Here is a 113,990-nt window from a genome sequence, read left to right on the forward strand (position 1 = left end):
ATGCAGATTTATCAGTGGCGGCGTTGGCAGCGAGGATGAAAATGAGCGAGAGAAGTTTTCTTCGCCACTACCGCAAGCATACTGAGAAAACCCCCAGCAAGGTTGTGGAAGCGTTACGTCTAGAAGCGGCACGTGAGCTTTTGTGCAATACGGATCAACCTCTAAAAGAGATTGCCGTGCGCTGCGGCTTTCATAGCGAAGCCACCTTGCTTAGGCGATTTTCTACCAGGTTTGGAAGCACCCCAGGCCAGTACCGCGCTCGATTCCGGCTTAGTAAACCAGCTGTCGCGAACGGCTGGCTTGCCAGTGAAAGCATACCAGAGCGCGATTGAAGCCGTACGTTTGGTGCGGCTAAGTCCGACCTTGCGGCCCAATTTCTACGGCAGCGATTGAGTGCCATCCTCGAGAGTACCTGCCCGGGCCTGAAATCGCTCGCGATATTCCCCGGGCGTTAAGCCAATAATCCTAAAGAAGATCTTGCGAAACGCGCCCGGATCGGCATAGCCGACTTCCCAGGCGATGCGTTCGACGGGACAACCGCGAAACTGCAATAATTCCTGGGCTTTGGCGACCCGCAGGCGTTGAGCGTAGTCGGTCGCTGTCATACCTGTGGCTTTCTGGAAGCGACGCAGGAAGGTGCGTTGTTCCAGCCCTGCTTGTTCGGCCAGGATAGCAAGCCGAGCCTCCTTGCCCTCCTTTGCCTGGAGAAAATGCTGCGCCTTGACGATGGCAGCGTCCCCATGGTTCAGCCGTGGTGCGAACCGGCTGTAAAAGCGTTGCTCGCGGCCCGGCGGATCAATCAGCAACATGCGCGCGGTCCGCACCATCGTCACAGGACTGAGAAAGCGCTCTACCAGCTTTAAGCCGAGATCGGTCCACGCCATCAGTCCGCCTACCGAGATGATATCACCACTATCAATAATCAGCCGATCTGTATCGAGTTCCACCCCGGGGAATCGGTTGCGGAAGGCATCGGCAGATGCCCAGTGGGTCGTAATCGTTCGCCCAGCGAGAAGCCCGGTTTCTGCCAGAAGGAACGCGCCGGCACAGACGGAAGCCAGTGCCGAGCCCTCACCATGACGTGTCCGCAGCCAGCGTGCAAGCGGTGCGGCGGCCTCAGCCGATATTGGTGGCTCCAGCGAAGGGGGCAGAATCAGCACGTCGGAAGGGCCTGTGTCCTCCCCGGTTGCATCGGTATCGCTGTCGAATACAACGACGGGCTCTTCATCGTCCTCGATCCGTAAATGCCGTACCCGCAGACGCAGCGTAGCGGAATCGGCATTATCAGCAACCCGGCAGGCGACCTTGAACATGTCGGTCAGCCCCAACACCGCCGATACCTGCGCGCCTGGGTAAAGCAGGATCCCTATCTGCACCGGTGCCATTGTCGATATTGCCCTTGTTTGTGTCGTTTTCGCCAATTGCGGCAACACTCAACGGAAACGATATTCAACGCAAGCAATAAATAACTCTGAAAGGATCTTTTGGCATGTCAAAGCGCGCTATTCTCGTTGTCGACCTTCAAAATGAATACTGGCCATCGGGCAACCTCCCGCTCCATGGCATCGACGCAGCCGCCACTAATGCCGCCCGCGCTTTGGCGCATGCCCGCGCGAAAGGTGATCTGGTCGTTAACATTCGCCACGAAATGTCCGACGCGCCGTACTTCGTACCCGGCAGCGCAGGGGCCGAGATCAACGACGCCCTACGGCCTGCGACTGATGAACCCATCATCACCAAGCACTTCCCCAACTCTTTCCGCGAAACCGTGTTGAACGATCTGCTTCAAGAACACGGGGTTGAGGACGTCGTGGTCGTCGGCGCGATGAGCCATATGTGTGTTGATGCGACGGTGCGTGCGGCCAACGATCTAGGGTACAAAACAACGACGATTCACGACGCCTGCGCCACGCTTGATCTGACCTTCGACGGTATCACGACTCCAGCAGTTCAGGTGCATGCAGCAATGATGGCAGCGCTTTCCATTGGTTATGGCGACGTGATCTCCACCGAGTCCTTCCTCGCTCACTAACAACCTCTTCCGGAGAAGACTATCCATGACTACACGCAGAGAGCTTTTTGTCCTATCGGGCGCTGCGCTTGTCGCCAGCGCCTTGCCGGCGGGCGCAGAGGTTGCCGCGCCGCAGGACAGTGTGAAAATAACGCAGATACGCAACGCAACACTCCATATCGTCTATGGCGGCGTTCGTTTCCTTGTCGATCCGATGCTTTCGGATCGTCACTCCTGGCCAGGTTTTGAAGGCTCGGTGAACAGCGAGGAGCGCAATCCTCTCGTGCATCTTCCTATGACGAAGGAAGAAATTATCGACGTGGATGCGGTGATCGTCACCCATCTGCACGAAGACCATTGGGATGAGGAAGCGCGCAAAGTTCTTCCGAAAACACTGCCGATTTTCGCGCAGAACGACGCGGATGCTTCAATCATCCGGGGACAGGGGTTCTCCGATGTGCGCGTGCTATCGGGTACATCCGACTTCAATGGAGTGCAGCTAGTCAAGACGGGCGGACGTCACGGGACCGAGGCCCACTACGCCAGGATTGGCAATCTTCTCGGTGAGGCGTGCGGTGTCGTGTTCAAGAAAGCCGAACTGAAGACCGTCTATCTGGCTGGCGACACGATCTGGCACGAACGGGTAGCGGCAGCTCTGAAAACGCATCGTCCAGATGTGGCGATCCTGAACACAGGCTATGCGATGGTCCTAGGAATCGATGGCGGCATCATCATGGGAACGCAGGATGTGCTTTCGGTCCACAAGGCGGCCCCTGAAACCCGCCTGATCGCCAGCCACATGGAAGCGGTGAACCACTGCACTGTGAGCCGGGCGGACCTTCGGGCTTTCGCCCGCGCCAACGGTTTCGCCGATAAGCTTCGCACTCCTGGGGATGGGGAAACCATTATCGTTTGAAGTGTCATACCGTGGGCCACCTGAGTATGGCCGTTGCCCAACGCTGAGCCTCCCCCGACTGCCGCTCAACATTTGCAGTTATTTCTCCGATTAACACAAGAAACAGGAGCATAATTGAGATGCATACTCACGATGAGAATCTGAAGTATATGCCCGATCTACAGGATGCCGCGCCCGAGATGGTGGCCGCCTTTTTCAATTTCGATAAAGTGGTGTTCAACAAGAATGTTGGTAGCCTAAGCCTTGCCACTCGTGAGTTGATCGCTGTGAGCGTAGCCGTCACAACGCAGTGTTCGTACTGCATTGCCGATCACGCGAAGCGAGCTGTCCAGGCTGGTGCGTCGAAAGAGGAGGTCGCGGAAGCCATCATGGTGGCTACAGCGCTTCGCGCCGGAGGAGGTATCACCCATGGCTGGCAGGCGATGAAGAGTATTTCTGAAGGGAAATGACACGTCATAACCCGCGACGGGCCAGGCATCCAGGAGCTTCGCCACAGGCGATATCATGTGAGCCTTTGCCGGCCATCCCCGCCCAACCAACGCGATTGGGGAAATCGGTCTACCGTGCGGTTGAGGCCGCCGGCCTATGTGAATCCCTACGTCACGCGCTACAAGACGGACGCCGCTGATGCGGAGGCAATCTGCGAGACGGTCACGCGCCCCACGATGCGTTTGGGCCATCAGCTTCTATTGACGGCACTCGAGACCGCTCAAGCTATAGCTTTGCCAAGATATCCGAAATGGTGTTATCGGACGCCGTGGTGCACAGCGCACTTACGGTGTCTCGGCCAACCTTATCCAGTAATGGCCGACGCAGTTTCATCACGACGAACTCAATGATAAAGAAGGCGAAATCATTGTCATCGTCGACCGTCTGGCATCTGGCTGAGGACGGAAGCCATGAAGCCTCGCAAACAGAAGCACACCATGAAGCGGCTGCATGCCGACCTGATGAGTCGTGGCTATGACGGTTTCTTTGATCGTGCCGCTGAGCCTTGAGCGTGGCAAGGTCTTCAGTCTGACTGGTCCGAAGACCGTTTGATAATCGGCAATGAACGCACCGAATCGCAGATGACAACATCGCAGTCTGGAAGAAGCTTCGGTAGGAGATGAAATATCGTTTGGAAAAACGGAGAGTGGCCAGTCCAGCCACGCGTCATATGCATATACGAACGTGACCTTCAGCTATCCTGGAAACGGGTTTCCAAAGCTTGAGAGCGTTGGCGGGGCGCTCCGCGGCAACAGACATTAGTCCCAGCCGATGTCAGCCATATCCTAAGCTCTTGAACAAGCGAACATAAAACCTGAAGAAGAAACGAGCCGTCCACCGTACATTTTGAGCCTGGGGCCGCCGCTACTCACTGGCCCACCGAAGCCTAGTTTCGGTATGTCCCCGGAAATATGACGTCCTGATCAACCAGCACGTTGAACTTGTAACCCGGTCGAATTTCGAGCGTCGGCTGGATGTTGAGGTTTCTGCTGATAGTTTGTTCTGCCACGCTGCCGAAGCTCTCCGCGAAATTCCGCCTTGCGGCATCGGAGGCCGTATCCTGCGTAGCAAGCGTCGAACTCTCCGGCAAGGACGCGTCGATCCCTGTTCCAACGAGTGCGATCAGCGCCGCCGACGCGAATGTCCTCCAATAGTGATTGTTCACCTTGTCATGGAAGCCGCCAAAGCCTTGCGCGTCCGTTCCCGCCATGCCGCCGATCTGCAGCGTGGCGCCGTTTGGGAAGATGATATCCGTCCACACCACAAGCACGCGGCTCTGACCGAACGACACCTTGCTATCGTAGCGTCCGAACAGTTTCGTTCCCTGCGGAATGAGGAGGCGATGCCCTGTGGCGCTGTCGTAGACGTTCTGGCTAACCTGGGCGCTGATCCGGCCTGGTAGGTCCGAATTGATGCCGGTAATCAGAGTCGCCGGAATGACCGAACCGCGTTTCAGTTCAAAGGGTGATTGCTGCGGCACCACGCGGTTGGGGAGATATCCGAGGTCCTTGAGATCAACATTGAAGAAATCCTCCTTGGAGGACTGTCCGTTCGGGTCGATATTTTGCCCGCCGAGACCGGCCCGCAACGCGGCGGCATAAAGATCAAACGTGGCGCCGGCGGTTGTCGATGATGGAGTGCTGGTCGTCGTTCTGGTGTCGTCAGCCCTCGCCTCCAGCTTGCTGCGGTCGATGGCGAGTGGTGCGTCATAGGCCGCGTCATTCGCCTGCAGCCTGGCCATGCGCTGGCGATGCCGCTCACGCAGATATTGCTCCCGCTGCTCGCGCTCGAGACGGGCACGCCAGACCGCTTCGGGTTCCAGCTCCTGCCCGCGCTGCTGTTCCTGGTTTTGTCCCGGCTGCGGCGTGAAGGGATCGTTCGCCTTCTCGTCCTGTTTGGTCTCGACGGGTGTCGGCTGGAATGTGGTCTGTTGCTGCGGCTCGCCGATGATGCCGTCCGTCACGCCGCGCTTGATCTGGTCGGCGAAGGTCGAGGCCGGATTGCCGGAGCTCGTTTCCGGACCGCGGTCCTTTCCGAAGTAGAGTCCGCGGGAGGCAAGCCCATAGAAAATGACGCCAAGAAAGGCGACGATCAGCACGATCACCACGATGATCGGCAGGCGGTTGATCCGCTTGATGCCGGCTTCCGCTTCGTCATTCGCAGCGCCGCCGAGTTTGAGGGATTGTACCATGGTGCTCTCCCTCAGCCGCGCCGCATCAGCGACAGCGCGCTCGCCGGCGTCGCGCCGCTTGAGGTGACGGCGTAAGCCCGGCCCAATTCGATGCTATTGGTCGAAAGACGCGCCAGCACTTGCCCGTCGAATGGCACGATCACATAGGCGAGCGGGATGATCTTCGTGCCGATGTCCGTCTTCTGGTCGGTGACTACGGCATAACCCCATCCCTTGAGTGCTGCTTCGAGCGCCTGACCGAACGGCGAGGCGTCCGGCTTGAGCGCAACGGTCGCCTTGCCGGGTCCGATCTGCTCGGCAAGCCGGCTGACCATATCGCCGGCAATGGCGCTCGCAGCCGGGCCGGAGATCTCCGGCGGCGCGTTGCTGGTGACGAGACCGTCAGTCGCCATCGACTGGCATCCGGAGAGGAGGATGGCGAAGCTGCCGGCTGCGGTAAGGGCACGGATGGGACGGAGGTGGAAGACGCGCATCACCGCCCTCCCCTTCTGATCGTCACCTTTTCCTGCCGCCAGCCGACGCCCGAGACGAGGACCGCGCGATCGATATGATAGTCGACCACCATCATGTCGCCCTTCATGCGGTAGTTGACGATCCGGTTCTGGCCTCCTGAGGTGACGAAGATCACGGGCGCATCCTGGCCGGAGATCGAGCGCGGGAACTGGATGTAGGTTTTCAGGCCATCGGAATAGACACGTGTCGGTCGCCAGCCGGCTCTGCCCGATACGGAATACGAGAAGTTCAACTGCTCGGCCGAAACGCCGGCGCCGGGGATGGTACTCGCCTCGAGACGCGCATTCATGTCAGCGAGCTTCGCCGACACATCTTCCGGATATTCGAATCCGACGCGGGCCATATATTGCGTCGAATGCGACTTGAGCTGGATGTGATAGGTGCGCCGCGACGTCGTCACTACCATTGAGGTGACGAGACCCGGCTCCGACGGTTTGACGATCAGATGGATCGCCTGGCCACCCGCCGCCCCCGAAGTCGCTGGCTCGACCTTCCACCGCACCGTGTCGCCGACGAGCACATCACGAACCACCTCGCCGCCCTGTAGCTCGATGTCGCAGACCTGAAGCGGCGAGCAGACGACCGAGGGCTGAACCTCGCCATAGAGAAAGATCACCTTGCCGTCGGCCCCTTTCGTCACGAGGCCGCGCGATCCGCGCCACTGGGTGGAAATCCCCATGCCCTTCGCCTCATTGGCGGTGACGCCGTCGGCCGCAATGGCATTGAGAGGCGCAAGGGCGGAGAACGCCAGCGCCGCTGATATGATGGCGCTGGCAGTCAGCATGGCCGAATAGTTCTCAAGTCGGATGTTCATGTTCGGGGCCATGCCTTTCAAAGCTGCGCTGTCCAGTCGAAATCGCGGAGATAGAGACCGATCGGGTTGAGACGGATGACGCCTTCGTCCTGCGGCGGAGTGAGGGTTACGGTGGCGATGCCGCGAAAACGGCGCACGGCCGTCTCCTTGCCGCGGCGGTCGCGCTCGAACTCGGTCCAGTCGACCTGGTAGGACTGGTTCGATAGTGCAACGATGTTGTTGACCTCGACCGCCACCGTCGCGGTCTTCGCCTTTTCGAAGGGAGAATTGGAACGGAACCAGGCATTGACCTTCTCGGTCGCTGCGTCCGAGGTCCGAAGCAGCGCATAGGTCCGGTCGATATATTGCTTCTGAACGACCGCATCCGGCGTCACGCTCCGGAAATTCGAGACGAAGCTGCCGAGCGTCGCGCGCACCACACGCGGGTCGGCATATTCGATCTGCTGCGGGAAGCCGGCATTGGAGGAGGTCCCGAGCTTGTCGACTTCGACGATATAGGGAACGAGCTTCACCTGCGTGCTTTGATAAAGCGCGTAGCCGAAGCCGATCACCGCCATGACCATGCCGGTGACGCCGACGATGCGCCAGGCCGCGGCTGCTCTCACATAGGAGCCATAACGCTCGTTCCACTCGTTGCGTGCCGCAAGGTAAGGGTTGGAAACATGGGAAGTATTTGGCGGATTGCGTCCGGCCATGGGTGATCAACCTCCAGCTATTTGTTCTCGTTGATGGGCGGGGGTGGAGGTGGCGGCGTGGACCGGTCCGACTGACGCGTCTGGTCGAGCTTGGCGTTGGCGAGGCCGAGCAGCGATCCGGCATAGGCGCCGGGAGAGGCGATCGCCTTCTCCTTTGCCGCTGATCCGGTAGCGTGAGCGGCATTACCGATTGCTGACGCCATGCCGCGGAGGGCGGCTCCAGCCATCGAGGAGCCCCCTGCCCTCGCCGAGCTGGCCGTCTGCGCTCCTTTCGATGCGGCACTCGCACCAAGGAAAGCGCCGCCAGCCGCGAATGTCGCGGCCTGGCCGCCATGACGGATCGCTTCCATTCCGCCGGCGATCGAGGCGCCCTGGACCACCCCCTGCAGGATCGGCGGCACATACATGGCGATCACGAAGACCACGACCGAGATGCCGGCGATGGCAAGCGTGGTGATGAACTGCTCGGAGGTCGCCGTCGGCGCCTCGGCGAGCCCCAGCAGGATGTCCGAGCCGATCTTGGCGATCATCACCAGAGCCATCAGCTTCATGCCGACGGAGAAAGCATAGACCAGATATTTGACCGCGAAATCCTTGGTGAAGGACGAGCCGCCAAGCCCAAGCATGATCATGCCGGCGAGCAGGCCGACATACATCTCGACCATGACGGCGACGAAAATTGCGGCAACCAGCGAGAAGGAGACGACGACCACGACCATGGCGAAGACCGCGGCGATCGCCAGTGCATTGTCTTCCCAAAGTCCGAACTTCGCCTGTTCCGACATCTTGGTCGCGACCCGGATGCCGGCGTCGAAGATGTTTGCCGGTGAGGCCGAGCCGCCGCCGGCGCCGATCTGGTAGAGGCTGTCGACAACGGCCTTGGCGAAGGACGGGCCCTGGTCGAGGATGAAGGCGAAGAGACCGATGAACATGATCCGCCGGACGAGTTCGGCGAACCAGCTGTCGAGCGAGGCAGCGTTGATCGCCAGCCACACCGCGGCGATCCCGACCTCGATGCCGGCCAGGATCCAGAACAGCGAGCGCGCCGCGTTCATCACCGTCGTCTCCCAGCCTTTCGCGGCCGTGACGACGGAGTTTTCCAGTGTCGTCAGGACCGACCCCTGTTGGGCAAGTGCCGGTGTCGTCACCAACAGGATGAGGCCGATCGAAATGAACACGAGCTCCAGCTTCCGGGAGGGGCGGACAATCACCATCGCGGCTTCATCTCCTGCCCGCCACGGATGTCGCGATCCGGATCGCCGCTGAAGAACTTTTCCCGGTGCTCCCTGCGTTCGGTTTCGGAGACAGGATGTGTAGCGGCCGCGCCGGAACCGGACACAGGCGCCGGACGCGGCTGGATCACGATCCAGGTGCCGACGCCGGCACCCACTGCGGCGAGCCCCACCAACACGAGGATGACGATCAGACGCGGGCTCACCAGCGGGGCTCCATCGTCTGACCGCCGCGGATGTCATGCTCGGTTCCGCTGAAAAACTGTTCGCGGCGTGCCTGAGCGAGATCCTTTTGCGCCTGCTCGGACTGGAACCACGTACCCATCATGGTCATTTGCTGCGAAACCAGGCCGCGCAGCTTCTGCATCTGCGCCACCTGCTGGGCGGCAATTTGATGCCCGACCTGCAGCGCCTTCATCTGGCCGTCCGCCGATTCCGACATCGCGCGCAGCGACGCCATCGTGCTCTCCTCGGTTGAGAACTGGTCGGCCGTCAGGTTTGCTGCCTTCAGCGTTCCGGCGATCGTGTCGCGATTCGTGTCGGACCAATTCTGGTAGGTCGTCGAGAAGCTCGCTCCATCAGGCAGATTGCTCTTCATCTCGGCAAAGCTCTGGAAACGCTGCTTCAGCACATCGTCGATATTACCCATCGAAAAGGCGACGCCTTCCCCCTGGGCGACGACGTTTTGCAGGCTCTTCAGGTCGCTTTCGACCTGACCCCAAATGTGGTTCGGCAGTTGTGCCGTGTTCTGCAGGAGGTTGTTGTAGATGTTGAGCTGGTTCTGGATCTGCTCGGCAAGCTGGGAGATCTGGGTGATCTGGTTGTTCACCTGCTCCGCCGACTTGCCGACCAGCGAGACGAGCTCGGCATTGTTGGCGAGCTGGGTCCATTCGGTCGCCTGCCCGGTGACGCCTCCGGCATAGGCGGGAACCGGTAGGGTGGCGAAAAGCATGGCGGCCCCGGCAAAAGTGGCGCGCGCCACCTTAATTGGCCGGGAAGAGTGTTTCGGCATGGGCGATCCCCCTTTGCTGGAGCCAGTGGAGGGGCCATGCGGCCCCGTGTTCGGAATGCAGGGCGCGAATGCGCTTCAGATCTTCCTTGCCGGACGCCCCGACGAAGGAGAGCGCGACGGGACCGAGCGCCATGTCGAAGAGCCGGCGGCCTTCGGGCGAGACGACGTAGTATTCGCGCTTCGGGAGCGCCGTCGCGACGATCTCGATCTGCCGCTCGTTGAAGCCGAGGCGTTCATAGAACTCACGTGTGCCGGGGTCCCGCGCAGCACCATTCGGCAGGCAGATTTTTGTCGGGCAGGATTCTTTCAACACGTCGATGATGCCGGAGCGTTCCGCATCCGAGATCGACTGGGTTGCAAGCACGACGGCGCAATTGGCCTTGCGCAAGACCTTCAGCCACTCGCGGATCTTGTCGCGGAACACCGGATGGCCGAGCATCAGCCAGGCCTCGTCGAGGATGATCAGGCTGGGGGCGCCGGTCAGCCGTTTCTCGATCCGGCGGAACAGGTAGGTGAGGACGGGCACGAGATTGCGCTCGCCCATGTTCATCAGTTCCTCGATTTCGAAGCATTGGAAGGCGCCGAGCGCCAGACCGTCTTCCTCGGCGTCGAGCAGCTGCCCCATGGGGCCGTCGACGGTATAGTGATGCAGCGCGTCCTTGATCTCGCGCATCTGAACACCGGACACAAAGTCAGAGAGCGATCGGCCACGCGACTCCGCCATCAGCCCGATCTGCCGGGAGATGGCGTTGCGGTAGTCGGGCGTGATCGTCACGCCCTGCAGCGCCACCAGTGTCTCGATCCATTCGGTTGCCCAGCCGCGATCACCATCGGTCGAGAGTTCGGCGAGCGGGCAAAAGGAAAGCGCCCTCACCTCGCCTTCTGACGAAGGACCGATGTCCCCGCCGATCTGGTAGTGATCGCCGGCAAGGCCAAGCGTCAGCGGCAGCATCGAGCCGCCCTTGTCGAAGGCGAACACCTGGGCTTGGCTGTAGCGCCGGAATTGCGCGGCAATCAGCGCAAGCAGGGTCGATTTGCCCGAGCCGGTCGGTCCGAAGATCAGCGTATGGCCGACATCGTCGACATGCAGGTTCAGCCGGAACGGTGTCGAACCGGAGGCCACCTGCATCAATGGTGGCGAACCGGGTGGATAGAATGGGCAAGGCGCCATCGGGCTGCCCGACCAGACCGAGTTAAGCGGAATGAGATCGGCGAGATTGCGTGTATTGATCAACGGTTCGCGAATATTGGCGTAGGAGACGCCCGGCAGGCTGCCGAGAAAGGCGTCCGTCGCATTCAGCGTCTCGATCCTTGCGCCAAAGCCTTCCGCCTGGATCAGGCGGCGGATCGCCTCGCACTTTTCCTGAAGCGCGATTTGGTCCTCATCGAACAGGATGATGACGGGCGTGTAGTAGCCATAGGCGACGAGTTGCGAAGACGCCTCGGCGATCGCGTCTTCGGTTTCGGCCACCATCGTCATGGCGTCCTGATCGAGCGAGCGCGACTGCGTCTGAAACAGCTGATCGAAGAAGGGCCTGACCTTCTGCTGCCATTTCTTGCGGGTGCGTTCCAGCTTTGCCCTCGCTTCCTCCGCATCGAGGAAGACGAAACGCGACGACCACCGATAGGTGAGCGGCATGAGGTCGAGGCTGTTGAGGATCCCGGGCCAGCTTTCCGCCGGCAGGCCGTCGATCGCCACGACGCCGAGAAAGCGGTTCTCGACCAGCGGCGTCAACCCGTGCTGCAACTCGGCCGTCACCAGCCAGTCGAGATACATCGGGATCTCGGGCAGGCGAACCGGATGGTTCTCGCCGGTGATGCAGAAGCGGATGAACTGGAACAGTTCGTCATAGCGGGCGACCCGGAAACCGCCGCGCTCTTGCGTCTCCCTTGTCATCATCCGGCGGATCGAGACGACGTTGGCGAGATATTGCTCGACCTCCCGGATCGAGGTCAGGAAGCTTTCGAGCGCCTTGTCGGCGTGAGTTGCGGAACGACTTGCCGCATCCGAATAGACATAGCGGGTCAGCCCCGAGCGCCGCGGCTCCGGCGGCCGCCACGTCAGGATCAGTGCGTGCCGGCTCTCGAAATGTCCCCTCTCCTTCTGAAAATGCGCCCGCCGTTCGTCGTCGATCGCCCGCGTAATCGGATCGGGGAAGTGGGATTCGGCTTCTGTCGGATATTCCCTGGTCGGCACCCTGATGGCCTCCACCTGGATCATCCAACCGGATCCGAGCCGCGACAGGATTGCGTTGATCTGCCGCGATACCTCGTTGCGCTCGGCGTCGGTTGAGCTCTCACTGTCCGGCCCGGCGAAATACCAGCCGGCCATCAGAGAGCCGTCCTTGAGCAGGATGACACCGTTGTCGACCAGGCCGGCATAGGGCACCAGATCGGCAAACGACGGTCCCGAATGGCGGAAAGATTTGAGGGCCACCATCTCGATCCCTCAGAACCTGCGCCAGGGCGACGACGTCGCGCGATAGAACGTCTTGTAAGAGATGTGCCGGATATAGACCCTCCGCATGAGAGGATCGGCTTTCGCCATCATGCGGAGTGCGGCCACCGCCACCAGCCAAATCGCGATACCGAACAGCGCCGCGTACCAGGTCAGCACGACGAAGATCAGGATGACGGCGGCAAGGGCCGTGAGCAGCACGAGTTCGCGGTCGGCGCCCATCAGCAGGTTCGGACGCGACAGCGCCCTGTGCACGCGCGAACGGGACAGCCTGGAGCCGGCCTCAGCCATGAGCCCCCTCCCCTTCCGTGTGAAGCATTGCCGTCGGCTCGGTGATGTGAGGCGCCGATTGCGCTTCGGCCTCGCCGATGCTGGCGCCGGTCGCGCCGAAGAGGGCGACGATCTGCGTGGCACCCAGCAGAACCCCGCCGACGAGGGCGACGTAGCAAAGCCTTCTCGCGAAATCATTGAGCTCACCGCCGAAGATGAGCATGGCGCCGGCGATTGCCACAGCTGCCAGAGCGATGAAGCCGGCAACAGGCCCGGTGATGGACTGCTGGATCTGCTGTAACGGCGACTCCCATGGGAGGCCGCCGCCACCCGAGGAAGCCAATGCCGGCTCTGCCAGGGCGAGAGAAATAGCGGCGAGTGTCGCGCAGGCGAGCGTGATCTTTGTCTTATGCGACATGGCTGTCCTCATCGATCTGGGCGTAATGTTCGGTTCGGTAGCGGGCGTTATTGAACCCCTCGACATGGATCACCTCGCGGACCCGCCTGCCCTTGCTCGTGCGTTCGATGGAAACGACGAGATCTACCGCCTCGCCGATAACTTCCTGCATGGGCTGCTGGCTCGCTTCGGCGGTCAGTTGCTCCAGCCGGCGCAAGGCCGACATCGCCGTATTGGAGTGGATGGTCGTGACGCCGCCCGGATGCCCGGTGTTCCATGCCTTGAGCAGAGTGAGTGCGGCGCCGTCCCGGACCTCGCCGACGATGATGCGGTCAGGTCTGAGGCGCATCGTGCTCTTCAGGAGCCGGGCCATATCGACCGTGTCGGTCGTGTGCAAGCACACAGCGTTTTCCGCCGCGCACTGGATCTCGGCGGTGTCTTCCAGAATGACGATGCGATCCTCCGGCGCCGTCGCGACGATCTCGGCGATGACGGCATTTGCAAGCGTCGTCTTGCCGGATCCGGTTCCGCCGGAAATGACGATGTTCATGCGGGAGGCGATCGCGCTGCGCAGAGCCGAGACCTGCGCTTCGGTCATCACCTTCGACTTCACATACTCGTCGAGCGGGATGAGCCGCGACGCCCGTCTCCGGATCGTGAACGCAGGCGCCGATACCACCGGCGGCAGCAAGCCCTCGAACCGATGCCCGCCGATCGGCAATTCGCCGGAAATGATCGGTTGCTCGTCGTCGGCTTCCGATTGCAGCGCATGGGCGACGCTGCCGATGACGACTTCGGCGGTGGCGGCACTCATCGCGCCGGCCGGGGCAACGCCATGCCCCAGCCGTTCAATGAACAGCCTTCCGTCGGGATTGAGCATGATCTCGACGACCGTTGCGTCGTCGAGTGCGACGCAGAGCTGGTCGCCGAGGGCGTCCTGGAGTTTGCGCACAAGACGGGGGTGAGAACGGAGCTGGGTCACGCCGCGCTCCTGAATGGACCAGCGCCATCGCGCTCGATGATCGAGCGGTAACCTGGCGGACACACCTGTTCGAAGCTGGCGCGATCGGCCTGCAGGCTGCCCGCGACGGCGACGGTGTTGCCGATCGCGAGCGGGTCGCCGAGCCGATTCATCGGCCATCCTGCACGCTTCAAGATGCGTTCGAAGCGGAGATCGGTCGCTGTGACGATCTCCTTGTATCCGTTGGCCATCGACCATTCGATGATGCCGGCGAACATGGTGAGCGTGACCTGATGGAGGGTCCTTCTCCTCCCCGCTGCCAGGGATGTGTCGACGCAAAAGCGTGAACTCTCGACCATCGCCGGATGGGCATCGAGCAATGCCCGCTCCAGCAATTGCGGAAAGGTTTGTTCGAGCATCGTCGGGCCAGAGGCGGGCAGCAGCCGCGCGCAGCCGACGACCTTGTGTCCAGCCGAGATCGCAAGGATGTAGGTCGGCAGGAGATCATCATACTGATCCCACTCTCCCTCTTCGGTGATGCTGACATCCCATTCCAGGCGGGTGCCAAACACCGCGGCGCGAAGGCGGTGCATCTGGTTCAGGTAGTTGCGGTTACTTGCGTAATCGTCGGCCGAGACGCTCAGAATCTGCATTTGTGATCTCCGCATGAACTGGTCAGGCGAAGGGAAATCATCTCGTGTTGCGTGTGGCTATATGCAGATTTGCATCCGGTGATTCTACCGATTCGGCTGTATAGCTCTCGAAAATCGGACGGAAGGCGGAGTCTAAAATGTTGATAAGAGGTGCAGATCTGCATTTCGCTGTCAGTGGTGCTGGCGGACAAAGCCGGGCTAACATGCGGAAGTCTTTGGATGAATCGATATTTTGTCAGCCTCTCCGGCAGTTCCGTTAACTGCTTGTTAACTTTAAATCTCTTGCGACGATGCCGGAATCGCAGGATAGTTTCGAAAATGATGGCGTTCGAGCCATTTTTTCGAAATTGAAGGCCTCCGGGGAAATAGTTCGCAAAATGAACAATACGCTGCCCAACAGATTTGATATTGAGATTGCCGAGCAAGGGGCGAAGATCTCGAGCGCGTTGCATATGTTGCGCAGCCAGCAGTACCCGCCTGATGCTCGCAAGGGATTGCGCAAGTTTCAGCTTGCTGAAGTTGCGCACTTCATGGGTGTCACCCAGACGCACCTGAGACAACTCCATTCTGACGGGAAAGGACCGGAAATTGAGTCCATCGGTGGGCGCCGATACTATACGGCTGACCAGATGCTCGAGCTTCGGGATTATCTCGAGGCCAACAAGAAGTCCGACAAGAGATATTACGTGCCTAGGCGGAAGGAAGGAGAGCCGATGCAGGTCGTATCGGTCGTCAACTTCAAGGGCGGAAGCGGCAAGACCACCACTGCCGCGCATTTGGCGCAATATCTCGCCCTCACCGGCCATCGTGTGTTGGCGATCGACCTTGACCCGCAGGCTTCACTGACTTCACTTTTCGGGATCCAACCGGAGCTTGATGATACTGCCTCTCTTTATGAGGCCCTTCGATTTGACGACGAGCGGAAGTCAATCACTGACGTCATCCAGCCGACCAACATTCCTGGACTGGATGTCGTGCCTGCCAACTTGGTTCTGCAGGAATACGAATATGACGTGCCACTGGCGATCTCCTCCAAGAAGGGGGACGACGGTCGACTCTTCTATATGCGGATCGCCAGCGCTCTGAAGCAGGTGGATGACAAGTACGATGTGGTCGTCATCGATTGCCCTCCTCAACTGGGCTATTTGACGATTACCGCGCTCATGGCTTCGACCGGGATTCTTATCACCATCCACCCTCAGATGCTGGACATCATGTCGATGAGCCAGTTTCTCATGATGCTCGGGGGAATCATGGGTCCGGTCGCGGAGGCCGGGGCCGAAATGCGTGTTCAGTGGTTCCGGTATCTCATCACCCGCTTTGAGCCCACGGATATCCCCCAGGCCCAGATGGTCGGGTTCATGCAATCGATGTTCGCACAACAAATGCTGAGAAACCACGTTCTGAAGTCCACTGCGATTTCCGATGCTTCGATAAAGAAGCAGACATTGTATGAGGTTGAGCGGGGCGAGTTCGTCCGGGCAACCTACGACAGGGCAATGGAGAGCTTGAACGCCGCCAACGCGGAAATCGTTGAGCTCATCCACGGTGTCTGGGGGAGAAAATGAGGTACTTGTCAGCCGTTTTATTCAGCGTTTTACAAAGTGATGTCAATGACATACCGGCGTTGATAGCAAGTTGGGAGGGCACTTATGTCCCGTGAAAATCCTTTCGCCAAACTGGATATAGCGTCGATCTCGGCAAACCAGATGCCGACAAAACCCGGTTACGGCATGACAGGAGCCGCCAAGACGGTTGTTCGCTCCATTGAAGATATGGCCGAGAACACCAAGAAGCTCATGGAAGGTGAAGTGATCGTGGATCTTGATCCGCGATTGATTGACGTGTCTTTCGTTGCGGACCGCCTTTCAGACGATGGAGAAGAGTTTCAGGAACTGCTTCAGGCGATCAAGGGATCAGGACAGACGACGCCTATCCTTGTTCGCCCCAGCTCCACGGATGCCAAGCGATACATGGTCGTGTTCGGTCACCGTCGTCTGAGGGTGGCTCGCGAACTCGGAGTTCCGGTCAAGGCAATCGTCAAGAAGCTCGACGATATCACCTCGGCGATTGTGCAAGGACAGGAAAACGCAGCCCGTTCAAACCTGTCTTTCATTGAACGCGCCTACTTCGCTCAGAACCTGATCGTCTCTGGAATGACCAAGGAAACGGTTCGTTCGTCGCTTGCCATCGATGAGGCGATGCTGTCGAAGATGCTTGCTGTGGTCGAGGCGGTGCCAGAGCCAGTCATTCAGGCCTTGGGTGCATCGAAGAAAATTGGGCGTGACCGGTGGCTCAGCCTCCGGCAGTTGATACTTGCCCCTGCCCTCTCCAAGGTTGCTGTTGAGCATGTAGCGTCGGCCGACTTTCAAAAGCTTCCTGAAGCCGAGCGGTTTGATAACCTTCATGACTACGTGAAGCGATACAAGGCCAAATCGGCTGCGAAAAAGCCCAAAGTCGATACCGCATCCAAAGACTGGATCTCGTCTGATCGCTCGCTGAATTTCGCGATGACCGCCAAAGCGAAGAAGGTTGCCATCGAGCTCACGAATGTCGAAGCCAAGCCCTTCAGCGAATGGCTGTCTTCTCGCATGGATCGCTTGTACGAGGAGTACAAGGGGTCGCAAAACGAAACCAACGGAGACTAAACAGCAAAAGAAAAAGGCCCCCAAACGGCGAACCGTGGAAGCCTCTCTCGTCATCTCTAGCAGGATCGAGAATCGCATTTCCCGGAATCACAGTCAAGAGTCTTGGCGCCATTTTGGTGAGCGGATTTCTTTTGCCTGAAGAAAGGTGAGAGAAAAATGCAAACGGGAGATGTGACGACGCCCTTTGGGCGGCGGTCGATGTCGCTTGCCCTGGTCAAAAGACAGATGGCGATCAAAGATCCGGATCAAAACACGCGGATTGAAAAGTGGAAGGTGTTTCGCGACGTCTGCGAGGCGCGAGAACGCTTAGGACTTCAGGATCGGGCTTTGGCTGTCCTCGATGCGCTCCTGACGTTTTACCCGCACGGGGAGCTCGATACGAGCCGCGGGCTTGTCGTTTTCCCATCCAATGCGCAGCTATCGGTTCGCGCTCACGGGATCACGGAAAGCACACTCAGACGGCAACTCGCGGCACTCGTTGAGGCCGGGCTCATCTTGCGCCGGGATAGCCCTAACGGGAAGCGATACGCGCATCGTAATCGTGACGGTGAGGTAGAGCAGGCTTACGGTTTCGATCTCGCACCTCTTCTGGCTCGCGCTGGCGAGCTTGCCCAGATTGCGCAGGACGTCGCTGCGGAGCGAACACGGTTCCGCCGGGCAAAGGAAGCTCTCACGATCTGCCGGCGCGACGTGCGCAAGCTCATTACGGCTGCAGTGGAGGAGGGTGCTTCCGGTAACTGGGGGCACGTGGAGGGGCTGTATATCGACATCCTTGCCCGGCTTCCGCGCTACCCGGAGCGTGTCCAGGTGGAACGGGCACTCGATGACATGCAACTGCTTCGAAGAGAGATCCTCAACATCCTGGAAATGCAGTTAAAACCTGAGAATATGAATGGCAATGCCATCCAAGATGACCGGCATACACAGAATTCAAATACCGAATCCATCCATGAATTTGAACCTAGCTCTGAAAAAGAGCAGGGCGGAAGCCTGGAGGGTGAACCTCAAGCCAAGAGCGTGGCGAACGGACGAGAGAAGGCCAAGCCTGAGCCAATAAAAGCCTTCCCACTCGGAATAGTACTTCGGGCCTGCCCGCAGATTGCCGACTATGGTTCCGGCGGACAGATAGAAAACTGGCGCGAGCTCATGAAGGCTGCCGTCGTGGTGCGCTCCATGCTGGGCGTCAGCCCCTCAGCTTACGAGGAGGCGTGCAACGCGATGGGGCCGGAAAACGCCGCTGTGGCTATGGCCTGCATTCTCGAACGATCGAACTTTATAACATCTGCCGGCGGCTATCTTCGGGATCTCACGAGGCGCTCCGAGCGTGGGGAGTTTTCGCTCGGGCCGATGCTGATGGCTCTTTTGAAGCTCAATGACGGCGGAGATCGAAGAACCGCTTGATGCCGGCACTCTGCGGTCAACGGCATTGAACCTCGTACGGCTCGATTCCGTTCGCATCGCTGGATTGAGCACGTCTTGTCAGCCGTTTTTTTCCTTGATTTTCTTTTTTAAGACAGTGGGTTATCGGTGTTGAAGGGCGAATATCCCCATGGGGAAGAGTGCAGCACGATGTGTACTAAAAAGCGACTACAGTTGAATCGTGCAGCCGCTAAGGGCCATTTCGCTAGGAGCCAGCGTCGGTTCAGCATCATAGAAGTGAATTTTCTGTCCAATCTGGTCGCACATTCTGGAGTATTGGCGCAGCGCTCCGGCAGAACCGATGGATCGAAATGCCGCGAGGGCACCAGTCCAGCTGTGCCGCCCCTTGGGGTACTTCGATAACAAAAGTGGTCGCCTCGCATCTTTAGCTACGGCCCGTATCGGGGGATACTATGTCGTCGGCAGCACAAGTAGCTTGTTTATTGAACTTGCAGGGTCCCATGACAACGAAGTGATTTTCCAAGGCTGCGTTTACAACAACCGTCAGCGACGTTCACTAAGAACGAGTTGGTCAGTATCTCAATCGAAAAGTCGGCAATGAATTGCATCGCACGGCTATTCCGTGCGCTAGCTTTGAAGTCCCGATTTGAATCGATGCGTGCGAGGACAACCGCTCGTTTGAAAGCGTCTCTAATGGAGTTTGTCCAATATGAACATCTCCTTAAGGCCGGATATTTCAGCGCCAACAGCTACCGCTGGCAGACGTGATGGACGACATCGCGTCATCCTGCTGATTGGCGGATTTCGGCGTAAATTGTCTCGACCCGAGCGACCTCTGCGTCGCTGAGCGCCGAAAACTCCTTGTCGCGAGCCCGCTTTGACAGTCGCCCTTCGTTCTGGCGTAGGAACCGGAACAAGAGGTCCAGCAAGCGATCGGGCATATCGATCATCTGCTTCATTTCGATCTTGAACGCATCATAGATGCGTAGGAATGCCGTCTCGGCCGGCAGATCCACATCGATCGTTCGGGCTACGCACTCGAACAGAAATTCGGCGTGCGGCGTTGCGTCGAAGTAGCGGTAGAAGTCGGCGGTGTCATTCAGCACCTCGACATTGCCACGATCCGTTGGTTGCCAATGAACAAGCGGCAAAAGGCGGCGTGAGTAGCTTTCCAAGACGGTTCGATAAGCATCAATACGGTCCAGGATGACGGACGAGACCGGAAAGACGAGCCCCGGAGGGTTGAATCCGTGCTCGGCGAGAACATGATGGATCAGATAGCGGTGCAGTCGGCCGTTTCCGTCCTCGAAAGGATGGATGTAGACGAAGCCGAAGGCGAGGGCTGCTGCGGCGAGAACAGGATCGAGGTGCTGTGCCGCGCTGCGGTCGAAAGAGGTCAGGCCGTCGATCAGCGAGGTCAGGTCTTCATGTCGGGCGCTGATATGATCGGGGATCGGTGCGCCTGACAGGCGATCATGCTCACCGATGAAGCCACCCTCGACGCGCAGGCCGAGATGAACGAAGCGCGCATCGCCGATGACAATCCGCTGCAGCCGCTCCAGTTCAGCGCGGTCTATTGGCCGGCGACCGGCTTCACCGATCACCTGGCCCCAGCGTTGGATACGATCTTGCGATGGATCTTCTCCCTCGATCTGGAAGCTCGAGCGCGAATCCTTGAGCAGCAGGAATGCGGCGGTGCGTGCAAGCAGGTCCGCAGGGACTTCGGCGATCAACTGCCGCGCTTCGTCGCCAAGCCCCCGCGCAACGAACGCGTCGAGCGCAAGCGTGCGGAAGATCATCGGGCAGAAAGCCGGTGTGCCGGGCAAATTGTTCTTCACCCGATGTCTTGTCGAACTCGCTCCACCCACCGCGAATTGCCGGTCGGGATCGACGACAAGGGCATAGGTGCCCTGTGCCGCGTCGGGCAGATCGAGCCGTATATCGAGCAGCCATTCGTAGAGAAACCACAGCCGTCGCGCATAGGCGCCAGTAGGCGACGCACGCACTATATTGGCGATCGGCTCAGGACCTGTTGCCCGGAACAGAGCTTTCAATACGGCAAGGTCCAGCCCTTCATAGCGCAGGGCGAAGGTCAGATGTCCAGCAAGGTCATTGTCCGGTTGGTGGCGCGGGGTGTAAATGTTCCAGCCCCCGGCCTGATAGACTTTGTGGCGTGGACCGATCGCGGACAGGGTGATTGGCACAGGCACGGGTAATTCAAAGGCATCGATCAGCGCCGCATAGCCGACAGGGATGGCGGCTTCCGGCATCCAGCGGCCGTGAAAAATGCCGACCGCGCCTGAAAACGGCTTTCCTCGTCCCTGCTCCATGAATCCTGATATCCGGCTCTGAAAATTAGTTTCGGTACGAAGCTCTCATGAAATTTGATTATCGGCAATGAATTTCGATGACAAGAAGGTAGTTTTATGAAAAATGATTTTGGCAGCGCGTTGAGCACAGCCATTTCCAAATTGCAGAGAATGCGGAAAACCGAACAGTTGCAAGCGCGTTTCATGGTCCAAATGCAGCCTCACCAGACTTGAAAAGCGACGTCGACAGGGCATCGGACCGGCGCGGATGTCGACCGTCCTTATCGATCTGATTCACTGCCGCTGCTTCCAGAGAACAAGCCGGTCTCATCCTTGTAGGCGGGCTCAAGAGCAGCATGATTCCGTTCGCTGTACTGGACCACAGCACGCCAAGGCCTTCTGGTTTTCTTCCGTAAGCCAACGATCGCGCGGCTTGCAGCTTGCTGGCCGCGGTACCAGGTCGACATGCACGGCGCTCTTGTGCAGGGCAGGGGCCGCCGCACAATAAAGCTGCACCGGTCGGATGCCGTCACTAACTTCGAAGGTCAGCTTTGCTGATCCGTCCAGCCGCAAATGCTCCGACACCTTGCGGATGATTGCGGCGAACTTTCCCGCCGGCATATGCGGGCGGTCGTCCTCGTCGATGTCCCACAGCTGTACGAAGATTTCGGACCATTCCTCGTGCTCGGCGCCACAGTCGAGTGCTGCGAACTGCCCGGCTTTCACCTCGGTCACGTGATAGCCGCCTTTCACCGGCTGTCCGTCATAGGAGAAGATTAGCGGCAGGTCCCGGACACCGTCGATCGTGTCGAGCAGGCGTCCAAGGCTGATGTCGGTTTCGAGAAGGGGCTTGTCGAGCGCGTTCATTTCGGCTACTCCTGTTTCAATAATTCAAGGATTGTAGAAATATGGAAGAACGTCAAGCCCTGATGTCATTCGCGGCGCTGTCGCAGGAAACCAGGCTGCACATCGTCCGCATGCTGGTTGTGGCCGGTCCGGACGGGATGGCCGCCGGCGCGATCGCCGAGAAGGCCGAGGTTTCCCCCTCCAATGTGTCCTTCCACCTGAAGGAACTGGAGCGGGCCGGGCTTATCAACCAGCAGCGCGAATCCCGCTCGATTATCTACACCGCAAATTACGAAGGCCTGGGCGCACTGGTCCGCTTTCTGATGGAAGACTGCTGCGCCGGCCATCCCGAGATCTGCGCGCCGGCCGCCGATGTGGCCGCCTGCTGCGCTCCAGCCCCGAAGGAGAAGCTGCAATGACCGACGACCGCGTCTACAACGTCCTGTTCCTGTGCACCGGCAATTCTGCCCGCTCGATCCTTGCGGAATCCATCCTCAACGGCGAGGGCAAAGGCCGGTTCAAGGCTTATTCGGCCGGCAGTCAGCCGAAGGGCCAGGTGCATCCAATGGCTCTGGATACGCTACGTGGCCTCGGTTACGCGACCGAGGGGTTCAGCTCCAAGAGCTGGGACGTTTTTGCCGAGCCCGGCGCACCGCAGATGGATTTCATTTTCACCGTCTGCGACAGCGCCGCGGGTGAAGCCTGCCCGGTCTGGATCGGCCACCCGATGACCGCGCATTGGGGTGTTGAGGATCCGGCCGCCGTCCAGGGCAGCCTTATTGAGCAGGGTCAGGCCTTCTCGCAGGCTGCCCGTTTCCTCAAGAATCGTATCACCGCGTTTGTGAGCCTTCCGCTCGCGTCGATCGACAAGCTCGCGCTGGAAACCCAGCTGCGCGCCATCGGCGCGATGGAAGGCATCACCAACCGCAGGGGCGACGTCGCTTGAGCCTCGATCTGTACCAGGAGCCTGTCGGGGGGCATGATACCGACCTCCGCTCTGCGCTGGCTGCCGCTAAACTGCCGGTGGATGACCTCACGGAAGATGGGCGGTCGTTCTATCGGTTCTCCCGGGATGGGGAGACGGTCGGTTTCGGCGGGCGGGAATCCTATGGCGAGTGTGCATTGCTGCGCTCCGTCGTCGTGATGGCGGAGCGCCGGGGTCAGGGTTTCGGTGAGGCAATCACCGGGAAGCTTCTGGCGCAGGCTCACGACGACGGCGCGAAAGCTGTCTATCTCCTGACCGACACGGTCGCACCGTTCTTTGAATCGCTGGGGTTCCGAAACATCGCCCGAGATGCGGCCCCGGCCGCGATCCTGGCCACGCGCCAGGCGGCGAACCTCTGCCCGGCTTCGGCCGCCTTGATGGCAAAGGATCTGTAGCTATGACCACGCACGCATTCCCACGTTCGCGGCGCTTCGCAGCTGAGGCGCTGGGCACTGCGCTGCTTGTCGCCACGGTGGTCGGCTCGGGCATCATGGCGGACAAGCTCACCGCCGATACGGCGCTCGCGTTGCTTGGCAATACGCTGGCAACCGGCGCTATCCTGGTGGTGCTGATCAGTCTGCTCGGCCCGATTTCCGGCGCGCATTTCAATCCCGTGGTGACGCTGGTCTTCACTCTACGCCGGGCGCTGAGCGTGAACGACGCCGTCGCCTATGGCATGGCCCAAATAGCCGGCGGTATCGCCGGAACACTGCTGGCCCACGCCATGTTCGAACTGCCATTGCTGCAGCTGTCGAGCACGGTTCGCACGGGTCCGGCGCAATGGCTCGCAGAAGTGACCGCGACCTTTGGCCTGTTGTTCACCATCCTTGCCGGAATTCGGTTCCGTCAGAACGACGTGCCGTGGCTGGTGGCGCTCTACATCACTGCTGCCTACTGGTTTACGGCGTCAACATCCTTCGCGAACCCGGCCGTCGCCATCGCGCGGTCGCTCACCGATACCTTCGCCGGAATCCGGCCTCTCGATCTGCCGGGGTTCATCATCGCCGAAACTCTCGGTGCGCTGCTGGCGCTTACCCTGGTCGGCTGGCTGCTGATGGAATCCCGCCCCTCCGACAAACCTCTCCCGAAACCGGAAGTCCTGCTATGACCATGAACGCCACCATCTACCACAACTCCGCTTGCGGCACCTCGCGCAACACCCTGGCGATGATCCGCAATGCCGGCATCGAGCCCACGGTCATCGAGTACCTGCAGAACCCGCCCAGCCGCAAGGAGCTGGTGAAGATGATTGCCGACGCCGGCCTCACCGTGCGGGAAGCGATAAGCGAAAAGGGCACACCTTACGCCGACCTCGGCCTCGACAACCCGGGCCTCACCGACGACCAGCTGCTTGATGCCATGCTCAAGAATCCGATCCTGATCAACCGGCCGTTCGTGATTACGCCCATGGGCACGCGCCTGTCGCGGCCCTCGGAACTCGTGCTCGACATCCTGCCCGACACTCATCAGGGCGCGTTCGCCAAGGAAGACGGTGAACAGGTCCTCGATGCGGAGGGCAAGCGCATTGGCTGATTTCCCTGCCGCCGATCTGGCGCATCTGCGCCAGCCGGATATTGAGGCCCTGCGTCCACCGTTCTCCACCCATAAACCGCGTATCCTGATCCTGTATGGCTCGTTGCGAGAGGTCTCCTATAGCCGGTTGCTCGCCCGCGAAGCGGCGCGCCTGCTGGAGCATTTCGGGTGCGATGTGCGCATCTTTGACCCGGCCGGCCTGCCGCTGCCCGATGCGGAGCCGGTGACGCACCCCAAGGTGCAGGAGCTGCGTGAGCTGTCGCAATGGTCCGAAGGCCAGGTGTGGGTTAGCCCGGAGCGCCACGGTGCCATGACCGGCATCATGAAAGCGCAGATCGACTGGATCCCGCTTTCGGTCGGCTCCGTGCGGCCGACGCAGGGCAAGACCCTGGCCGTTATGCAGGTCTCCGGCGGCTCGCAGTCGTTCAACGCCGTCAGCCAGCTCCGCGTTCTCGGCCGCTGGATGCGGATGATCACCATCCCCAACCAGTCGTCGGTGGCCAAGGCGTTTCAGGAGTTCGACGGGGAGGGGCGAATGAAACCCTCGTCCTATTACGATCGCGTGGTTGATGTCTGCGAGGAGCTGGTAAAGTTCACCTGGCTCACCCGCGACGCCTCGGCCTATCTCACCGATCGCTACAGCGAACGGAAGGAAGAGGCGGAAAAGCTGGAGCAACGCGTGAGCCTGAAATCCATATGACCACCCGCACGCCGATCGCCGCAGTGCTGATCCTTGGTCTGACCCAGATCATCGGCTACGGCACCCTCTATTACAGCTTTAGCATCCTCGCGCCTGACATGGCCAAGGACCTGGCCTGGTCCACCGAATGGGTCTTCGGCGCGCTGTCAGCGGCCCTGCTCATCGGCGGCTTGACGGCGCCGTGGCTGGGCAGCCTGATTGACCGGATTGGAGCGGGAAGAGTGATGACCATCGGCTCCGCCGTGGCCGCTCTGGCGCTGATCGCCTGCGCCTATGCGCCCGGCAAAGCGACCTATGTCCTGGCCCTCATTGCTATCGAAACTGCTGCCAATCTGGTGCAATACGGCGCTGCCTTTGCGCTGCTGGTACAACTGCAACCGGCGGCGGCGTCGCGCAGCATCACCTACCTGACCCTGATTGCCGGCTTTGCTTCGACGATCTTCTGGCCGATCACCACAGCGCTTCATGCGCAGTTCAGCTGGCAGACGGTGTACCTGATTTTCGCGGGCCTGAATCTGGCCATCTGCTTGCCGCTGCACGCCTGGCTGTCGTTCGGACTCGCCAAAAGCCGCCGCGCAGAGGCCACCACCGCCGCGCCCTCGGTCGTCGGGATCCTGCGAGCTGATCAGCGGTCGCGCGGATTTCTCCTGATGGCCACGGCGTTCTCCCTGCAATACCTCGCCAGCTCGGCCGTGCTGGTCCACATGGTGCCGTTGCTAGGCGGCCTTGGCCTTGGCGCCGCCGCCGCCCTGGTCGGCGCGCTGTTCGGCCCGTCTCAGGTGGCCAGCCGCCTGATCAACATGCTCTTCGGCAAGAACCTGTCGGCCCTGCACCTGGCGTTGGTCTCCGCTGCGCTGATTCCAATCGGCACGGTGGTGCTGCTCCTCACCGCGCCGTCCGTTCTGGGTGCGATGGTCTTCGCCGTTATCTTCGGCATGGGCAACGGTCTGTTGAGTATCGTCAGCGGTACCCTGCCGCTGGCCTTGTTTGGTAGTGACGGATACGGCAGACTGCAGGGCAAGATGATGGCGGCGCGGCTGATCGTGTCGGCTACCGCGCCGTTTGTCTTGGCGCTGGGGATGGAGCGGCTTGGCATAAGCCTCTCACTGGCACTAACGGCGACGCTGGGGGCAGGGGCCATCGCGCTTTTTGGTGCTGTGGCTTATGTGGGGCGGCGGGCGCAGTTGGACACTGAAGAATCTGGGCGAGCTGTTGCAGGCTGACAGCCGTTATCGTGGTCACGTCACTTGCAGGTCCCAGGATTGACCAGCATAAACGAAAGGCCACAAGCGCGGCGAGGAACGGAGGAATGTCGAGGCGTCTTGCATCAAGCGCTATCGATGAACGTTGAGCTGCCGCTCATATCATCCGACCGTTTCCGCCGTCAGCGTGATGTCGCCAAAGCGTCGATCGACTCTTGCTAGAGAAGCCGTGCCGCCCGTCCGCTGCGCCGTGTCGCGTTGTTGTAATAACTGGACGCCTGCTGAACTGATCGGTGCCTCGATTGCTCCATCGCTTCGGGCAGTGGAACGCCGCGATTGGCTGCCTCAGTCAGATAGCCTGACCGCAATCCATGCGCCGAAAAGTCGCGGCTGTCCAAGCCCGCTATCTCCGCGCGCTGCTTGAGAATGGCATTAATAGATTGGGGATCGAGCGCCCGGCGCGAGACGGTGCCCCATCTTCCGATCCCCCGGAACACACTGCCCTTGTCGATCCTGGCGGCCGCCAGCCAGGCATTCAGCGCCTCGACCGGCCGGCCGGTGAGATAGACGATGTCGTCCTCTTCGCCGGAGGTCGTCTTGGTCCGACCGAGGTGAATGGCAAGGGAGGGGAGGGGAGGGCCATCTTCGACTTCGATCGGTGCCTCGATGCTCAGTTGCTCCTTCCGCAATCCGGCGATCTCGCTACGGCGGCGGCCGCCGGAGGCGAAGGCGACCATCAGGATCGCCCGGTCGCGCAGATCACGAAGGTTTTCGCTTTCGCAGGTCGCCAGCAGCTTGGCCAAAATATCGCCGGTGACCGCCTTGGCACTTTTGCGACGACGCGGCCTAGGGACGGCACGCACTGCCAGCCGGATCGCCTGCTTGAGGGCAGGGGAGGCGAATGCGCCGTCGAGGCCGCGCCATTTGGTCAAGGTTGACCAGCTGGCCAGCCTGCGACGAACCGTGTCGGGCGCGTGCGGGCCAGTGGATTTCAAAAATCTCTGATCTCGCAACAGTTGATCGACGTCGGCCGGCATGCCGTGATCAGGATCGTTCTGGCGTTTTTTGGGATCCCACAGATGATGAGCGACGAATTTCAGCAGCAGCGCCTCGGGCGCCGGCCAGGGCAGGGATTTTTTCGTCGCCGCCAATCCCCAGGCTTCGAGGTAGGCGAGATCGGAGGTCAGCGCCCGCAGCGTGTTGTCGCCCATGCCCTGGTTGACCAGATGTTTTAGCGTTTCGACGTCCTGGTCGGTCAGCAGTTCGGCCAATTCGTCCCGGCGCTCGATGGGCAGCACAGAAGCGATGGTATCGAGCTCGACTGCACGGCGCTCGACGCTGGACAGGGTGTCGGATTTCTTTGGGGTCGCCATCAGTCGATCTCGACGTGCGGCCGCCAGCGGCGGATGATCTGGATGATCTCCGGCTTGTAGGCGTCCGGATAGGAGAGTGTTTCTTCGCGCGCCATCCAGGTAAAGACGGTGACCATGTCGCCGCAGATTTCAGGATCGAGATCGGCGAGGTCAGTCAGATCGAAGCCGCCATGCACGCTGGCATTCCACCAGGCGAGCAAAAAATTGGCGACGCGGCGCCCTTGGCCGGTATCCTGGTGAGCGACATTGAGCAGCTTTTCGAGGGCGAAGCGGACGCGATCTTCCATGGTTGGTAGCCTTTGCTGAGCGTGATTTGGCCCAGGTTAAGTGAATTTACGGGCTTTGTCGATCTACCATCGATAAGGGATACTTATCGATGGTTAGAACCACAACCAGCAATCATACTATATGAGGAACTATAACATTCTTATAGAGTTCCTTTAGCAAATCATTTACCATGATTTCAATGCCTTACGATCTCGCGAAAATCAGCATGACAGCGCTGATGCGACCGGCTTTCGACGCCGGCGTAGCGTTGGCGCGCCTCGACGAGCGGATCGCCCGTTCGCCGGTCGGGCAAGGCTGGATCGAACGATCCCATTTCGCCGATGCCTGTGCCTCGTTGTGGATCGACGGCGAGCTCGTCCATCTCGAGGACCTCGTTCTCCACGATGCCATGAAAGACATTCGTACACCCACCCACGAGCTGACCATTGCCCGCGACGTTTTGAAAGCCCGTCGCCGAATTGCGGCGCAACCGCCGGACTGGGCCTTGTCCGCAGGGGGTATCCGAACTTTGCGACAGACATCGGACATCAACTCGATCGGCGCTGAGGCGGAGGAGCCGGCCAGCGTCGTTCGGCCGGCGGTGGCCATCGATCCGGAAGGGGAGGGGGATGATGGTGACGACACGAGAAATCTGCCCGGCGTCGACTATGCCGCCATCGATGCGGTGCTCGCCCGATCGGAGGCGGCGATCGAGAGCGCCACACGGCCGGGGCACGCCTGGGGCAACCATGCTGCCGAAAAGGACCCGATGATCTACGATCTCGATTGGGACGAGGACGGGCGGCTCGAACAATGGCGCGGTGTGCTGCGCCAGACCGAACATCTGCCGGCGGTGATTCAGGCGATTATTGCCCTCGATGCCTGGAACGAGCTGTCCGTGCTGCAGCACGCCCCCTGGCTCGGTCGGTTGTTTTGCGCCTCGATCCTGCGGGAGGCCAACATCACGACCGGTGCGCATCTGGCCGCCATGAATCTTGGCCTGAAAACAATCCCCGTTGATCGGCGCCGCAATCGCGATCGGGAAACCCGGCTGCTCGCCATCGCCCACGGATTTTTAGCGGCTGCCGAGATCGGCACGAAAGAACATGACCGATTGGCGCTCGCGCGAAAAATGTTCGAGCGGAAGCTGGAAGGGCGCCGAATGTCTTCGAAACTGCCGGAGCTGGTCGAGCTGGTTATGGCAAAGCCGTTGGTGTCGGCAGGGATGGTGGCGAAAACGCTCGAGGTCACGCCGCAGGCGGCACGGCGGATCGTGTTGGAACTCGGTCTCAGAGAGATGACGGGGAGGGGGAGGTTTCGGGCGTGGGGCGTAATCTAACCTACGCATTCAGGCGGCGGCCCGGATGATGTGCAGCCGTCAACGCTCCATTTAAAATGCGATCACAACCTTAATCATTTTGTGACAAGAGAGAACGAAAGTAGAATCACCGAATGATTTGTAGATTTTGGCGAGGTTGTCACCATGGCGATGAATTCGGCGATTGAATGGACCGACCACACTTTCAACCCGTGGACCGGCTGCACCAACATCAGCCCAGGTTGCGACAACTGCTATGCCGAGGCTTGGGCCAAGCGGTCGGGTCAGGTGAAATGGGGTAACTCGCCTCGCAAGCGCACGACAGAGAGCTATTGGAAGGCTCCGCATATGTGGCAACGCAAGGCCGCAGAATTTGCAAGCGTTCACGGTCGCAGGCAGCGCGTGTTTTGTGCTTCGCTTGCCGACGTTTTCGATAACCAAGCTGATCCAGAGTGGCGTGACGATCTTTTCAAAGTCATCCGAGCAACTCCATCGCTCGATTGGCAATTGCTGACCAAGCGCCCACAGAATATCCAGAAAATGCTGCCGGTCGATTGGGGAAGCAAGGGATATTCGAATGTCTGGCTAGGCTTCACTGCTGAGGATCAACTCCGTTTCGATCAAAGGAAGCGGTTCCTCTCCCTCATCCCTGCTCGCGTCTGGTTTGTGTCCTACGAGCCGGCGATAGGTCCGCTTCGGATATCACATGGCGATCCGCGGCCGGACTGGCTTATCAGCGGCGGAGAAAGCGGCCCGCGCGCACGCTCTATGGTGAGCCAATGGGCGCGAGACATAATTGCCGATTGTCAGGAATTTGGTATCGCAGCATTTCACAAGCAATGGGGCGCGCCTGGCAATAATCCGCTTGTACAAGAGCAAGGAATGTCGCCAGCGCAAGTCAAAGAGATTGATCCTCATGGCAAAGGGGGAGGCCTTGTTGATGGCAGGTTGGTGAGGGAGTTTCCCAAGGGCTGCGAAAAGGCAGAAAAGGCCGCCTGAACTTGACAGCTCTACATGTCGAACGCAACTTAGACTTGATTGGCATGGGGAGTCGCGACAATCGCCGAATTTGGATGGAAGCTAGGCAGTGAGCTGCCGCCTCTCAGCGCTCACAGCGGCGCAAAATTGCGTCTCATCGAGACCTATCTTCAAAATTATTTCCCAGCAACGCTCGTCAGTCACGCCCAGGAGAGGCAGCGCATAACGTTGGTTGACGGATTTTGCGGGGGCGGTCGATTTAGTGATGCCGGCGCGCTTATCCGCGGCACACCACTTCTCTTTCTGGATGCTGTGAACAAGGCTCAGGTGGAAGCAAATGTCGGGCGGACAAAGCCGCTCACCATCGACGCCGAATATCATTTCGTCGACAGCAAAAAGGACCATATCGACTTTCTTCGGGAGGAGCTGACGAAGGAAGGCCACCTTGCTGCGATCGGAAAATCGGTCTTTCTTCATCACGCAAAGTTCGAGATCGTGTTCCCGGATATCTGTCGTAGGATCGAACAACGCACGCGCGGCGGTGTGGGGCGCTCGATCTTCCTTCTGGATCAAAAAGGCTATTCCGACGTCGCCTTTGAAACCGTTCGAAAGATACTGCAGTTCTCAGCGGGCGAATGCATCCTCACCTTCGCCGTCGGCTGGCTTATCGATTACCTCACCGACAAACCTGAAACCGTCAACCGCCTTGCGCCGATTGAAATATCCGAACATCAGCTCCGCGAGTTCCTTCGCTACAAGGGCGAGCATGGTGGACGTTATGTCATCCAACGCTTGCTGCTGCGGCATATCTCAGGCATCACAGGCGCGAAATTCCAAAGCCCATTTTTCCTGAGATCAAAAGAGGCTCGGAAGGATCTATGGCTGGTGCATCTCTCGAACCACCTCAAGGCTAGGAACGTGATGGTCGACAGCCATTGGCTGATCAACAACCAGTCCCTGCACCAAGGGCACGGTGGGTTGGAGATGCTTGGCTTCAATCCGAACCTCGATCCCGGCAATGCGCCGGATTTTTGGTTTGGACCCAAGGACGAGGAGGTCATGAAGGATCGGCTCGCCGACGACTTCATGCGCCGGATCCGCGACACGCATGGCGACGCACCTGTATCTTACGGTGACTTCGTGACATCAATCGCCAACGAGACGCCTGCTCGCCTGAGCGATATTGATGAGGTTACGGCGCTTCTGGTAGGGGAGAAGGAATTGAATCTCCGCAACGCGGCGAATTCACCAAAGCGCACATCTTCTCCGATCTATAGAGACACGATTGGTGTCTCTCCGCAAACGCGCTTGTGGCCGGCAAGGACGCTTTGATCTTCGCGATCTCGAACACCGGCATCTGCACCCGGGACACCAATTTCGACCGCTCCATCTGGCAACCAGGCTACGGCGGGTCGCACAACTTCGCCCTTATCTTACGATTTCGGACTGCTCTTGTTTGGCCCGAGCTCACGAAGCTACCCGAGACACCCGTCCGCCGACCCAAGAAACTGGCTATCACCTCCGACGTGTTGCGCACCTGTCGGGGGATCGCCGGAAGTTGCCCAGTGAACAGCTCATTAGAGAGCTACAAATGGAATTTCGGCGGGCCGTCCCAAAAATTCTGTCGGATGATGTTCTGCCAAGATTTCCTATGCTCGCGATTCGTGCTGTAGCTATCTGCTAATGCACGGATTCGTTGATGGCTACCAAGAAACAAGTAAATAACAAAGCCAAGGAGCCGCAGCGGGGAAAGACGCCTGAAACCAGGATCCCGCCGCCGTCTGGGCACAGTGAAAACGTGTTTCCGCTCGTCGCTGTTGGCTCGAAAAAGTTCGAAGAACTTTGTCGAGCGATCTTGAAGCCAGAGTTTAAAGACGTTCTTTGGGTGGCATTGAAGCGCACATCCGGAGTGGAGCAATATGGCGTCGATGTAGAGGGCTTCGATCAGTTGCACGATCCCGTCGTGGTGCTTTCTGCCAAATGTTACCAGAAGGTCGACGCGTGGGAGTTCCGCCCGTGGATTCAGGATTTCTTCGTCCACCTGGATGGTCACTGGAAGGGCAAAAATGTTCGCGACTTCATCCTTGCCGTGACCGTCACCGCCAACGACGACGACATGAACGAAGCTGCACGCACGCTTGCCAATTCTCTCGCCACAAGAGGGATTCGATTTCATCTATGGGATTCCGCCCATATCTCGGACCTTTTGCGAAACGACCCTCGGTTGATTGATCGGTTTTTCAATCGGTACTGGGTGGATGCAATGTCGGCGGAGATCGAAAGCGACAGCCCGTCCGTGAATCCTACGTCTACTGGTTGTCGTTTGCCACTTAATTGTGAGAATGCGGCCGTTCCGGCCGGCTTTGGCACTTAACTTGAGATTTTTCGATGCAATGTTTTCCGTCTAACGCCGTTCAGATTTGGCATAACCTTTTGTGTTGTCCTCATTTTTCGGATCAAGCCTGGCCGAGGCAGCCATTTCGTCCAAAGCGAGGAATCTCACATTAAGTGCCGAATTCGAAGCCAAAATCTCGAATTAAGTGCCTAATCTCAATTTAAGTGCCGGGCTGTCGTATTGAAATTATTGCATGCCGAGTCTTGCGGTTAAATGCAAAACGACAAGTCTCGATGTCTGCGTTATGCAGCATTTCAGATATGAACCTGGTTAGCGGGTGCGCCTCCTTGTGTCGGGAGGGGGAGATCGTCGAAACCCCGACGCGGCTAGCCGCAACTTGGTTGGATTGGGGATCAATCACGCGGGCATAATCCATGCGGCATAGAACACTGACAAAAAGCGTTGTTTGGGAGCAATCTCCCATTGCTAGCCTTCCGGCTTTCCGATTATTAGGAAGTATGGGTGACAATGTCGAACTTCTTATGGCTGCAGGCAAGGCGCTTTATGGGAAGCGTTGGCAAAGTCCCGTTGGTCGCGACCTCGAAACGACGGATCGCACCGTCAGGAACTGGCTGGCGAGAGCTCACCCTATTCCGGAACACGTACCCGTCCGGCTAGAGGTTCTCCTTAGAAAGCGAAAAATAGAGATTGATGCCGTGCTCGAGCAGATCGGACCGGGCATTGAGGAAAGCAGTAGCGAATGACCTTTGGCAAGTCATGCCATGATGCGGCGACAGGACGTCTCGTTTTCGTCGAGCACGGAAGTTGGGGTGGTTATGATTGATCCCGCAGCTGCGGCCGCCACCGTAAAGAGACTTCTGGACGAAACCGGCGTGTCAGGTGGTAAGCCGGTCCTGCTCGTCGGCAGCGAGCAGGACCGCAGTTCGACGATTCAGGCGCTGGCGACGCTCTTGAATACGTCGTCTATCAACCTGAACATCGATCTGGTTCAGGGCCTTATCGACGCGAGCGATGCACGTCTCGACATCATTTCAACTATCTCGGCACTCGAACCATCCTCGCCGGTCTTGCTGCTCGATCGCATCCAGATTTTGATGCTGCCTCAGTTTATGTTCAAGGCTACCGACGTTTTGTGCCGGGTCGCTCGCCGGCGTTCAGTTTGCGCCTCCTGGCCAGGTCGGCTTGATCGTGGGCGCCTGCGGTACGCCGATCCCAATCACCCCGAGTTTCTCGATGAGGATGCGTCTCGTGCGCTCGTCATTGACCTGTCGATCAACGAAGGCGCAAACCCATGAAGTATCGCGATCTCGTCAAGTTCGAGCCGATCGAGTCTGTTATCCAACTGCTTGCCGCCAACAAGGCTGACGAGGGCCGTAGGCTGGTCGCAAGCTATGTCATTTCCAATGCCATGGCCGATCGCATCGCCGACGTGATCTTCCCTCAACTAGGCTTCGATCCCGCTGTAGACCACAAAGGGATTCTCGTTGTTGGCAACTACGGCACCGGCAAGTCGCACCTCATGTCAGTGATCTCCACCATCGCGGAGGATGCCGAGGTGGTGCCGGAGGTCCGCAACGAGAAGGTCCGCGATGCCGCCGGGCCGATTGGCGGCAGGTTTCAGGTGCTGCGCATAGAGATCTCCAGTCGCATGTCGCTCCGCGATATTCTGGTACAGGAACTGGAAGGGTTCCTCGCCGCCAAGGGCGTTACGTTCAAGTTCCCGCCCGAAGACAAAGTTACGCAGAACAAGACCGCGCTCATCGAGATGATGGATGTCTTTGAGCAGAAATTCTCCGGCCAAGGGCTACTCGTCGTCGTAGACGAGATGCTCGACTACCTGCGCTCCCGCAGGGACACCGAGCTCGTCCACGACTTGTCCTTCCTTCGCGAGATAGGCGAGATCGCCAAGAATACCCGCTTCCGCTTCGTTGGCGGCGTACAGGAGGCGATCTTCGACAGCGCGCGGTTCGCCTCCACTGCGGACAGCCTGCGGCGTGTCAAGGATCGTTTCCAGCAGGTACTGATCGACCGCCAGGACATCGGGTTCGTTGTCGCCGAGCGGCTTCTCCGCAAGGACGAGCACCAGCGCGAGGCCGTTCGCAAGCACCTGGAGCCATTTGCCAAGTTCTATGGTAGCATGGGCGACAGGCTCGAGCAGTTTGTCCGGCTTTTCCCAGTCCACCCCGACTACCTTACCATCTTCGAACGGATCGAGTTCGCCGAGAACCGCAATGCGCTGTCGACGCTGTCGGGCACTATGAGAAAAATGCTGGATCAGGACGTACCCGCCGACGGACCGGGCATTATCACCTATGACAGCTTCTGGACCGACGTGCGGACTAACCCTGCCTTCCGTGCGCAGACAGGAGTTCGCGACGTTGTGCGGATCGCTGAGACCCTGCAGGAGAAGGTCGAGGCGGCGTTCCCGAAGGGTAAGGCGATGAGCCGCCCGACCGCGCACCGGATCATCGATGGTCTGGCGATCCAGCGCCTGACCACGCCCGACATCCATGTCGCAATGGGGCCGACCTCCACCGAGCTGCGGGACCAGCTCCTGTTGATGAACCCCATGGCCGCCGATTTCCCTTCGGATGAGCCCGCGCAGGATCTGCTCACCTTCATCGATGCCACCATCGGCGACATCATGAAGGCGGTAAACGGGCAGTTTATCACGCGCGCCACGGGCAGCGACCAAGTGTATCTCGATGTCGCGAAAGACGTCGATTACGACGCGGAGATCGACAAGCGCGGTGAGAGCCTCGACGATGAGGATCTCGACAACGCTTATTACCAGGCCATCGCTCACCTGATGGAGCGAACCGACGAGGCGACGCACCTCCCGGGGCACAAGATCTGGCAGTATCCGCTGGAGTGGTTCGAACGCCGGGTCCACCGCGACGGCTATCTGTTCTTCGGCTCGCCGAACGATCGGCCGACCGCTTATCCGGCACGCGACTTCTACCTCTACTTCGTCCAGCCCTACGATCCGCCGAAGTTCAAAGATGAAGAGAAACCCGACGAGGTATTCTTGCGCCTCGCCAGTAAGGACGAGGCGCTGACCGCTATCTTGCGGCGCTTCTCGTCGGCTTCGGCGTTGGCCGGGCTCAACAGCGGCAACGCCAAGACCGTCTACACCAACAAGGCCGAGGACGCGCTAAAGAGCATGCGCAAGTGGTTGCGCGACCAGCAGACCACCGCCTTCAACGTCACCTACCGGGGCAAGACCCGCACGCTCGGCGAGTGGGCGAAGAGTTTCTCGGTACGCGAGCGCGCCGGCATGAAGGGCGACGAGACCATCAACTTCCGCGAGTACATCAACGTATCGGCCGGCTTCCTGCTCGCGCCGCACTTCGCCGAGCAGTATCCGGAATACCCGACTTTCGGCACGATCGTGACCGACGCCAACCGTCGAACGCTCTGCACGACCGCCGTAAAGACGCTGTCCGGCCCGCCACGGCCGAAGGACGCGGTCATGATCCTCGACGCGTTGAAGCTGCTAAACGGCGACAAGCTCGATCCGCGCCATTCCCCTTACGCCCAGGAAATCATCGCACGCCTCGCCGCCAAGGAATCCGGCCAGGTGCTCAACCGCGGGGAGATTTTCGAGGCCACCTCCATGGCGGAGTCGTTCGCCCCGGGCCGCTTCGGGCTTGAGCCCGACCTCGTCGCCGTCGTTCTGGCGGCGCTGGTACACTCGGGTGACGTGGTCGTGTCCGTCGCCGGCAGAAAGGTCGACTCGTCTAACTTCGGTGACGGCTCGGCATCGCTCGTCGAGGAGCTGGCGGCCTTCAAGCACGTTGAGGCGCCGAAGGACGTCAATGTGGCGATCCTGCGCGACCTTTACGAGCTATTCGGGCTCCCGGCCGGCCAGGCGCAGGCGGCGGCCAAGGGCGACGACGCCGCGGTCCGCAACCTCCAGGACGCGGTGGAGAAGATCATCACCAGCACGCTCACCCTGGGGACGGGGCTTGAGAGCTCGCTCTCCTTCTGGGGTGCCTCCGTCATGTCGCCGGAGCAGGTTCAGGACGGCAGGACGCGGATCGATGCCGTGAGGAAGTTCGCCGAGTCCCACACCGCCTACAACAGTCCGGCGAAGCTGAAGAACCTCCGAACCTCGGCCGCTGAGATCGCCGCGCGGACGGACGACTTCGCTCGCTACCGCCGAATCGCGTCGCTCGTCAGCCAGATCGAGGCCGTGGCGAAGGACGCGAACTATTTGCAGCAGACCGAGATCGTCCTGCGGGATGACGATCCCTGGCTCGAGAAGGCCCGCAAGGCCCGACACGAGTTCGCCGGACAGTTGAGCGATGTGTTGGACGCTGCAGCCATGACCGCGGTCCGCACGCGCCTTGCGACGCTCAAGATGGATTATGTCACCCATTACATATCGCTGCACGCGAAGGCTCGCCTCGGCATGACGGAGAGCAAGAGCAAGGGGACGCTGATTAACGATCAGCGGCTCAAGGCGCTCGAGCAGCTCACGCGTATCCCCATCCTGCCCGGCAACGAGCTGGAGAGCTTCCGCAACGCGCTGGCCGATCTGAAGACCTGCTCGGCGCTCGTAGAGAGCGAGCTGGCAGCGCGTGCCACGTGCCCGCACTGCTCCTATACGCCGAAAGCTGAACAGCTTCCGCTGATGGCACCGGCGTCGTCGATCCTTGCGACGCTTGACGACCGGCTTGACACCCTGGTGGCGGCGTGGACGACCAGGCTACGCGAAGAACTCGACGATCCGATCACGCTCGCTGAGGGGCTTCAGCTAGTCGAGGGCAAGGTTCGCGACCGCATCAAGGATTTCGCCGCGGGCGGCGACTTACCGGAGCCGCTCGACGGGGATTTCGTGGCCGGGATCCGAGACGCGCTCTCCGATCTCGCCAAGGTAGAGATCACGTCTGCCGATCTGCGGGTTGCGCTCACGAGTGGCGGTTCGCCGGTCACAGTTGAAGACATTCGGAAGCGCTTTGAGAAGCTGCTTGCCGACGAACTCAAGGGCAAGGACGAGACGAAGGTGCGCTTCGTAATCGTCGAGGGGGTTAACTGAAAATGTCGGGTCAAGTGCGTATGGACTTTGAGGCGGCAGCGAAGCCCGTCTCGTGTTTGGGCAAGACGTTCGAAAACGAGAACGCTCGTCGTGAGCACTTCCGAGGTTTGCTGCGAGAGCATTTATCTGACCCGCAGTTCCGCGCTACGCCCGGGTTCCCCCAAGGGAGTGACGATGCGATTGTGGAGCTCTCGGATCCTCCATATTACACTGCATGCCCCAACCCATTCATGGCGCAGCTAATCGAGGATGCTGCACCAGACGACGCCAGCCACTACTATCGAACCCCTCTTGCTGTGGATGTGGCTGAGGGCAAGAACGACCCAATCTACAATCTTCATAGTTACCACACAAAGGTGCCGCCACGCGCGATAATGCGCTATATCTTGCATTATACAAAGCCAGGTGATTTGGTCCTTGACAGCTTCTGCGGGACGGGGATGACCGGCGTTGCTTCCCAACTTTGCGGCGATGCCGCAGTCGTTAAAGAGCTGGGCTTGAAGGTTGACGCGCAGGGAAACGTCTTTCAGCACGGATCAACCGATCCATGTTCGGAAGTGGGCGCGCGCGTTCCAGTGCTGCTTGACCTGTCGCCGGCAGCTACGTTCATTACAAACGCATACAACACACCGCAGACTGAGGCGCACTGGCAGACAGTCGAGTCGCATGTGTCGGTTATAGATGGGGACTTAGGCTGGCTCTACCAGACTTTGCATGCAGCGAATGCTGTCACGGCTCAGAAGGCAGCTACGTTTCTTCGCGATAAGGGTGAGGTGTCTGACGATTTTGCGTACGGACGAGTGAATTACATCGTTTGGTCAGACATCTATTCTTGCCCCCAATGCGCTGAGAGCTTTGATTTCTGGACAGTTGCCGTCGATCAGGATGAGGGCAAAGTCAGAGATGAGTTCCCGTGTCCGCGATGCCAGAAGCACCTTGGCAAAGGCGATCTTGAGCCCGTTAAGACGTGGACTGCAGCTCCCGACGGAGGAGAGCCTGTTGCGCGTAAGGCTCAACGCCCAGTCCTAGTTAACTACACATACGGAAAAAAGCGCTTCACAAAAGAAGCTGACGTATTTGATGAGGAACTCTCCAGTCATGTAAGTCGCTTCCCACTGAGTGACTGGGTGCCGACAGATCCTATTTCTCCTGGCGACAAGAGCGTCGAGGCGATTAGAGCCGGGTACAAGACCGTCGACAGCTTCTATACAGCCCGCTCTCTTCAAGTTCTCGCGAGATTACGCAAGCTAGGTCTTCATTCGTGGCCTCCGTTCAGTGCGCTGACGCCTAGAGCGACTAGAATGCACAGAATAGCCGCAAGCCGTATTGGTGGTGAGAAAAAAGGTGTTGGGGGCGCTACCGTAGGTGTGATCAATGGCACACTCTACATCCCTTCCCTATCGGTCGAGATGAACGTCCTGGATCAGGCAAAAGATCGCGTAAAAAACTTCTCAAGAAGTCTTCATGCGAAGCGCCATGGCTTCATTTCAACCCAGTCGGGGACGCATCTAACGTCTATTCCGAATTCCTCTATCGACTACATCTTTATCGATCCACCTTTCGGAGCCAATCTCATCTACTCCGACCTGAACCAGCTCTGGGAAGGTTGGCTAGCGGTACATACGGCCAACGAGCACGAGGCGATAGAGAGCGCTCATCAAGAGAAGACGATCAACTCCTATCGGCGATTAATGTCCTCTGCGTTCGCGGAAGCTTTTCGCGTGTTGAAACCAGGCCGTTGGATAACGATCGAGTTCTCAAACACTAGAGCGAGTGTCTGGAATGCTATTCAAGTTGCACTCCAAGAAGCCGGCTTCGTCGTAGCCAATGTATCCGCCTTGGATAAAAAGCAGGGTAGTTTCAACGCGGTAACAAACCCGACGTCGGTCAAGCAGGACCTTGTCATATCCGCGTACAAACCCAACGGCGGGCTAGAGGAACGGTTCGAAAGACGCAGCTCTGACGTTCAGTCGGTTTGGGACTTTGTTTCCACACACCTCAAAAACCTGCCTGTTCTTCGAACTAGGGGTGACCAGATTATCACTGTTCCTGAGCGCGATCCCAGAATCATTTTCGACAGGATGATCGCTTGGTTTGTGTCACATGGAGTTCCAATTCCACTCTCTAGTGGTGACTTTCAGGCCGAGCTTCGTGAGCGCTTCCCGTCGAGGGATGGCATGATCTTTCTGCCTCAGCAAATCGATACCTATGACCGTGCTGCGCTTCAGAAAGGTGGAGCGTCACAAATTGAGTTGTTTGTCAGCGATGAGAAGAGCGCAATCGACTGGTTAGGTGATCTCCTCCGGGCGCGGCCCTCTTCAAGGCAGGAAATTACGAATGACTTCACGCAGAAGATTGGTGCCGGATGGCGTAAGCACGAGGCAAAGCCGGAGTTGATCGACCTTCTGGAGCAGAACTTCCTGATGTATGATGGTAACGGGCCCGTGCCGACTCAGGTGCATTCGTATCTTTCATCTAATTGGAAAGACTTGCGCAATCTCGACAAGGATGATCCTCGTCTCGTGGAAAGAGCTCGAAATCGTTGGTTCGTGCCTGATCCGAACAAGCAACAGGATGTTGAGGCACGCCGCGAAAAAGCGTTGCTACGCGAGTTCGACCTCTACAAAGCCTTCAAAGGCAAGAAGATGAAGGAGATCCGGCTGGAAGTGATGCGAGTCGGGTTCAAGGCAGCGTGGGCCGCCAAGGACTATCGCACCATCATCGACGTATCGGCAAAAGTGCCCGACGAGGTGTGGCAGGAGGACGAGCGCCTCATGATGCTGCACAGCATGGCCGAGACGCGTCTCGAGGCCGACCGGTGAGCGTTGCCGCCGCATCGGGCGCGGCGGTCGCCCAGCGCGGTGACTGGCTGTGGCACGGTCCGCTTGGCGCCGTGCAGGTGATCGACCGGCTGGACCGCTGGGGCGTGCAGTCGCTCCGAGTGTGGTCACCCACGTCAGGCACGGTCGCCCAGATCGAGGAGGCAGCGACCGAGCCAATTGCCGCCCACGCGCCCACACTGGACACCATCGTGCACCGGGCGGCCGCGGCGCGCGTGCAGGAGGCGCTCGCCACGGAGGTCTTGCTCGCACCCGTACGCTCGAGCGTCACCCCCCTGCCGCACCAGCTCTACGCGCTGGAGCGCGCCATGGAAAAGGGCCGAGTCCGCCACTTGTTCGCGGACGAGGTCGGATTGGGCAAGACAATTGAGGCGGGACTTGTAATCCGCGAGCTCAAGCTGCGCGGCCTGGCGAAGCGCACCCTCGTCGTCGCGCCGAAAGGGCTCACCCCGCAGTGGCAGGCGGAGATGCAGCTCCACTTCGGTGAGACGTTCCGCATCGCCGACCCGGGCGACTTCGACGCGGTCTCCCGCTGGTCAGACGACGACAACGTCTGGCGCGCCGCCGACCAGGTAATCTGCCCCCTCGATAGCGTGAAACCCCTTGCACGGCGTCGCGGCTGGTCCTGGGAGCGGATAGCGGCCTACAACCAGCGGCGCTTTGAGGACCTGATCACCGCCGCCTGGGACCTGGTGGTCATCGATGAGGCGCACCGCCTCGGCGGCAGCACCGACCAAGTGGCCCGCTATAAGCTGGGCGCCGCGCTCGCCGACGCCACACCCAATGTGCTCCTGCTGTCTGCGACGCCGCACTCGGGGAAATCTGACCAGTTCCTACGCCTAATGCAGCTCCTCGACCGCGAGGCGTTTCCCAGCGAGGACTGCATCGACCGTGACCAGGTGGCGCCGTACGTCGTCAGGACCGAAAAGCGGCTCGCCATCGACAACGAGGGCAATCCGCTCTTCAAGCCCCGGCAGACCCGGCTCGTGACCGTGGACTGGGAGCCGAAACACGACGCCCAGCGGCAGTTGTACGAGGCTGTCACCGACTATGTGCGGCACGGCTACAATCAGGCACTGAAGAGCAAGCAGCGCCACATCGGCTTCCTCATGGTTCTCATGCAGCGGCTGGTGACATCGTCCACTGCCGCGATCGCTACAACCCTCGGCCGCCGCCTTCAGGTGCTTGAGGATGCGCCCGCACAGCTGTCGCTCGCGCCTGACATCGACGTCGCAGAAATGGCAGACATGGATGGACAGTCGCAGCTCGACGAGCTGGTGGATTGGCCTGGCTGGCGCTCAGAGAAGGCGGAGGTCGCGAATCTGCTGGGTCTTGCAGAGCAGGCGCTCGGAGGAACTGATGCCAAGGTCGAAGCGCTACTCGAGCACGTCTATCGCATTCAGCAGGAGGAGGACGACCCCGACTTAAAAGTGCTCATCTTCACCGAGTTCGTCCCCACGCAGGCAATGCTCGCCACGCAGCTCCGCGAGCGCGGCTTCGAAGTCGCCACGCTAAACGGGCAGATGGCGGTGGAGGACCGTGTAGCCGCCCAAAGGGCGTTCGCCGGAACCGCCCGGGTGCTGATTTCGACGGACGCCGGTGGCGAGGGTCTGAATCTCCAGTTCGCGCATGTCATGTTCAATTACGATATGCCGTGGAACCCCATGCGCATTGAGCAGCGCATCGGCCGCGTCGATCGCATCGGGCAAAAGCATACAGTTCGCGCCACCAACTTCGTCCTCGGCGGGACGGTCGAGCACCGCGTCCGTGAGGTGCTGGAAGCGAAGCTGGAGGCAATCGCGGAGGAGTTCGGGATCAACAAGGCGGCCGACGTGATGGATTCGGTCGAGGCGGAAGCGATGTTCGACGGACTCTACATCGACGGGATCCTCTCTCCCGACGCGGTCGAGCAAAGCGCCAACGCCAGGCTCGAAGAACTACGGGCACGGATAGTTGCCGACCGCGAACGTCACGAGCTCCTCGGTTCCGACGCCCCGCTCGATCCGGGCGCCGCCCAGAGGTGGCGCCGGCATCCCATCCACTTCTGGGTTGAGAAGGCGGTGATAGCCGGTCTGACCGACGCCGGAGGCGTTGCCCGACGCGATGGTGAAACATGGTGTATTACCTGGCCCGATGGCTCCATCAACAATCGGGCCTGCTTCGACGCATCTGGTGTCGATGCGGCTCCCGACGCGACTTGGCTAACTCTCGACAATGCTGCCGTCCGTGGCGTGATCGATGACCTTCCCGCAGAACCGCCGGGTCGCCCGGTTCCGCGCGTATTTGTGCCACAGCTGCCGGCCGGCGTGGAGGGCGTCTGGTCGCTATGGCGCATCCGGATGAGCACAGTACGGGGCGAAGATCAGCGATACATGCCGCTTTTCGTGCAGAACGGGCGGGCGTTCGCGCCCACGGCCCGCAGATTGTGGGACATGATCGTCACAGGCGAACTCACGACTGACGGCGACTACGCCATCGACGCGGTAGCCGCCCTGGAGAAGCTCGCTGAAGCGCAGGCCGAGCCGATCTACCTGGAGCTTCGTGACGAACATCTCAAGCAACTGGACCGGGAACGCCAGCGCGTAGTCGCGGCGTTCGACGCACGCCGACGGGCGATAGGCCGGATAGGGCTCGAGAACGTCCGGCGCGCACGGCTAATGCGCCTTGAGGAGGAGCATGAGCGTCGCATCCGTGAGCTCCAGGACGCAACCGCGATGATGCCAAGCCTTGAGCCAGTCACCATCGTTGAGGTGCGACCGGCATGACGGCTTGGTCCGACCATATCTTGGCTCCGTTCCAGCGCGAGTTCAGCCATCTGTGGGTCGTCACCGACCCCGACGAGATCCTGCTTTCCCCCACCGTTGCCCCAATGCTGGCGAAACGAGGGTTCGAACTGGTCACCTATCGTGATCCGCTCGCCTTCCGGCACCGCTACGAAGCCGAGATACGAGGTGCGGCTGGAGACGGCGCCTACATCGTCCACGTTCGTGGTGACGCCAGCACGATAGTGCCCTGGGACGTTCTGAACGAGGCGCGCGTACATGCGCTCTCGGTCCCGGAGCTGTTCGGCGCCCTCGACGCGAACGCGGTACGCGCGGTCGGATCAGAACGCTATGACGACCTGTGGCAGATCACGTCTTCGAGGCCAAGCATGCCGACGATAGGCACGGTCGCGACGAAAGACTTCCTGGCGACCAACCTATACCGCGTCGTACCTGACCTACTCCGACGCCCCGCCGACCTCTGGGAGCAAGCGTTCGACATCTTCTTCCGTGGCTCGCCCCTCCCGCACCTCATCGCCTGCCACGTTGCAGAGCGGGCTTGCCGCCCGAACGGCATGTCTGTCGAGGTAGCGGCTTCGATCCTTTCCGACCGGGCGACCTTCGTCGACCGCGTCCAACGGGACTGGAACCTGTTTGCACGGGCTTCGGCACGTGGCGAGGAGCCGCCCGCCGATGTCATCCCCTTCGCGCTGCCCGGCATCCGCGTGAACCTCGACAGCATGGTGCTGGATGGCACCATCGCGCCCGCTAAAGTCGACCTAGTTCCTCCCTCGACACCGAGCTGGATGCTCATCGGGATGGTGCGGGACGATGAAGCCGCTCGCGCCTTGGCCCAGCAGCGGATCGACTTGTTGCGACAGGACATCCCAAAGGACGGCGCCACACACAGCGACTGGCTGCGGTTTGCTGAACGGCACGCCGAGATCGTCGATGCGGGGCGGAGCCTATCCGCCGACGCCACTCGTCCGGATTTGATGGTAGGGATCGCGCCGGCCATCGACGTCTCCCTGTTCCACTGGCTGGAGAGCGGCTTCGATGGGCTGAGCTTCAACAGCTACGCGACCGCTCCCTCCATCGTGCATCAGATCGCGCCGCACATGGCGCATCGTCGACGGTCCGGTGAGCGGAGGCAGGCGCTGATCGTTGTCGATGGGATCGCGCTCGACCAGTGGTTCATCCTGGAGCGCCGCCTTCGCGTCAACCAGCCGGACCTCCTCGTCGACACCCGGTCATGCTTCGCCTGGCTCCCGACGGTGACCGGAGTCTCGCGCCAGGCGATCTTCACCGGTGATCAACCACGGGCCTTCGCCAAGACGATCGGCAGCACGTCGCCCGAGCCCGTAGCGTGGCGGCGCTTCTGGGTGAACGAGGGTCTCGCAGAGAGCCAGGTGTTCTACGCAAAGGGGCTTGGCCAGCCGGGGTCTTGCGCCGAAGTCATCTCCGGCGCCATCGCTGATGGCGCTGAGGTCATCGGGCTCGTTGTGGACACGGTCGACGAGCTTCTCCACGGAGAGCTGTTCGGCAAGCAGGCGCTGGTCGGCCGCATCGAGCACTGGCTCGGGCTGGGCGAATGGGATCGGCTCGTCTGCTCGCTGATCGATGCCGGCTACCGCATCTACCTCACCGCCGACCACGGCAATGTAGACGTCGTCGGCATGGGTCGTCCGTCTGAGGGGAGCGCCGCGGAGGAGCGTGGTGAGCGGGCCCGCATCTACGACAGCGAGGCTCTGCGGCAGAAGTCGTCCGCCACTATCGCCGGCAGCCGGGTTCTGCAGCCGGGTGGTTTGCCCGACACCTATAAGCCACTGTTCGCACCGTATGGGCGGGCATTTATTCCCGATGGCCGCCGAGCCGTCGTGCATGGGGGCACATCCCTGGAGGAAGTCATCGTCCCGTTCGTCAGGATTTCGAGAAAGGAAGAGACGTGAGCACCATACCACCTCGAATCGGCATGGATCGCTTCGTCGATGCCGAATGGATGGAGTTGGCGGCGTCCGTTGTGCGTGGCGAAAGCGACTGGAAAGATCTCCACGCACAACTCGCAGCTGACATCCCAGGACCTCAGGTCCAGCGCAAGGCTGCCGGCATCCTCAATCGGATGTGGTTTCCGGAGGATACGGTCGGTCGAGGCCTTACGATAGACGCCGCTATGCTCGTGCATAATAGTAAGCCAGGGTCACGCACCGCGGCCTTTGTCGCCGTAGCTATCGGAGCGTATCCTTATTTCCGGGAGGTAGTGGAAACCGTTGGTCGCCTACTTCGTCTGCAAGAGACTTGCTCCGCAGGAGAGGTTCACCGCCGCATGTTCGAGCTGCACGGTAAGCGGGCTACGATCGATCAGGCAACCAGTTATGCCTTTAAAACGATGGTGTCTTGGGGCATGGTCCAACGTCAACCTGACCGAAGGCTCTGCCATGCAGCACCTCTGAAGCTTATTCCAGAGGCAAAGAGACTTCTTGATCTTGCTGCCAACAGGTCGCGACACAGCGTCACCCCGCTACAAGCGACTGATCCACTGCTTTTCGCCTTCAATAAAGGTTGATCCGGCGTCTGCCGGTCAAGCGATGAATGTGGGCGTCGGCTATTGTAAAAGGCCAGATAGCGGCCGATGCCAGCGCGAGCCTCGGACACCGTCTTGTAAGCGTGGAGGTAGACCTCTTCGTCTTTGATCGACCGCCAGAGCCGCTCGACGAAGACATTGTCCCGCCAAGCGCCCTTGCCATCCATCGAGATGGCGATTTCCGCCGGTCAAGGCGAATGAGGTGGATCGGTTAGAGAATCCAAATATGCAAACTGCCTTTCATTGACCTATTCCTCTATTACCAACGCACGAAGCTTAGCCAATATTTGTAAGCTGTTTGATACATCGATACTGGCGGTCTCGAGCGTGGTGTCATGTCCACTAATGCGGTATCGAGCATGAATCGCAGCCTCATGGCCAAGGTCGGGATGGTGAGGATAAAGCAGAGTCAGCCGCGGTGCGCCATAGAGCTGAGCATAGGCCATCATCTGATAAACGTCGGCCTGCGAAACCCCCTGCTTGGGATCATCGATCCTTGCAGATATTCGCTTCCATTTCGTATCAATGATATGAATGACCGCGCTTCCCTGTCGGATGAGGATATCGGGCTTGGTCTGGAAGAAGGCGCGCCCGTTGTCCTGCGCGCTCAGACAGAACAGGCGTCCGGCTTGTAGTGAGACGGTAAGGCCTGTACCCGCCAGCGCGCGGATAAGGGACCGACCGACGTACTCTTCGAATAGCGAGTTCATCTCGAACATCATCGCACTGCCCTCGCCGCTGCCACTCGTAGTGGTCTGATAGCGATTCTGTAAGAATAGTCGAGCCATCGAGTAGAGGTCTTGCCATGATCGATTGGTGCGGTCGATCACAACCTGATCCCAACGCAGAGCGGAAACCGGTTCGTCGGTAATCTCAGCATATACGAAAGCCAGCTCACGCAGGTGTTGCTGGTTGGTAGGGCGCCGGGAGATTCGCGCCAAGCGTACCACGGCAGCTTTCATGATCCGATTGAGTGGCATGTCGTTCGACAAAAGGTCGAAGCGGCAAGCAAGTCGCGAAGGATCGGCCGCATGGCGCATAAACTGCCGCGTAATGTCGAGCTGCCCACGCAAAACAGGCAAATCCTCATCGCGGTTGATGTAGCGTCGCGGCATGCCCTTACGTAGGGCCTCAGTTAGCTTGGTGCAGAAGATCCGGATCAGGATTTCTAGGAGAGTCTCCCTTTGCCAAGCGAGATCAGTGATGGCGCCAAGGTCAAGTTTCAGATTGAGCGCAACGGCCAGCATATGTACGAGACGTTTGAGGGCGCAGCCGAACTTTTGAGAACCGCACGCGAAACGGCTCAGATCGGCAAACGTCTTGGCGTTCAGCGCCTCAATCTTCACGGCACAGGCCTCGGGGATCGTGGACTGCCGGTTCAACCTGTCGAGGTCGTCACGGGAGTGATGTGGCTGAAGGCTCAGGAGACGCTACGCCGTATCGTTGACCTCGCGGAAGAAGAAAACGTGGTTTTCACACTGGAGAACCTGAACCTTCCCGTCGATCACCCCGGCGTGCCGTTCGGGCGCGCCGAAGACACGTTGGCGCTCGTGTCGAGCATCGACCACCCGCGTCTGCGTTTGAACCTGGACCTCTATCCCCATGGCCAAAAGCGCCTGCAACTCGTTCCAGAACAGTGTCGAACCTATCGTGCGTTCGTCTTTCTGAACCACAACTACATAGCGGTTTGCCTGTCGCAGACGGAGCAGCACGGGCAAGCTCGTTGACTGGGGTGGCAAGTGTTGTCGGCAGTTCATCAGCGGTGAAACTCCGTTTGTATCGATACGATTTTCGACATCCGGGTTGATGCCAGTGCAATGGCAATATTCGGGGCACTTGACGTTTTTACCCTGCAGTTTGAGCGTTCTCTTGCCTGCCAAGATGGAACATCCGGCGCGGCAGCACGGCGAGGGCCGTTAGTCCCCCGTATGCGATGGCTGCCGCCGCCACGATCTGGAAAAGGGAATTGAGACTTGCCTGAAACCAGATCACCGAAGCCCATCCGACGAAAGCTGCCAGGATCATCCTGACTGTTCCGGCAAGAACCGGGAGAAGAACACGCTTCAGTCCCTGGCTTGCAAAATAAAGCGCCAGTCCCAATCCAACTGCACCATAAGCCGGTGCGACAATTTGCAGATACTGGGAGCCTAGCTGCTGCACATCCGGGTCCGCCGTGAATAATCTCATCCAGGTCATGGGGAACAGAGTGGCCAGAATGCCGATTGTCTGCGTGAGGCCGAATGCGATACCTGCGCCAACCCAGGCGACCCGGCGGGCGCGTTCGATCTGACCCGCTCCGATATTAATCCCAACCATGGTGACGATAGCGGTTCCAAGACCGAAGATGATGGGGATTTGCAGATAATCTAGCCGCGATGCGATGCCGAACCCCGCAATTGCGTCTGCGCCGAAGTGGCCGACGGCTGCCGTTACAAACGTAACCGTCAGATTGACCTGGATCGTGCCGACTGCGGAAGGCAGGCCGACACCCAGAATGTCCTTGAACAGTCGACCTTGCAGCGGAACGATTTTGAACTTTAGCGGGCTGCTTGAGGAGCGCAGGTATAGGGCAAGCACCAGTGCCGCGGTGAGATAATAAATGAAGACCGCAGCGCCTCCGCCTGCCACGCCGAGCTGCGGGAAGGGGCCCCAGCCGAAAATCAACAGCGGGGACAAGACGAGGAGAAGGAACGCGCCGGAGATGATGACGAGGGCAGGCACGTTCACGTTGCCAGCGCCCCGCAGGGCTGCCGAAAGCAAAGCCGTGATCCAGATGGGAATGGAGCCTGCGAACACAATTCCTGAATAGAGGAGGGCGGCCTTAAGGGTTTCTCCAGTCCCTCCCATTGAGCGGTAGAGCGCAGGTCCAAGAAGGATTGCAGCGACTGAGAAAATAGCTCCGAATACTATGGCCAGAACAATCGAATGCCAGACAAGCCCATCGGCATCAGCGTAGCGGTTGGCTCCCAGCGCTCGGGCCACAGCCGAGGAAACTCCCCCTCCAATCCCGCCATTCGACATCATTTGCATCAGCATGAGGACCGGAAAGACGAGGGTCACGCCCGCTAAAGCCTCGGTCCCAAGGAAGCTGACGAAGTAGGTTTCCGCGACCCCAACAAAGGTCTGGACGACGAGAACGACGACCGTGGGCAATGCCAGCCGGAACAGTGTGGGCGTGATTGGTCCCTGAAGAATTCCACGTGGTGTCTTCTGTGAAATTGTTGAGACATGAGAATTTTTGCTGTCAGGCATATCGGCCATGGCTGATCCTAAAAAGCTCTCCGAGGCTCTGCTCCGCTCCCAAGGCCATGGGCTCGCAACCGGTTCTCAGAATTTGAAAATAGATTGTTTTCGAAATCTAAATTATATAGAGTGCATTCGCAATCTAAAATAGCGCTTCCGAGCGTGAAACCGGAGCCCGTGCAGGTGTTCAAAACCCATGTTTCAGATCAAGGATCGATAAAAGCTGAAATGGTGGAAAACCCGCTTGTCGGGAATCTATGCTTTGCCGTGCAGCGGACAAACCGCATCATCTCTCGCCAGATCAACGATGCATTGCGCTCGACAGGACTAACGGCAGAGCAGATATTTCTTCTTGCAGCGATTGGTGAAGCAGGTTCCCCTCGAATATCGGAGGTTTCGCTACTTCTTGGCCTTGACCACTCAACCGTCGTTTCAAATCTAAAACCCCTGGTGAGAAAGAACTGGGTGACGATGTCCGTGGATGTGGATGATCGCAGGGCACGAAGGCTTCTGCTCACCGACAACGGGAGCGCTCGGCTTGCAATGGCATTTGAGCGTCTTCAGGAACTTGGAGACGCGCTGATGAAAAAGGTTGGCGGCACGCAGAATACTCTTGGCCTGTGCCGGATGCTTAGCGAGCTATCAACAGCGTGCGCTTGACATAGGCCGCGCGGGCGACCGGTAGATAAGTGCAAGGATACAGCCATCACCCCCTATTTTCCGCGCCGTCTTCCCGCACTACCTCCTCGTGGGGCTGTGCCTTTAATCCAGCCACTTCGGTCTCCAGCCGGGCCAGGCGTTTTTCCAGCGCGATGAGGTAGTCTCCCTGCGGATCGTCGATACCCAGGACGGTATCTTCCCACGATCGCCATTTTTCTCGAAAACGCTTCAACATTTCAAATCTCCATGGCCATCAATTTTACAAATCGGCGCTTGCGGGCCCCAAAGTATGAGCGAACATCACGCCATTCGCTCCGAAAGGCGGATCACCTCTGCCGGTTGCCTCAAACCTGTGGCGACGACTGAAACTCTCAGCCGCCCTTCAAGCGCGTCATTGAATGTCGCGCCGACCACGATATTGGCGTCGTCATCGACTTCCTCGCGAACACGTGTTGCCGCTTCATCGACATCAAAAAGGGTCATGTCCGGTCCGCCGGAGATCGAGACGAGAAGGCCTTTCGCTCCCCTGACGGACGCTTCATCGAACAGCGGATTGGCAATCGCTGCCTCGGCGGCATGTCGGGCGCGGGCGTCTCCCGTTGCCTCGCCCGTGCCCATGACAGCACGGCCCATGTCACGCATGACTGATCTTACATCGGCGAAGTCGAGATTGATCAATCCTTCCTTGACGATCAGATCGATGACAGAACTGACCCCGGCATGCAGCACATGATCTGCCATTTCGAATGCATCCGCGAAGGTCGTCTTCGCATCGGCAATCCGGAACAGGTTCTGATTGGGGATGACGATCACCGTGTCTGCGCATTCACTAAGACGCTCGATTCCCTGCCGCGCTGTTCGCATTCGCTGGGTACCTTCGAATGTGAAGGGCATGGTGACGGCGCCGACGGTCAGTATGCCTGCCTTGCGCGCAGCATGGGCGATAACGGGTGCGGCACCTGTTCCCGTTCCGCCCCCCATGCCCGCCGTCACGAAACACATATGGGTTCCGTGGAGGTGATCCATGATTTCGTCAATCGACTCTTCGGCGGCCGCCTGTCCAATATCGGCCAATGATCCGGCGCCAAGTCCCTCCGTGACGGTCGGGCCAAGCTGGATAAGCCGTGGCGCTTTTGACATGGACAAAGCCTGTGCATCGGTGTTCGCAACGATAAACTCCGCGCCCTTGAGATCGTGCACGATCATGTTGTTGACAGCATTGCCGCCGCCACCGCCGACGCCGATGACGGCAATCCTTGGCTTGAGGAGCGTTATGCCGGGCGGTGAAACGTCAGTCGGTGGTTGCATGGTGGGAGCGTCCTGGTGGAGACTTTGTTCAAAGGGGATCACCCGCGGGGGTTAATCAGCTAATGGCGTACGATTGCCTCTCCTCGGCCAGCGTCGAAACACTGCGCTGGCATTGACGCCACCGAAGCCGAAGCCATTGGATATCGCATATTCAACATCGAGGGGTCGGGCATCGTTTGCGACAAAGTCGATGCCATTGGCTTCAAGGTCCGGTGAACTGAGATTCAAGGTCGGGGGCGCGATCTGGTGCTGGAGCGCCAGGATCGTAAAAATAGCCTCAAGGCCGCCGGCTGCCCCCAGCAGGTGCCCCGTCGCCGACTTCGTGCCGCTGACAGCGATCGACTTCCTTTGGCCGAACAGGCTCTTGATTGCTCTGAGCTCTCCGAGATCTCCAACCGGGGTCGAAGTCGCATGCGCGTTCAGATGGCCGATGTCGTGCGGCGCGATACCAGCCTGCGCGATGGCGATTTGCATTGCCCTGCGGGCGCCGCTTCCATCTTCCGGGCCGGCGGTAATATGATGGGCGTCGGCGGTCGTTCCATATCCAACGAGTTCTGCTATCGGCGTCGCACCACGAGCAAGGGCGTGGCTCAACGCTTCAATGACGAGGATGCCTGCGCCTTCGCCCATAACGAAGCCGTCGCGCGCGGTGTCGAAGGGACGTGACGCTTTGGCCGGGGTTTCGTTAAAGCCTGTCGATAGTGATCTTGCTGCTGCGAAACCACCAAGGCTGACAATGTTCATACAGGCCTCGGTGCCACCGCAAACCGCAATGTCGGCTTCATGGGATCTGATCAGCCGTGCTGCATCGCCAATCGCCTGAACGCCGGCGGCACATGCCGTCACCGGGGCTCCCAGCGGGCCTCTAAAGCCATGCCGGATAGAGACTTGTCCGGCGGCGAGATTCACAAGAAAGGATGGAATGGTGAATGGCGAGAGGCGGCGGACACCGCGTTGGTCTACGGTACGCACCGCCTCCGTTATCGCGGGAAAGCCACCGATGCCCGATGCGATGATTGTCGCCGTTCTCAGTTTTTCTTCTTCGGAAGCTGGCTTCCAGTTCGCCTGCGCGAGAGCCTCTTCCGCCGCTGCCAGCGCAAAGATGATGAAACGGTCGACCTTGCGTTGATCCTTCGAGGACAGGGTCCTGTCAGGATCAAATCCTCCTTCAGGATCGTCTGCCAGAGAAGGGACCACGCCTCCGATTTTTGACGGCAAATCCCCGACGATGTCATCACCCAGCCGACGGATCCCGCTTTTGCCAGCAAGGAGCCGGGACCAGGAGATATCGACATTCGCACCAAGGGGGCTGACGGCTCCCATTCCCGTGACAACGACACGACGCATTTGCATTCCACCTGTCTATGATCAAAAATTTGGCATGCCTTCGGCGTCCGACCGAATGACCGGTCGTGAACTTGGGACATGCGGTTTGCGCTATACTCGCCTGATACGCGTGCGGATTCGGCTGAGCCGTGACAGTTATCGGCGACGAATATCCAAAAACTGTCTGTTAGTCGCTGCGATCGCGGCCAGCAATGCGCCGGACCTCGCTCGCTGCCGCGTTGAGTACGCTCGTCGACAGCAGTTCATCCTCGATGATCCGCGACAGCGTCACCGCACCGACCATCATGGACAATATTGCCATGGCCTTTCCGCTTCGAGCTCTATCGTCACCCTCTCCGATGAGTTCTTCGAGCACCTCGAAATGTGCCCGGATACCATCTTCAAACGGGCGCCGAACTTCGGCTGTTTGACGCGCCGCGTCGGAGCCGAGAGCAACAAGCGGGCATCCTTCTGCCTTCTCGCCGCTATGGTCTTTGGAGAGGTAGAAGCTGATGATCGACTCCAGGGGATCTGACGTGTCTGCTGCGGCATCAGACCACCTTCTCGTGGCGCTCTCGAGAGCACGCCGTGATGCGAGCGCCGCAAGATCGTCTTTCGATGCGAACTGTTTGTAGAATCCACCCTGGGTGAGGCCTGCACCCTTCATCAGGTCTTTCAGGCCGATCCCGTCGAAACCATGCTCTCGAAACAACCGGCTGGCGACGTTTATCACCCTCTCGCGGTTTTCCTCTGCCTGTACGCGGCTCACTCTCATGTGGACCTCCAATTAGATTTCATTTGACATCTATATGTCTTTTAGAGTTAGAGTGCAATCTAATATTTTTGAACAGGCCGTCAAGAAGGGACGATGAAATGAAACGGAAACTTGTTGTCACTGCAGCAGCAGTGCTGGCGCTGGCCGCAGGCGGAGCCGCAGCACTGCTGCTTCCGGCGCAGGCACCAGAGGCAAAGGCTGCCGATCCCCGGACCTTGGCGCCACTGGTCAACCTCGCGACGGCCAGGCTCCCTGGCAATTCGAGCAGCAGCTTTACCGGAACCGTTGGTGCCCGGGTCCAGAGCAATCTCGGCTTTCGCGTTCCCGGAAAGATCGTTGAACGTTTCGTCGACGTCGGGGAGCAGGTGAGCGCTGGCCAGCCATTGATGAGGCTTGACGAGACCGATCTTCGCCTTGCTTTGACGGCCAAGCGAAACGCTGTCATCGCAGCACAGGCGACGTTTGTTCAAGCGAAAGCCGATGAGAAACGCTTTGCCGTGCTGGTGAAGACTTCTGCTGCCTCGACGCAGCAATATGAACGATCAAAGGCCCTGCTGGATACGGCGACGGCACAGTTGGCCGCCGCTCAGGCTGAGGCGAATGTTGCCGAAAACGAGGCCCAATATACGGTTCTTGTTGCCGATGCAGATGGAACCATTGTCGAGACGCTCGGTGAACCGGGCCAGGTGGTAACCGCCGGGCAGCCGGTTGTCCGGCTCGCGAAGTCAGGTCCGCGCGAAGCCATTGTCTGGCTTCCCGAAACCATGCGCCCTGAAATCGGGGTTCAGGCTTCCGCATCGGTGTACGGCAGAAACAATGTGGAGAAGGCCAAGCTGCGCCAGATCTCCGATTCTGCCGATCAGCAGACCCGCACTTATGAAACGCGCTGGGTGCTTGAAGGGGGGGCTGCAAATGCGCCTCTGGGAGCGACCGTCACCATCGAAATCGAGAACAGGGATGTGCAGAATCATGCCGAACTGCCGATAGGCGCTCTGTTGGATGACGGGACGCGAACGGGCGTCTGGGTGATCGATCAGCAATCTTCCGTCGTGAAGTTTCGTGATGTGAACGTGGAGCGGGTGAGCGAAGAGAATGTGGTCGTCACTAATGTCAAGCCGGGAGAGGAGGTCGTTGCGCTTGGCGCACATCTTCTGAAGGATGGAGCGCAAGTTCGCACCAGCGTTGGTACAAAAGAGGCGGCAAACTGATGAACCTCAATCTGTCCGCCCTTGCGGTTCGCGAACGCGCCGTGACGCTGTTCTTCATCGTCCTTCTGTCGCTTGCCGGCGTCTATGCCTTCGTCAAGCTGGGACGCGCTGAAGACCCCTCCTTTACCATCAAGACGTTGACGGTCACGACTGTCTGGCCGGGCGCAACCGCGCGCGAGATGCAGGATCTCGTTGCCGAGCCGCTGGAGAAGCGCATTCAGGAATTGGCCTGGTACGACCGGGTCGAGACAACGACGCGCCCCGGCTTTGCCTATCTTACCGTCACGCTCAAGGACAATACGCCGCCAAGCGCCGTCGCCGAAGAATTTTATCAGGCGCGCAAGAAGCTCGGCGATGAAGCCAGAAACCTGCCGCAGGGTGTTCTGGGACCGTTCGTGAACGACGAATATTCCGACGTCAGCTTCGGCCTTTACGCTCTAAAAGCGCAGGGCATGCCGATGCGCGATCTCGTCCGGGAAGCCGAAAAGATCAGGCAGGACATGCTTCATGTTCCCGGCGTCAAGAAAATCAATATTCTCGGCGAACAGCCGGAGCAGATTTTCGTAGAGTTCTCCTATGAGAAGCTCGCCACGCTCGGCATATCTTCTCAGGACATTGCCGCAGCCCTTCAACGGCGCAATACCGTTACGCCCGCTGGCTCAATAGATACGCAGGGTCCGCAGGTGTTCATTCGTCTCGATGGTGCCTATGACAGTGTTCAGTCTATTGCTGATACGCCCATCGTCGCTTCCGGCCGCGCCTTGAAGCTTTCCGACATTGCTGAGGTACGCCGGGGTTATCAGGAGCCGGCAAGCTATGTCATCCGTCATGACGGCGAGCCGGCCATTATGCTCGGTGTTGTCATGCAACAGGGCTGGAATGGTCTGGAACTTGGCAAGGCTCTCGAGGAGCGCTCCAGCCGGATCGCAGAGTCGTTACCCCTTGGCATAACGCTGACGAAGGTCAGCGATCAGGCTGTCAACATTGATGCGGCGGTGGGTGAATTCATGGTGAAGTTCGCCATGGCCCTCGGCGTGGTGCTCTTCGTCAGCCTCATTGCGCTCGGCTGGCGGGTGGGCATCGTCGTGGCTCTGGCCGTTCCGCTGACGCTGGCTGTCGTCTTCATCATCATGCTCGAGACGGGGCGCTTCTTCGACCGCATCACGCTCGGTGCATTGATCCTGGCACTTGGCCTGCTTGTCGATGACGCCATCATCGCCATCGAGGTGATGGTCGTGAAAATGGAAGAGGGCATGGACCGCATCAAGGCGGCTGCCTATGCCTGGAGCCACACTGCCGCACCGATGCTGTCGGGCACGCTTGTGACCATTATCGGCCTGATGCCGGTCGGTTTTGCCGCCTCTGCAGCCGGTGAATATGCGGGCAATATCTTCTGGATCGTCGGTTTCGCGCTGATCGTTTCCTGGTTCGTGGCGGTGATCTTTACGCCCTATCTCGGCGTAAAGCTGTTGCCCGATATCAAGCCGGTAGCAGGTGGCCATCATGCGATTTACGATACGCCGAACTACAGACGCCTGCGCGGCGCGATCGAATTCACTGTCAAGCACAAGTTCCTGACCTGCGCCATTGTCGGCGTCGTCATGGCTCTCTCGGTCGTCGGGATGGGTGCGGTGAAACAGCAGTTCTTCCCCACATCGGACCGCCCTGAGGTTCTCGTTGAAGTCCGCATGCCAGAAGGCACGAGCATCGAAACGACGACCGCCACGGTCAAAAAGCTCGAGGCCTGGTTGAAGCAGCAGCCCGAAGCGAAGATCGCGACCAGTTACATCGGCCAGGGTGCGCCCCGCTTCTTCTTCGCCATGGCGCCCGAACTGCCCGATCCTGCCTTCGCGAAGATCGTTGTGCTGACATCCGACGCCCATGAGCGTGAGGTGCTGAAACTTCGTCTGCGGGAAGCCGTTGCGCAAGGGCTGGCGCCCGAGGCATTCGTGCGCGTCACGCAACTCGTCTTTGGCCCCTACACGCCATTTCCCGTCGAGTTTCGGATCAAAGGACCGGACGCGGAAGAGCTGTACAAAATCTCCGAGCAGGCACTTGCTCTCATGAGCTCTGTACCTGACGTCAGAAATGCCAACCGCGATTGGGGTAACCGCACACCCGTCGTCCGTTTCGTTCCTGATCAGGATCGCCTGAACCTCATCGGCATGTCGTCCGCCGAGGCTGCCCAGCAGATACAGCTCCTGCTGAGTGGTGTTCCCGTCACGCAAGTTCGTGAGAACATCCGAAACGTTCCTGTCGTGGCGAGAAGTGCCGGTGAAATCCGCCTCGATCCTGCAAGGCTAGCCGACTTCTCGCTCGTGACAAGAGACGGCCGTGCGATCCCGCTCGATCAGATCGGCCACACGGAGGTGCGCTTCGAAGAGCCGATCCTCAAGCGTCGTGACAGAACGCCTGTGGTGACGGTCCGATCCGACATTAACGAGGCGACCCAACCGCCGGAGGTTTCGCAACAGGTGATGACCGCTCTTCAGCCGCTCATTGCATCTATGCCTGCTGGCTACACTATCGAGATGGGTGGCAATATCGAGGAATCACTCAAGGCGAATACGGCTCTGGTGAAGGTGTTCCCACTGATGATCGCAGCGACCCTGATCGTCATCATCTTTCAGGTACGCAGTCTGTCGACGATGACGATGGTGATGCTGACAGCACCGCTCGGTCTTGCAGGCGTCGTGCCGACCCTGATCCTGTTCAACCAGCCTTTCGGGTTTAACGCGATCCTGGGTCTTATCGGCCTGGCGGGCATCCTCATGCGCAACACGTTGATCCTCACCGAGCAGATCAAGGAGAATAAGGCCGCGGGTCTGGACGACTATCATGCCGTGATTGAGGCTACGGTGCAGCGAACGAGGCCCGTCATCCTGACAGCGCTTGCCGCGGTCCTCGCCTTCATTCCCCTGACGCATTCGGTTTTCTGGGGTTCGATGGCCTACACGCTTATCGGCGGAACGGCGGTGGGCACGCTCATCATCCTGCTCTTCCTGCCGGCACTCTATGCTGCATGGTTCCGCATCAAGCCGCCCAAGGCAGAAGTGCATCCGACGGTAAACGCGAACACGCAAAAGGCTCACGATGCGCTTGCCGCGGAATAGTCACCCGCTCCGCAGCAGATGATGCTGCGGAGAGTCCATTTCGCTCGGCAGGACGGGGCTGTGATTTGCTTGGTTAGAGCACCCCTTAAGAAGCCATGATTTCATTCCGCTTGAACCCTGCCCATAAGGAGACTTGACATGAACCCTATCGTCTCAATTTTTAAAAATCCTCCGGATGGGGGCCGAGGATACCACCGCGATATGCGTGTAAGATGGGCTCTCGAGGAAGTCGGACAGCCTTACACTCTACGGTACCTGACTTTTTCCGAGATGCGCCGACCCGAATATCTGGAAATGCAGCCGTTCGGCCAGATGCCGATCTACCAGGAGGGCGATCTCGTTCTTTTTGAATCCGGCGCGATCGTGCTCCACATTGCACAGCGTTTCGCTGGGCTCCTTCCGGATGAAGCGAATGCGCGCTCGCGCTCCATCATGTGGATGTTTGCAGCGGTCAACACGATCGAGCCCTGTATCGCGTCTGGCAGCGTCGGATATCTCAGTCAACGGCTCCAGCAACTGAGCGATGCTCTCGGAAAGAATGAGTGGCTTGAGGGCGCGCAGTTTGGCGTCGGGGATCTTATGATGGTGAGCGTGCTGCGGCCGCTCAAACACTCTGATATCCTGCTGGAAAGCCCAGGCTTGCAGGATTACGTCCAAAGAGGTGAGGAACGTTACGCTTTTCAGCGCGCGCTAGGTAATCCTCCGGCGGCTAAGCGGACGGCGTAACCTCAAGGCGTTTCGATCCGCCATACCCTTAGGCGAGTATTGCCGCTTCAGCTCGGTCGTTCCCGTGTTTGGAAGACCTTTGCCGAGCACGCGTGGTCGCTTGGGAACGCAGGTGAAGTTGTTATCGAAACAACGGCAGCGTTCCAATCTTGACCTTGTTCCACAGCAGATCCGGACGGATCGCGCAAAAAGTTGGTGCGATGTCCGTGCAATATCCATGAAACAGAAGGAAAGCACATGCAGAATACTGGACACACATTTGGAACTAACGGGCCTTCCTCAGGGAAAACGGCATTGATTACCGGCGCATCAAGTGGCTTGGGGCTCGAATTTGCCGAATTGCTGGCGGCGCAGGGAGTGCACCTAGTCCTCGCAGCCCGTCGACAGGAGCCGATGGAGAAACTCGCCGCTAACCTCCGCCAGAAATACGGTGTCGATATACACGTTGAACCGATTGACCTTGCTGTGCCCGGCGCGGCTGCCGATTTGAAAGGGAAGCTGGATCAGAAAGTATTGACCATCGATGTTCTTGTGAACAACGCCGGATACGGTTTGCAGGGCGAGTTCCTCGAAACGCCAATTGAGCGCACGACTGACATGATTCAGCTCAACATCACGGCGCTTACTGAATTGAGCTATGTGTTCGGACGAGACATGGCGGTCAGAGGTACAGGAGAAATCCTGCTCATCGCCAGTCTCTTATCTTTCCAGGCTGTTCCGACCTATGCGGCTTATGCTGCAACCAAGGCATATGTTTTGTCCTTCGGAGAAGCTCTCCACGATGAACTGCGTCCACGGGGTGTCGTCGTCACAAGCCTCTGCCCGGGCCATACGGAAACAGGCTTCGATGCGGCCGCCGGCGCTTACATTTCTCCCATGTTGCGCCGGATGACGATGAAACCACGCCCTGTGGCCGAAGCTGGGCTTAAAGCACTTTCGAAAGGAAAAGCGAGTGTCATTGCGGGATTCATGAACAACATGGTAGCGTTTTCAAATCGCTTTACTTCACGATCAATGCAGCGTGCTTCTATGAAGAAGGTCATGGCGCCGTGATGCCTGTTCAGCGTCAGTAAGGCTTGCTCTCGTGCTCTGCGCGAGGATGGCTCGGAGCCTAGGAATCCTTGCCTTAAAAGGGCTATCGACGCACTTGCATGACGAGAGATTGCGATGACTAAGGCCAATATTGCAGAAAGACGGCTCAGGTTTTGGGGGGCTCGATTATGCGGATCAATGAGTTTGCCGGCAGTCACACCACCCCCTCAAGCGTAAGTCAACAATCAACGCGTCGCTGATTCATATCCTTTCAAGGCCGGTAAATTACAAGTCTCCATGCAGTCAGGCCCCCGCAACCGATATTTACAAATGATATCAAATAGCTCCGGGGCCCCCCGGAGCTATTTTTTTGCCCAAAATCCTCTAGCACAACTCTACCACAAAACCGGCCCCTGATTTGACGCGTCCTTGTCGGCGTGATTCCCTGTTCCCATATCGAAGTGGCGTGCTGCCGGTTTCATGGACATCGAGTTAAGGTGGTCCGGGAACATGGGGTCACTGTTGCGCAGGCTGCTCGTGATCTTGATGTCCCCGAGGATGTGCGCAAATGGATTCGGGAAGGCGGCGACGATCCCAGCCACTCGTTTCCGGGAAAAGGCTAGATGAAGCCTGAGCAGCTTGAGATCGAACGGTTACGTCGTGAAGTCGCCAAGCTGAAAGCGGAACGCGATATCCTAAAAAAGGCCGCAGCTTACTTTGCCAGGGACGCGATATGAAGTTCGCATTCATTGCAAAGCACCGTTCGATCTGGCCCCTATCGTCGCTGCTTTGCAACGACTGCGGGCTAGAGGGTGGCATGGCTCTGCGAAGCGCTGGGAGTTTCTCGTTCAGGTTTCCATGCCTGGCTCAATTGTTCTTCGAGCGAACACACCCGTTATGATGAGGTCCTGCTGGACAAGATCACGCAGAGCTTCAAATCCAGCGATCGCACATACGGTGCTCGCCGCGTGTGGCACGACGTGTTGGAAGCAGGATTGTGGTATGGTCTCCATCGTATCGAGCGACTGATGCGCTCAGGGCTAGGCCACGACGGCGTGGTTTGCCAAAGGATGCCGGTGATCGTGCAGTCATCATGCCGAACGTCCTCGACCGCCAGTTCATGGCAAACCGTCCGAACCAGAAATGGGTGGCCGACTTCACTTACATCTGGACCGCAGAAGGCTGGCTGTATGTCGCAGTCGTCATTGACCTGTTCTCACGCCGTGTCGTCGGGTGGTCGATGAATGCCAACATGACGGTCTCCTCGTCAAAGATGCGCTGATCATGGCGACATGGCGTCGAGGAAAACCGGACGCGCTCCTGCATCATCCCGATCAGGGAAGCCAATATAGGAGCGAGTGGTTCCAGCGCCTCATGGGCGACCATGGCATCACCTGCTCGATGAGCCGCTCTGGGAATGTCTGGGACAACGCAGCAATGGAGAGCTTCTTCTCATCAGTAAAAACGGAGAGAATGGCACGCAAGGTATATCGCACGAGGAATGACGCCAGAGCGGACGTGTTCGACAAACTTGGATCGAACCTCTAAGCCTCCACGGAACCAAAAAGATTATGGTATTTCAGATCATTAGATGGAAAGAATTTGTAGCCTTTGGTTCGCATCCGTTCAAGAGCTTAAAAGGCTGGCAGCCACGCGGTGCCAGAAAGGGATTGCGCGACTAAAATGAAAGCGTTATATGTAGATACGTTTCTACATGGAGGCGACTATGGCTACGACTAGCTTGACCAGCCGCGAACTGAATCACGATGTTGGCAGAGCGAAAAAAGCTGCTGAGGCAGGGCCTGTCGTCATCACCGATCGAGGCAGACCTTCGCATGTGTTGATGACGTACCGTGAGTTTGAGCGTCTGACAGGTAAGCGTCACAATCTTGTCGACGCGCTTTCAATGCCAGGATTGTCGAATATCGATTTCGATCCGTCTCGGTCGGCCATTGCAACTCGCGAAGTTGATCTCTCTTGAAATACTTGCTCGACACAAACGTTGTCTCCGAGCTGCGTAAAGTGGGTGACGGTAAGGCTGATCTGAACGTGACGACTTGGTTAGGTGCCAAGGATTCTCGTGATCTGTATATTTCTGCCATAACAATTTTAGAGCTTGAGCGCGGGATACTCAGCATCCAGCGACGCGACATCGAGCAGGGCTCTCGCTTACGAGCCTGGATGGATAGCCGAGTTCGCCCGGAGTTCGCTGAGCGCATCCTCTCTATCAATGAAGCAATTGCGACGCGATGTGCTCACTTGCATATTCCGGATCGCCGCAATGAAGCAGATGCACTCATTGCTGCGACAGCGATCGTGCATGGACTAGTGGTTGTCACACGCAACATTCATGATTTCCAAGGTACAGGCGTTGTTCTCGTAGACCCATGGCGTGCCTAAAGACCGGCATGCGGGGTGCCTTGAAATTGTTTCTGCGAGCTCGGCAGGAACCTCATTGAGTTTTCGAAATGCAGAGGTCGGCCGTTCAGATTATATCAAGGCGAAATGGCTTCGAGAAACAAGCTCGATACCTCAAAAGATATGTATTTTAACCTGTTGCTGGAGATGAAGGTCATAACGTAATATGCCCAAGGGTAGCGATGTTGCGTACTTCCGGCAGCAAAGGATTGCGGTTGTGGGGACTCCAAATGGCGTGAAGCTCTGCAACACATTCTTCTCGCAAATCCAAGGATCGAAAGATCACATCATCGAAGCAGGCGTTTTGGGTGCCGGCCGGAACTAGCGCCAGGCCGATGCCGGCGCTGACCAGTGAGAGGATGGCCTGAGAATGGGTCATGCTTTGAACGACGCGGGGGGCAATACCGTTCTGCTCCATCAGTCTGGTCAGCTTGTCGTGCAGATAGCGTGCAGGCGGGGAAAACATGATGAAGGGCTCACCATTGAGCGCATCCAGCGCAGGTCGGCGTTTTGCGGCAAGCGGATGCGCGCGAGGGATGGCGAGCATCATGGGTTCGCGCGCAACGCACAGGCTTTCCAGATGATGATTGCCGGTAAGCGGGCGGGAAAGTCCGAGATCGATATCGCCGGCATTGATCGCTTGAAGCTGCTCGGCCGTTTCCATCTGCACCAGTTCGAGTTCGACCTGAGGTACGGCAGTACGCGCCCGACTGATGAACCTCGGCAGGAAACTATAGGTGCTGGCGCCGACAAAGGCGATTTTCACTGCCCCCGCACTCCCGCGTGCTGCCCTTCTTGTCGCGGTTACCGCTGCATCCCCCTGTTCAAGCAGTTTCCGGGCCTCCGCCAGAAACGCTACCCCTGCCGGCGTCAGGACGACGCTGCGGCTGGTTCTCTCGAAGAGTGTGACGTCGAGTTCCTGCTCCAGCAGCTTGATCTGCCGGCTGAGTGGAGGCTGGGTCATATTCAAACGCCGGGCCGCGCGGCTGAAATTCAGCTCGGCGGCGATGGCGACAAATGAACGGACCTGTCCCAAATCAAGCATCTATTCAATCCTGGTATCAATATCCAACAGAAAACAACTTGGACTTAAATTGATTGCCGCGATATCAGTCAAGACGAGGGCCGCTCGGCGGGTGAAAATCAGAGAGGCGAAGATGGATACGCAGCCAGCAAAAACCGGCCACCGGCAACAGGCCCTCGGCGCAGACAGCATTGCCTGGATAAAGCTTTCCTCGATCTTCCTGCCGCTGAAGGCGCCGATAAGCGATGCAAAGGTTTTGACCGGCAGGCAGAGGCCTTTGACCGAAGTCGCTTTTCTCTTTGCGGAAATAGAGACGAAGCACGGCCATAGCGGCATTGGGTTCAGCTATTCCAAGCGTGCCGGTGGTCCGGGTCAATATGAACACGCCAAGGAGATCGCGAGCGTCCTTATCGGCGAAGACCCGAACGACATTGGCAAGCTGTGGAACAAGCTTTGCTGGGCCGGAGCGTCGGTCGGTCGCAGCGGGCTTGCCGTCCAGGCGATAGCAGCCTTCGATGTGGCCTTGTGGGACCTCAAGGCGAAACGTGCAGGCCTGCCGCTTGCCAAGTTGCTCGGCGCCCACCGCGATTCCGTGCAATGCTATAACACATCAGGTGGCTTCCTGTCGTCGCCGATTGAGGAAGTTCTCGATAATGTCGAGCGCTCGATTGCTGCGGGCATAGGTGGGATCAAGATCAAGGTCGGTCAGCCCGATATGGCTGTCGATCTCAAACGCGTCGCGGCGGTGCATGAGCGCCTCGGCGGCAGGGTGGCGATGATGGTTGATGCGAACCAGCAGTGGGATCGCCCCACCGCTATGCGTTTCGGCCGTCTCATGGAGCCCTATAATCTGACATGGATCGAAGAGCCGCTCGATGCCTATGATGTCGAAGGCCATGCGGCGCTCGCCGCAACGCTCGATACACCGATCGCAACCGGCGAAATGCTGGCGAGCGTTCTGGAGCATATCTCGTTGATTGAGAATAAATCCGTCGATTTCATCCAGCCCGATGCGCCGCGCGTTGGGGGCATCACGCAATTCCTGAAAATCTGCGCGCTGGCAGAGTCCAGGAAGCTGCAGCTTGCGCCCCATTTCGCCATGGAAATCCACCTCCATCTGGCGGCCGCCTACGAGCTTGAGCCTTGGGTGGAGCATTTCGACTGGCTCGATCCGCTTTTCAACGAGCGGCTGGAGATCAGGGATGGCCGCATGCTGGTGCCAAGCCGGCCAGGTCTTGGCATTACGCTTTCGGAACAGGCCGATCACTGGACGCGGGCCACGGCGGAATTTGGCAAGCGGCCGTAAGCGCGCTGCGTCAGGCGGTGCCGCGGGCAACGATGTGGAAATCGATATTGATCATGGCCTCCACATTCCCGTCGCCTTCTATCTTTCTGAGAATGGAGCGCGCTGCCTTGGTGCCGATGTCACGGCGATCGATACGGATCGTTGTCAATGGCGGGTGTGTGTAGGGAGCAAAGTCAAAATCGCCGAAACCGATAACGGCGAGCTGATCGGGTATGCTGCAGCCGCGTGCATTTGCTTCCGCTAGGGCGCCGTGGGCGACGACGTCCGATGAACAGAATACGCCGAGCGTGCCCTGCCCACTGTCCAGAAGCTGCGCCATCGCCAATCTTCCGTCCCGAAAGGTAGAGGGTGAATTCATTTCCAGCGCTGGTAACTCGACATCCGCGACCCCTCTGAGGCGACCGACGAAACCGTCGCGGCGCTGAACGGCGCGGGGATCGTTGGCACCGATCTGGGCATAGCGGTCGTAGCCCTTGACCAGCAGATGCTCGGCCGCCAGAGCGCCAACCGCCGCATGCGAGAAGCCGACCGCAGTGTCGAGCGGTGAGGGGGTGGAATCCCATATCTCGACAATCGGCAGGCCCGCGCCTGTCAACATGGCGCGTGTCCCTTTAAGATGCGTGATGCCGGTGAGGACGATGCCATCGGGACGGCGTGCCAAAATCGCGCGTGTCAGTTCCAGCTCGCGGGCATTGTCATAACCGGAAAGGCCAAGCAGCAGTTGATAGCCGGCGGCGACGAGTTCAGCGTTAAGCCCCTCGATAGTCTCGGCAAAGATCGTGCTGGAAACGGTTGGGACGATCGCAGCGATCAGCCGGGTGCGCCGGGAAGCAAGGCCGCCAGCCAACAGATTAGGCACATAACCCGTTTTTGCGATCACCCGCTCAATCACCTCCAGCGTGCGGGGCTTGACCAGAGCGGGAGTATTGATCGCCCGGGAAACCGTGACCGGCGAAACGCCCGCGAGCTTTGCAATGTCGGCGAGCGTGACCGGCCCGCCTGGTGCGATATAACTGCTTTTCTCGTGGTCGGCCATTTTTCATTCCCCTCAAAATGATTTACGCTTTCATTTTGAGCTTAATCAAGATGTTCGTCTAAAGTATTGTGGTGATTCAAGTTAATATGTTGAAACTTAATGATTAAAAAAACACCGTCTGCGGTTGCGGAAGAGATTTTTGGGGCTAAAATGAAAGCGCTTCCATTTCTTCGGGAGGAGGGTTTCGAAGGGTGGTGAGCAGTGCTGGCGGGAAGCCAGAAAAGTGGAGGAATTACTATGAACCTCAAGCGTTTCATGACGTTTGCGGCTGTCACAGCCGCAATATCCGCAATCGGTCTCCAGTCCAGTTTTGCCGAAGACTATCCGTCCAAGACGGTGACCGTCATTGTTCCTTTTGCCGCAGGCGGCAATACGGATACATTCGGCCGCCTTGTGGCTGAAGAATTGGACAAGAGGCTGGGACAACGTTTCATCGTTGAAAACAAGCCCGGTGCCGGCGGCAATATCGGCCTTGGCGACCTCGCGCGGTCAAAGCCTGATGGCTATACGATCGGTATGGGAACGGTCAGTTCCAACGCGATCAACCAGACGCTCTACAAGACCCTGCCTTATGACAAGGAAAAGGGATTTGCGCCGATTTCGCTGATTGCAAGCCTGCCGAACGTGCTGGTTGTCAATCCCGATAAGATAAAGGCGAATTCCGTCAAGGAGTTGATCGCCTTCCTGAAGGCGGAGCCGGGCAAGCACACTTACGCCTCTTCCGGCGTCGGGACGTCCATCCATCTTGCGGGCGAGCTTCTGGCCACCAAGGCCGATCTCAAGATCACGCATGTGCCTTACAAAGGCAGCAGCCAGGCCATTCTCGACGTTGTTGGTGGCCATGTGGACATGATGTTCGATAATATTCCGACCGCTGCCCAGCAGGTGAAGGCCGGCAAGGTCAAGGCGCTCGCCGTCACCAGCCTGGAAAAAGCCAGCTTGCTGCCCGACGTGCCGACCATGGCAAGCGTCATTCCCGGTTTCGAGGCGACCTCCTGGCATGGCCTGTTTGCGCCTCCCGGCACCCCGCCGGAAATCGTCGAAAAGCTCAGCAAGGAAGTCCAGGAGATCATCGCGGATCCGGCGATAAAAGCGAAACTCGAAGCAATGGGTGTGACGCCGGTCGGCAATACGTCGGTCGAATTCCAGGCGTTCATCGACAAGGAAACGACGAAGTGGGCCGAGGTCATCAAGGCCGCGAACGTCCCGCCGCAGTGATGCAGGCTGCCGGCCGGTATGATTTCCTTCGATGTCATTCCGGCCGGCACATTTCCACAGCGAGTATAGTGCCATGCTGAAGATAAAAAACGGTCGCGACTTCGCCGGCGGCGTGACGATGATTTTTGCCGGCCTGTTATTCATCTGGTTCGGTCGCAATCTGGAGGTCGGGAACTCGTTCCAGATGGGCCCCGGTTATTTCCCGACCATGCTCAGCCTGATCTTGATGACGCTTGGCGCGTTCATCCTCATCCAGTCGCTGATGGTAGGCGCTGAGGAAGGTGAGACCGAAACCTGGAACTGGAAGGCCTATTTTCTGGTGATCATCGCTCCCGTCGGCTTCGGTCTCGTGCTGGCGGGGCTTGGCCTTGCACCCACGATGTTCCTGCTCATTGTCGGGGCATCGGCGGCCAGTCGTTATGTCAACTGGCGTCATTCCATCCTGTTGGGCCTGTTCCTGGCGGGCTGCTCCGCCCTGCTTTTCACCAAGCTCCTCGCGCTCCCTCTCCAGGCTTTCGGACCGTGGATCCCCTTCATCGGTGACTTTTTCTAGGGCTCGCCAGTCAGCCCCGAAACCGGATTGGATTACTTATGGACATCTTCTCTAACCTCTGGCTCGGCGCATCCACCGCTTTCCTGCCGATGAACCTGCTTTACGGCTTCATCGGCTGTCTTCTGGGAACTGCGATCGGGGTGTTGCCGGGGCTTGGGCCGACGGCCACGATCGCGATGCTCTTGCCGATCACCTTCGGCTTGCCGCCGGAATCCGCCCTCATCATGCTGGCTGGTATCTTTTATGGCGCGCAATATGGTGGCTCGACAACGGCCATTCTCATCAATCTGCCAGGGGAAAGCTCTTCGGTCGTCACCGTGATCGACGGTTACCAGATGGCGCGCAACGGCCGCGCGGGGGCAGCGCTCGCAACCGCAGCCCTCGGCTCCTTCTTTGCCGGCACGGTGGCGACCATCCTGCTTGCGGTTGCCGCGCCGCCACTTGCCGCAGTCGCGCTCAACTTCGGGCCAGCCGAATATTTCTCCCTTATGGTTCTGGGGCTTGTCGCCTCCGTCGCGCTGGCAAGCGGTTCGCTGCTCAAGGCCTTCGCCATGATCGTCTTCGGCCTGCTGCTTGGCACTGTCGGCACGGATGTCGAAAGTGGTACACCACGCTATGTCTTCGATATTCCCGAACTCTATGATGGATTGAATTTCGTTGCCGTCAGCATGGGCATATTCGGTATTTGTGAAATCCTGCGCAATCTGGAAAACGAGCAGGAGCGTTCGGTTGGCGTCAAGCGTGTGACGGGACTGATGCTGACGAAAGACGATTTCCGGCGAATTTGTGCGCCCGTTTTGCGTGGCACCGCACTTGGGTCCTTCCTCGGTGTTCTGCCGGGCGGTGGGGCTATGCTGGCCTCCTTCGCCGCCTATGCTGTGGAAAAACGGGTTTCTCCCAACCGGGTCGAGTTCGGCAAGGGTGCGATCGAAGGGGTTGCTGCCCCTGAAGCCGCCAACAATGCCGGCGCGCAAACATCGTTCATTCCCATGCTCACCCTCGGCATTCCCGGAAACCCGGTCATGGCGTTGATGGTCGGTGCGATGATAATCCAGGGCATCACGCCCGGCCCGAATGTGATCTCCGAGGAGCCGAGCCTGTTCTGGGGCATGATCGTCTCCATGTGGTCGGGTAATCTCATGCTCGTCATTCTGAACCTGCCGCTGATCGGGCTTTGGGTCCGGATGCTGACCGTGCCTTACCACCTTTTATTTCCGGCGATCATTGGCTTCTGCTGCATCGGCGCTTACAGCATCAACAACAGCGTTTTTGATGTCTTCGTCATGGCAGGTTTCAGCATTGTCGGTTTTGCATTGAGCAAGATGCGTTTCGAACCGGCGCCTTTGCTGCTCGGCTTCATTTTGGGGCCGATGCTGGAGGAAAATCTGCGCCGTGCGATGCTGATCAGCCAGGGCGATCCGACGATCTTTCTGCGCAGCCCGCTTAGCCTGTCGCTGTTGATCTTTGCGGTTGCGGTGCTGGCGCTGGTACTGTCGCCGAGCATCAGCCGCAAACGGGAGGAAGCGTTCACCGAATAGTGAGATTATAACAATCCCATCAGGTCGCTCGGCGACTATCTTGCTGCGGACGATCCGAAGCCGCGTGGCGACGGCCATGAAGGTTGTCCTGTGTGGGGGTATCGATGTATCTGGGGGCGGATACTCATTTGAACCTGCAGGCACATGGAAACATCGCTTTATCTGCCCATCAAAGGCTTTCTTGAAAAGGCGGGTTACACCGTCAAGGGCGAAGTTGGCGGTTGCGACCTTGTCGGTTTGAGCGATGGCGATCCGCCGGTTGTCGTGATTTGCGAGCTGAAACTGAGTTTCAATCTGGAACTCATTTTGCAGGCCGTTGATCGCGCGGCTATCGCCGATGAAGTCTGGATCGCGGCTCGGGTCTCGGCCAGGGGTAAAGGCCGCGAGGCCGACAGGCGTTACCGCGACCTTTGCCGCAGGCTCGGGATCGGCATGCTCGGTATCGCCGATACCGGCGAGGTCAGCATGATCGTTGGTTCGATATCGCCGATGCCGCGAACCAATCCGAAACGGCGGTCGCGGCTCATGCGTGAACACCGGAAACGACGCGGCGATCCAACAGCAGGCGGAAGCACCCGCGCGCCGATCATGACCGCGTATCGCCAGCAGGCGCTTGGCTGCGCTTTGGCGCTGTCGTCAGGGCCGATGCGTGTGCGTCAGGTCAGGTCCAGCATTCCGGATGCAGGGAAGATCCTGCTTGCGAATGTTTATGGCTGGTTTGAGCGGCTCGATCGAGGAGTGTATGGCCTGACGCCGGCCGGATGTGAAGCCTTGCAGCGATGGCCGCAGCAGGACTGCATTTGAGGCCGCGGTTTCACACCACTCCATTCAGATCTTCGGCGTCGGCTTGCGTCCCCGACTCACCTTTTGGGGGTGCTCTTTCCGCATTTGTTCCACCAGGCCGTCAATGCTTCCATGGCAGGACCAAGCCCTCTGGCCTTAAGCGGCCATCGGTTCGATGTCTTCTTCATTCAAATGTTCGACGGTCCACTTCATGATCAGTGGTAGGGGGACCACCGCCACGCCGCTTCTTACTGAAAAGGCGAAGCTGATTTACCAGAGAGGCGCTTGGCTGGCCGGAAAGGCGCAGAATAGCAGCGTTGCTATCATCTTTTTTGTGACAGTTGAGGCAAGCCGGAATATTCGTGCCGAATCTCCGTGGCTTGTTCGGCTCATCTACAACGATTGTGGAATAGCAGGGGCGTCAGTTTGAGTCTTTTCAGAATCCGGACCGGCTGCACAACAGACAAAGCGATGGCGCCTCGCCGGCATAAGTCAACCAGCTACCTTTCGGAATGATTAGATGACGATCACCAGCATCTGAGAGATTGCGAAATTGCGCTCACGGTCAATCAGAACGGGTGGCCCCTTGAAAGCGACCGGCTGCTTTTCCACCCCGAAATCCATAATGCCTTCAACCGCATCGACATCGTGTTCATCCCAGGAACTCCCACAATGGGCCAGAGTTCCGCGAATGAAGAGACCTCGAAACGGAACTGGCCAATAATAAAGGTCGAAGTCGCTTATGTTGTACTCCATTGGTCATGCAAACCACTAACGGGGCTGGTTATTGCTGGTCCCCAAAATGCATTGAGAGCGAACATGGAGCTCAACTGAGCGCTGACCCTTTGTAAGCTGGGGGCCGTGTGATCTCGTTCTCTGCGTCGATTCCGCACCGCTATCGACCGAACTGCTCGGGAATGGTACGCTTAAGACTTACCGGGCCTAGGACACGGCATGTGGATCAATAGGGGCATGATCAACGCTGACAGCCTTCCTCCGGAGTGATGCCTCCGGACGTGTACGGTAGCCCCGCTATATCTCTGCCCATTAGGCGCCGCGGCACGTTCTTGATTTGCGCAACTTTCTGGGGACCCGCATGCTCATTCTTTTCACAATTCTCATAGGATTCGTTGCCGGTCTACGCGCCATGACCGCTCCCGCCGTAGTTGCCTGGAGTGCCTATCTCGGATGGTTCGATATTTCACAAAGCAGTCTCTCCTTCATGGGGTCGATCTGGGCCGTGGCGATTTTTACCGTGCTTGCCATCATCGAACTCATCACCGACCAGCTTCCCAGCACGCCTTCACGCAAAGTGCCCATGCAGTTCGGAGCACGTATCGCGGCGGGCGCTCTCAGCGGTGCGACGATCGCCGCAACTGAGGGCATGGTGGTTGTTGGGCTCCTCGCGGGTGTCGTCGGCGCTGTGATCGGAACATTTGGCGGTGCGGCTGGTCGCGGCTATCTCGCCAACCGGTTCGGCCGTGATCTCCCCGCCGCCCTCATCGAAGATGCGGTCGCCATTGCACTTGCACTGCTCGCCGCGACGGCCGTGTCATGAGGGAGTACGACGCGATCTTCATTGGAGCAGGACAGGCCGGACCGTTCCTCGCCGCCCGCATGGCCGCGATGGGCCGCAAGGTAGTCCTGATCGAACGGAAGTTTCTTGGCGGAACCTGCGTAAATGCCGGATGCATGCCGACAAAGGCCCTGGTCGCCAGTGCCAAGACCGCCGAGGTCGCCCGGCGTGCATCGGAATTCGGCGTCAAGATTGATGGCGAGCCCATCGTGGACATGTCGGCCGTGGCAGCCCGCGCCAGGAAGGTGACCCTAGACGCGAGAAGCGGTCTGGCGGCTTGGTTCGACAGTCTCGAGACGATGGATGTGGTCTATGGCCACGCCAAATTCGTCGCCGCGAAGGCGGTATCCGTGGAAGGGAAGCGCTACACCGCCCCGCAGATTTTCATCAATGTGGGCGCGCGGCCGCATATCCCCGATGTTCCGGGCCTCGCCGACGTGCCTTATCTCACGAGCACGTCGATGATCGCGCTTGAGGAATTGCCGAAGCATCTGGTCATTCTCGGTGGCAGTTATATTGGATTGGAATTCGCCCAGATGTATCGGCGCTTCGGCGCGGAGGTCACTGTCATCGAGCGCGGGCAGCACCTGGCGGCTCGGGAGGACACGGATATCTCGCAAGCCATCGCGGATGTACTGACAAAGGATGGCATCCAGATTCTTCGGGGCCACAATCTGCTATCCATTGCCAGAGACGGCGCAGACGTGGTCGTGCGGACTGATCAGGGCGAAGTTCGTGGCAGCCATGTCCTGGTCGCCGTCGGACGTCAGCCGAATACCGACGATCTCGGGCTCGATCTCGCAGGCGTCGAGACCGATCGGCGCGGCTTCATCACCGTCGATGAGCGTCTGCAGACGACTGCCGACGGTGTCTGGGCACTTGGCGACTGCAATGGGCGAGGGGCCTTCACCCACACATCCTACAATGATTTCGAGATCGCGGCGGCGAACCTCCTCGACGGCGGCGACCGCAAGGTGACCGACCGCATCCTCGGCTATGGCCTCTACATCGATCCACCGCTCGGGCGTGTTGGCATGACAGAGCGCCAGGCGAAAGAGGCCGGCCACCGGATCAAGGTCTCGACCCGTCCCATGAGCCGCGTCGGCCGCGCCGTCGAGAAGGGCGAGACGCTCGGCCTCCTCAAACTCGTGGCCGATGCCGACACCGACCAGGTACTCGGTGCCGCCTTTCTCGGGGTGGGGGGTGACGAGGCGGTCTATGGCGTTCTCGATGCCATGAACATGGAAGCCACGACCGAAAAACTTAGATGGGCCGTACCGATCCATCCGACCGTCGGCGAACTGGTGCCGACGTTGATCGGCGACCTCAGGGAACCTGACGCTTAGCCAGGACCGAACAACATTGAAGCAGTCTGCCAATCTCATTGTTAGGGAAACAGTCCCACCCACTGCAGACCCAGTTCGTGGGGCGGAAATCTTGATTGTGGGTCGTACCTGTTTGGGCGGCAGCCATTTACAATGGGCCCAGAGAATTGGCAGGCTGCTTACTGCCTCTAAAGCAACCGTGACGTTAAACCAAGCTCTTGCTTAGCCTGCCGATCTCGTGCTGAGGGAGTTTGTAATAACAGCGTCGGTGGTTTTGATCCCATCAAGGCGAACGTCCCTGCCACCCGTCTCAACGACAGCGGATCCGAAAACAAAGTAATTTCGCTCGTCTCGATAAGAAGCTGTCGTCGGCCCCGTCCGTGGCAGTTCAAGGCATGGCCGAACGCTGAACCGGCGAACCGCCTTAGCTCGACTGAGCGGCCGCGCTGAGCTTGCGACTTCCCTCAAGCAAATGACGCTGCAAAATTGCACTCGCAGCGTCGATATCCCGATCTCTGCAAGGCTTTAGCAGAGCACGGTGCTCGTCCTGCGATTGCTGGTCATAGTCTAAGCTGGATAGCAACACCCGCACGTAGCGGTATGACGAACCGGAGAAGAAAATGAGGAACGCAGAGCGTACAAGCCCGCTTCGGTACCGTGGGGTATCGACCATCGGCAGCTTTTGCTCTGCATTTTTGGTTTTCGGAGTGGCCACGGCGATGTCAGCGGACATGACGCCGGAGTGCCTTCTCAATATCTGCGAAGCACCATCGTACAGACCGCGATGATCGACGTTTTGACAGAGATAAAATCGTCAGGTCAACGCTCTTATCTGTGCCTATGTCAGTTTGCCTCTATGGTGATGGTGTAGCTTGAGGGGTTGTCCGTATAGGTACGCAACAGATACGTCCCCGCATTCACTTCGTATTCGATGCTGGGTTCATGCGAGAAGGCAGTACTGATCAAAAGGCCATCGACGCCGAGACTGCCAACCACGCGCAGGTCGAATGTGACGTCTGGTTGGTCTGCCGCGATCCTGACTCGGGTAGCGTTCGGCAACGTGAAGGCGAACCAGGCGTCCTTCATTGGCCCTTCGCCGGTTCGTCCCCTGAAGGTCAGGACGCCTTCGACCTTACCCAAATCGGCAGGCTGTTCCGTTGTACCGGCGGTGACGTAACGAGATTCCGCAAAAGCGGGCATATCCGCCGGGCAAAGCAGCGCGATGACGACCGACAACAGGCGCAAAACTGGTAGAAGTCTTTCAATCATTGTTTCCCGTCCGAACAGCCCGCTTCCCCAGAGGTACTCCAGGAAGCCGTTCATGCGCAAACCACCCCTGCTGGACATGTTTACATCAGCCTTTTAGGGTCCGCTTCGGTCAAAGCCAGTGGCATGTTGCCGTTCAGGCATATCCGGCGAAAAGAGGAGAGTGGCTGCCCTTGAACAGCGTAACGTCAGCAGAGTGGCAGGAATTTGTGATCCAGAGGTCGAGGAAGCTTCCTGACCCCGCCGTGGCCGAGGCCCTGTCGAGGTTTCAGCTGGTGTCCGGAGGACCCCAAAACGAAACCGCGGACGCGTGCATTCATCGCGGCGATCTCGCGATTGACGGGGATTTCGTCCCGTCTTCATGGATCACTGTCATCGACGGAAACCTGCATGTCAGCGGCAAAGTCTCAACATGCATCGAAGGGGGCGATGGGCATGTTACCCTCGTTGTCTTTGGCGATCTGAACTGCGGCAGTATCGACAATGACTGGGCCAGCATTATCTTCGTCACTGGAGATGCCGTCGTCAGGGACTGGGTTTTTGCGTCCAGGGAAGACTCGTCGATGGTTGTCGGTGGCGATTTCAGGACGCCGATTTTTATCGGTGCCGATATCTGGGTATCTGTCGGCGGCTCGGTCGAGATGGAATACGGATACGGGTATGCAGTCGCTCTTGCATGGTTCGCTGATGCCTATGGTGCACCCCAGGTCCGGCCGACATATGGTTGGCGCGAGTTGGCAATGAAGCTCGGCTTGGGGCAGGGTCGTATTCGCGAGGAGCAGCTTATGGAATTGCTGGAAGAGCGTTTGCGAACGACAGGAAGCCTGTTGCGCCCGGTGTGAACGCCGGGGCATGATCCTCAACTGGCTGCATCCATCCCGCAACGTTTACTTTCGGACGCGGCGGTCTGATCCCATGGACGATGATGAACCGGAGAAGAAAATGAGGAGCGCAGAGCGAGCAAGTCCGCTTCGGTATCTTGAGATATCGACCATTGGCAGCTTCTGCGCTGCATTTTTGAGTTTCGGGGTGGCCACGGCGATGCCGGCGGACATGACGGCGGAGCGTCTTCTCACTATCTGTGAAGCGCCCACCGTGCAGACCGCGATGACCAAGGGTGACGAACTTGGCTGGCCGCGGCTGACCGATGCGGAAACAGAGGAGTGGCGTCGTAGCTTCGTCGCCCATAATGGCGGCTCGGTGGACGTTGTGGGCTGGCGGCAAGAGAAGGCAGGCGGAGCCGAGTCATTGTCTTTTTGGCTTGCTGCTGGTCCGAACGGACACAAAGCATGCGCATATTCCACGCCAAGGCCTGCCGGTTTCCTGGATGCGTTATCGGAGAGGCTTGGTACACCGGATAATCTGGACAAGAATGACGCGATCGAAAGTACGACAGCCTGGTGGAAACGAGGTGCGGTCGAGTATTCTTTTGTTCAGGTAGGTTCATCCGCCGTCATCAATATCAACTCAAGTCGATGAGATAATGGGAACAGCCGAAGCGTATTTTACGTCGTTACCGAGCAGAAAAATAGACGGAAAAGGTGTCGCGCGTGTCACTTGCCTGACTCAATTGCTGTGGGTTCTCAGGAAAACCAGGCGTCCGGATAGATGGCAATTGCACTTTGGTCGGGGAAGCGGTCAGCCTTTCTCCAGATAGACCGTATAGTCCGCGCCTCGTCGAAATTGGCCGGCACTCTGGAAGGAGCAACCTCTCTTGAAGCGCCCACGCATGGAATAAACCATGCCGGCATCAACGGTTTGGCACTGAAGCCGCCGCTGTCGGCCCGAACCAGCAGCGTCAGGGCAACTTCCTCGCTCGGTCGCCACGGAAAGATCATCCGACCGCCGGGCTTGAGTGCTCGTAGCCAGTCAATTGGAGGTGCTGCCGCTCCAGCATTCACATAGATCACATCGGATTTAGGGAGCCGCTTTTGAGTCGCGTCAGCGTTGATCACGCTTACTCCCTCGAAGGGTTCAAGATTAACTCGAGCTTTTTCAGCCAAGCTCTTGTCGATTTCGAAGGCTGTTACTGTACCTGTTGGCAACACGAGCATCGACAGGATCGCTGAGTAGTATCCCGTTCCCGCACCGATATGCGTGACCGCTTCTCCGCGTTGCGGTGCAACTGCTCCGAGCCAGGCCGCATGAAGCGAAGGCTCCCCGTTGTTGATTCCTTTGTCTGCATCAAGCGCCACCAGGACGTTATGGTAGAGGTAAACGGGATCAGCACTCGGCGTATCGAAATACCGGAGGTTGATCATGACTTTCCAGGGACCAGGCGGGAAGAAAGCTTCGCGGGGCACGACCTCGAAAGCCCTTTCGAGCCGCGGGTCGGACGACCTGCTCGCTTCTACCATCAACCGCGCGTAAAACCCGCGTATTTCTTCGATGCTGGCTCGTTCATTTGCCATGAGCTGGTCTCCTGTCGATGTAGAAAACATCTGACAAACCAATCGGAATTTGCCTTCAATCCGATATTCGGCGTTCGTTCAGGAAGTTTTCGATCTTTTTCGCTTCCTTCTCGTGGGCCGGCTGTTGCCCGGGGGAAAGTTTCTTTGGCGCGACCTCTTTCGGGGTATCAGGGGCTACGCCTGTCCCTGCTGTCTCAGCCGTGAAGTTGAAGCGTACGTCGCCATCGATTGGAAGGACGGCGATCTTTGCTTCGCATTTCAGGATCGCACGAACACCCGCTTGTGCGAATGCCTTATTGAGTGGCCCATCTCCTTTCGACACGACTTTCGGCACGCCTTTCAGTTTCCCATCTTCGAAATGTGCTTCGATGATGGCGGAGGTTGTCGCGCCGGCAGGAACCATAAAGCAGCCGAGGACGGCTTTCTGTAATCTGGCCTTGTCGTGATCGGAGGGTTCCGCTGCCATCGAGACTGATATCAGGAGCGGAAGAGCAAACGATGCCATGACAGTGGGCCGCCAGTGCTGCTTTTGGATTTTGCATCTATATGGTTTGCTCTTCGTGCCGCGCATAATCGATCGCTTCCGTTCGTTGTTCCGCATGTGATCGTAACCGCTCCTCGGGCACAATAACCAGGACGTTGAAACCTTGGTCGATATCAAAGGTCTGCGGGTCGAGCAGTTCGTTTACATGCTCCGAGCTGAACCAAAGCCAGATATTTTGATCGTAGACGGTCGCGACCGCTTCTTTCATGACATCTTTGATGGCTTCGATGATTTCGACCCCGGCCCCGCCTCTCGTATTGAGGTGCATGAGCTTTTTCCGTGCCGGGCTTCCCGCATCGGAAACAGCGATGGACACCCTGTCCTTCATGTAACTTTTGACCCGGACCCGCAGTCGCTTCGGGCGAGACGCATCAAATTGGTCGTTAATGGCTTTGACGCGCGCCTCGATGTCGGCATCGTCCAGGCGCTCCTTGGGCAAAACATCGTCCGCCGGCGCAAGCTCGTCGCCAAACTGCGCGCGTGCCACCTCGGCAGCGTGATGCGCGTATGCGAGATGAGTAACGGGTAGTGCCTTCAGCCATTTGCGGCGTTGCGTGATCGCCATCGACTTTGCCGCTTCCTCACCGAATTTGGCGATGGAGAAGTTTTCTCTTTTTTGCCCCTCACTGGTCATCAGCGTTGCCTGCCAGACATCCCCGTCAGCCGCATCAACGCGCCTCACGCCGGAAATTCCGCTCCGATTGTTCTTACGCAGAAGTACGGCCTGCTCGTGATTGGTGGCAGGCGGAATTGCAAGGATAATGGCATCGCGGTAGGCGCGTGCCTGACGATAGGCGGCATCGCCCGAACCGTAGACACTGTCCTTGAACAGCCTGACGATCCTGTGGCCGCGCCGCCTTAGGCTGACCCACCAGCCAGCACCGCGGTGTGCCCCGGCGGCTTCTTCTCGACGCAAGCCATAGTGGTCGGCGTCGTGTTTTGTCTGTTTCGGCCTTGCTCCAACCGGCACGTCCACCCCCTCCTGTCAGATTTCATCGATGGAATTTTGGCATATCCAGGTTGCGGAATTCATGGTGAATCCATGGTTTCGCCACAATGTTTGATTGCATTCTGTCGAGATTTTGGCAGTTGATTGATATTTTTCCGATCTTCCATCGAGGTTTGCCATGAATGATCAGACTTCTTTTTCCGATTTCATTCAGGCGAGCCGTGTGCTCAAGGTCAAGTCTCCGTTAGGGGAAGATCAGCTTCTGCCGGAACGACTTGCGGTTGACGAGGGCGTATCGCAGCTCTTCGACATTCGTCTGACGGTGCGTGCCAAGAAGGAAGCGGTCAAGCCCGAAGAGCTGATCGGACGGCTGGTCGATATCTCCATCGAGATCAGCCAGGGCGACGGCGATGGCGGCGGTGTTCGCCGCCCCTTCAACGGCCTGGTGACGGAGCTGCATGAAGGCCCGCCGATCACCCGCGGCATGCGCTCCTATGCGCTGACCATACGCCCGCAAATGTGGCTTCTGTCGCGCCGGTCGGATTGCCGTATCTGGATGGACAAGACGGCGGTGGAGGTCGTCGAGACGCTGTTTTCCGAACATGGCATTCCCGCTCCCGACACGTCAGGCATCATTTCGCCTCCGCCTGCACAGCATTACAGCGTTCAATGGAATGAAGATGACCTCTCCTATCTTCTGCGTCGTTTCGAGGAAGATGGCCTGTTCTACTGGTTTGCCCATGAGGACGGTTCCCACAAGCTGCATGTGGCCGATAGCGCCAGTGGCTGGCTTGGGCCGTCGCCGGCCGCGCAAGGGGAGGGGACGGTACGGCTGGCGCAGGGATCGTCGGATCGCAACCATATCAATGACTGGGCGCGGCGTTTTTCCTATGTCTCGGGCCAGCGTGCGGGTGCCGACTGGAATTTCGAGACGCCGGGCATGGTGCCGGGCACGATGACACCGTCGCTGGTGCAGATGCCGGATGCGACGAAGCGCGAGCTTTACGAATATCCAGCCCGCATCAAGACGGTGGAAGAGGCCGAGCGCGCGCAGAAACTGCGCACCCAGTCCATCGAAGCCGATCACGACCGGGTTTTCGGTTCGTCGACCTCGCGCATTCTGGAGGCCGGCCGCCGCTTCACGCCTTACGAGGTCGCCCACCCCGAACACGCCTATGAAGAACATGTGATCATCAGGGCAAGCCACAATATCGTCGATCTCTCTTATGAGACCAATGGCAACGAGCCGGAATATCGCAATCACTTCGAGGCGATCCCCGCCCGTGTGCCGCTGACGCCGCACCGGTCGACAAAACGCCCGCGCATCGAAGGGACGCAGGTGGCGATCGTCGCCGGACCTGAAGGCGAGGAAATCCATCCTGACCAATATGGCCGCATCAAGCTGTGGTTCCCGTGGGACCGCAAGGCGAAGAAGGATGGCACGGATACGTGCTGGGTTCGTGTCAGCCAGGCATGGGGCGGCGGCACTTGGGGTGCGCAGGTCATTCCGCGCATCGGCATGGAGGTGATGGTCGCCTTTGTCGATGGCGACCCGGATAAGCCGCTGGTCATCGGCGTGGTCAACAATCCGGCCAATTCCGTGCCTTACGACCTGCCGGCCAACAAGACGCGCATGGTGCTGCGCTCCAACAGCCACAAGGGCGACGGTTTCAACGAAATCACTTTCGAGGATGAGGCCGGCAAGGAGAACCAGTTCTTCCACGCCCAGAAGGACCAGACGACGCGGGTTCTGAATGACCGGACCAAGCGCATCGATCGGCATGAGGTCGCCTCGGTCGGCGGCAACCGCGCGGTGGAAGTTTCCGGCAACCAGAAACACGAGATCGGCGGCTCGGTAAACACCGTCGTCGGCGGCACGGGGCCGATGGCGATGATGGCGATGGCGGGTGTGCAGGCGCTCTCCGGGCAGACGGCGGGGCTGCTTTCGCAGGCCGCCCAGATCGCCGGCGGCGGTGGCCCGGGTGTCGCGGCCTTCGCCACCACGCTCGCCTCATCCGCACTCGGCTTCCTCGGCGCAGGCGGTCTTTCCTCGCGTGAGGGGGTCGTTTCCGGCCCGAGCCCGCGCGCGGATGCGGGTACGGCGCTAGCCGGCTCCGGCTCGGGCGTCGGTTCCGATGCTTCGGGATTGTTTCCGCTGCCGGGCATCATGAACACGATCGTCAGCACGTTCAAATCCGATAGCGTCGGTGTGGCGCGGGCTGAACAGATCGGGGTCAGCAAGGTTACGAATGTAGGCCAGACGTCGCTGGAGAGCGTCGGAAAGTTCAAGAAGATTGCAGTCGGTGAAGAGTTCGTCATCGAATGCGGCGATTCCAAATTCATCATGAAGGCGAATGGCGAGGTCATCATTCTTGGCAAGACCTTCAATTTCGTGGCGACGGATCATTTTCAGCTTCGCGGCAAGCCGATCGATCTGAACTGACGGAGGCCGGGTCTTGGAACTTCAGAACCGCCTGCCGTTTCCCGCCATGGCTTTCCGTCAGTTCGATGCCGAAGGAGGGCTCGATTGTATCGTCTCCGTGCGTGCAACATTCACGCATGCTCAGGGCGGTTCGCTGGATGTCGCAGCCGAGCAGGAAAGTTTCCAGTGGGAGGATGCCTATGAGGGCGATCCGCACCAGACCGTCCTCCTGCGCCAAAGCGACCTTACCCCGGACAAGCCCGGCACGGATATAACCTTTCTCGGGAATGCGTGGTCTGCGAGTGGCGAGCCGGAGAAATCCTGGCGTGCCTCCATCCGCGTTGGTGGAATTTTCAAGGAAATCGAGGTTTTCGGCAAACGCTTCTGGCAACCTGTCGTTAAGGAGAAATGGGCAGGTTTTACCGCCAGGGAAGCCAAACGTGTGGTAGCGGATTGGAAACTGAGCGATCCTGAACCGGCTAGAAGCGTGGCCATATGCTGGCGCAACGCTTATGGCGGCGCGATCCCTGGCACAGGTGACGCGGGGACGGAAACACCGATTGACGTGGAGCGCCGAAATCCGCTTGGGTGCGGCATCGTCAATCTTGAGATGCCTGCCGACGCCGGGCCTGTTCCAGCTCCGCAGATCGCTGCCGTTGGTGAGCATTCCGATTGGCGGAGCACGCCGGAACCGCAGGGATTTGGGCTCGTTTCGCCTTGGTGGCAGTTCCGTCAGCAATATTCCGGAACCTATGATGATGGTTGGCGGAAGGAGAGGCACCCCCTCTTGCCGCGTGATTTTGATCCACGCTTCTGGCAGGCGGCCCATCCTGATCTCATCGCGACGCCTCACCTCAAGGGTGACGAGAACTACGAGCTCGTTAATCTGAGTTCTGAGCATCCGGTCGCGAAAGGCTCGTTGCCTGGCCTTACCCTCGGTGTCCATTGCTCTCGCGAAGATCGTGATGAATGGCATGTGCTGAAGCTCGATGGCGTGCAATTCGACTGGCGCAATGACGGGCGGGTGCTTCTGACCTGGCGCATCAGGTTTCCTCTTCCCGATGCCGGTGAAACAAAACTTACCCTGACGCGCGTTCGTCTGAAGTCTCCTGAAACCGAAGCGGCTTTAACCGAGAGGGAGACAGCATGAGCATCCCCCGCGACAATTATATCGGAGAGCCCCAATATCCCGGCACATGGACCACGGGGACACCGCGTGAGGGACTGCGTGACATCGATGAGGCGCGTATCGTCTCTTTGGCGCCTGATGTATGCCTGACACCGGTTGGCTCGTCGGTAGTGCCTATTCCCTATCCGGTCGTGGATTTTTGCGGCCATGATAAAAACTATACGCCGTCTGTTCGGTTCACCGGCAAAAAGGCAATGGTGATGCGTTCGTGCACGACACATGTGCACGGCGATGCGCCCGGCAGCCGCAAGGGGGTAAAATCCGGTACGGTGGAAAGCATCTGCGAACCCATCGGGCACGCCGATCAGGTGCGTGCTGAAGGCTCGCATGTCATTCGCCACCTTGATCGTTTTTATATGAACAACAGGAATACCCAGGGTGAGGCGATCTTCGTCCGCAGCACGCAGACCTATGACCCTCCCAAGGACGATGATCCGGTGCGGGGGTCGCTTCGTGCAATTGAAGTCGCCGATGCTTCAGAAAAGCAAAATCGTTCATCTGATGCCGTGCCTTCTGGCGGCGCTGCTCTGGGCTTTCTCGTCACGCCAGGATTTGCTCCACTCGTTCAAGGTGCGGGTGGAGCTGCGGCTGGAGGAGCAAGTACCGCTGCCGCCGGTGCGGCAACTTCTGGCGCTGGGGGGGCTGCCGCGGCAGGAGGCGTCAGTTTGGGAACGATATTGGCGGGGATCGGAATATTCGCCGCCGGTGTGCTTATTCCGACCAACAAGATGAACTTTTCCGATACCGTTCCACAAGACGATTTTGAACAGAAATTGCTTTTAGATGCGCAACGCAGAATCAACGAACTTCCATTCTGGGACAGCGGTACTGATATCCGGAATGAGACGTTTGCAAAAATTCAGGAACACAGAAATAAACCGACGCAGGACCCGGAGCCCAAACCTGTTCCTGTGCCGCCACCTGGATCAAATGTTCGTATTGATGAGGATGAAAATCGTAGATGTCGTTTATTGATAATCTGCTTTATGCCCACAAAAAGTACGATCGATCTCGATGAGTTCAAGCGACAAATGGAATTGCAGGAACAAGGGCTCAACAATATGAGTCCGCAGCAGATGTTGGCCAATCAAGCAAAGTATTTAGCGAATCCGGCGGGCATGCGGGCTTTGTCAGAGCCGCTCCAGGCGAAAGCGCGCCAAGAATATAGGAATGACCCGCGCATCCAGAAAATGTACGTTGATAAATACGGTCCAGTTCAGGGTCCGATAAAATTGGGGCAATATCTGGATTCCGCGGCCGCATTGCATAATCCAGACATGATCGCGGGTGGAAGATATAATTCTGTAGTCGATCAGGCGTTGCCAATTGAAAACCGGATAGGTGGCCTTTCCGAGAATAGCTCTATGGGAAGCCAATGGATCAATCCGAATCGAAACGGAAATACTCGCGCTAGCCGATTGACGGAACATGCGAAGAGACAAGCGGCGAACAACTGTCCAAGTGTGCAAGTTGATCTTCGACTTTGCCCAAGTAACCCCAGTCGTCCCGGTGAGCCATTAACAGGAACATAAAAATGGTAGAAAAGCCGAACTATAACGTGTTTGAAACTAAATGGATTGACGAGCTCCTGAATGCATACGAGATCGACCATATAGTTAAGCCTGACGCGCAATTAATAGAGCGCTATAAGGATCGTTTGCCTGAAATCTTGGTGAAATTCTGGATCGAAAAAGGTTGGTGTAGTTGGTCAAGGGGCCAATATTGGATATGCGATCCCTCTATATTTCAGCCCGTCATCGACTATGTGTTTCTCGGTGATCCTGAGCTTGATCCAACGCGCATGATTGCCTTTGGATATAATGCGTTCGGTAATGTCGATATTTGGTATGGCGATGCGACGATACGGTTGAACCTGCCGAATGGCATGGTCCGCGTGGAGCCCCGCGGATATGACGAAGACCAAAATCGCCAATGGACCGATGAAGTAATGATCGGTCTTAAACTGTCATTCAACGTCTCTCCATATGTTGCGCCATGGGAAGACGAAAAATACCAGAACATGATGCCACAAGCTCTAAAAGCACTTGGAGAGCTCGAACCAGGGGAAGTTTATGGCTTTGTGCCAGCTCTTAGCGTAGGCGGACGAAATACTGTGAAAAATCTGCAAAAAGTAAAACTTAAGGAACACTTACTCTTACTGGCTTCCTTCGATACTCCGACTCTATATGACTACGCTCCACCGTCTGAAGGCGGAAGCAGCATGGGTGAGGTCACCCCACTTCGAAAGATAGGCGCGAAACGCTGAGAGCGTGGTGTACCTTAAACGCGAAGGAATCATAAAGTGACAGACAAGTCGGGAGCGTGGGAAGTTTTACTGGGAGAAGGCATCGGTCCGCTGAGGCTTGGTACATCTAAAGAAGTGATTTCGAAAATTGAGGGCTTTGCTGAACCCGAACTCGTGCAGGATGAGTCAGCGGCAGTTTCGGACTTCGAGAAACTGCTAAACTCGATGGGGCCTGAGATGGGTCTCGATCCTGAGGAATTTAAAGAGATGATTGCGGCGATGCAGGCTGAAGCTGCGGCAGAGGTTCGGTGGGTTCCCAAAACCAAAAGCCTGCCAGTTGTTTTTTTTCACGGAGATATCCTTATTCGTATCGTTTTGTCGGCCGAGTGCCGTCCAAAACTTGAAGGGCGAAATATTTTTGAGATACCTGCCAAAGAATTTTATGAACTGGTGATTGCCAGATCGCAATCCGTCTTCAGGAAACGTAATGAAATAGTCGCGCCCGACATCTCCATGCGCTTCACAGTTCCCAAGAAGTCCGATTTCGAGGACGGAAGACCTATCGAACTGCTCGTTTTAGAGAAAAATAGGACGGATGAGTTGATCGCTGACGGATATAAGCAATTGCCGATCTGAGGCACGAACTCTCCAGTCTCTTGGTCTTTGGACATCTAAAGGGCGGGCTGTTGGAACGAAACTTCGAGGGCTTGAGGCAGTAAGCGATGGGTCTAGAGCACGTCCACTGAACTCGGAATCGGATTGAGGATTCCGTTACGGTCCGATTTCTGATTCCATGATCCGACTGGTGATTTGGTCGGAGGCAATATGACCCGCGCTTTCAGCGATGATCTTCGCAGCCGTGTTCTGGCAGCGGCTTATGATGGTATGTCAGCACGCTCGGCGGCCGCCCGGTTCGGAATCGGAGTCTCGACGGCCATCGCCTGGATAGCCAGCGCACGGCATGGTCAGATGAAGCCTGCTAAGCAGGGACGGCGCGGCGGTTCTCGTCTGGATGCCCATGGCGATTTTATCGTTGGGTTGATCGATGAAGAAAAGGACATCACGCTGAACGAAATGGTTCTGCGGCTCGCCGAAGAGAAGGCCGTTTCCATCGGCCGCAGTGCCCTCGATGTATGGCTGCGCAAGCGCGGCTGGACTTTCAAAAAAAGACCGCACATGCATTGGAGCAAGAACGACCCGACCTGCTGAAACGTCGTCGCGACTGGTTCGATGGTCAGCTTGATCTCGATCCGGCAAGGCTCGTGTTCATCGATGAAACTGGCCTGTCTACCAAGATGTCCAGGCTGCGCGGCAGGTCCCCTTGCGGCGAGCGTTGTCGAGCCGCGATTCCACATGGGCACTGGAAGACGACGACTTTCACCGGTGCGCTCAAGCTCTCGGGCATGACCGCGCCCATGGTGCTCGATGGTGCCATGAACGGCACGGCCTTCCGCGCATATGTCGAACAGGTTCTGCTTCCAACGCTGACAGTTGGCGATGTCGTTGTGATGGATAATTTGCCTGCGCATAAAGCGGATGGTGTGCGGCAGGCTATTGAGAGCGTTGGTTGCCAGCTTCTCTACCTTCCACCCTACAGCCCGGACTTCAACCCCATTGAAAAGGCCTTCTCCAAGCTCAAGGCGCTCCTGCGTGCGCGAGCCAAGCGCAACGTCGAAGCTCTGTGGGACACGGTCGGCGAAATCGTCCCGCTCTTCAAACCCAAAGAGTGCGCCAACTATTTTACGTCGTGCGGATATGACCCCGAGTAAAGTGGACGTGCTCTAGTGAAGCTGGCTGGAGATGTCGGCGCGCGCGCGGTGGTTCGGCGCCATAGGATGTCGATAGTCGACGTCGAGATCGGACCAGCAGCCAGGATGGACCTCGATACGCTCGAGTCGTTGCGCGAAAGGGGCTGGTTGCCCGCCCAAGGTTGAAAAAGCGGGTGCGTCCAGTTCCTGTAGCGTTGGCTGGGATTCAAAGATTGGGTGGGAGAGAAACGCCACCGGTGTCATTCCGCGCAGGAGTGCGGGTTCATGAGCAAGGGCCATGAGTCCTTGCCTAGCAGAGCATCCAATCTTGCGAAAAAAGAATGCCGGCGGGGATAAGTTTCATTGAGATAGCCTGGAAAGCAGTACAATTTTTTTTGTTGCAAATCTTGAATCCGAAAATCGTCAAAACCAAATCGATCGCCGCCAGCCGCTGAAATAAGGGCTGGTATCGCCGGGAGCGCCGCTTTTGGCATTCCCGTACCATGTTGCTTCAAGGAGGATATGGCTATGGCAACATCTTACGACTTCGCACCGCTGTTCCGCTCGAGCGTCGGCTTCGACCGGGTGTTCCATCTGTTGGAAAATGCTCAGCGCGCCCGCTCAATCAGCGACTGGCCGCCTTACGACATCGTCAAGACTGACGACGATACCTACCGGATATCAATAGCGGTTGCCGGCTTCACCCAGGACGATCTCGATATCACCTTCCAGTCCAACCTGCTGACTGTAACCGGCAAGAAACAGGAGGTATCTGCCGTTGGTTACCTCCATCGCGGGATCGCTGGGCGTCCATTCGAACACAGGTTCGAACTTGCAGATCACGTCAGGGTGAACGGAGCGGACCTTAGAAACGGCCTCCTGTCGATCGAGCTTGTTCGAGAGATCCCGGAGGCGTTGAAGCCGCGAAAGATATTGATCCAGAGCACGCCTGCGTTGACGTCCGCCGTTCCGGCGCAGATCGAAGCACAGAAGGCCGCTTGATATCCAGGCTCGTCCAGTAAGCAAGGGTGCCATTGCGATGGCGCCCATCACCATTCCGGGTTGGGAAGGAGAGACCAATGAAACCCGATATGTTCAGAAAACCTGTCACTATCCTTGTCGGCTTAGGCTTTCCTGTGGAAGTACGCGGCATAATGGATGCCTACCGGCATCTTGTCGAATGGCCGACCTCGTTCAGAGACACGGCACACTCGATTGCCCTAAAGGCTTCTCAAGCGGCGCTTCGCGGAGAGATCGAAGCGGAGACCGCGCGCGGCCTGTTTGCCGCATTCGCCGCGAAGCATGATCTTCTGGCCCCGGAGTTGCCGGTAATTAGCGCTTCTCTCATGCATGGCGACAGCGGTCCCCATATAAAGTGAGGACCTGCCCACTGCAAGCGGCCTGCCACGAAACTACGGGTTCTCACACTGCTCGAGCGATGCATAAATCGCATCCATGCCGACATGGATGATCTTGCGGACTGGCGTGTGGCAACGACATTCCTGATGACAACGCAGTTGCCTTGAGAACGAAGGGTGTTGATTGCCACTGAGAACTGACCGGGCGTTGGAGTGAACCCCTCGGCCTGGACCAGCGAGGCACTTCAAACTAAGCCGCTTGCTGGGCGAGTTGAGTTTCAAATTCTGCTGGCGACCTATAGCCAAGGGCCGAGTGCAGCCGCTTGGCATTGTAGACTTCTTCGATGAAGCTGGGCAATCGCTCGGCGACGTCTACGAAAGTTTCGTACCCGGCAGGATAAATGCCCTCTACTTTCGGAGTCTTCATAAAGCTCTCTGCCTGCGCATTGTGATAAGGGTTGCCAACGGCACTCGTGGATCCCTGTAGGGCTGCCGCATCGAGTGCTCGTCGATAGGTCTCACTTGCGTACTGGCATCCGCGGTCCGTGTGGTGAATGCAGCCAGGCGGAGGCGGAGGCATTCTGTTCTCGATGGCCGAATGTAGTGCGGCCAGCGCCAGCGGCGTATCCGGCCGTGTCGACAGGCCATAGCCGACGACTTTCCGGTTGCAGGCGCCGAGAATGACGGCGAGATAGCAACAGCCGATGGCGGTGCGGATGTATGTGAAGTCGGCCACCCAGACCAGTTGAATATGCATGCAAGTGTTGGTCGGTAATGGTAGCGCTTTCTTTGTATTGAAAATGACATTTAACAAGTTTAACGACTCGCATGCGGAGTTGGGGACATACCCTCGGCTGATACGATTCCCGTCAGACCGGTCGCCATCTCCGCAAATTCAAAATCCAGTTGGACCCCGCAACCGGGATTTGCCGGCTATGTGATATCCGGCCTGAGCCTACCAAAAATTGGTATTTGGTGATGCGTCGTTATCGAGATCACGGTCCACAATCTTGTAATTCCCTTTATGTATTTCAGGGAATTTCCTGGTCTGTGTCTTAATCCAACCGAAACACCGAGTAATGTCATCGGCTTCGAAAACTGGACTTTCCTCGCCATCGCATTTTAATATTACGATGTACCGCAATCATCGCTCCATTATGAAATACTGAAAATAAATACGTGTATAGATTTTATTTGAAATTTCGCAACGAATGCCTTCGGTGCAGCAAATTTTACCCTATCTGAGTAGTCTAGAAACCTTCCGATGTACACTTTGGAGCGGCATTTCAGAATGGCCTGCTGCCGAGCATGGACCTCAGCAAAGATGGAATCCCCCCCCCGCGAGCCGCCCCAACGGGACGGCCCCCGACCGGCCGCAAGTTATGATGGTTGCGCCCTTCCGTAACCGGTAGACGCGGCTATGCCAGAACGGACACCGCGCCAAACTCCAGGCGTGGCAACCGCGCGAAATTGCCGGCCGGGTTGCCGTAGCCGACATTCACCATGAAGTTGACCTTGATCGCTGTGTCCGCGAAGAAGCCACCATCTTGGCTACGCTGTCGCGCGACATGTTGAAATGCTGCTGCTCGCCGCTGCGTCATCCCTTCGGAAACAGCCAGGCGAACCCACAGATAAAGTTCGACGGTATAGATCCCCTGTCCCTCCTGCGCTCATTGCAGAAAGAAAATAAGTGGCCGGTTTTTACTCCGCTTGCGGACGGATTATTCCGCTGCGACCGTGGCCGACTTTTCCACCGCCGAGGCTCACGTCACGCGAGGGTCTTGCTTTCCAGCGTCTCGGGCGGCTCGAAGAGGAGCGGATAGCTTATTCGAAGGCGCTTGCCACTGATCCCGCCTGCTACGAGGCCCGCCTGTTCAGCTTGGTGAGATCGATTCCGAACCAAGCAGCGCTTCCGGGGCGCGGAACCTTCCGTGTGGCCAGTCAGTTTTTGTCGGTGAAGCTAGAGGAACTGACAATGCCCAAGAAAATTTCGGCCCCCTCCAAGACGACCGACCCTAAAGAGCAGCCTGTCCGCCCTTCCGAGGACCAGGTGGAGCCCGCCGAGCCGGACGATCGCCAACATCCGCCGCGAGATACAAGAGAGACGCCGGCTCCGAACCCAAACGACAAAGGGCTTCCGAACAGGGCGCCTGAATAAGTCGGAGACCGAAGACTGACTTGAGGCGCGCGATCGGTAAGAGCGTCGGCTCCCCTCCTGCTCGACGCCATGCCCTGAATAACGTCCCAAGTTTGGGATCACCCACAGGTTTGCCCTCAATACTTGAGCAAATCAGCGCGTGAAACCTATGTGCCTAATTTAGTGCATTTCATGCGGTGGCCGCTAGTTCGATTCCCTTCAAGAGCATTTGAGCGCCGAGAGCGGATTATTCCGGCACAAAACTGCATCTGGAAATCGTCATTCAATTGCATTACTATCTCTGAAAATGTAGGAGATAGTCATGGCTGCAAACGCTCTTGTCCAAACACGCATTGATGCCGAAGTTCGGGATCGGGCTTCGGCCGTGCTTGAAAGCATGGGGCTCACGGTATCTGATGCGGTTCGTATTATGCTCACCCGGACTGCTAACGAAGGGGCGCTACCTCTTGAACTTCTTTCTGGGAGTGAAACACACGATGCCTGGTTTCGGACCAAGGTGCTCGAAGCGTTAAATGATACTCGGTCGGATTTAACAGACGACGAGGCCGAGGCGCACTTTGCCAAACGCCGAGCGGCGGCCCGCCTTAAAGTGGGTTCGACAGAATCGTGAAGCTTACTTGGTCGGCGTTTGCGCTATCGGATCGCGACGCCATCTTCACGTATATTGAGGCAGATAATCCTGCGGCCGCTATTCTCATCGATGAGCGGATAGTATCCGCCGCCCGTCGCTTGCTCGACTTTCCTGCCAGTGGGCGCTTGGGTAGAATCGCCGGTACACGCGAACTCGTCATCAATGGTACACCTTACGTCGCCGCCTACGCCACTACCGAGACGACAGTTCGAATTCTTCGCGTACTCCATGGCGCGCAGGAATGGCCAGAATATCTGCTGCAAAACTGATCAACCACAGTCGAACCGGACCGACCAGTATCAACACTGCCGATCGATCCCGCGGCGTTTCGTATGGTCCGTTGTGCAAGCGCGCAATCGGCCCGTCAGCGTAGCGCGATCTAAACCCACCCTGATGAACTGCTCGCGATGACCAGAATTATCGGCTTCCGGGGCAGGTTGGGGGTATCCGGCCGATCTATGAATTTTCGATCACGGGTGCCGCTATCGTCGACGTTCATTACATCGGCGCGTCCTGGAATGGTCCGATACCGTCAGCCTTTTACCACTTCACGCGTAGGCCCACCTGTCCCCTGACGGAGTAACTGTCGCCGAAGTCATTCAGGCTGGTCTGAACCAGAGCTTCGCCATAGATCGAATACTTGTCGTCGTCCCAGCTATAGGTTCCCCCGATCCCCAGACCGCCCCATACACGATCATTGCGGCTGGCGAAGCTCACTCCCTCGACATTGACACTCGTCCCTTCAAGAAACTCATAGTAGAGATTGCCAATGCCGTGGACGTGGGTGCGATTGAGCAGTCCCTCGTCGTTCCGCCACGAGCTTTCGTGGTCGAGGGTCACACCGAGACGGCCTTGCAGGCTTTCTCCACGGTCGAGGCTGACGCGGGCGCCGAATGTATCGGTAAACGCGTCGAAGTCGACATTGGAATAGACCAGCTGGGCCTGCGGCGTGATGGACCAGGCTGGATCGATGGCAATGCGCTTGCCGCTTTCCAACGACAGTGTGTAGCCAAAACCGCCATTGTTGTCGGTGAGGTTTGTACGGGCAAGGAGAGAGTCGAGATCGCTCGTGTACCAGGTCATCTGAGCCTGACCGTCCAGATAGAAACCGCTCTCGCCATACCAGGTCAATGTCCCGCCAAGACCGTAACCGTCCGTGCTGATCTCCCCATCGCCGTAAACAGAACCGGTGTCGGTTTTGCCATGGGCGTAATGGATTGTGAACCCGCCAATCAGCTTGCCGCTTTCCGCTTCTGTAAACAGCCCATCAATACCGGCCTGAAGTTTGAAGATATTCTGCTCGGACTTGGTGCCGGAGGTCGAGAAACGCGGTTCGATGCTGTTATGCACACCTTCAATGCGGCCCCATACACCGTTTCCTTCGATCGCAACGCCTGCTTGTTCGGGAGTGGGATAAGGTGTGCCGACAGAAGCGCCATTACCGGCCCAGAAACGATTACCGACACGTTGCTGCAAGGTTGGCACGCCGTTCAGACCCCGCAATGCCCGGGGGTATGCCTCGTAGGTCGGAACACCGGCCTGATAAAGCGGAGCAGTCGGCGTCGGATTCGACACGGTCAATTGCGAACGCAAATACCAGTTGCCATCATTCGGTGATGAAGTGCCCCCTTGATAAAGCTGATAGGCGTAGGCACCTGCAACGACCGCTTGCCTGTCACCCACCGTGTAGTCGCCAATGAGCGAGAAAACACCGTTGGAAGCACCGTTCACTTCGATGATACGGATACCTTCACTGGTCTGCGCACCCGTGCCACCGACATTGTTGACGCCGACATTTGTCGTGCCCGATGTGTCGCCATTGACGATGACCATATCCGTATTGGAGTTGTCATCACCAAGGGCAACATCGAACAGCATCTGTCCGCCATTGCCGCTATAATTTCCACCGATGATGACGACATCGCCGACAGCATCGTCCACCGTGGTGATGGTTCCGGCGTTGGCCACATCGCCGCTGAACGAATAGAACCCGGTTCCGTTGCCCGTTCCGACTAAATTGGACGTTGAATCAATCGTCATATTGCCGTCGAAGGCGAGTGATGCCATGCCGTCAAGTGTGGAATTGTTGTTCAGGAACACACCGGTCGTTGCTTCGTCCGGCTCGCCGACATGCCATGTGCCGTCGTCGATCGACAGATTGGCACCATCCAGATTGACAACTTCCCAATTGATGATCCTGCCGCCATTCGTGGTCGCTTTCACACCGCGAAGCGTAAGCGTATCGATCATGCCGTCGGCAACCGAGGTATCATCGCCGCCGTCGAGCACCTGAGAACCATCATAGGCCGATGCGCTTACCATCGCTGTATCGGAACCGTCCTGACCGTAGAAGCCGCCAGCCAGAGTGCCGCCCGTCCAGGTGAACGTATCATTGCCTTCATGGTTTGTGACACCGTCGTTGCTTCGAGCGTCGTCTCTGTCGTCACCGTAGATATTACCGATATAGGTTCCCCTAGCCAGATTGAAGGTGTCATCGCCGAGGCCGAGGACCGCATCACCGGTTACGGTGCCAGCGCTGTTAACGACGACATTCCCGCCAATCGTGTCCGATGCAATCGGGTTACCCGCAACACCGCCGTCACGAATGGCTATTCCGGACGTTGCCGTGACCGTTGCGGAAGCTGCGATATCTATTGTCGAGCCGTTCGCTGCAATCGTTTGGATACCCGCGCCCGCACCGCCACTCACCCTACCACCGACGCTGACCAGCGAGGCGCCCGTACCCCTATTCGACGCCAGAATGCCGGTTCTGCCAGCAATAGAACCCGCCGTTTGTCTTACGGTCAGATCGGTGGCGCTGCTGGCATTACGCGAATAGACACCGTAGTCACCGGAGGCGATCACATCGCCGGAAAGTGTAACCGTTGTTGTGCCGGTTCCCGCATTGTCTGCGAAAACACCATAGGTGCCGCCTTTGACCGTTCCGGAAGTCTGGCTTACAACAATACTGTCCGCTGTGGCCGCGTTATAAGCGTAAAGTCCAGCGCGTACGATTGCCGTGGCATCGCCGGAACTGATGATCGTCGTTGAGCCGCTACCCTGATTATTGGCATACATGCCGAACCAATTGCCGGAGATCGATCCCGCGGTCTGGGTAAGAATGATATCTGTCCCGGCTGTGGAATTGTAGGCATAGACACCAAATGTGTCGTTATTTGCCGCGCCAGTCTGGGTCTGGTTGATGATCCCGGCTGTCGTGATCGATATGGCGCCGGCCGCCCAATTATCGGCGCGGATGCCATGTGTATAACCGGTTATCGTGCTGCCGGCTGCCTGGGAAATCGTGATGCCTGTCGCGTTAGCGAAATTTTGCGCCCATATACCGTTTTCGGCTGCACCGTCCACATCGCCGGCGACACTAATTGCGGTCACCCCAAATCCACGATTGGTTGTGGAAATTCCGTTATCCGCGCCAAAAATCGTCCCGCCCGTCTGGCTGACGGTCAGGTCTGTTGCGAAACCGTCGTGGGAAACATAGACACCATTACCGATTGTCCCAATCGCCGTGCCTGAGGATGTGATCGTTGTGGGACCTGTACCGGTATTGATGACATAGATACCGTCAACGCCGGTGATGCTACCGTTCGATGTTATTTCAACCGCGCCGAAAACATCATTGATCGCCAAAATACCCTGCCCACCAGAGGACGTTATGGAGGACGCATTTCCGTCCGTTATGGCGATCCCTCCGATGGTCTCGACTCTGATGGCTTCCCCAGAGGCTGACAAACCAAATCCTGGTTGTGTGACAACCGTTACGGGCGCGGAGGAAAAGATCACCGCCGACGGATCGCTCCCTGTGGCAGCGCCGGAACAGCTCCAGGTTCCAGGGCCAGCGGGATCGCAGCTACCTGCCAGCGATGGCGAAGACCAGAGGAGCACCGATGTAACTGCCGCCGCCGAAATGACGGACAAACTTTCAAATGACAGTACCAAACGCGCTTCACAAGGCGCTATGCCACCGACGATCCTCTTACACTTCCCCACTCGGCCGCCACGGATGAGCATGTTATTTGCTCGATTTGTATCAGAATTATCTAAGAAAGACCCACCCCCGTTAGATGGACGCTTCTTGAAAAATGCTCCAGGTGCGGTCATTCACGGTCCCCATCTTCCGTCCCGATAAAGCTGAAGAGTGCTTCTCGCGGAACCATCTCCCCGAATCGAATTCGCCCAATGGTTGTTCCAGATGATTGAGATCTATATATTACTAAAATATAATCAACGGTGAATTCGAAGTTGCGCAGCCGTTAGAAAACTGGACCGACGCAGCCGAAATGGTTGGTGTTCCGCATCCAGCGGCTACCTAGCGTATTAATTTAGGGTGTCGTGGGTCCACACTACTCTCTGCAGCGTTAACCATATAGGGAACCGCCATCCCAAATCCGCTTCGGTTATGTTAACCCTTGGTAAACAGGGGCGATAGACGGACCAACGACGTGAGCTTTGTGTTGGAGAAACACTGGGAGCGGCTGCTTAAGGAAATCGCGGCCTGCGAAATGGCAGTTCGAGAGATCGAAACCGATCTCCGCCTCAGGGCAATGTCGAACGACGCTGACGACAGAGAGCTGACCTTTCTGCGGCGACTCAAAAATGAAAAGGTCGAACTGCTTTATCGTTGCCAAAACCTGAGAGAAGCGTTCATTGCGTTGCTAGGCGATAACGATATCGCCGCCGAGTAGTTTCTGGGTCGAGATCGCAGGCAAACCCAGTGAACTTTACCTAAAACGCGATTTGCAGCAGTATTCCTCCCCACAAGTCGCAAATACGGCCTCGGTCACCGGAAATGCGCCGCCGAAGCGTTCTGACAAGCCGACCTTTTCGCTGTGCTTAGTCCGTAGGCGCGATGGGGCTGGGTAGATACGCTTATTGCGGAACCAGAGACGGCTCTCCTATCGATGACGTAACGTCCCAAGTCTGGGATCACCACAGGTTTGCCCTCAATACTTGAGCAAATCAGTGCGTGAAACCTATGTGCCTGATTTAGTGCATCACGCGGTGGCCACTGGTTCGATTCCGCTCAAGAGCTAATTGGATGCGAGTCGTTTATCCGCGAACCAAAGTGCGCCGGATCGTAAGCCGAAGTCCGGACTTGAACTTTTAGACACCCGGCGTGATTGTGAGAGACGGACAAATCGGAGAAAAAACACTCCGGTCCTAACTTAATTGGTGTTGGAGTTTACATGATCAGAAAATCGATAATGGCTCTATCGCATGCGGTTCTTGCCGTACCCAATCCCCTCCGCGCCCAGCGACGATGAGCGGACGACGAAGTAATTCTACGCTTTCGGTCGTATCGATCCCTCTACCAGCCATGCAGCAAAATGAGGGAAATGCCGCATTGGTTTCCTGCGTTGTAGCTGCCCGATGGAAATTTCGAAGGATATCTCGCTTATAGCCGCGGCCACTTCGCGGCCGAGGCGAGCGCAGAAGTCTGTGAATGATTGGCCCATGAATTGACAAAACTGAATTCCAACAAAGGCGCGAGATGATGATGCCAAAAATGCAGATTGTATTAGGGCTCGTCGTGGCCAGTGTTGTGGCGCTGTCTGGACTGGCTGCACCTGCTATAGGTGCTTCGAGTATTGAACAGGGGATAGATTTACAGTTCACGCCACCTAAGGGTCTTTGTCAGGTCGATCCGTCACGCTCGAAAGCAGACCAGTACCTTTGGACTAGTCTTCCTGATAAAAAGACGGCCGAATTGACACACACATTGTTTGTCGATTGCCTTCCGCTGGAACAGGCGCGGAAAGGTGATTTTTCGGGTAAAATGCCAACGAATGTGATTTTTCTCGCAGTGATTCCGCGTACAATAGACCAGACACCTCCCATCCCATACAATCTGAAAGATTTAGTGTCGGCTTTGGTAGCGAGGGACGCGCCGCGTTATAAGGACGCAAAGCCGTTTTTTGGGTCGCGGAAAGAGACAGCCGACGTTTTCGCATTACTTGGCAGCGACGAAAACGGCGTGTATTACGGCATCCGAAAATTTGACAAATCCGGCAAGGAAATAGGAGGCGGCATTTCGATTTACACGATGATCGAAACATCCCCCATCCTTATCTGGGTGCTCGCTTTTGAAAACACGATTGATGAAGCCAAGTTTGACAGGGCAAAGCAGCTGGCCGCACAATTACAGGCTGAAAACAGCCGCCCCGTAACAGTAAATCTAAAGGGGCTGCCGCACTTGGCAAAAAAGGTACAATCCTGCTTCAACGTGCCCGCCGGAATAGGGGGAAAGGCGGTTGTTTCATTCAAAATTAACGAGGCGGGCGCTCTCGAAGGAACGCCGGTGGTTATCGAGCAGGGTGGTGGCGAAGCAAGCGAGGTCATTGGTAAGGCAGCGATAAGGGCGCTTCAAAAATGTCAGCCGTACCTGGAATTCGGTTTGCAAGGCCAATTTCATCTCCCGTTTGTAATTCAATAGGTGGAGGGTTTCATGACATGTGGCATCCTACAGCGCGACAGCGAGTTAATTCCAGCCAAGGCGGAGTAGAAGATGAGCGGCGGTGGCCGACATATGGTTGGCGCGAGTTGGCCATGAAGCTCGGCTTGGGGCAGGGTCGTATTCGCGAGGAGCAGCTTATGGAATTGCTGGAAGAGCGTTTGCGAACGACAGGAAGCCTGTTGCGCCCGGTGTGAACGCCGGGGCATGATCCTCAACTGGCTGCATCCATCCCGCACGTTTACTTTCGGACGCGGCGGTCTGATCCCATGGACGATGATGAACCGGAGAAGAAAATGAGGAGCGCAGAGCGAGCAAGTCCGCTTCGGTATCTTGAGATATCGACCATTGGCAGCTTCTGCGCTGCATTTTTGAGTTTCGGGGTGGCGACGGCGATGCCGGCGGACATGACGGCGGAGCGTCTTCTCACTATCTGTGAAGCGCCCACCGCGCGGACCGCGATGATCAAGGGTGACGAACTTGGCTGGCCGCGGCTGACCGATGCGGAAACAGAGGAATGGCGTCGTAGTTTCGTCGCCTATAATGGCGGTTCGGTGGACGTTGTGGGCTGGCGGCAAGAGAAGGCAGGCGGAGCCGAGTCATTGTCTTTTTGGCTTGCTGCTGGTCCGAACGGACACAAAGCATGCGCATATTCCACGCCAAGACCTGCCGGTTTCCTGGATGCGTTATCGGAGAGGCTTGGTGCACCGGATAATCTGGACAAGAATGACGCGATCGAAAGTACGACAGCCTGGTGGAAACGAGGTGCGGTCGAGTATTCTTTTGTTCAGGTAGGTTTATCCGCCGTCATCAATATCGGCTCAAGTCGGTGAGGTCGTGGCGTATACCGCAGGTAAATTGTCACGCAACCCGACAGACCGCCCCAAAATGCGAGACGTAAAAGGTTTCAGGTTTTTCGCGAGATAATATCGCTGGAACTGAAGGCGAAGATCGCAATCATCAAGAAGCTAAGCGCGGATGCCACTTGCGCACCCCATGACTGACTTTGAGCGACGAGCATACGTCCCCAGCTAGGTTCAGGCGGCGACACACCGAGTCCGAGAATGTCCAACAGGTATGACAGGTGGTCTATTTCTTTTGATTGCCAGCAAAAGCGGCCGTCAGGCCAAGGCCGATGTAAACGAAGCCGCTAACCCAGCGTTCGGCCTTCAGATAGGCGGGACTGCGCTTCAGCCAGTTGCCGGCCGTGCCGGCAGCAAGTGCGTAGGTGCAATCCGTCAGAACACCAATCAACGTGTAGAGAATTCCGAGAAAGGCGATCTGCATTGCCATATGGCCACGATCGACCTCAACGAACTGCGGCAGGAAAGCCAGAAAGAACAATGCGGTCTTCGGATTGAGGAGATTGACGATGAAGCCCTCACGAAAGATGCGCATGCTGCTTCGCTTCGGCAAACCGCCCTCGACGTCGGGAATGTCCGACGACCCGAGGAGCTTCTTGAGGCCAAGCCAGATCAGGTAGGCCGCGCCCGCATATTTCACCACGCTGAAGGCAAGCGCGGAGGATGCCAAAAGCGCCGAGAGCCCAACAGCGGCGGCGACGACGTGAACAAGTGTGGCGGTATGAATGCCAAGGATTGAAACGAGGCCGGCAGAACGGCCCTGCTCGACCGAGCGCGCAAAGATGTAAAGGACTGCCGGGCCCGGCACAAGAAGCAGCACCAGCGTGGCGCTGACGAACAGGCTGAGATTGGCTGCGCTGGGAATTGCCAAATCCATGATTGTTTTGCCCCCGTTTTCTATTGCACGAACGATAGCATTGAGCTGCCTCCAATGCGAGGTCGTGTTCTGCTTTTACGCTGTCACGTCGCGCCGATTTCTGGTTCAGCGGTCCCTATGAGCCGACATGACCTGACAGACTTTGAATGGCGCGCGATTAAGTCGCTGCTACCCAACAAGCCACGGGGGGTGCCGTGCGTCGATGGCGGCAGGCAAGAACATGACGGACAAGCCGCCGACCATCTGCTCGACCACGATGGACCTGGAACAATCGTGCTGGCGGACAAAGCCTACGATACTGATCGCATCCGGGTATTTCTCCGCGTGAAAATTTCCCGACACTTGAGAACTGTCATCGACGCGTATCGCCCTCGGGATCCGTTCTATGAAGAAGGCGGAGATCACGACGCCCTCGGCGACGAATTCGCTGCCCTATGACCGTTCCCCGTCTCGTGACCTCCGCCGCGAGTTGTGGATTTGGGTGCCTCAGGACGTCGGACCCTACCGCAACCCTTGTGAGTGTTTCACTAGCGCGGTAGGGATTGTTCTCAGAGGCATGACCCCGTCGACATTATCTCTGTTATAGAGAGAGCAATCGTTGCCGGGTAACCGGCTCAGTTCTGCGTGGAAACCAACAGGCAATGAGGCTTCTGCCCATGTCGCTTCCGACTTTGGTCTAATGTTATTCAGGTGCAAAAGTCTCTTAGGCGATTGCTGAAGTCCAAAGGAGGTTTTCTCTTCAGGCCAGGGCTTGACCACTTGCGGTGTCGCGACGATTTGTAAGGCGTTCAAAACCTTGCCGACCGGTTCTCGCGTGCTACCCGTTGCCGGATCCAATCGGTACCTCAGGAGCCAGATGTGTTATTGCGCCGCAAACTGATCGCCGTTTTCCCGTACCTGCTGTTGACCCTCTTCAACACCGCTCTCCCTTATACAATAAAAATTCACGGTATTTCTGCGACATTTGCCGAGCAAGTGGCTGAGGCCAGAAGCGGCAACGGCGGTGGCAACGGGAACGGCGGCGGTGGAGGTAGCGGAGGTGGCGGAAACGGAGGGGGAAGCGGCAACGGAGGAGGCAACGGTAACAGTGGCGGCAACGGCAACGGCAATTCGGGTGGCAAGGCAAACAATAGCGGCCAGTCGTCGAGCACTGGAAGTGCTGCAAAAAGCCAGACTGATGCCGATGACGCAACGAATGAAGCCGGCGGCGCCCTGACCGTTCGCCATAAGGACGGCATCAGTGAAACTGTGCAGCGGGGGCGATACGTGATGAAGGACTCAAAGGGCCGTACAATCGTCAACCGCGATGCAACGGTTGCAGACGAGCAGCGGCTCAGATCCTTCCTTCGTTAACGGCGCCTGTCAATCTCGTCGCGAAACGCCATCGCGGCTTCCGTCCGGTTGCTTACGCCAAGCTTGGTGAAAATCTGTGTCATATGGTGTTTGATCGTCTTTTCGTGGAGGTCCAGTTTGAGACCGATATGTTTGTTGCTTAATCCGGCAGATGCAAGCTCGAGCACTTGGTGCTCCCGATCCGTCAATGCGGTAAAGGGATTGGCCCGGGCACCCGATCCGCTTTCCGAAATCAGGCGTGCGGACAAGGTGGGTGCAACGTAACTGTCGCCTGCCGCGACGCTTCGAATAATGTCGGCAAGTGCACGTGAGCCAACCCCTTTCAGGACGTAGCCCTTCGCTCCATTTCTCAGCGCTGCCATGACGTCATCACCTGCCTCGGAAACCGTCAGCATCACGATCTTCTGACCGGGCACCCGATCAAGTATAAGCGAGATAGCTTCGAGCCCACCGCCCGGCATGGAGATATCGAGCAGCAGGATGTCGGGTTGGTGCTCTACCGCGATACGCAGAGCGTCTTCCTTGCTGCTGCCCTCTCCAACGACATTGAATCCGTCCATTTCCGTCAGGCTTCGGATGACGCCTTCCCTGAAGAGGGGGTGATCGTCCACAACTGCCAGGCTTATTTGTTGCGCCGTCATGCCTGCTCCATTTCCTCGATATTAAGCGACATCCGTACGGTGGTTCCCCGGTCTGAGGAGAAAAGATGGAAGACGCCTCCCAGGCTTTCCACGCGATCCCTGAGACCGGCAAGGCCGAGTTTCTGGGGCGAAACATCACTCATGCTGAAGCCGTGCCCTTTATCCATAACTTCGATGATAATCAGTCCGTCTTGAGATGTTTGCGCAACCTTTTGCCCGATGCCGCCGGCATGGCGATATCCATTGTTCAGCGCCTCCTGTACAAAACGATAGATGCATATCTTTGCCGAGGTGGAAAGGCTCGCAGGCCTCTTGTTCAACGAGAGTTCGACGGAGACGCCTGTGCGCTGCTCATGCGCGAGGACCGCGCGTTTCAGCAGGTCAGCAAGGCTATCCGTTTCTATGTGTGGCAACATCAACCCACTACAAATGCCCCGGATTTCCGTCATTGCGTCGTCGAGACTGGCCTTGATTTTTGTCAAGGACGCGTCGCGTTCTTTGGCGGGAGTTCTAGGGTCGGTGAGTGTCTGGCTGTCAAGTCGTAAAGAGGCATAGGCGACCAATTGTGCGGGGCCGTCGTGCAGGTCAGCACCGATGCGGCGCAAATAGCTCTCGTTGAGGGAGGTTGCCCTTTGGGTGGCGCGCTGAACACGTGCGCGTAACGCTTCGTTCTGTCGCAGCAGTGCGGACAGTTCCCCGATGCGGTCACTGAGTGCCTTGCGCTGGCTGTCGATGGTACGGCTTCCACGCAGGACTATGATCGACAAGAGGGCGAAAAATGTCATCGTAAATGTAGCAACCATTACCCAGCTCAACAGCCGGGCCCGATTAAGGCTCCATTCGAAATCATGGGCCACCTCGAAAAATTCAGAGACGGCGACGACTTTGCCAGACCAGGGCTGTAGGACCGGATTGTAGATTTGCAGAAGTGGCTTGTCACTGTCGCGTTCGGCCTCGCTCTCGACGTCGTCTATCCGATTGAACCTTGCTGCCATTCGGCCGGTAAAGGCCGTTCTGAGGTCATCAGAAAGCGGGAACTGCTTGCCGGAAAGGTTCTTGTCGCTGGAATAGAGAATTGTTCCATCGCTGCGCCAGAGCCGGAATGAAAACAGGCGCTTTCCAAGTGCGCCCTGGCCAAGTGTCTCGTCCAGGGCCCGCGTTATCGAATCGTCCAGAGCCTGGGTGGTTTGCATATCAGGCAGAAGAGGGGCGATCACGCTATCCACATAAAGCGCCGTCGTCGCCGCGGAATTACGCGTCACGGCGTTTTCGATCAGGCTGGAAACGAAGTAACCCACGACAACCATCGCACAGATCGCGACAACACCACCCGCAAAGAGGAACTGCCTTGCGAGGGATTGAGAATTCCAGCGTGCGACCAGTCTTGCCAGAGGCACTTTGTACTCACGGCTTGTCGGCAGAACACGCATGATCAGCACTCATCTCCCCCAACCTTTATAGCTATCCCGCCAAAGCGGAGTGTCAACCGTTGTCTCCCGGAGGAGGCAACGGTTTGTCCCGAAGATGAGCCAGTTCTCCGGTCCATACAATCAGGGACCATTGGGCGCGATCAATCGGACTATGGTCGGAATGCCCAAGGCATAGGTCCGAGCGGAGTAGAAACCTGAAATTTCGGCAATATTGTAGTGCGTAACGATTTGCTGGGACCGCGGCTCTCTAACTGCGGCGGTGCCCAATTTTATGAAGGACCTGCTCATGAACATCCGCTCTGTGATCGGAACCGCAAGCCTTGGTCTTGTCCTCGCCGTTGCCCCGATGGCAGGAGATACCGTCGGCTTCACTTATGCTGCTTTTGCCAAGGACGGAAACGGTGGTGGTAATGGCGGCGGCAACGGTGGTGGGGCCGGCGGTGGCAACGGGGGAGGCCATGGTGGAGGAAAATCCGATGCCGGCGAAAGCCGGGCTTCCTCCAACTCATCTGCGAACAAGGGCTCTTCGGCATCGTTGAAATCGCATCATTCAGACAAGCCCTCAAAAACACACGGCGAGAAATCGAAAACGCAAAGCGCAAAGTCGGGCACTGGCAGCCTGAATTCGATGAAGAGAAATTTTCATGCCTATCTGAATTCCAACGATCCCAAGATGGCGGCGCTTGCAGCTTATGTGAAGGCGTACGCGGAATTCGAAATTCAGTACGGGGTGACGGCCGTGCCCACGGATCCCGCGCTTAGCGAGACTGCGCTGGTTTCGGCGTTGGAACAGTTGGCAAACAGGCCGGTGACCAGCGAGGAGATCGCGGAGGCGAAGAGCATTCTGGGCGCTGGAACAGACACGGGCAAAATCGCGGAGGTTCGCGAGGCTCTCGAAGAGGAAGCCCAGAACTGAAGGTTGCTGCAAGCTTGAGGGCGCTGCATCAGCGGCGAATTTTCAGCAACTGTCGTATGCGAGTTTGACGTCGACCAACGCCATCCCCTTGCCGGAGTAATAACCGGCACTATCGCCGGATCAAGCCGCCCGCCGCGGGCTTGATCCGGCGATATCACATCAGAGAGCGCCGTGGCGCATAGCGCCGGCTAGCTGGATCTTCCAGTCTAGCCTTTGAGGAAAATACCGGCGTTGATTGATCACGATCTGGTCACACCTCCTGCGGAATGGCGATGCGGCAATTTACGATCCGACACGACATCCTTTCCCACCGGCCGCGCAGCGACGGCAGAAGATCTTTCCTCAATCGCCCTTGCAGGCTTATTGCGCGGCCATGCAAATGCGCGAACGTATCCGGCGAACCATTGAAGGTGCTCCTTTGGCGCTCAGCGTGTCCGCCCAACCTTCGAAGGATGAAATGTCAAAGATCACCTACCGGACCAGTCGCCCGTCGAGGCGGTGTCGCAGGATGCCATGGCTGCGACATGTCCAAGGCCTTCTTAGCCATACTTAACTATATTGGTTCCAGCAGTTTTAAGTTTCGTTCACGTAGTGTGAGCAAAACACAGGCGGATACGAACGAATGCTAACCCATCTGCAGTCAAAATGGTTTTGGAGATTTAACCTGCCCATCGTGGTGTCGATGGCCATATGTGGCCTTCTCCTCTTGTCACTCTACTGGGCGTCGGTCGCAAGCGATGCAATCGCGGTGGCAAGACAACGCGATGTCGTTGCCCTCACGGTTTCGAAACTAAAGTCATCAATCGCTCATGATCAGGAAAGTGCCACTGTTTGGGATGATGCGGTCAGGAATTCCATGGTCCGAAACCGCGACTGGATGGACACCAATCTCGGCGTATGGATGAATACCTATTTCGGGCACGATGCAGCAATCGTACTGACAGCGGATCTCAATCCAATCTATCAATTTGTTGTCGATCCCAATGATGCCCGGATCAGCGGTGGTCTATCGGCCGCCTATCTGCCATTGGCAAAGAGGTTGAAGGAGCGGCTTGTTGCAGGCGATGAGGAGGGAACGAGCAGCAAGGTCCTGTCCATTGGCGAAGCGGACATCGTTTACGTTGGCTCACGTCCGGCAATCATCAGCGTTAAACCGATCGTTTCCGACACGGGAGATATCGAGCAGCAGCCGGGACAACAAAATCTGCATGTCGCCGTTCGCTTTCTGGATGGAGATCTCGCGGCAACCGTGGGCCAGGAGTACCAGTTTCGCAATCTGCGCTTCACGCTTCATCATCCGACGGACCCTCGTTTTTCATATCTGACGTTGCAGTCGAGATCCGGATATGTGGTAGGCTATTTCGAGTGGCAACCATTCAAACCCGGACACAAAGTTTTCGCGGCCACCATTCCCGCAATTGCGGTGGCATTTCTTGCTATATTCAGTGCAGCAAGCTTCGGGGGAAATGCATTCTGGAGACGATCGAACCGTCTTCAGGCAAGCCGTGAGCAGTTGCAATACCAGGCGACACATGACGGTCTCACGGGTCTTGCCAATCGTTCCGAATTCCACGCGCGAGTTGCGGTGGCCACGCAAAATGCGAGGGAAGGCGAGGTGCATGCCGTGCTGTTCACCGATCTCGACAGGTTCAAGGAGGTGAACGATTCACTCGGCCATCCCGCAGGGGATAAATTGATCTCCCTTGTTGCTGCGAGACTGACAGGCCTTTTGCCCGACGCGCTCGTTGCGCGGATCGGCGGCGATGAATTCACCGTCTTTGTCAAGCTGAACGAGTTCCCCGAGGCAGAGCAGGTCGCAAAGACCATCGTGGAAGAACTTCGAACGCCTTTCGAAATCGATGGCACACATATCGCCATCGGCGCAAGCGTAGGTCTCGCCCTGAAGCAAGGCGTCTTCGACGCAAACGAAGCTATCCGGCAGGCTGACATTGCGCTGTATCATGCCAAAGCTGCCGGCAGAAATACATACGCGATATTCGGCGACCATATGGATGAGCTGCTTCGCAAGAGGAGGGCTTTGGAGGCTGACCTGCGAAAAGCGGTCAATGACGGCGCGCAGATAGAAACATTCTATCAGCCTGTTTTTTCCGCAGGGGAGGGTGTGCTCTGTTCTTTCGAAGCACTGGCACGTTGGAACCATCCAGAGTTCGGGTACATAAGTCCTGAGCAATTCATTCCGCTGGCGGAGGAGTGCGGCCTGATCCACGAAATCGGTGGCGTTATATTGGAAGATGCCTGTGCGATGATGGCTGAATTTCCCAATGTCGACATCGCGCTCAACGCTTCCGTACTGGAGCTATGTTCGCCTGCCTATCCGCTGACCGTAATAGCGGCGCTCGAAAAATGGCAAATACCGGCTCACCGACTGGAAATCGAGATAACGGAAAGCGTTGTGTGACCGGCGTCGAACTCGATCCGGTGACAGTGCGTATCGTAAAGCTCCTGCAGCCGAAAGCTCGGATTATTGAAGGGGATTTCGCGCGCACTGACCTCTCGCCGATCTACGATCTCGCCATCGGCAATCCACCCTTTTCCGATCGCACCGTCCGCTCCGACCGGCAATACCGCTCGCTTGGTCTGCGTCTGCACGACTATTTCATTGCCCGGTCGATTGATCTGCTTAAGCCCGGCGCCTTCGCCGCCTTCGTCACCAGTTCCGGCACGCTCGACAAGGCGGACAGCACCGCCCGCGAGCATATCGCCAAATCCGCCGACCTGATTGCCGCAATCCGCCTGCCCGAAGGCAGCTTCCGCCGTGATGCCGGCACGGATGTCGTGGTCGACCTCCTGTTCTTCCGCAAGCGCAAGGCTGGTGAGTCCGAGGGCGATCTGTCGTGGCTCGATCTGGAGGAAGTACGTCCGGCGACGGACGACGAAGGCGCCATCCGCGTCAATCGCTGGTTCGCAAAGCATCCCGGCTTCGTGCTCGGCGACCACGCGCTGACGTCAGGCCCCTTCGGCGAGACCTATACGTGCCGCGCCCGTGCCGGCGTCGAGCTCGAAACGGCACTGAAGGCCGTCATCTCCCTTCTTCCGGAAGACCGTTACGACGGCGAGCCGACCGAGATCGACATCGACCTGGAGGACGAGCTCGGCGACATCGTCGACCTTCGCCCCGGAAACGAGAAGGTTCGTGAAGGCAGCTTCTTCATCGATAACCGCCAGGGTCTGATGCAGATGGTCGACGGTTCGCCGGTCCAGATCAAGGTCCGCAAGGGCCGGAGCGGCGATGGCTTGTCCGAGAAGCACATCCGCATCATCAGCAAGCTGATCCCGGTCCGGGACGCGGTACGCGAGGTGCTGAGGTGCCAAGAACAGGATCGCCCCTGGAGGGACAACCAGGTGCGCCTGCGCATCGCCTGGTCGTCGTTCGTCCGCGACTTTGGACCGATTAACCACACCACGGTTTCGATCTCGGAGGACGAGGAAACCGGCGAGGTCCGGGAAAGCCACCGCCGACCGAACCTTCAGCCCTTCCTCGACGATCCCGATTGCTGGCTGGTCGCTTCCATCGAGGACTACGACCTCGAAACGGATACGGCCAGACCGGGGCCGATCTTTTCCGAACGGGTGATCTCGCCGCCCGCCGCGCCGGTCATCACCAGCGCCGCCGATGCACTGGCCGTCGTGCTCAACGAGTGCGGCCGCGTCGACGTCGACCACATCGCCGAGCTGCTGCATCGTGACTCGGAGGCGGTGATCGCCGAACTGGGTGAGGCCATCTTCCGCGATCCGACCGACGGTTCGTGGCAAACGTCCGACGCCTATCTCTCCGGCCCGGTTCGCACCAAGCTTGCCGCCGCGGAAGCTGCGGCCGAGCTCGAGCCTACCCTCCAGCGCAATGTCGCGGCACTTCGGGAGGTTCAGCCCGCCGATCTGCGTCCGTCCGATATCACGGCACGCTTGGGTGCCCCGTGGATTCCGGCGTCCGACGTCGTGGCCTTCGTCAAGGAAACCATGGGCGCGGAAATTCGCATCCACCACATGCCGGAACTGGGATCATGGACGGTCGAGGCTCGGCAACTTGGTTATAGCGCCGCCGGCACATCGGAATGGGGCACCAGCCGCCGCCATGCCGGCGAACTGCTCGCCGATGCGCTGAATTCCCGGGTGCCGCAGATCTTCGACACCATCAAGGACGCCGATGGCGAGCGGCGGGTGCTGAATGTCGTCGACACCGAAGCGGCGCGCGACAAGCTGCAGAAGCTCAAGGAAGCGTTCCAGACCTGGGTGTGGAGCGACCCCGATCGCACCGACCGGCTGGCCCGGGTCTATAACGATCGCTTCAACAACATCGCGCCGCGCAAATTCGATGGCTCCCATCTGAACCTTCCCGGCGCCTCGGGCGCCTTCGTTCTTTATGGGCATCAGAAACGCGGCATCTGGAGGATCATCTCCTCCGGCTCCACCTATCTCGCCCATGCCGTCGGCGCTGGGAAGACCATGACGATGGCGGCGGCGATCATGGAGCAACGCCGTCTCGGCCTGATCGCCAAAGCGATGCTGGTCGTGCCCGGCCATTGCCTGGCGCAAGCCGCCCGCGAGTTTCTGGCGCTCTATCCCTCGGCGAACATTCTCGTCGCTGATGAGACCAACTTTACCAAGGACAAGCGCCAGCGTTTTCTGTCGCGGGCGGCGACGGCGGTCTGGGATGCGATCATCATCACCCACTCCGCCTTCAGGTTCATCGGTGTGCCCTCGACCTTCGAACAACAGATGATCCACGACGAGCTGCAGCTCTACGAGGACCTGCTGACCAGGGTCGATGATGAGGATCGGGTCTCGCGCAAGCGGCTTGAGCGCCTGAAGGAAGGTTTGCAGGAGCGGCTGGAGGCGCTTTCTACCCGCAAGGACGATCTGCTGACCATCTCCGAAATCGGCATTGACCAGATCGTTGTCGACGAGGCGCAGGAGTTCAGAAAACTCAGCTTCGCCACCAACATGTCGACCTTGAAGGGCATAGACCCGAACGGTTCGCAGAAGGCCTGGGACCTCTATGTGAAGAGCTGCTATATCGAGACGAAGAATCCGGGCCGCGCCCTGGTGCTCGCCCCCGGCACCCCGATCACCAACACGCTCGGCGAAATGTTCTCGATCCAGCGGCTCCTCGGCTACGAGGCCTTGCGCGAGCGCGGATTGCATGAGTTCGACGCCTGGGCCTCGAACTTCGGTGACGAGAAGACCGAGCTCGAACTTCAGCCCTCCGGCAAATACAAGCCTGTGTCGCGCTTTGCCTCGTTCGTCAATGTGCCGGAGCTGATCGCCATGTTCCGGGCCTTCGCCGATGTGGTGATGCCGGAGGATCTTAAAGCGCATGTCAAGGTGCCGGAGATCGCCACCGGCAAGCGGCAGATCCTGACCGCCGCCCCGACGCCTGCCTTCAAGGCCTACCAGCAAATCCTCGAAACCCGCATCAAGGCGATCGAGGAGCGCGATCGTCCACCCGAACCTAGCGATGACATCCTGCTTTCGGTCATCACCGACGGCCGTCACGCGGCGATCGATCTGCGTCTGGTCATGCCGGCAATGGACGACGAGCCGGAGAACAAGCTCAATCTGCTCGTCCGCAACGCCCACCGCATCTGGAAGCAGACCTCGGAAAACACCTACCTCCGCCCGGACGGCAAGCCTTACGAACTTCCCGGCGCGGCGCAGATGATCTTCTCCGATCTCGGCACCATCAATGTCGAGAAGACGAGGGGGTTCTCGGCCTATCGCTGGATCCGCGACGAACTGGTCCGCATGGGCGTGCCGCCGTCGGAAATCGCCTTCATGCAGGATTACAAGAAGACCGAGGCAAAGCAGCGCCTGTTCGGTGACGTGCGCGCCGGCAGAGTCCGCCTCCTGATCGGGTCATCGGAAACCATGGGCACGGGCGTCAATGCCCAGCTCAGGCTGAAGGCACTGCACCATCTAGATGTCCCATGGCTGCCGTCCCAGATTGAGCAACGGGAGGGCCGCCTCGTCCGCCAGGGCAACCAGCACGATGAGGTCGATATTTTCGCCTACGCTACGCAGGGAAGCCTCGACGCGACGATGTGGCAGAACAACGAACGAAAGGCGAGGTTTATTGCCGCCGCACTGTCCGGGGACACTTCCATCCGCCGGCTGGAAGATCTGAACGAAGGTCAGGCCAACCAGTTCGCCATGGCGAAAGCGATTGCCAGTGGCGATGAGCGGCTGATGCAGAAGGCAGGTCTTGAAGCCGATATCGCGCGACTGGAACGGCTGCGCGCCGCCCATGACGACGATCTCTTCGCCGTTCGCCGGCAATTGCATGACGCCGAGCGCGAGATCGCGACCGCCACGCGGCGCATCGACGAAATCGGCCAGGACATAGAACGGGTAGTGCTGACGTCGGGCGAAAGCTTCACCATGACCGTGACGGGCAAGCCATTTACCGAGCGCAAGGATGCAGGCCGAGCGCTGATGAAGGAAATCCTCACCCTCGTCCAGCTTCAACAACAGGGCGAGGTCCATATCGCCACCATCGGCGGCTTCGATCTCGTCTATGCCGGCGAAACCTTCGGCCGTGGCGATAACCATCACTACCAGACGCTGCTTCAGCGCACCGGCGCGGACTACGAGATCGAGTTGCCGGTCACCGTCACGCCGCTAGGAGCCATCTCCCGGCTCGAACATGCGCTCGACGGGTTCGAGGAGGAGCGGGAGCGCTATCGCCAGCGGCTGGAGGAATACCGGCGCAGGTTGGCGTCCTACCAGTCGCGGCAGAGTGGAGAGTTCGCCTTCGCCGACGAGCTGGCCGACAAGCGCCAGAAGCTGCGCGAGGTCGAGGAGGCGCTCACGGCGTCGACGCGAGAAGATGTGGAGGCGGAAGAAATCGCCGCCTGACGATAACAGGCCGGTCGCATGATCATATGCGACCGGCTTCTCGTGGCAAGGCAGATAGCGTCCTGCGGGACTATCGCGACAGTCGGTGTTCGTCGTCGATCAGGATCAGGCGGCCGGGAGCCGCACTGCCCCATGTCCAGAGGACGAGATTGAGATCGTCATCCGTGGCGCCGGGGGCGAAGCTCTTCACAAGCAGCCCGCAATAGCCAGCGGCCGCGAGCTGGCGCGCGAAGGTTTGCGTTCTCGCTTCCCCCGAAACCTTCATCTGATCACGCCAGGTCGGATCGGCGAGGGCCACCGCATCCATGCCTTGCGCCCGAAGGGCCGCGTCATCCCGGCAGTCGAACACACGTTCGATATCGGCATCGTAGGAGACCAGCGTCGTCGGTTGCAGATTGCCGACTTGGTTGGCCTCCTTCAGTGCGGTCATGATCGTCAGCGATGTGTAAAGGGCCGGCACGCCTTTCGGGTTGAACCGGCCGCCATAGAGTTCTGCACCGCGTCCCGACAAGGGCTCACGGGCGTAGATCGGGTTGAGCGCCCGATAGAGCTTTCCTTGATAGTGCATCCGCGGAGCTATGCGTGAACGCCGGCGTCGACCGCGTCAATATAGTCGAGCACCTCTTCGGCGCGACCATTGCGGACCAGCTGCATCGCAGTCTGGCCGGAGAAGCCGGACAGCGGCTCTGAGCGATACCAGGCATAAGCCATGAGTGCCGAGCCGAAGCGCGGTTCGACCTTGTTGACGATCTCGATCATCTCGCGCAGCCGACGCTGCGTTCTGTCGGAGCGAACACGATCCTTGCGCTGGATCGCGTCTTTTCCGAGACCGGCGGTGCGGGCGATCTCTTCGCTGGTCGTGCGAAACGCATCGGCAATCTTGCGCGGTGCGAACAGTCCATCGTCTGCATATTCGGCGAGGCCCATGATCCACCTCCATTCAAAATACCATTAATATAGACGCTATATAGCGTCAATTTTGGCGGCCTTCAATGCTTTGCGGGAAAAGAAGAAATGAGGGAAAAAAGAAGTCCCTTTCGCAGACCGGGCTTCCCGGCGCCGCTTCGCTCAACAGCCCCCTGCGCAACCCTGCCTGTCGTTCTCGCAAGGCTTTGCCCCGCTCGCCCTGACGGGCAGGGCCGCTCGGGCGCGGTTGCGCCGATCTTCCCGCCCTGCGGTCCGGGAGATATCTTCGGAAAGAACTGAAGGCAGGAAGGACCGGTGAGGTGCCGGTTCCGATATCCCGGAAGGAACAGATCCCATGCAGATCCTCAAACTCGATCCCCGTGCGCTGAAGGACAATCCCGACGATACCCGCCGCTCCAAGTCGTCCCCGCAAGCCGATGCGCTGCTTCTCGCCACCGTGAAGGCCGTCGGCATCATCCAGCCGCCTGTCGTCTCGCCGCAGACCGATGGTGGAAACGGCTATGTCATCCAGGCCGGTCACCGCCGCGTCAGGCAGGCGATTGCCGCCGGGCTGGAAGAAATCGAGGTGATTGTCCGTGATGCCGCCAATGACAATGGCGCCATGCGCTCGATGGTGGAGAACATCGCGAGAGAGCCTCTTAACGGGGTGGACCAATGGCGCGGCATCGAGCGGCTCGTGGCCCTCGGCTGGACCGAGGAGGGGATCGCTGTCGCGCTTGCCCTGCCGGTGCGCCAGATCCGGAAGCTGCGCCTGCTGGCCAATGTTCTTCCGGCCATGCTCGATCAGATGGCGCTCGGCGACATGCCGAACGAGCAGCAGTTGCGCACGATCGCGTCCGCCTCGCTCGATGAGCAGAAGCAGGTCTGGAAGGCCAACAAGCCGAAGAAGAACGAACGCGCGGATTGGTACAACATCTCGCGGGGGCTCGCGAAGATCCGGATGTTTGCGCGGGATGCGAGCTTCGGTGACGATCTCGCCGCCGCCTACGGTATCGAGTGGGTCGAGGATCTGTTCGCGCCCGCCGATCAGGATAATCGCTATACCACGAATGTCGAAGCCTTCCTCGGCGCACAGCAGGAGTGGATGACGTCCAACCTGCCGAAGAAGGGCACGATTGTCGAAACCAACGGCTATGGCCAGCCGGAGCTGCCGAAGAAGGCCGAGCGCATCTATGGCAAGCCGTCGAAGTCCGATCACGTCGCCATGTATCTCGACCGTGACGGCAAGGTGCAGTCGGTCGCCTTCCGCATGCCGGAAGAGAAGAAGAAGGGCAAAGCCGGTGCGGTCACCGCGGGCGGTGAGGGTGCTGTGCATGATGGCTCTGTCATCGATGCGCCGAAGCAGCGCCCCGACGTGACCCAGAAGGGCCATGACATGATCGGCGATTTCCGCACCGATGCGCTTCACGAGGCGTTCGGCCGCGCGCCGATCGAGGACGACATGCTGATGGCATTGCTCGTTCTTGCCTTCGCCAGCCTGAACGTCCGGGTCGATTCCGGTGCGAACGACAATGTGTTCGGGCCGAAGCGGTTCAAGCGCCATGTGGCACGCCTGTTCTCCGAGGACGGCAAGCTTGCCTTCGATATGGAGACCATTCGGGTCGCCGCCCGCTCGATTCTGATCGAGGTTCTGTCGTGCAGGCGCGGTATGTCGAACAGCGGTGTTGTTTCCCGCATCGCCGGTGACGCCATCGGCGCCGATAGTTTCCTGCCGAACATGGGCAGTGAAGACTTCCTGTTGTGCCTGTCGCGGCAGGCGCTGGAGGCGGCTGCGAAGGAGGCGAACGTGCTTCCCCGCCAGAAAGTCCGGGAAACCCGCTCCGCTCTGATCGAGCACTTTAAGGACGGCCACTTCGTGCATGCCTCCGCGCTGTTTGCGCCGGATGTAGGCGAGATCGCCGATCTGATGAAGCACGCCGACTATCTGGACAGCGAGGAAGGAGCTGCCAGTGCGGATGATGACAGCATCGATGGCGAAGCGATCGAAGACGGCGCTCCGGATGAAGTGCCGGCCGACGAGGCCGATGGCCTTGATTCGTTCGAGCGCGACGTGCCTTTCGAAGAGAATGACGCGAGCGAAGCCGCTCCTGACGACGAGCAGGACGCCTACGGGATCGCGGCGGAATAACCGCGTGCTTCATTTCCCTTCCGAATGATCTGCCGCCGCCGGTGAGTCCCGGCGGCGGCAGTGCTGTTTAGAACCCCCAAAATCAAGGGAGAATTCCCATGTCTGCACATGCAGCATTTTCCGCCCCCGTTGGCTCGCTCATTTCCTGGTCCGATGGCACACCGCGTCCGCCGGAACGGCACAGCAAGAAGCTGGCCATCTGGAAGACCCGCAATAGTCAGGGCCGGTTGATCCGCAAGGAGGACTCTCGAACGCTGGGCAGCTATACCGCGCCGGCGTCCTTCACCCTGCATGAGGGTGACATCGGCAGCCGCGGCACGATCGTTGTCACCATCCTGCGCACTTTCGGTCTCGACAGTACGCTGACCTTCACAGTGGTCGATCGCCCGGCGATCGGCTCGGTCCGCGTGTTCGATCGCCCCGGTCCTTCGCATGAACTGGTCCATCTCGCCGAAAACCCCGAAGCGGCCGAGGCATGGCTGAAGATCCACCGGCATCCCCTGGCCGTTCTCGAAGAAGTGACCGCGGACGAGGTCGCGGCCGATCATGTCGAGGGGAGGGCTGCGGCATGAGCACGCCTGGTTCCCCGGACAAGACCATTGCGTCTACCCGCGAATATTCAGGGGTGGAGTTCGGCGTCAGCGCCGACGGCTTTCCGGTCGCCCGGATCGGTGACATCACGCTTGCCATGCTGCCCTTGCCGGAGGGCGGAGGCTTTCTGGCTAGCGCGTGGCGTGCGAACCGCCCGCTTTGCGACCTGACCCGCGCTGACTTCTACAGCCACCAGGGCCGGCTGACCAACGAGGCTGCCTTCCGTTCCTGCGTGCTGGAAACGGCGGAGCATAAACGCGAATTGGCTCAACTCAATCGCATACAGACACGGATGTCATGCAGCACCCCGTGGGGTGCTTCGCAGATTGCCACCATCTATGCCGATGGGATCGTCTCGCACATGACGGCCAGCCATGGCGGGTTCATGCTCTCCCAGGATCGAAACGCACAGGTCCACCCGACGTTGCGGTCAACGGATGGCGTCTATGAGGAGGATTCCGCCTGGGCAGCCGTTGCCATCACCTTTCCCGACCTGTTCACAGGCTATGAGCGGCGCTGCGCGGAAACGACGCTGAAGGACTGGGAACCCGCCGCGTGGGAGGCGATTTCGAGGCAGGTACTGGCGCCGGGGGAGTCCTATATGAAGGATCGCGAGGCCTTCGAACTGGCGCATGCCGATGATTGGGTGGTGATCTCCGCGCTGCGATCGGATCATCATCCCGGCATGACGGAGGTGATTACCACGCGTGGAGGCAAGCGCGACCATCATGTCGAGGAGCGCCGTTTTCTGGTGCCGTCCACCGAATATGAGGTCGGTCGCTTTGGCTTTGTCATCAATGAAACGCTCCATGCGGCCTATGACGGCCCGTCCAGCTTTGTCTCCTGGTCGGAGAGGAGCGCGGCGTGACCCCGATCAGTCCCCATGTCCTTCTTGCCCGTATGGAGGCGGCGCGTCGCGAGACGCGCCATCATCTCGATCTGGTGCTGCGACAGATTGCAGCTCGTGCCGAGCGCGTCACAGTCACCCAGAAGGCGAAGTCCACCGGTCGTACGCACAAACGGGCCGGGTCACACTGGGCGCCGTCCGATGAACGGCTATTCCAGTCTCATCTTCAGGGATTGGAATTCCAGCGCCGGGGCGAGATCGAAGCACTATCGCGCAAGCTCGTGCGTCAGGAGGCAGCGATCGCCGCTTTCCTGGCGAGGTTAGAATTGCATGGCGATATCAACGAAAGGGATGCGGCATGAAGCGTCACGAACCATCGCCGCCCCTGACGGAACAGGAAGTGCAAGCTCTCCAGGATTATGCCGCCCGGCATGGCCGATCGTGGAAGCGCATCCTGAACTATGCCTGGATGGGCGAGGCGCCCCGCGATGACGGTCAGGTCCTGCGCAAGCTGCGCAACACCCATGGCCCGACCTGGCTCGATCGCTACCGTCTGCCGAAGCGGCCGCTCGATTCAGGGCGGTATCCCGTTGAGGATCCGTGATTGCCGAACTGGCGAACTGCCTATCGCTTGCGCACGAACTCGGTGCGCAGGACGAGACCCTTGATGGCGTCATGACGGCAGTCGATTTCTTCCGGATTGTCGGTGAGCCTGATCGAGCGGATCACCGTGCCCTGCTTCAGGGTCTGGCCAGCACCCTTGACCTTCAGGTCCTTGATCAACACGACGCTGTCGCCATCGACCAGGATATTGCCGGAGGCATCGCGGACCTCGGCGGCCTTGGCCTTTTCCGCAGCGATCTCCGAGGCAGGGCGCCATTCGCCGGTGGCTTCGTCATAGATGTAATCGTCGTCGGCATGCTCGGTCATCTGCTGTTTCCTTTCCCGAATGAAGTTCGTTCTTTGCGAGGTCAGACGCGCCTCTATCGCGGAAAGGCCCCGTGGGCAAATCCGGCGGCCGCTCGGGCTCATCGGGTTGCACAGCGAACCTATCTGGCGGCGTGGCAGATGACTGGCGCATGCGGACAGAATGGCAGCAACGCATCGGATCGGGGCTGGCGTGCGACTTGCATGATTTTCCTTCCGCTTTAGCGTCCTGGACAGCCCCTTACCCGTCCCGTCCTTCGGTTTCGTGGCGGCCTGAATCGGCGCCCGTTCGATTCAAGGCCGCTTTCGCGCCGCGGGGCGGCCGGTC

Annotated in this window: 102 protein-coding genes and 7 pseudogenes (1 of these 109 running past the window's edge); 68 read left to right on the forward strand and 41 right to left on the reverse strand. The window is 58.4% G+C overall.

All coding sequences use genetic code 11. From position 1 onward, the window contains the following. Nucleotides 1-332 carry the final stretch of a GlxA family transcriptional regulator gene (locus QSV77_RS25285; RefSeq protein WP_302735553.1) on the forward strand. 739 nt of this gene lie to the left of the window's left edge, so 332 of the gene's 1,071 nt are visible here — the last part of the coding sequence; its start codon lies off the left edge, out of view; the stop codon is at nt 330-332. Nucleotides 333-377: 45 nt separating this feature from the next. On the opposite strand, the gene QSV77_RS25290 is transcribed toward QSV77_RS25285, so the two are convergent. Next, a complete protein-coding gene (locus QSV77_RS25290) occupies nt 378-1,385 on the reverse strand; it encodes a GlxA family transcriptional regulator (protein ID WP_142845848.1) in 1,008 nt (335 codons plus the stop codon). 104 nt (nt 1,386-1,489) lie between these two features. On the opposite strand from QSV77_RS25290, the gene QSV77_RS25295 reads away from it, so the two are divergent. From QSV77_RS25295 to QSV77_RS25310, 4 genes and pseudogenes are all read left to right on the forward strand, one after another. Next, entirely contained in the window at nt 1,490-2,032 is a 543-nt protein-coding gene (locus QSV77_RS25295) for a cysteine hydrolase family protein (protein ID WP_142845849.1), read from the forward strand. 25 nt (nt 2,033-2,057) lie between these two features. Next, nucleotides 2,058-2,927 (forward strand): MBL fold metallo-hydrolase, encoded by an 870-nt coding sequence (locus tag QSV77_RS25300; protein ID WP_205125165.1) that lies wholly within the window; start codon nt 2,058-2,060, stop codon nt 2,925-2,927. Between the two features lie 119 nt (nt 2,928-3,046). Continuing rightward, the gene (locus tag QSV77_RS25305) at nt 3,047-3,376 is read left to right on the forward strand and encodes a carboxymuconolactone decarboxylase family protein (RefSeq protein ID WP_142845850.1); all 330 of its coding nucleotides are present in this window, start codon (nt 3,047-3,049) and stop codon (nt 3,374-3,376) included. A gap of 114 nt (nt 3,377-3,490) precedes the next feature. Beyond that, nucleotides 3,491-3,598: pseudogene (locus QSV77_RS25310) on the forward strand (IS110 family transposase); the annotation flags it as partial. A gap of 704 nt (nt 3,599-4,302) precedes the next feature. Here QSV77_RS25310 and trbI read toward each other — a convergent pair. Genes trbI through traI form a run of 12 tightly spaced genes read right to left on the reverse strand, consistent with a single transcriptional unit; the run spans nt 4,303 to nt 14,612 of the window. Beyond that, complete coding sequence (gene trbI, locus QSV77_RS25315) at nt 4,303-5,607, reverse strand: IncP-type conjugal transfer protein TrbI (RefSeq protein ID WP_142845851.1); 1,305 nt, start codon at nt 5,605-5,607, stop codon at nt 4,303-4,305. Between the two features lie 11 nt (nt 5,608-5,618). Beyond that, on the reverse strand, nt 5,619-6,080 hold the full coding sequence (trbH, locus tag QSV77_RS25320) for a conjugal transfer protein TrbH (protein WP_142845852.1): 462 nt from the start codon (nt 6,078-6,080) through the stop codon (nt 5,619-5,621). After that, the gene (gene trbG / locus QSV77_RS25325; RefSeq protein ID WP_142845853.1) at nt 6,080-6,934 is read right to left on the reverse strand and encodes a P-type conjugative transfer protein TrbG; all 855 of its coding nucleotides are present in this window, start codon (nt 6,932-6,934) and stop codon (nt 6,080-6,082) included. Before trbG ends, trbH begins: the two co-directional genes overlap by 1 nt. A gap of 17 nt (nt 6,935-6,951) precedes the next feature. Next, nucleotides 6,952-7,629 carry a conjugal transfer protein TrbF gene (locus QSV77_RS25330; RefSeq protein WP_142845854.1) on the reverse strand — a complete coding sequence of 226 codons (678 nt, stop codon included), beginning with the start codon at nt 7,627-7,629 and terminating at the stop codon, nt 6,952-6,954. 17 nt (nt 7,630-7,646) lie between these two features. Continuing rightward, on the reverse strand, nt 7,647-8,843 hold the full coding sequence (gene trbL, locus QSV77_RS25335; RefSeq protein WP_142845855.1) for a P-type conjugative transfer protein TrbL: 1,197 nt from the start codon (nt 8,841-8,843) through the stop codon (nt 7,647-7,649). Next, on the reverse strand, nt 8,837-9,067 hold the full coding sequence (gene trbK, locus QSV77_RS25340) for an entry exclusion protein TrbK (RefSeq protein ID WP_142845856.1): 231 nt from the start codon (nt 9,065-9,067) through the stop codon (nt 8,837-8,839). The genes trbL and trbK overlap by 7 nt, the downstream gene beginning before the upstream one ends. After that, nucleotides 9,064-9,873, reverse strand: coding sequence for a P-type conjugative transfer protein TrbJ (trbJ, locus tag QSV77_RS25345; RefSeq protein WP_142845857.1), 810 nt, complete (start codon nt 9,871-9,873; stop codon nt 9,064-9,066). The genes trbK and trbJ overlap by 4 nt, the downstream gene beginning before the upstream one ends. Then, nucleotides 9,845-12,313: a conjugal transfer protein TrbE gene (locus QSV77_RS25350; RefSeq protein WP_243017676.1), complete on the reverse strand. Its 2,469-nt coding sequence runs from the start codon at nt 12,311-12,313 to the stop codon at nt 9,845-9,847. Before QSV77_RS25350 ends, trbJ begins: the two co-directional genes overlap by 29 nt. Nucleotides 12,314-12,322: 9 nt before the next feature. Continuing rightward, on the reverse strand, nt 12,323-12,622 hold the full coding sequence (locus QSV77_RS25355) for a conjugal transfer protein TrbD (RefSeq protein WP_142845859.1): 300 nt from the start codon (nt 12,620-12,622) through the stop codon (nt 12,323-12,325). Continuing rightward, on the reverse strand, nt 12,615-13,019 hold the full coding sequence (trbC, locus tag QSV77_RS25360) for a conjugal transfer pilin TrbC (protein ID WP_142845860.1): 405 nt from the start codon (nt 13,017-13,019) through the stop codon (nt 12,615-12,617). Before trbC ends, QSV77_RS25355 begins: the two co-directional genes overlap by 8 nt. Continuing rightward, complete coding sequence (trbB, locus tag QSV77_RS25365) at nt 13,009-13,980, reverse strand: P-type conjugative transfer ATPase TrbB (RefSeq protein WP_142845861.1); 972 nt, start codon at nt 13,978-13,980, stop codon at nt 13,009-13,011. Before trbB ends, trbC begins: the two co-directional genes overlap by 11 nt. Continuing rightward, the gene (gene traI / locus QSV77_RS25370) at nt 13,977-14,612 is read right to left on the reverse strand and encodes an acyl-homoserine-lactone synthase TraI (RefSeq protein ID WP_142845862.1); all 636 of its coding nucleotides are present in this window, start codon (nt 14,610-14,612) and stop codon (nt 13,977-13,979) included. The genes trbB and traI overlap by 4 nt, the downstream gene beginning before the upstream one ends. Nucleotides 14,613-14,989: 377 nt before the next feature. On the opposite strand from traI, the gene repA reads away from it, so the two are divergent. From repA to repC, 3 genes are all read left to right on the forward strand, one after another. Further along, a complete protein-coding gene (gene repA / locus QSV77_RS25375) occupies nt 14,990-16,180 on the forward strand; it encodes a plasmid partitioning protein RepA (RefSeq protein WP_080821210.1) in 1,191 nt (396 codons plus the stop codon). Nucleotides 16,181-16,264: 84 nt separating this feature from the next. Continuing rightward, nucleotides 16,265-17,260 carry a plasmid partitioning protein RepB gene (gene repB / locus QSV77_RS25380; RefSeq protein WP_080821211.1) on the forward strand — a complete coding sequence of 332 codons (996 nt, stop codon included), beginning with the start codon at nt 16,265-16,267 and terminating at the stop codon, nt 17,258-17,260. Between the two features lie 156 nt (nt 17,261-17,416). Further along, a complete protein-coding gene (gene repC, locus QSV77_RS25385; protein WP_142845863.1) occupies nt 17,417-18,661 on the forward strand; it encodes a plasmid replication protein RepC in 1,245 nt (414 codons plus the stop codon). Nucleotides 18,662-19,422: 761 nt separating this feature from the next. On the opposite strand, the gene QSV77_RS25390 is transcribed toward repC, so the two are convergent. Both QSV77_RS25390 and QSV77_RS25395 read right to left on the reverse strand, forming a co-directional pair. After that, nucleotides 19,423-20,970 (reverse strand): Fic family protein, encoded by a 1,548-nt coding sequence (locus QSV77_RS25390; protein WP_142845864.1) that lies wholly within the window; start codon nt 20,968-20,970, stop codon nt 19,423-19,425. 324 nt (nt 20,971-21,294) lie between these two features. Then, complete coding sequence (locus QSV77_RS25395) at nt 21,295-21,816, reverse strand: DUF6428 family protein (protein WP_142845865.1); 522 nt, start codon at nt 21,814-21,816, stop codon at nt 21,295-21,297. 41 nt (nt 21,817-21,857) lie between these two features. Between QSV77_RS25395 and QSV77_RS25400 the strand changes: the two genes are divergently transcribed. Genes QSV77_RS25400 through arsK form a run of 7 tightly spaced genes read left to right on the forward strand, consistent with a single transcriptional unit; the run spans nt 21,858 to nt 26,236 of the window. Next, the gene (locus QSV77_RS25400; RefSeq protein ID WP_137006004.1) at nt 21,858-22,214 is read left to right on the forward strand and encodes a helix-turn-helix transcriptional regulator; all 357 of its coding nucleotides are present in this window, start codon (nt 21,858-21,860) and stop codon (nt 22,212-22,214) included. Beyond that, on the forward strand, nt 22,211-22,741 hold the full coding sequence (locus QSV77_RS25405) for an arsenate reductase ArsC (protein WP_142845866.1): 531 nt from the start codon (nt 22,211-22,213) through the stop codon (nt 22,739-22,741). The genes QSV77_RS25400 and QSV77_RS25405 overlap by 4 nt, the downstream gene beginning before the upstream one ends. Further along, on the forward strand, nt 22,738-23,175 hold the full coding sequence (arsN2, locus tag QSV77_RS25410; protein WP_142845867.1) for an arsenic resistance N-acetyltransferase ArsN2: 438 nt from the start codon (nt 22,738-22,740) through the stop codon (nt 23,173-23,175). The genes QSV77_RS25405 and arsN2 overlap by 4 nt, the downstream gene beginning before the upstream one ends. Nucleotides 23,176-23,177: 2 nt before the next feature. Beyond that, a complete protein-coding gene (locus tag QSV77_RS25415) occupies nt 23,178-23,888 on the forward strand; it encodes an MIP/aquaporin family protein (RefSeq protein ID WP_220319050.1) in 711 nt (236 codons plus the stop codon). Beyond that, nucleotides 23,885-24,313 (forward strand): arsenate reductase (glutaredoxin), encoded by a 429-nt coding sequence (gene arsC / locus QSV77_RS25420; protein ID WP_161987964.1) that lies wholly within the window; start codon nt 23,885-23,887, stop codon nt 24,311-24,313. The genes QSV77_RS25415 and arsC overlap by 4 nt, the downstream gene beginning before the upstream one ends. Continuing rightward, nucleotides 24,288-25,013 (forward strand): arsenical resistance protein ArsH, encoded by a 726-nt coding sequence (gene arsH, locus QSV77_RS25425; protein ID WP_161987967.1) that lies wholly within the window; start codon nt 24,288-24,290, stop codon nt 25,011-25,013. The genes arsC and arsH overlap by 26 nt, the downstream gene beginning before the upstream one ends. Continuing rightward, nucleotides 25,010-26,236, forward strand: coding sequence for an arsenite efflux MFS transporter ArsK (arsK, locus tag QSV77_RS25430; RefSeq protein WP_142845870.1), 1,227 nt, complete (start codon nt 25,010-25,012; stop codon nt 26,234-26,236). Before arsH ends, arsK begins: the two co-directional genes overlap by 4 nt. Before the next feature lie 197 nt (nt 26,237-26,433). On the opposite strand, the gene QSV77_RS25435 is transcribed toward arsK, so the two are convergent. Then, a complete protein-coding gene (locus QSV77_RS25435) occupies nt 26,434-27,588 on the reverse strand; it encodes a site-specific integrase (protein WP_142845871.1) in 1,155 nt (384 codons plus the stop codon). Beyond that, nucleotides 27,588-27,875: a hypothetical protein gene (locus tag QSV77_RS25440; protein ID WP_142845872.1), complete on the reverse strand. Its 288-nt coding sequence runs from the start codon at nt 27,873-27,875 to the stop codon at nt 27,588-27,590. The genes QSV77_RS25435 and QSV77_RS25440 overlap by 1 nt, the downstream gene beginning before the upstream one ends. Before the next feature lie 170 nt (nt 27,876-28,045). On the opposite strand from QSV77_RS25440, the gene QSV77_RS25445 reads away from it, so the two are divergent. The 11 genes from QSV77_RS25445 to QSV77_RS25495 all read left to right on the forward strand — a co-directional run bounded on the left by QSV77_RS25445 (nt 28,046) and on the right by QSV77_RS25495 (nt 45,713). Next, entirely contained in the window at nt 28,046-29,194 is a 1,149-nt protein-coding gene (locus QSV77_RS25445) for an RHE_PE00001 family protein (protein ID WP_302735554.1), read from the forward strand. Nucleotides 29,195-29,338: 144 nt separating this feature from the next. Next, nucleotides 29,339-30,172, forward strand: coding sequence for a DUF5131 family protein (locus QSV77_RS25450; protein WP_302735555.1), 834 nt, complete (start codon nt 29,339-29,341; stop codon nt 30,170-30,172). A 39-nt stretch (nt 30,173-30,211) separates the two neighbouring features. After that, nucleotides 30,212-31,483, forward strand: coding sequence for a three-Cys-motif partner protein TcmP (locus tag QSV77_RS25455; protein ID WP_302735556.1), 1,272 nt, complete (start codon nt 30,212-30,214; stop codon nt 31,481-31,483). 367 nt (nt 31,484-31,850) lie between these two features. Next, nucleotides 31,851-32,525 (forward strand): hypothetical protein, encoded by a 675-nt coding sequence (locus QSV77_RS25460; RefSeq protein ID WP_302735557.1) that lies wholly within the window; start codon nt 31,851-31,853, stop codon nt 32,523-32,525. A gap of 479 nt (nt 32,526-33,004) precedes the next feature. Then, nucleotides 33,005-33,250 carry a hypothetical protein gene (locus QSV77_RS25465; protein WP_302735558.1) on the forward strand — a complete coding sequence of 82 codons (246 nt, stop codon included), beginning with the start codon at nt 33,005-33,007 and terminating at the stop codon, nt 33,248-33,250. Between the two features lie 72 nt (nt 33,251-33,322). Continuing rightward, a complete protein-coding gene (brxF, locus tag QSV77_RS25470; protein ID WP_302735559.1) occupies nt 33,323-33,802 on the forward strand; it encodes a BREX-3 system P-loop-containing protein BrxF in 480 nt (159 codons plus the stop codon). After that, complete coding sequence (locus tag QSV77_RS25475; protein WP_302735560.1) at nt 33,799-37,548, forward strand: DUF6079 family protein; 3,750 nt, start codon at nt 33,799-33,801, stop codon at nt 37,546-37,548. The genes brxF and QSV77_RS25475 overlap by 4 nt, the downstream gene beginning before the upstream one ends. Nucleotides 37,549-37,778: 230 nt before the next feature. After that, entirely contained in the window at nt 37,779-40,370 is a 2,592-nt protein-coding gene (locus QSV77_RS25480; RefSeq protein WP_302735561.1) for a DNA methyltransferase, read from the forward strand. Then, on the forward strand, nt 40,367-43,153 hold the full coding sequence (locus tag QSV77_RS25485) for a DEAD/DEAH box helicase (protein ID WP_302735562.1): 2,787 nt from the start codon (nt 40,367-40,369) through the stop codon (nt 43,151-43,153). The genes QSV77_RS25480 and QSV77_RS25485 overlap by 4 nt, the downstream gene beginning before the upstream one ends. Then, nucleotides 43,150-45,099, forward strand: a complete 1,950-nt coding sequence (gene pglZ, locus QSV77_RS25490) for a BREX-3 system phosphatase PglZ (RefSeq protein ID WP_302735563.1) — start codon at nt 43,150-43,152, stop codon at nt 45,097-45,099. The genes QSV77_RS25485 and pglZ overlap by 4 nt, the downstream gene beginning before the upstream one ends. Continuing rightward, nucleotides 45,096-45,713: a hypothetical protein gene (locus tag QSV77_RS25495; protein WP_302735564.1), complete on the forward strand. Its 618-nt coding sequence runs from the start codon at nt 45,096-45,098 to the stop codon at nt 45,711-45,713. Before pglZ ends, QSV77_RS25495 begins: the two co-directional genes overlap by 4 nt. Here the strand turns inward: QSV77_RS25495 and QSV77_RS25500 are convergent. Both QSV77_RS25500 and QSV77_RS25505 read right to left on the reverse strand, forming a co-directional pair. Beyond that, nucleotides 45,710-45,910, reverse strand: a pseudogene (locus QSV77_RS25500) (integrase core domain-containing protein); the annotation flags it as partial. The gene QSV77_RS25495 and the pseudogene QSV77_RS25500 overlap by 4 nt on opposite strands. Before the next feature lie 69 nt (nt 45,911-45,979). Next, a complete protein-coding gene (locus tag QSV77_RS25505; protein ID WP_302735565.1) occupies nt 45,980-46,978 on the reverse strand; it encodes an McrC family protein in 999 nt (332 codons plus the stop codon). A gap of 15 nt (nt 46,979-46,993) precedes the next feature. Here QSV77_RS25505 and QSV77_RS25510 point away from each other — a divergent pair. Beyond that, nucleotides 46,994-47,329: pseudogene (locus QSV77_RS25510) on the forward strand (TIM barrel protein); the annotation flags it as partial. Nucleotides 47,330-47,576: 247 nt separating this feature from the next. Here QSV77_RS25510 and QSV77_RS25515 read toward each other — a convergent pair. Beyond that, nucleotides 47,577-48,992, reverse strand: coding sequence for an MATE family efflux transporter (locus tag QSV77_RS25515; RefSeq protein WP_302735566.1), 1,416 nt, complete (start codon nt 48,990-48,992; stop codon nt 47,577-47,579). A 165-nt stretch (nt 48,993-49,157) separates the two neighbouring features. Between QSV77_RS25515 and QSV77_RS25520 the strand changes: the two genes are divergently transcribed. Next, nucleotides 49,158-49,634 (forward strand): MarR family winged helix-turn-helix transcriptional regulator, encoded by a 477-nt coding sequence (locus QSV77_RS25520; protein WP_142844999.1) that lies wholly within the window; start codon nt 49,158-49,160, stop codon nt 49,632-49,634. 46 nt (nt 49,635-49,680) lie between these two features. On the opposite strand, the gene QSV77_RS25525 is transcribed toward QSV77_RS25520, so the two are convergent. The 4 genes from QSV77_RS25525 to QSV77_RS25540 form a co-directional block, all read right to left on the reverse strand. Then, nucleotides 49,681-49,869: a hypothetical protein gene (locus QSV77_RS25525; protein WP_302735567.1), complete on the reverse strand. Its 189-nt coding sequence runs from the start codon at nt 49,867-49,869 to the stop codon at nt 49,681-49,683. 65 nt (nt 49,870-49,934) lie between these two features. After that, nucleotides 49,935-50,942, reverse strand: a complete 1,008-nt coding sequence (ftsZ, locus tag QSV77_RS25530; protein ID WP_302735568.1) for a cell division protein FtsZ — start codon at nt 50,940-50,942, stop codon at nt 49,935-49,937. Between the two features lie 51 nt (nt 50,943-50,993). After that, entirely contained in the window at nt 50,994-52,289 is a 1,296-nt protein-coding gene (gene fabF, locus QSV77_RS25535; RefSeq protein ID WP_302735569.1) for a beta-ketoacyl-ACP synthase II, read from the reverse strand. 166 nt (nt 52,290-52,455) lie between these two features. Beyond that, nucleotides 52,456-53,043 carry a TetR/AcrR family transcriptional regulator gene (locus QSV77_RS25540; protein ID WP_302735570.1) on the reverse strand — a complete coding sequence of 196 codons (588 nt, stop codon included), beginning with the start codon at nt 53,041-53,043 and terminating at the stop codon, nt 52,456-52,458. 98 nt (nt 53,044-53,141) lie between these two features. On the opposite strand from QSV77_RS25540, the gene QSV77_RS25545 reads away from it, so the two are divergent. The 7 genes and pseudogenes from QSV77_RS25545 (at nt 53,142) to QSV77_RS25575 (ending at nt 61,522) form a co-directional block, all read left to right on the forward strand. Continuing rightward, nucleotides 53,142-54,251, forward strand: a complete 1,110-nt coding sequence (locus QSV77_RS25545; protein ID WP_078053742.1) for an efflux RND transporter periplasmic adaptor subunit — start codon at nt 53,142-53,144, stop codon at nt 54,249-54,251. After that, nucleotides 54,251-57,364 carry an efflux RND transporter permease subunit gene (locus tag QSV77_RS25550; protein ID WP_078053741.1) on the forward strand — a complete coding sequence of 1,038 codons (3,114 nt, stop codon included), beginning with the start codon at nt 54,251-54,253 and terminating at the stop codon, nt 57,362-57,364. Before QSV77_RS25545 ends, QSV77_RS25550 begins: the two co-directional genes overlap by 1 nt. Before the next feature lie 138 nt (nt 57,365-57,502). Next, nucleotides 57,503-58,090, forward strand: a complete 588-nt coding sequence (locus tag QSV77_RS25555) for a glutathione S-transferase family protein (RefSeq protein WP_078053740.1) — start codon at nt 57,503-57,505, stop codon at nt 58,088-58,090. Between the two features lie 237 nt (nt 58,091-58,327). Beyond that, nucleotides 58,328-59,143, forward strand: a complete 816-nt coding sequence (locus QSV77_RS25560) for an SDR family oxidoreductase (protein ID WP_078053739.1) — start codon at nt 58,328-58,330, stop codon at nt 59,141-59,143. A 434-nt stretch (nt 59,144-59,577) separates the two neighbouring features. Further along, a pseudogene (locus tag QSV77_RS25565) lies at nt 59,578-60,670 on the forward strand (IS3 family transposase). Nucleotides 60,671-60,848: 178 nt separating this feature from the next. Next, nucleotides 60,849-61,103 carry a type II toxin-antitoxin system Phd/YefM family antitoxin gene (locus QSV77_RS25570; protein WP_302735571.1) on the forward strand — a complete coding sequence of 85 codons (255 nt, stop codon included), beginning with the start codon at nt 60,849-60,851 and terminating at the stop codon, nt 61,101-61,103. Beyond that, nucleotides 61,100-61,522, forward strand: coding sequence for a type II toxin-antitoxin system VapC family toxin (locus QSV77_RS25575; RefSeq protein WP_125147016.1), 423 nt, complete (start codon nt 61,100-61,102; stop codon nt 61,520-61,522). Before QSV77_RS25570 ends, QSV77_RS25575 begins: the two co-directional genes overlap by 4 nt. A gap of 172 nt (nt 61,523-61,694) precedes the next feature. Here QSV77_RS25575 and QSV77_RS25580 read toward each other — a convergent pair whose 3' ends face one another. Beyond that, a complete protein-coding gene (locus QSV77_RS25580; protein ID WP_078053806.1) occupies nt 61,695-62,585 on the reverse strand; it encodes a LysR family transcriptional regulator in 891 nt (296 codons plus the stop codon). A gap of 112 nt (nt 62,586-62,697) precedes the next feature. On the opposite strand from QSV77_RS25580, the gene QSV77_RS25585 reads away from it, so the two are divergent. Then, a complete protein-coding gene (locus QSV77_RS25585) occupies nt 62,698-63,870 on the forward strand; it encodes a mandelate racemase/muconate lactonizing enzyme family protein (RefSeq protein ID WP_078053805.1) in 1,173 nt (390 codons plus the stop codon). A gap of 10 nt (nt 63,871-63,880) precedes the next feature. Here the strand turns inward: QSV77_RS25585 and QSV77_RS25590 are convergent, their stop codons facing one another. Beyond that, nucleotides 63,881-64,906: a LacI family DNA-binding transcriptional regulator gene (locus tag QSV77_RS25590; protein ID WP_080821247.1), complete on the reverse strand. Its 1,026-nt coding sequence runs from the start codon at nt 64,904-64,906 to the stop codon at nt 63,881-63,883. Nucleotides 64,907-65,143: 237 nt separating this feature from the next. On the opposite strand from QSV77_RS25590, the gene QSV77_RS25595 reads away from it, so the two are divergent. From QSV77_RS25595 to QSV77_RS25610, 4 genes are all read left to right on the forward strand, one after another. Continuing rightward, nucleotides 65,144-66,124 carry a tripartite tricarboxylate transporter substrate binding protein gene (locus QSV77_RS25595; RefSeq protein WP_080821248.1) on the forward strand — a complete coding sequence of 327 codons (981 nt, stop codon included), beginning with the start codon at nt 65,144-65,146 and terminating at the stop codon, nt 66,122-66,124. A gap of 73 nt (nt 66,125-66,197) precedes the next feature. Further along, complete coding sequence (locus QSV77_RS25600; RefSeq protein ID WP_302735572.1) at nt 66,198-66,677, forward strand: tripartite tricarboxylate transporter TctB family protein; 480 nt, start codon at nt 66,198-66,200, stop codon at nt 66,675-66,677. 38 nt (nt 66,678-66,715) lie between these two features. Next, on the forward strand, nt 66,716-68,215 hold the full coding sequence (locus tag QSV77_RS25605; protein ID WP_080855004.1) for a tripartite tricarboxylate transporter permease: 1,500 nt from the start codon (nt 66,716-66,718) through the stop codon (nt 68,213-68,215). A gap of 144 nt (nt 68,216-68,359) precedes the next feature. After that, a complete protein-coding gene (locus QSV77_RS25610; RefSeq protein WP_078053800.1) occupies nt 68,360-69,019 on the forward strand; it encodes a DUF2161 domain-containing phosphodiesterase in 660 nt (219 codons plus the stop codon). Nucleotides 69,020-69,075: 56 nt separating this feature from the next. Here QSV77_RS25610 and QSV77_RS25875 read toward each other — a convergent pair. Then, nucleotides 69,076-69,156, reverse strand: a pseudogene (locus QSV77_RS25875) (transcriptional regulator); the annotation flags it as partial. A gap of 376 nt (nt 69,157-69,532) precedes the next feature. Next, a pseudogene (locus QSV77_RS25615) lies at nt 69,533-69,742 on the reverse strand (glutathione S-transferase N-terminal domain-containing protein); the annotation flags it as partial. 352 nt (nt 69,743-70,094) lie between these two features. Here QSV77_RS25615 and QSV77_RS25620 point away from each other — a divergent pair. Together QSV77_RS25620 and QSV77_RS25625 are read left to right on the forward strand one after the other, a co-directional pair. After that, a complete protein-coding gene (locus QSV77_RS25620) occupies nt 70,095-70,556 on the forward strand; it encodes a DUF4126 family protein (RefSeq protein ID WP_078053798.1) in 462 nt (153 codons plus the stop codon). Continuing rightward, nucleotides 70,553-71,920, forward strand: a complete 1,368-nt coding sequence (locus QSV77_RS25625) for an FAD-containing oxidoreductase (RefSeq protein ID WP_078053797.1) — start codon at nt 70,553-70,555, stop codon at nt 71,918-71,920. The genes QSV77_RS25620 and QSV77_RS25625 overlap by 4 nt, the downstream gene beginning before the upstream one ends. Nucleotides 71,921-72,323: 403 nt before the next feature. Here the strand turns inward: QSV77_RS25625 and QSV77_RS25630 are convergent, their stop codons facing one another. Further along, entirely contained in the window at nt 72,324-72,632 is a 309-nt protein-coding gene (locus tag QSV77_RS25630; RefSeq protein ID WP_223215703.1) for an FCD domain-containing protein, read from the reverse strand. Nucleotides 72,633-72,742: 110 nt separating this feature from the next. Then, on the reverse strand, nt 72,743-73,222 hold the full coding sequence (locus QSV77_RS25635; protein WP_078053770.1) for a PPC domain-containing protein: 480 nt from the start codon (nt 73,220-73,222) through the stop codon (nt 72,743-72,745). 116 nt (nt 73,223-73,338) lie between these two features. Between QSV77_RS25635 and QSV77_RS25640 the strand changes: the two genes are divergently transcribed. Next, on the forward strand, nt 73,339-74,007 hold the full coding sequence (locus tag QSV77_RS25640) for a hypothetical protein (protein ID WP_078053769.1): 669 nt from the start codon (nt 73,339-73,341) through the stop codon (nt 74,005-74,007). Between the two features lie 73 nt (nt 74,008-74,080). Further along, nucleotides 74,081-74,644, forward strand: coding sequence for a hypothetical protein (locus tag QSV77_RS25645; RefSeq protein ID WP_162936141.1), 564 nt, complete (start codon nt 74,081-74,083; stop codon nt 74,642-74,644). A 104-nt stretch (nt 74,645-74,748) separates the two neighbouring features. Here QSV77_RS25645 and QSV77_RS25650 read toward each other — a convergent pair whose 3' ends face one another. Genes QSV77_RS25650 through QSV77_RS25660 form a run of 3 tightly spaced genes read right to left on the reverse strand, consistent with a single transcriptional unit; the run spans nt 74,749 to nt 77,090 of the window. Further along, nucleotides 74,749-75,576, reverse strand: coding sequence for a protein-L-isoaspartate O-methyltransferase (locus QSV77_RS25650; RefSeq protein WP_302735573.1), 828 nt, complete (start codon nt 75,574-75,576; stop codon nt 74,749-74,751). A gap of 55 nt (nt 75,577-75,631) precedes the next feature. After that, a complete protein-coding gene (locus QSV77_RS25655) occupies nt 75,632-76,081 on the reverse strand; it encodes a hypothetical protein (RefSeq protein WP_078053767.1) in 450 nt (149 codons plus the stop codon). Nucleotides 76,082-76,118: 37 nt separating this feature from the next. After that, entirely contained in the window at nt 76,119-77,090 is a 972-nt protein-coding gene (locus QSV77_RS25660) for a hypothetical protein (protein ID WP_193559590.1), read from the reverse strand. A gap of 157 nt (nt 77,091-77,247) precedes the next feature. Between QSV77_RS25660 and tssI the strand changes: the two genes are divergently transcribed. From tssI to QSV77_RS25705, 9 genes are all read left to right on the forward strand, one after another. After that, complete coding sequence (gene tssI, locus QSV77_RS25665; RefSeq protein WP_078053766.1) at nt 77,248-79,512, forward strand: type VI secretion system tip protein TssI/VgrG; 2,265 nt, start codon at nt 77,248-77,250, stop codon at nt 79,510-79,512. A gap of 13 nt (nt 79,513-79,525) precedes the next feature. Continuing rightward, nucleotides 79,526-80,641, forward strand: coding sequence for a DUF2169 domain-containing protein (locus QSV77_RS25670; protein ID WP_142846680.1), 1,116 nt, complete (start codon nt 79,526-79,528; stop codon nt 80,639-80,641). Further along, nucleotides 80,638-82,212, forward strand: coding sequence for a polymorphic toxin type 15 domain-containing protein (locus tag QSV77_RS25675; RefSeq protein ID WP_142846682.1), 1,575 nt, complete (start codon nt 80,638-80,640; stop codon nt 82,210-82,212). The genes QSV77_RS25670 and QSV77_RS25675 overlap by 4 nt, the downstream gene beginning before the upstream one ends. Before the next feature lie 2 nt (nt 82,213-82,214). Further along, the gene (locus QSV77_RS25680) at nt 82,215-82,946 is read left to right on the forward strand and encodes a GAD-like domain-containing protein (RefSeq protein ID WP_078053763.1); all 732 of its coding nucleotides are present in this window, start codon (nt 82,215-82,217) and stop codon (nt 82,944-82,946) included. Between the two features lie 36 nt (nt 82,947-82,982). Beyond that, the gene (locus QSV77_RS25685) at nt 82,983-83,561 is read left to right on the forward strand and encodes a hypothetical protein (protein WP_078053762.1); all 579 of its coding nucleotides are present in this window, start codon (nt 82,983-82,985) and stop codon (nt 83,559-83,561) included. 189 nt (nt 83,562-83,750) lie between these two features. Continuing rightward, a complete protein-coding gene (locus QSV77_RS25690) occupies nt 83,751-84,134 on the forward strand; it encodes a transposase (protein WP_223565060.1) in 384 nt (127 codons plus the stop codon). After that, complete coding sequence (locus tag QSV77_RS25695) at nt 84,059-84,694, forward strand: IS630 family transposase (protein WP_223565061.1); 636 nt, start codon at nt 84,059-84,061, stop codon at nt 84,692-84,694. The genes QSV77_RS25690 and QSV77_RS25695 overlap by 76 nt, the downstream gene beginning before the upstream one ends. Before the next feature lie 507 nt (nt 84,695-85,201). Further along, nucleotides 85,202-85,675 (forward strand): Hsp20 family protein, encoded by a 474-nt coding sequence (locus tag QSV77_RS25700; RefSeq protein ID WP_078053760.1) that lies wholly within the window; start codon nt 85,202-85,204, stop codon nt 85,673-85,675. A 77-nt stretch (nt 85,676-85,752) separates the two neighbouring features. Then, nucleotides 85,753-86,052, forward strand: coding sequence for a DUF982 domain-containing protein (locus tag QSV77_RS25705; RefSeq protein ID WP_078053759.1), 300 nt, complete (start codon nt 85,753-85,755; stop codon nt 86,050-86,052). A 229-nt stretch (nt 86,053-86,281) separates the two neighbouring features. Here the strand turns inward: QSV77_RS25705 and QSV77_RS25710 are convergent, their stop codons facing one another. Further along, nucleotides 86,282-86,845: an IS3 family transposase gene (locus tag QSV77_RS25710; protein WP_142846669.1), complete on the reverse strand. Its 564-nt coding sequence runs from the start codon at nt 86,843-86,845 to the stop codon at nt 86,282-86,284. A gap of 1,645 nt (nt 86,846-88,490) precedes the next feature. On the opposite strand from QSV77_RS25710, the gene QSV77_RS25715 reads away from it, so the two are divergent. Further along, nucleotides 88,491-88,799: a type II toxin-antitoxin system RelB/DinJ family antitoxin gene (locus QSV77_RS25715; protein WP_078053757.1), complete on the forward strand. Its 309-nt coding sequence runs from the start codon at nt 88,491-88,493 to the stop codon at nt 88,797-88,799. Then, the gene (locus QSV77_RS25720) at nt 88,796-89,089 is read left to right on the forward strand and encodes a type II toxin-antitoxin system mRNA interferase toxin, RelE/StbE family (RefSeq protein ID WP_078053756.1); all 294 of its coding nucleotides are present in this window, start codon (nt 88,796-88,798) and stop codon (nt 89,087-89,089) included. Before QSV77_RS25715 ends, QSV77_RS25720 begins: the two co-directional genes overlap by 4 nt. Nucleotides 89,090-89,360: 271 nt before the next feature. On the opposite strand, the gene QSV77_RS25725 is transcribed toward QSV77_RS25720, so the two are convergent. Continuing rightward, on the reverse strand, nt 89,361-92,468 hold the full coding sequence (locus tag QSV77_RS25725; RefSeq protein WP_237680980.1) for an autotransporter outer membrane beta-barrel domain-containing protein: 3,108 nt from the start codon (nt 92,466-92,468) through the stop codon (nt 89,361-89,363). Between the two features lie 812 nt (nt 92,469-93,280). On the opposite strand from QSV77_RS25725, the gene QSV77_RS25730 reads away from it, so the two are divergent. The 3 genes from QSV77_RS25730 (at nt 93,281) to QSV77_RS25740 (ending at nt 96,122) form a co-directional block, all read left to right on the forward strand. After that, nucleotides 93,281-93,523: a hypothetical protein gene (locus QSV77_RS25730; RefSeq protein ID WP_078053834.1), complete on the forward strand. Its 243-nt coding sequence runs from the start codon at nt 93,281-93,283 to the stop codon at nt 93,521-93,523. A gap of 806 nt (nt 93,524-94,329) precedes the next feature. Then, entirely contained in the window at nt 94,330-95,271 is a 942-nt protein-coding gene (locus QSV77_RS25735; RefSeq protein WP_080855011.1) for a hypothetical protein, read from the forward strand. 287 nt (nt 95,272-95,558) lie between these two features. Then, nucleotides 95,559-96,122, forward strand: coding sequence for a hypothetical protein (locus QSV77_RS25740; RefSeq protein WP_162936142.1), 564 nt, complete (start codon nt 95,559-95,561; stop codon nt 96,120-96,122). Nucleotides 96,123-96,378: 256 nt separating this feature from the next. Here the strand turns inward: QSV77_RS25740 and QSV77_RS25745 are convergent, their stop codons facing one another. Continuing rightward, entirely contained in the window at nt 96,379-97,029 is a 651-nt protein-coding gene (locus QSV77_RS25745; protein WP_080855013.1) for a LysE family translocator, read from the reverse strand. Between the two features lie 117 nt (nt 97,030-97,146). Between QSV77_RS25745 and QSV77_RS25750 the strand changes: the two are divergent. Both QSV77_RS25750 and QSV77_RS25755 read left to right on the forward strand, forming a co-directional pair. Further along, a pseudogene (locus tag QSV77_RS25750) lies at nt 97,147-97,353 on the forward strand (hypothetical protein); the annotation flags it as partial. Nucleotides 97,354-97,887: 534 nt separating this feature from the next. After that, on the forward strand, nt 97,888-98,382 hold the full coding sequence (locus QSV77_RS25755) for a hypothetical protein (protein ID WP_161987968.1): 495 nt from the start codon (nt 97,888-97,890) through the stop codon (nt 98,380-98,382). Here QSV77_RS25755 and QSV77_RS25760 read toward each other — a convergent pair. Both QSV77_RS25760 and QSV77_RS25765 read right to left on the reverse strand, forming a co-directional pair. Further along, the gene (locus QSV77_RS25760) at nt 98,379-99,023 is read right to left on the reverse strand and encodes a response regulator transcription factor (RefSeq protein WP_080821100.1); all 645 of its coding nucleotides are present in this window, start codon (nt 99,021-99,023) and stop codon (nt 98,379-98,381) included. The genes QSV77_RS25755 and QSV77_RS25760 overlap by 4 nt on opposite strands. Then, entirely contained in the window at nt 99,020-100,453 is a 1,434-nt protein-coding gene (locus QSV77_RS25765; RefSeq protein WP_112967406.1) for a sensor histidine kinase, read from the reverse strand. Before QSV77_RS25765 ends, QSV77_RS25760 begins: the two co-directional genes overlap by 4 nt. A gap of 286 nt (nt 100,454-100,739) precedes the next feature. Here QSV77_RS25765 and QSV77_RS25770 point away from each other — a divergent pair, with 286 nt between their 5' ends. The 3 genes from QSV77_RS25770 (at nt 100,740) to QSV77_RS25780 (ending at nt 108,242) form a co-directional block, all read left to right on the forward strand. Beyond that, nucleotides 100,740-101,369 carry a hypothetical protein gene (locus tag QSV77_RS25770; RefSeq protein ID WP_161987969.1) on the forward strand — a complete coding sequence of 210 codons (630 nt, stop codon included), beginning with the start codon at nt 100,740-100,742 and terminating at the stop codon, nt 101,367-101,369. A 622-nt stretch (nt 101,370-101,991) separates the two neighbouring features. Continuing rightward, nucleotides 101,992-103,788: a diguanylate cyclase gene (locus tag QSV77_RS25775; protein WP_302735574.1), complete on the forward strand. Its 1,797-nt coding sequence runs from the start codon at nt 101,992-101,994 to the stop codon at nt 103,786-103,788. Then, nucleotides 103,785-108,242 carry a DEAD/DEAH box helicase family protein gene (locus tag QSV77_RS25780; RefSeq protein ID WP_302735575.1) on the forward strand — a complete coding sequence of 1,486 codons (4,458 nt, stop codon included), beginning with the start codon at nt 103,785-103,787 and terminating at the stop codon, nt 108,240-108,242. The genes QSV77_RS25775 and QSV77_RS25780 overlap by 4 nt, the downstream gene beginning before the upstream one ends. Before the next feature lie 70 nt (nt 108,243-108,312). Here QSV77_RS25780 and QSV77_RS25785 read toward each other — a convergent pair whose 3' ends face one another. Both QSV77_RS25785 and QSV77_RS25790 read right to left on the reverse strand, forming a co-directional pair. Beyond that, the gene (locus QSV77_RS25785) at nt 108,313-108,810 is read right to left on the reverse strand and encodes an RES family NAD+ phosphorylase (RefSeq protein WP_080821130.1); all 498 of its coding nucleotides are present in this window, start codon (nt 108,808-108,810) and stop codon (nt 108,313-108,315) included. A gap of 8 nt (nt 108,811-108,818) precedes the next feature. Next, entirely contained in the window at nt 108,819-109,169 is a 351-nt protein-coding gene (locus tag QSV77_RS25790) for an antitoxin Xre/MbcA/ParS toxin-binding domain-containing protein (RefSeq protein ID WP_142845898.1), read from the reverse strand. A gap of 334 nt (nt 109,170-109,503) precedes the next feature. Between QSV77_RS25790 and QSV77_RS25795 the strand changes: the two genes are divergently transcribed. From QSV77_RS25795 to QSV77_RS25815, 5 genes are all read left to right on the forward strand, one after another. Continuing rightward, entirely contained in the window at nt 109,504-111,297 is a 1,794-nt protein-coding gene (locus QSV77_RS25795; RefSeq protein ID WP_142845899.1) for a ParB/RepB/Spo0J family partition protein, read from the forward strand. Nucleotides 111,298-111,395: 98 nt separating this feature from the next. Then, nucleotides 111,396-111,869 (forward strand): hypothetical protein, encoded by a 474-nt coding sequence (locus QSV77_RS25800; protein ID WP_142845900.1) that lies wholly within the window; start codon nt 111,396-111,398, stop codon nt 111,867-111,869. Further along, nucleotides 111,866-112,756 (forward strand): hypothetical protein, encoded by an 891-nt coding sequence (locus QSV77_RS25805; RefSeq protein ID WP_142845901.1) that lies wholly within the window; start codon nt 111,866-111,868, stop codon nt 112,754-112,756. The genes QSV77_RS25800 and QSV77_RS25805 overlap by 4 nt, the downstream gene beginning before the upstream one ends. Next, nucleotides 112,753-113,097, forward strand: coding sequence for a hypothetical protein (locus QSV77_RS25810; protein ID WP_205125166.1), 345 nt, complete (start codon nt 112,753-112,755; stop codon nt 113,095-113,097). The genes QSV77_RS25805 and QSV77_RS25810 overlap by 4 nt, the downstream gene beginning before the upstream one ends. Next, nucleotides 113,094-113,339 carry a hypothetical protein gene (locus QSV77_RS25815; protein WP_080821135.1) on the forward strand — a complete coding sequence of 82 codons (246 nt, stop codon included), beginning with the start codon at nt 113,094-113,096 and terminating at the stop codon, nt 113,337-113,339. Before QSV77_RS25810 ends, QSV77_RS25815 begins: the two co-directional genes overlap by 4 nt. A 20-nt stretch (nt 113,340-113,359) precedes the next feature. On the opposite strand, the gene QSV77_RS25820 is transcribed toward QSV77_RS25815, so the two are convergent. After that, on the reverse strand, nt 113,360-113,665 hold the full coding sequence (locus QSV77_RS25820) for an alkylphosphonate utilization protein (protein WP_142845902.1): 306 nt from the start codon (nt 113,663-113,665) through the stop codon (nt 113,360-113,362). Nucleotides 113,666-113,990: the final 325 nt, after the last annotated feature.

This window comes from Agrobacterium sp. V1, from assembly GCF_030518355.1.
In the GTDB taxonomy this organism is placed as follows: Bacteria; Pseudomonadota; Alphaproteobacteria; order Rhizobiales; family Rhizobiaceae; genus Agrobacterium; species Agrobacterium cucumeris.

Bases quoted from the DNA above. Each gene is read 5' to 3' on its own strand.
- QSV77_RS25290 (WP_142845848.1), bottom strand. From the start codon at position 1,385: ATGGCACCGGTGCAGATAGGGATCCTGCTTTACCCAGGCGCGCAGGTA.
- QSV77_RS25295 (WP_142845849.1), top strand. From the start codon at position 1,490: ATGTCAAAGCGCGCTATTCTCGTTGTCGACCTTCAAAATGAATACTGG.
- QSV77_RS25300 (WP_205125165.1), top strand. From the start codon at position 2,058: ATGACTACACGCAGAGAGCTTTTTGTCCTATCGGGCGCTGCGCTTGTC.
- QSV77_RS25305 (WP_142845850.1), top strand. From the start codon at position 3,047: ATGCATACTCACGATGAGAATCTGAAGTATATGCCCGATCTACAGGAT.
- trbI (WP_142845851.1), bottom strand. From the start codon at position 5,607: ATGGTACAATCCCTCAAACTCGGCGGCGCTGCGAATGACGAAGCGGAA.
- trbH (WP_142845852.1), bottom strand. From the start codon at position 6,080: ATGCGCGTCTTCCACCTCCGTCCCATCCGTGCCCTTACCGCAGCCGGC.
- trbG (WP_142845853.1), bottom strand. From the start codon at position 6,934: ATGAACATCCGACTTGAGAACTATTCGGCCATGCTGACTGCCAGCGCC.
- QSV77_RS25330 (WP_142845854.1), bottom strand. From the start codon at position 7,629: ATGGCCGGACGCAATCCGCCAAATACTTCCCATGTTTCCAACCCTTAC.
- trbL (WP_142845855.1), bottom strand. From the start codon at position 8,843: ATGGTGATTGTCCGCCCCTCCCGGAAGCTGGAGCTCGTGTTCATTTCG.
- trbJ (WP_142845857.1), bottom strand. From the start codon at position 9,873: ATGCCGAAACACTCTTCCCGGCCAATTAAGGTGGCGCGCGCCACTTTT.
- QSV77_RS25350 (WP_243017676.1), bottom strand. From the start codon at position 12,313: ATGGTGGCCCTCAAATCTTTCCGCCATTCGGGACCGTCGTTTGCCGAT.
- QSV77_RS25355 (WP_142845859.1), bottom strand. From the start codon at position 12,622: ATGGCTGAGGCCGGCTCCAGGCTGTCCCGTTCGCGCGTGCACAGGGCG.
- trbC (WP_142845860.1), bottom strand. From the start codon at position 13,019: ATGTCGCATAAGACAAAGATCACGCTCGCCTGCGCGACACTCGCCGCT.
- traI (WP_142845862.1), bottom strand. From the start codon at position 14,612: ATGCAGATTCTGAGCGTCTCGGCCGACGATTACGCAAGTAACCGCAAC.
- repA (WP_080821210.1), top strand. From the start codon at position 14,990: ATGAACAATACGCTGCCCAACAGATTTGATATTGAGATTGCCGAGCAA.
- repB (WP_080821211.1), top strand. From the start codon at position 16,265: ATGTCCCGTGAAAATCCTTTCGCCAAACTGGATATAGCGTCGATCTCG.
- repC (WP_142845863.1), top strand. From the start codon at position 17,417: ATGCAAACGGGAGATGTGACGACGCCCTTTGGGCGGCGGTCGATGTCG.
- QSV77_RS25390 (WP_142845864.1), bottom strand. From the start codon at position 20,970: ATGGAGCAGGGACGAGGAAAGCCGTTTTCAGGCGCGGTCGGCATTTTT.
- QSV77_RS25395 (WP_142845865.1), bottom strand. From the start codon at position 21,816: ATGAACGCGCTCGACAAGCCCCTTCTCGAAACCGACATCAGCCTTGGA.
- QSV77_RS25400 (WP_137006004.1), top strand. From the start codon at position 21,858: ATGGAAGAACGTCAAGCCCTGATGTCATTCGCGGCGCTGTCGCAGGAA.
- QSV77_RS25405 (WP_142845866.1), top strand. From the start codon at position 22,211: ATGACCGACGACCGCGTCTACAACGTCCTGTTCCTGTGCACCGGCAAT.
- QSV77_RS25415 (WP_220319050.1), top strand. From the start codon at position 23,178: ATGACCACGCACGCATTCCCACGTTCGCGGCGCTTCGCAGCTGAGGCG.
- arsC (WP_161987964.1), top strand. From the start codon at position 23,885: ATGACCATGAACGCCACCATCTACCACAACTCCGCTTGCGGCACCTCG.
- arsH (WP_161987967.1), top strand. From the start codon at position 24,288: ATGCGGAGGGCAAGCGCATTGGCTGATTTCCCTGCCGCCGATCTGGCG.
- arsK (WP_142845870.1), top strand. From the start codon at position 25,010: ATGACCACCCGCACGCCGATCGCCGCAGTGCTGATCCTTGGTCTGACC.
- QSV77_RS25435 (WP_142845871.1), bottom strand. From the start codon at position 27,588: ATGGCGACCCCAAAGAAATCCGACACCCTGTCCAGCGTCGAGCGCCGT.
- QSV77_RS25440 (WP_142845872.1), bottom strand. From the start codon at position 27,875: ATGGAAGATCGCGTCCGCTTCGCCCTCGAAAAGCTGCTCAATGTCGCT.
- QSV77_RS25445 (WP_302735554.1), top strand. From the start codon at position 28,046: ATGATTTCAATGCCTTACGATCTCGCGAAAATCAGCATGACAGCGCTG.
- QSV77_RS25450 (WP_302735555.1), top strand. From the start codon at position 29,339: ATGGCGATGAATTCGGCGATTGAATGGACCGACCACACTTTCAACCCG.
- QSV77_RS25460 (WP_302735557.1), top strand. From the start codon at position 31,851: ATGGCTACCAAGAAACAAGTAAATAACAAAGCCAAGGAGCCGCAGCGG.
- QSV77_RS25465 (WP_302735558.1), top strand. From the start codon at position 33,005: ATGGGTGACAATGTCGAACTTCTTATGGCTGCAGGCAAGGCGCTTTAT.
- brxF (WP_302735559.1), top strand. From the start codon at position 33,323: ATGATTGATCCCGCAGCTGCGGCCGCCACCGTAAAGAGACTTCTGGAC.
- QSV77_RS25475 (WP_302735560.1), top strand. From the start codon at position 33,799: ATGAAGTATCGCGATCTCGTCAAGTTCGAGCCGATCGAGTCTGTTATC.
- QSV77_RS25480 (WP_302735561.1), top strand. From the start codon at position 37,779: ATGGCGCAGCTAATCGAGGATGCTGCACCAGACGACGCCAGCCACTAC.
- pglZ (WP_302735563.1), top strand. From the start codon at position 43,150: ATGACGGCTTGGTCCGACCATATCTTGGCTCCGTTCCAGCGCGAGTTC.
- QSV77_RS25505 (WP_302735565.1), bottom strand. From the start codon at position 46,978: ATGCTGGCCGTTGCGCTCAATCTGAAACTTGACCTTGGCGCCATCACT.
- QSV77_RS25515 (WP_302735566.1), bottom strand. From the start codon at position 48,992: ATGGCCGATATGCCTGACAGCAAAAATTCTCATGTCTCAACAATTTCA.
- QSV77_RS25525 (WP_302735567.1), bottom strand. From the start codon at position 49,869: ATGTTGAAGCGTTTTCGAGAAAAATGGCGATCGTGGGAAGATACCGTC.
- ftsZ (WP_302735568.1), bottom strand. From the start codon at position 50,942: ATGCAACCACCGACTGACGTTTCACCGCCCGGCATAACGCTCCTCAAG.
- fabF (WP_302735569.1), bottom strand. From the start codon at position 52,289: ATGCGTCGTGTCGTTGTCACGGGAATGGGAGCCGTCAGCCCCCTTGGT.
- QSV77_RS25540 (WP_302735570.1), bottom strand. From the start codon at position 53,043: ATGAGAGTGAGCCGCGTACAGGCAGAGGAAAACCGCGAGAGGGTGATA.
- QSV77_RS25545 (WP_078053742.1), top strand. From the start codon at position 53,142: ATGAAACGGAAACTTGTTGTCACTGCAGCAGCAGTGCTGGCGCTGGCC.
- QSV77_RS25550 (WP_078053741.1), top strand. From the start codon at position 54,251: ATGAACCTCAATCTGTCCGCCCTTGCGGTTCGCGAACGCGCCGTGACG.
- QSV77_RS25555 (WP_078053740.1), top strand. From the start codon at position 57,503: ATGAACCCTATCGTCTCAATTTTTAAAAATCCTCCGGATGGGGGCCGA.
- QSV77_RS25560 (WP_078053739.1), top strand. From the start codon at position 58,328: ATGCAGAATACTGGACACACATTTGGAACTAACGGGCCTTCCTCAGGG.
- QSV77_RS25570 (WP_302735571.1), top strand. From the start codon at position 60,849: ATGGCTACGACTAGCTTGACCAGCCGCGAACTGAATCACGATGTTGGC.
- QSV77_RS25580 (WP_078053806.1), bottom strand. From the start codon at position 62,585: ATGCTTGATTTGGGACAGGTCCGTTCATTTGTCGCCATCGCCGCCGAG.
- QSV77_RS25585 (WP_078053805.1), top strand. From the start codon at position 62,698: ATGGATACGCAGCCAGCAAAAACCGGCCACCGGCAACAGGCCCTCGGC.
- QSV77_RS25590 (WP_080821247.1), bottom strand. From the start codon at position 64,906: ATGGCCGACCACGAGAAAAGCAGTTATATCGCACCAGGCGGGCCGGTC.
- QSV77_RS25595 (WP_080821248.1), top strand. From the start codon at position 65,144: ATGAACCTCAAGCGTTTCATGACGTTTGCGGCTGTCACAGCCGCAATA.
- QSV77_RS25600 (WP_302735572.1), top strand. From the start codon at position 66,198: ATGCTGAAGATAAAAAACGGTCGCGACTTCGCCGGCGGCGTGACGATG.
- QSV77_RS25605 (WP_080855004.1), top strand. From the start codon at position 66,716: ATGGACATCTTCTCTAACCTCTGGCTCGGCGCATCCACCGCTTTCCTG.
- QSV77_RS25610 (WP_078053800.1), top strand. From the start codon at position 68,360: ATGGAAACATCGCTTTATCTGCCCATCAAAGGCTTTCTTGAAAAGGCG.
- QSV77_RS25620 (WP_078053798.1), top strand. From the start codon at position 70,095: ATGCTCATTCTTTTCACAATTCTCATAGGATTCGTTGCCGGTCTACGC.
- QSV77_RS25625 (WP_078053797.1), top strand. From the start codon at position 70,553: ATGAGGGAGTACGACGCGATCTTCATTGGAGCAGGACAGGCCGGACCG.
- QSV77_RS25630 (WP_223215703.1), bottom strand. From the start codon at position 72,632: ATGTCCGCTGACATCGCCGTGGCCACTCCGAAAACCAAAAATGCAGAG.
- QSV77_RS25635 (WP_078053770.1), bottom strand. From the start codon at position 73,222: ATGAACGGCTTCCTGGAGTACCTCTGGGGAAGCGGGCTGTTCGGACGG.
- QSV77_RS25645 (WP_162936141.1), top strand. From the start codon at position 74,081: ATGGACGATGATGAACCGGAGAAGAAAATGAGGAGCGCAGAGCGAGCA.
- QSV77_RS25650 (WP_302735573.1), bottom strand. From the start codon at position 75,576: ATGGCAAATGAACGAGCCAGCATCGAAGAAATACGCGGGTTTTACGCG.
- QSV77_RS25655 (WP_078053767.1), bottom strand. From the start codon at position 76,081: ATGGCATCGTTTGCTCTTCCGCTCCTGATATCAGTCTCGATGGCAGCG.
- tssI (WP_078053766.1), top strand. From the start codon at position 77,248: ATGAATGATCAGACTTCTTTTTCCGATTTCATTCAGGCGAGCCGTGTG.
- QSV77_RS25675 (WP_142846682.1), top strand. From the start codon at position 80,638: ATGAGCATCCCCCGCGACAATTATATCGGAGAGCCCCAATATCCCGGC.
- QSV77_RS25680 (WP_078053763.1), top strand. From the start codon at position 82,215: ATGGTAGAAAAGCCGAACTATAACGTGTTTGAAACTAAATGGATTGAC.
- QSV77_RS25690 (WP_223565060.1), top strand. From the start codon at position 83,751: ATGACCCGCGCTTTCAGCGATGATCTTCGCAGCCGTGTTCTGGCAGCG.
- QSV77_RS25695 (WP_223565061.1), top strand. From the start codon at position 84,059: ATGGCTGCGCAAGCGCGGCTGGACTTTCAAAAAAAGACCGCACATGCA.
- QSV77_RS25700 (WP_078053760.1), top strand. From the start codon at position 85,202: ATGGCAACATCTTACGACTTCGCACCGCTGTTCCGCTCGAGCGTCGGC.
- QSV77_RS25705 (WP_078053759.1), top strand. From the start codon at position 85,753: ATGAAACCCGATATGTTCAGAAAACCTGTCACTATCCTTGTCGGCTTA.
- QSV77_RS25715 (WP_078053757.1), top strand. From the start codon at position 88,491: ATGGCTGCAAACGCTCTTGTCCAAACACGCATTGATGCCGAAGTTCGG.
- QSV77_RS25735 (WP_080855011.1), top strand. From the start codon at position 94,330: ATGATGATGCCAAAAATGCAGATTGTATTAGGGCTCGTCGTGGCCAGT.
- QSV77_RS25740 (WP_162936142.1), top strand. From the start codon at position 95,559: ATGGACGATGATGAACCGGAGAAGAAAATGAGGAGCGCAGAGCGAGCA.
- QSV77_RS25745 (WP_080855013.1), bottom strand. From the start codon at position 97,029: ATGGATTTGGCAATTCCCAGCGCAGCCAATCTCAGCCTGTTCGTCAGC.
- QSV77_RS25760 (WP_080821100.1), bottom strand. From the start codon at position 99,023: ATGACGGCGCAACAAATAAGCCTGGCAGTTGTGGACGATCACCCCCTC.
- QSV77_RS25765 (WP_112967406.1), bottom strand. From the start codon at position 100,453: ATGCGTGTTCTGCCGACAAGCCGTGAGTACAAAGTGCCTCTGGCAAGA.
- QSV77_RS25770 (WP_161987969.1), top strand. From the start codon at position 100,740: ATGAACATCCGCTCTGTGATCGGAACCGCAAGCCTTGGTCTTGTCCTC.
- QSV77_RS25775 (WP_302735574.1), top strand. From the start codon at position 101,992: ATGCTAACCCATCTGCAGTCAAAATGGTTTTGGAGATTTAACCTGCCC.
- QSV77_RS25785 (WP_080821130.1), bottom strand. From the start codon at position 108,810: ATGCACTATCAAGGAAAGCTCTATCGGGCGCTCAACCCGATCTACGCC.
- QSV77_RS25790 (WP_142845898.1), bottom strand. From the start codon at position 109,169: ATGGGCCTCGCCGAATATGCAGACGATGGACTGTTCGCACCGCGCAAG.
- QSV77_RS25795 (WP_142845899.1), top strand. From the start codon at position 109,504: ATGCAGATCCTCAAACTCGATCCCCGTGCGCTGAAGGACAATCCCGAC.
- QSV77_RS25800 (WP_142845900.1), top strand. From the start codon at position 111,396: ATGTCTGCACATGCAGCATTTTCCGCCCCCGTTGGCTCGCTCATTTCC.
- QSV77_RS25805 (WP_142845901.1), top strand. From the start codon at position 111,866: ATGAGCACGCCTGGTTCCCCGGACAAGACCATTGCGTCTACCCGCGAA.
- QSV77_RS25815 (WP_080821135.1), top strand. From the start codon at position 113,094: ATGAAGCGTCACGAACCATCGCCGCCCCTGACGGAACAGGAAGTGCAA.
- QSV77_RS25820 (WP_142845902.1), bottom strand. From the start codon at position 113,665: ATGACCGAGCATGCCGACGACGATTACATCTATGACGAAGCCACCGGC.